This is a genomic window from Salinispora oceanensis (genome assembly GCF_000383575.1).
In the GTDB taxonomy this organism is placed as follows: Bacteria; Actinomycetota; Actinomycetes; order Mycobacteriales; family Micromonosporaceae; genus Micromonospora; species Micromonospora oceanensis.
Map to the genome: position 1 here is coordinate 4,522,122 of NZ_KB911579.1, position 115,343 is coordinate 4,637,464.

A 115,343-nucleotide genomic window follows, 5' to 3' on the forward strand; every position below is an offset into this window, starting at 1 on the left:
GACCAGGTTCCGCCGATTCCTCCAGCGCCCCGGGACGACAGTCGACCTCGCACCGCTGGAGAAGATTCTGCCCGCGATCGAGGCCCGGGTTGCGGAACTGGAGGCGCTCGACGATGTCGAGTTGACCGAGGCCGCCGGCCGGGCTGAGGGCTACGCGGAGATCTGCGCGGTTGGCCGCGAGGCCGCCCACCGCGGACTGGACCAGCGGCCATACGATGTACAGCTGCTCGGTGCGATGGCGCTACTCTCCGGCAAGGTCGCTGAGATGGCTACCGGTGAGGGTAAGACCCTGACCGCGACGGTCGCCGCGTACGGGCATGTTCGCCTCGGCAACGGTCCGGTGCACGTACTGACCGTCAACGACTATCTGGCCCGCCGGGACGCCCAATGGATGAAGCCGGTGTACGACCTGCTCGGCCTGACTGTCGGCTGGGTCAATGAGGCCTCCACCCCGGAACAACGGCGCGCGGCCTACGCCTGCGACGTCACGTACGTGTCGGTCAGCGAGGCGGGCTTCGACTACCTGCGCGACCAACTCGTCACCGACATTGAGGACCGGGTCCAACCGGCGCTGAGTACCGCAATCGTGGACGAGGCCGACTCGATCCTGATCGACGAGGCTCGGGTACCGATGGTCCTCGCCGGGGCGGTTCCCGGTGATCAGGATCCGGTGCACACCGCCGCGACGTTGATGCGTGGGTTGCGCGAGGGCCGGCACTACACGGTGGCCGAGGACGGTCGCAGCGTCGCCTTCACCACCGACGGTCTCAGCGCCGTCGAGGCCAAACTCGGCATCGACCTGTACGACGAGGAGCAGGTCGCCCAGCTCTCCACGGTGAACGTAGCGCTGCACGCGCACGCCCTGCTGCACCGCGATGTGGACTACATCGTGCGGGACGGCACGGTCGAGTTGATCGACGAGATGCGTGGACGGGTGGCGCAGCGTCGCCGTTGGCCGGACGGACTGCAGGCGGCGGTCGAGGCCAAGGAAGGGCTCGACGCCACCGCCGAGGGGGAGGTGCTCGGCACGATCGCGGTGCAGGCATACATCGGGCTCTACCCGACCGTGTGCGGGATGACGGCGACCGCGGTACTGGTCGGCGAGCAACTGCGTGAGTTCTTTGATCTCGAGGTGGCGGTGGTCCCGCCGAACACCCCGTGTGTCCGCGAGGACGAGCCGGACCGGATCTACGCGACCCAGGCGGAGAAGGAGGAGGCGCTGATCGACGAGATTCGGCGCAATCACGAGCGGGGGCGGCCAGTCCTGGTCGGCACCCTCGACGTGAAGGAGTCCGAAAGCCTGGCGGCCGGCCTCGAGGCCGCGAACGTCCCCTGCATCGTGCTGAACGCCAAGAACGACGATGAGGAGGCGGCGATCATCGCCGAGGCTGGCGCCCACGGCGCGGTCACGGTCTCGACCCAGATGGCCGGCCGGGGTGTCGACATTCGTCTCGGCGGCAGTGATCAGGCGGACCGGGACCGGGTGGCTGAGCTGGGTGGCCTATACGTGATCGGCAGTGGCCGGCACGACAGCCGCCGGGTGGACGACCAGTTGCGGGGGCGGGCCGGTCGGCAGGGCGACCCGGGCGGGTCGGTCTTCTTCGTCAGTCTGCAGGACGATCTTGTGGTCCGGCACGCCGGTGACACCGTGCCACCGTCGCCCCGGATGAACGCCGACGGCCTGGTCACCGACCCGCAGGTGGATTACGCCGTGGAGCACGCCCAGCGGGTCGCCGAGGGGGTCAACCATGAGATCCACCGCAACACCTGGCGCTACAGCGTGGTGGTGGAGCAGCAGCGCAAGGCGTTGGCGGAGCGCCGTGAGCGGTTGCTGACCAGCGATGTCGCGGCCCTGATGCTGCTCGACAAGCTCTCCGACAAGGCCGGCGAGATGGACGAGGATCTTCTCGCCGGGGCCGCCCGTTCGATCGCGTTGTTCCATCTGGATCGGCTCTGGGCCGAGCACCTCGCTGAGCTCTCCGAGGTCCGTGAGGGCGTGCACCTGCGGGCGTTGGGCCGGTTGGACCCGCTCGACGAGTTCCACCGCGCCGCGGTGCCCTCCTTCAACGAGCTGGTGCCGGAGATCGAACGGCGCACCATCGAGACCTTCACCGAGACGGAATTCGACGAGGACTGGGAGCCGGACGAGGCCAAGCTGGTCCGGCCGAGCGCCACGTGGACGTACCTCGTGCACGACAACCCGTTCGGTTCGGAGCTCGACCGGCTCATCGCCTCGGTGGGGCGGCGGCTCAGCTCTGGATCCCGCTGACGGGCCCGGAATGTTCCGGTAGCCTCCGGCTCCGGAGGGCGCCCTTTTGGGTAGTTTCGACCCCTCCCCTCGGGGTAGTAGGCCGGGGCCGCGGAGTCGGGACGGGCCCGCACTCCGGCGGTCCGGTGGTGCGACGTGTGGTGTACGGCGTGATGGAGGTGGGTCGGGTGAACCTGGAGATGCGGGAGTCGGTGGGGGAGACGCTCGGTGTCCTGGAGACCGCGGGACTGCTCCGGGAGCTGACCGCCGAGCTGATCAGCGCGACCGACCTCGACGCCGCGCTGACCGTCCTCGTCCGGATCGCCCGGGACGGCGTCGCGGGGGTCGACTGGTGTGGGTTCACCTCCCTACGCGCGGGGGAACCGGCTGGAGCGGTGACCTCCGACACTCGACTCGCCGAGCTCGACGACCTGCGGCATGGCCCGGACTCACCGGCGATGGCGGCGATCGGGCGGCGGGAGTTGGTGATCGCGGAGCGACTGAGCGCCGAGACACGGTGGCCGGACTGGACCTGGCGCGCCCGCGCACTCGGGGTGTCGGCCGTGATCTCCGCGCCGGTCGACATCGACGAACAGGTGATCGGCGCGCTCAATCTCTATGCGGGGGCTCGGGAGGTGCTCACCCCCCGGCACCAGCTGACCGCGATGCTCCTGGCCGAGCACGCCGGTCTACTGCTCGCCGCGGTACGGGACCGGGCGCGGGCGGTGGCCGAGGCCGGACAGGTCGACCTGGCGCTGCTCGGCGAGAGCGTCGTTGGGCAGGCGATCGGTGTCGTCATGACCCAGCGGGGATGCCGGGCGGAGGAGGCCGTGACGGTGCTGCGAAGCGCGGCGTCCTCGCTCGGGATCCCCCTGCGGGAGGTGGCCGAGCGGTTGGTTACCACGGTTTCGCGGCCTCGCGACAACTAGCCGTGCGGGAGCCGCGCGATGGGGTGACTTCCGGCGGGACTCGCCGAAACTCTCAGTGCGCGGCCCGGTGGTGGGCGGCCAGGAGGTCGGCGCCGAAGTCGCTGCTCGGGCGGCGAAGCACGGTGTGGGCGTGGTTGCCGTCGTCCGCGGTGTTGTCGTACTCGATCAACAGGTCGTCGCCGTGTAGCCGGTAGTAGTGACGCTGCCCCGGCCAGCTCGGTCCAGCCCAGGCGAAGTACACCGGGGACCCGGCGAGCCGACGGGCCTCCCGGTTTGCCAGCTCCGGCGGGAACCGTTCCAGGTAGAGAGCGACAAGTTGGTCCAACAGGGCTCGCCCGGTGGGGCTCAGCTGGTCGGCGGAGACGCCGAGGGGAGCCACTGGGGTGTCCACGCGTGGTCGGGTCGCGCTGATGATGTCGGTGGGGGCCGCTTCGGCGATGACGGCCGTCGCCCGTAGCCGCGGGCTGAGGGAATCCAGCAACGTCCGGCCCAGGTCCTCCTCGGGGCCGAGCGGGCGGGTGACCGGCCGGCCAGCCCACCGGACGGCGGCCGGGTTCGCCCCGAAGAAGACCGGCGCGGGGGAGACCTGGTCGGCGACGATGGTCATGCTGATCGACAGGTGGTGCCCCTCGACCCGCCACCCCCACGCCTCGTCCTGGATCGGGTCACCGAAGACCGCCACCCAGTAGTCATCGCTGTGTCGGCCGCGGCGTCCCCCCTCGGCTCGGTCCAGCACCTCCTCCAAGCCGATGATCGTCACCGCCTGGGCATAAGCCGACGGGCTCAGGGCGCTCGCCAGGAGTCGGTGGGTGTTCTTCCGCGCGGCGCGGCGCAGGTCCGCCAGGCAGACGCCGGGCCGGGGCCGGGGCCGGTACTCGATCCAGCGCCGTGCCCTCAGGTCGTCGAACCGGTGGGTTGCCCGGGCACGTTCCGGCTCGTCCAGGGCGGCGAGCAGCGCGGCGGCGGCGGCGCGTTGCCGCTGGGCGAGCGAATCCTCCACCGTCCCTGTATACCCTGCCGAGCACCGCGCGACCCGGGGTGGTGGGCCGGGCGCCCACATAGGTGAACGCGGTGGGGACCCCCGGATCGGGTCCTCGCAGTGGCTCTGCTGTAATCAGTTGACCTCGTACGCAGAGCGAGCATTTCGCTCCGATGTGTTAGCCAACTGTCACATCCATGGAACGCAGCTGCCCCTTGACCCCCGAACGGGTGCCGGGAAGCATCGGTGAAGCGGCGTCCCGGGCCGTTGGGGAGATACCCGGACCAGCCAAGGAGGACCATGTCGGTCAGCCCCGCCTCGTCGCGCGCCGGATGGCATTCGTCCCAACCCGCTGTTCCCGGTCGCCCTCCGGGTGGTCAGCGCCGTCCCACCAACACGGTTCCCCCTGTCCTCACGGTGACTCTGTCGATCCCGTTGGCCAGCGACGAGGTGCTGAACCCGGCGGCCCGGCGGCTGTTGGACGCGGCCCGTGAGTTGATGGAATTAGGAGACAGCACGGTCACCATGACCGGCAACGGGCTGACGGACCGGCGGGTGGAGCCCGTCCCGACCGCCCGCCCACCGAGCCGGTCGCTCGCCCCAACCATCCCCACCCTGCACATCCTCGCCTCCTCCCGGTCCGTGCTGCGCGACGGCGAGCCGTTGTCGCTGACCCGGTTGGAGTTCGATCTGCTGCTGCACCTGGTCGCCCACCCCCGGCGGGTCTTCACGCGGCTACAACTGCTCAACGCGGTCTGGGGCTACGAGCACGCCGGGGTGCGCACCGTGGATGTGCACGTGCGCCGGCTGCGGGGCAAGGTCGGTGTGGACGTCCCCCTGGTCACGACCGTCTACGGGGTCGGTTACCGGCTCGCCGACGACGCCCGGGTGACCATCGATCGCAGCGGTTGACGGAGGCCAGAACCCGCCCTGGTGCCGCCGGGGTGCCGGCGGGGCCCGAGTAGCCGGTCAGACGGCGTTTGGTCCGTGGCGGAGCGGGGTATTCGGTCGGCTCACCACACGGGTCGCCACCCGTGTAGCGACGATCAGCACCGGTCCGGTGGACCGGGAGGCCCTCAGGAAGGCAGGCAGCAATGCTCGTCCACGACCCGGTCGACACGCCCCGACCCCAGGCGGAAGCCGATCAGATCCGGCAGTCCCTGCAGGCCCGTTACGACGAACTCGCCGCCGAGTATGAGCAGGCTGTGGTGCAGAGTCAGGTGCTGCGCCTGGTCGAGGTCGGGGACACCGCGGGCGATGACCAGGCCGACAGCGGCACGAAGACTGCGGAGCGGGACACCGCGCAGTCCCTGTTGCGCACGATTCTCGACCGCCGGGCACAGTTCGAGCACGCCCTGACCCGGCTGGAAGAGGGTACCTACGGCTTCTGCGAGGGCTGTGGCGCGTCCATTCCGGTGGAACGGCTGGAGATCTTCCCGTCGGCGACGACCTGCGTGACCTGCAAACAGACCCGGGAGCGTCGCGCGGCCTGACCCGCCGCGCCGCGACGGCGGGGCCGGAGCAGACGGAGGTGACTGGAAGGTGACGGTGCAGATGAGACCGGAGCGCCGTCCGGGCGTCCTTGTCCACGTTGTCGGGGCGCCCGGCGGGCGGCGACGGGCGAAGCGGCCCGGCGGAGTCAGCCCGGTGCGACAACGCCGCGGCCCGGTGGGTCCTCCGCGGCGAGACGATGATGGCCGGTGGGGACCCGACGTTCGGCGGTGGAGAGAGCGCTGAGTAGCTACCGGCGCGGTTGGTGCCGTTGACTGGCGAACCACCAGCGTCGGAGTCCTGGGACGGCTACCGTGTGGTGGGGAGGGCCGGAGGTGGGGCAAACCCGCCGTACGACGGACCCCGGCGTTCGGACGGGGCACAGCCGAGGAGCACCCATGGCACTCAACGACGACGACATGACGACCTCCGGCGGCACGGGCCTCGAGGGTCCGGCGGATGGTGGGGCGACTCCGGGTCAACATGATGGTGGTGCCGACGGCAGTGCGGAGGGTCCGGCGGATGGTGGGGCGACTCCGGGCCAACATGATGGTGGTGCCGACGGCAGTGCGGAGGGTCCGGCGGATGGTGGGGCGACTCCGGGCCAGCACGATGGTGGTGCCGACGGCAGTGCGGAGGGTCCGGCGGATGGTGGGGCGACTCCGGGCCAGCACGATGGTGGTGCCGACGGCAGCGCGCGCTGAACCACGCTGTGCCGTACCTCGACTCGCCGGGCGGCCCTGGTCGCCTGGTCACCGCGTCCGCCACCGAGGGCTCGGCGCGTCCCGTGGGGTCCCCGTCGGCGCTGGCTCGGTGCATCTCGGCCGATCCGGCGAGGTTCGTCGCCGGGCACTGGGGACGGACGCCACTGCTGTCCCGCGCCGACGAACTTCCCAACCAGAGTGGCTTTCGCGACCTCCTCAGCCCGGCCGACGCGGACGAACTGCTTAGTCGGCGCGGCTTGCGTACCCCGTTCCTGCGGGTGGCACAGGACGGCGTGTTGGTGCCGGCGGCCCGCTACACCGGTGGCGGGGGCGCGGGCGCCGAGATCGCCGACCAGGTCCTCGACGAGAAGATCCTCGGCCTGTACGCCGGCGGCGCCACCCTGGTGTTGCAAGGCCTGCACCGAATCTGGCCGGCACTCATCGACTTCACTCGGGAGCTCAGCCTGGCGGTCGGGCAGCCGTTGCAGACTAACGCCTACCTGACTCCTGCCGGCAGCCAGGGATTCGCCACTCACTATGACACGCACGACGTATTCGTCCTGCAGGTTGACGGTGAGAAGCACTGGCGAATCCATCCCCCGGTCCTCCCCGATCCGCTGGAGCGGCAGCCGTGGGGCGGCCGGGCCGATGAGGTCTCCGCGACCGCGACCGGTACACCTGCCCTCGACGTGCGGCTCGCCCCCGGCGACGCCCTGTACCTGCCCCGTGGCTGGTTGCACAGTGCCAAGGCCCAGGAACGCAGCTCACTTCACCTGACCGTCGGCGTTCGGGCACTGACTCGATACACGCTGGTCGAGGAGCTGCTCGCGCTCGCCGCCGAGGAGCCGCGGCTGCGGTCCACCCTGCCATTCGGGATTGACGTCTCCGACCCGGCGGCGGTGGAGCCCGAGTTGACGGAGACCGTGGAGGTACTGCGGGACTGGCTGCGCCGCGTCGATCCAGCAGTGCTCGCCGCCCGGCTGCGGCAGCGCGCATGGCCGGCGGCCCGGCCGGCTCCGCTGTACCCCCTTGCCCAGACGGCCGCGTTGGACGCGCTCGGCCCGGACAGCCGGGTCACTCTCCGTCCGGGCCTGCGGTGGCAGCTCACACCGGCGGGAGAGCGGGTCACGCTGCGGGTATTCGACCGTACGATTACGCTGCCGCAGATCTGTGCCCCGGCCCTGCGCGCGTTGCTCTTCGCGGAGGTCAGCCGGGTCGGGGACCTGCCCGGCCTGGTCAACGACGCCGACCGGGTCACCCTCGTGCGTCGTCTGCTCCGGGAGGCGGTCGTCGTACCTGCCCAGGACAGCTACCTGAACCGGCCCGACGGGGGCGCGGCAGATGGCCCGACGCTGCCGCTACTGACCGGTTCAGCGGGCCACGGCGAGGAGGAGCCCCGTCGCCAGCAGTCCGGCGACCACCACTACGGCCATCGGGCGCGGGCCCAGCACCGCGTGGCGTCGGTCGGCGAGAATCTTCGCCGGGACCAGGCCGGCCAGCGGGCCGAGCAAGGTCACTACCAGCGCCAGCACCGGCAGCCCGACCGCCAGGTCCCCGCCGTACCGGTCGCCGGCAGTCCGGGCGACGGTGCCCAGGGCGTACGTGACCAGCGCACCGCCGAAGCCGCAGACGGCCAACAGGGGATTGGTGGATCCGGGCAGCTCACCGGGTTGACCGGTACGGGCCAGGAGGTCCCGCACCGCGGCCAGCATCGGCAGGGGATTCCCGGCGGCGCCGTTGACCGGGCCGGGGGGCCCGTCCATCCGGCGGCCCGCCGACCGAAACCGCCCGCGTAGCTCCTGCCACAACAGCCGGACCTCAGCCTCAACCCGCTCCTGCAGCCGGCGTGCTGCCGTCACCTCCCGTTCCGCGTGACGGACCTGGTCCTCGGCGTTCGCCACGGCGCGCCGCGCGGCCGCACACTGCTGCTCGTACCAGGTGTGTGCCTCGGCCCGTTGCGCCGACACCTGCTCGGTCAGGTCCGCCAGTCGTCGTACCTGCGCCGGATACGACTCGCTCGGCACTGGTTGGTTCACCGCTGGTGCCCGTACGGAATGATCGTCTGCCCGGTGCGGTGGACCGCCCGGTCGAAGAAGAGGCCCCGCCACGGGCGGGGGTACCAGTCCGGCCCGCCGGTGCCGGGGTAGAGCGAGGCGCCCAGTTCCCCACCGTGCGTGTCGAGCGCCACCCAAGCGCCGACCTGGTCGGTCCGGGCGGCCGGTCCGCCAAGGTCGGCCCGCATCCGCGCGACCCCCCGCCACCAGGCCAGTACATGTGTCCGCCGCTCAGGCCCGTCGTGGAGGACCCGACGCAGCTGCTCCAGCCCGGTCGGGCCGCCGACCCGGGCGGAGAGCGCCCCGGCTGCCGCGTCAACTGCGAACAGCAGCAGGTAGTGGGGGGTGCCGACGCCAGGGGCGCCCAGCCCGGCGGTGGTCTCGGCCATCAGTTCGGTCACGGTCTCCTCGTCATACCAGGCGGCATCGTCGGCGAGGTCGGCGTAGAGGGATCGGGCGGCGGAGTCGGCATCCGGATCCAGGCAGGCGATGGAGAACCGCGCCGTTCCGGGACGGTGCTGCCGGGCGAGCGACCGCCCCGCAGCGGCGAGTACGGCGCAGGCCTCGTCCACCCGGGTGCCCAGCACGGCGAGGTTGCGACCGGGTGCGCGCGGCAGTCGAAGCACTGCCGAACGGGCCTGCACGTCGATGATCTCGCCGAGTAACGCCGTCGGGGCGCGCGGCGTCCCGGTCTCCGGTGCGGCGAGCGCCTGATAGTCCGGGGCCTCGGCCAACCGGGGGATCGCATCGCCATCGAAGAGCCGCGCCGGGGCGGCATTCGAAGGGCGCATCCGCCAGAGTCGGTGCTGCAGCCCGCTCCACGTCTCCCAATCGCTCGCCGACGGGATCCGGGCGATCTCGTTCCCCTCGGCCAGGCCCGACTCGGCGTTGACCACGGCGTGGTGGCGGGGTAGTGACTGCGCGGCGTCGTTGCGCTCGGCGAGGATCCGCAGCGCCTTGGGTAGGGCGATGCGGAGGGTGAACTGGGCGACCAGGGCCGGCCGCCCCCACAACGCCTCGATTCCCCGGACGTCCTGCGAGGCGAGGACCAGGTGGATGCCCTGCGAGCGACCGCGTCGGGCCAGGTCCTCCAGGAGGTCGGCGGCCTCTCGGGCGACCACGTCCCGGCCAGCGAGCAGCATCTGGAACTCGTCAACCACGGCGACGATCCGCGGCCAGCGTCCGGTTGGGTCCACCGCGCGCAGTTCGGCGAGTTTCGTGACCTCGTGTTCCTTCGCTGCGTCGGCACGCCGACGCAGCTCTTCGGCGAGGAAACGAAGCAGGGCGAGACCGAACTCCCGGTCCGTGTTGACGTTGATCCCAACCAGCCGCATGTGCGGCAGCCAACTCGGGTCGCGGCGACCCTGCGCGAACCGGGCGAAGGAGACGCCCTCCTTGAAGTCGAGCAGGTAGAACTCCAACTCGGCCGGGGAGTAACGGGCGGCGAGCGCGCCGATCCAGGCGAAGATCAGGTTTGTCTTGCCGGTGCCGGACGGGCCACCGATCAGCGCGTGCGGCGGATAGTCGCCGAGAGTGACCAGCACCGGCTGGCCGTCCGTTCCTTCGCCGATCGGCGCGATCAGGCCGGCCGCCGAGTCCTCCCGCCACATCCGCTCCGGCGGTGGCAGCAGGTCGGTGAAGGGCGTCGGCTCCGGGCCGGCGTTGACCTGGGCGGCGACGGCCCGGCAGGTCTCGGTGACCAGGGGCGCCGGGGGCGCCGGGTCGAGCGTGACCGGCGGTGCGCCGGCAAGTTCGACCCGGCCCGGTTCGACGCGGATCCGGGCTACGGTGGCGTCCTCCGGCAGCGCCAGGCCGCGTACCACCAGGTGCACGCCGCACGCCGCGCCGGTGCGGACGACCCGGTCGAGTTGTCCACGTTCGTGCCGGGACGGCTCCTCCCCGCCGAGTAGTACCGCCACCCGCCACGGCTCGGGACGACGACCGGTGGCTGCCGCCAGCTCGCGCAGGGACCGGTGCTCCCCGGCCAGGACGATGGAGTTGATCCGGTGGATCTCCTCAACGAGGCCGTCAAGGAGTCGGCCCAGCCCGCCGGGGCCGACGAAGGTCAGCAGTCCGGCGGTGCCCAACGGCGCGAAACCGGCCAGCCCGCCCCCGAGGCGCTCCGGGTCGTACCCGGTCAACCGGACCGCGCCCGGGTCCGTCCGGCCTATCGCCCGGAGCAGCAGCGCGGCCACCACCGCCTCGCCCGCCACCCGGTCGCCTCCGGTCAGCTCGACGTGCCCGGCGTCGAGCAGCGGCACCAGCGCCGGCACTGGCTCCCCGCCCGGAACGGTGAGCGTGCCGACCCGGAGCGGGCCGGGCGGCTCTGTCCGGCGGGCGGGGGTCGGTCGCCATTGTGGCCAGTCGGCGGTCGCCGCGCCGGGGGCCTCCTGGCGAGCTGCTTCAGCCGCCCGCCGGGCAAGCTCGGCGATCCGGGCGGAGTGTTGGGCGTCGATCTCGGCGAGCCGCCGGTCTCGCTCCGCGCCGACTCGGGCCGGCACAGCGGCGGCAGCCTGGCGGACCCGGTCGAGTCGGCCCCGCTCGGCGGCGAGTTCGGTCTGCGCCGCCGCCAGTCGGGTCCGTGTCGCGCCGAGGGCCTCGCCGAGGGTTTGCCGGACCCGGGCGGCGAGCTGCGCCCGCCGGTCAGCCATCGGCGTCCCGTCGAGACGAGGGACGCTTTATGCCGGGCGCTCCGCTCCGACCCTCGGCCGGGAGTGGGCCACCGCGGCGTCCGGCAGCAGCCGGCCGCTGGCGGCTGACAGCCTGTTGCCCGATGACGGCGGCGCGCCGCCCCCACTCGGCGTCGGTCTGCCGGTCGTGGTTCGCGGCGGCTCGCCGCTGGCCGTCCACCGCCGCCTGCCGGGTCCGCGCGTCGTCGGTGCGGCGCTCGCGCTCCGGTGGGGTCGCTAGCTCGCGGCCGAGCCGGTCGAGCAGGACGCCGGTCAGCACCCCGGCGGTGACCGCCGAGTCGGCGGCATGTGGCTGTTCGGGGTCGTCCCGGCGGGGCGGCGGCATCCGGCAGACCCGGGCCAGCAGCGTCTCCACCACCGGCGCGGGTAGGCCCGGCAGTAGGTCGCGGGTCCGGCTGTCCAGCGCTTGGCGGAGCCGCGGCAAATCCTCGGCCCGGGGCGGGTGTCCAAGGAACTCCCCGGCCAGTTCCCGCAGCAGGGGAGGGGCCAATGCGGCCAACCCCAGCCCCACGTCGGCGTGGGCGCGGCCCAGCTCGACGCGGAGTCGTTCCCGGTCCCCGGCGCGGACCTCGTGGACGACTCGGCGCAGCAGCTCGTTGGAGTCGGCGATCGCCTCATCCGGTTCCCCCGACACGCTCCCGCCACCGGTCAACTCGGCGACCCGGACAGCCCACCACCGGGGTGCTGCGGCCGGGGTTGGCGGGACGGTGGCCGTCTCCGGCGGTGTGGCACCACGGGGAGCGTCGTGCGCCGGTCGCCGTTCGCGGGTGGTGTGTGGCGCGGGGGAGTCGTCGGCCGCCAGCCCGATCATGGCCAGGTACGCCGTCAGCTGTTCCTGGGCGACGCGCAGCGCGTAGCCGGCGGACTCGGCGTATTCGACGGCGCTGGACAGCTCCGGCACCCCCATCGGGTTGGCGGATTCCTGGCGTACCCAGCGCAGCCGCTCGGCGGCCAGCCCGAACCGTTCGAGCGCCACGGCGAGTTGACCGAGCGGCAGGTCATCGCTGGCGGCGCGCACCTGCGCGCCGAGATCTTCGACGATGGACATGGCGGCGCTCAGAGGGTCGCGACGTACAGCTGGGCCTGCTCGACTGCGACGAGTGTGGCCGCCAAGCACTCCTCCAACTCCTGCCCCGCCTGGGTCAGCGAGGCCTGCGCCGCATCCACCGTCTCGTGTCCGCTGCCCTCCAGCGCGCCGGCCAGTGTCTGCTGCGCCTCGGCCAGCTTCTCACCGGCAGCGTGCACAGCGCTCTGGCCGTCACCGATCTGTTGGAGCGCGACATCGATGGCTGCCTTGAGCTCGGCGACGCTCGCCACGACGGAACCTCCTGGGGCAAGGGGAGGCCTCCATTAGAGCCTATCGGCACCGGCGAGAGAACATCCTCCCTGCCACTATTCAACCCTACTGAGCGGTTGTCATCCGCAAGCGCTGGGAGGTCGATTGCCCCAGCCGTGTGGGGGTGGGGTTCAGCGGCCGGTCAACCAGCGCGGCCCATGCACCTCGGCGCCCCGCCGGAGTACACGTTCTCGCAGTTCACGGTCGGCGGTAACGACGACCCGCCGGCGCTGCGGGTCGGCGGCGACCAGGTCCACCACCGCATCGTCGCCGGACTGCTGGGCCACCACGACCCGTACCCCCGACACCGCCGGCACCCCCCGCGCCGCGCCCTCGACCACCAGCACCACCTCGACCGGCGGCGGTAACTCCGGTGGCACCCCGGAATCGGGCAGGCCCGTGAGGCTGTCCCGCAGTCGGGTGGTCGCCCCGACCCGGTCCCGCCACCAACCGTCCGGCCGGGATCCCACCACATTGGCGGCGTCCACGATCAGCAGCGGTGTCCCGTTCATGCCGCCAGCCTGCCACGCGATCCGCCCGCACCCCGGCAACCCCGGTGGCCAGCCGGCGGAGTTTGTCCCGACGACTGCCGGGTAGCCCCTGGCGACCGTGCCGCGCCGAGCAGCGGAGGAGACAGATATGGGACCCGGCGACTTCGGCTCCGACCCATGGGACGAGTTCCTGGCCCGGTACTTCGGCCGGAGCGAGGGTGGGCGCCGGCCCGCGCACCGGGTCGACATCACCCGGCTGATGACCGCCGATGCCCGAGAGATGCTCGCCGACGCAGCACGTCGGGCGGCTGAGCGGCACAGTACCGACCTGGACACCGACCACCTGCTCTGGGCCGCGCTGCAACGGCAGTCCCTGCGTGAGCTGGTCAAACGAGCCGGTGCCGAACCCGAGACCCTGCTCAACGCGCTCGGCGGGCGGGGCGAGGGGGCGCCGGGGGGCGAGGTCCCGCCGAACCTGTCCCTCACCCCCGCGGCCAAGCGGGCGCTGCTCGATGCCCACCAGCTCTCCCGTGCCATGAGTGCCAACTACATCGGGCCGGAGCACATCCTGATGGCGTTGCCGCTGAACCCGGAGTCGCCCGCCGGCCGGATGCTCGCCGCCGGCCGGATTCAGCCGGAGTCGTTGCAGGCGGCGAGCGCCGACCGGGCCCCGACAAGTGGGCCGCGGCCGGATCGGGGCACCCCCACTCTCGACCAGTACGGGCAGGATCTCACCGAGCTTGCCCAGAACGATCAGATCGACCCGGTCATCGGCCGGGCCGACGAGATCGAGCAGGCAGTCGAGATCCTGTCCCGGCGGACCAAGAACAACCCGGTGCTGATCGGTGAGGCCGGTGTCGGTAAGACCGCCATTGTGGAAGGGCTCGCGGAGCGGATCTGCGACGGCGACGTGCCGCAGACCCTGCTCGGCAAGCGGGTCATCCAACTGGACCTGGCGGGCCTGGTCGCCGGTACCCGCTACCGGGGCGACTTCGAGGAGCGGCTGAAGAAGGTCATTGACGAGATTCGGGCCCATCGCGAAAAGCTGATCATCTTCCTCGACGAGATTCATACCCTGGTCGGGGCGGGCGGGGCCGGCAGCGAGGGCGGAATGGACGCGTCCAACATGCTCAAGCCGGCGCTGGCCCGCGGTGAGTTGCGGGTGATCGGCGCGACCACGCTGGACGAGTATCGCCGGACCATCGAGAAGGACGCCGCGCTGGCTCGCCGGTTCCAGCCGGTCTTCGTGCCCGAGCCGGGGGTCGAGGACACGGTCGCCATCCTGCGTGGCCTCCGCGACCGCTACGAGGCGCACCACCAGGTCCGCTTCACCGACGAGGCGCTGGTCGTCGCCGCGGAGCTCTCCGATCGCTACGTCACCGACCGCTACCTACCGGACAAGGCGATCGACCTGATGGACCAGGCCGGCGCGCGGGTCCGGCTGCGCACCCGTACCCCGGCCTCGGACGTACGCGAGTTGGAGACCCAGCTCGACGAGGTACGCCGAGACAAGGAGCAGGCCGTCGCCGACGAGCAGTACGAGAAGGCCTCCACGTTGCGCGACCAGATCGTCGACCTGGAGGCCCAGATCCGCCGGGTTCGCGGCGACGAGGGTAGCGCCAACCAGGTGCCCCAAGTGGGGCCACACGAGATCGCCGAGGTGGTCTCCCGGGCCACCGGCATCCCCGTTGCGCAGCTCACCGAGGAGGAGCGGGATCGGCTACTGCGGCTGGAGGGACATCTGCACGAGAAGGTCGTCGGGCAGGATGACGCGGTCAACGCGGTCTCCGAGGCGGTGCGTCGTTCGCGAACCGGGTTGGCGGATCCGGATCGGCCGATGGGTAGCTTCCTCTTCCTCGGCCCCACCGGCGTCGGTAAGACCGAGTTGGCCCGGGCGCTCGCCGAGGCGCTCTTCGGTGAGGCCGACCGGATGGTGCGCGTCGATATGAGCGAGTTTCAGGAGCGGCACACGGTCAGCCGGTTGGTCGGCGCGCCGCCCGGCTACGTCGGGTACGAGGAGGCCGGGCAGCTCACTGAGGCGGTGCGGCGCCGCCCGTACGCGGTGGTGCTGCTGGACGAGATTGAGAAGGCGCACCCGGATGTGTTCAACATTCTGCTCCAGGTGCTCGACGATGGTCGGCTCACCGACAGCCAGGGCCGGACGGTGAATTTCAAGAACACCGTTCTGATCATGACGAGTAACCTCGGCTCGGAGCTGATCACCGGCACCCAGCGGGCAGTTGGCTTCGGAGCCGGGGCGGCGGGTGGGGAGAACGACGAGCTCCGCGACCGCTTGTTGCGTCGGCTCCAGGAGAACTTCCGTCCGGAGTTCCTGAACCGTATTGATGAGATCATCATCTTCCGCCGCCTGGAGGCGGAGCAACTGCGGCAGATCACCGAGCTGCTGTTGGCGGAGACCCGCCGTCGGTTGCACGCGCAGGATGTTGATGTCGAGATCACCAGTGCCGGCATCGACTGGCTCGCCGAGCACGGCTATCAGCCCGAGTTCGGGGCCCGCCCGCTGCGTCGGGTCATTCAGCGCGAGGTGGACAACCAGTTGTCCCGGATGCTGCTGGAGTCCGCGGTGTCGCCGGGCCAACGGGTGGTCGTAGACGCCCGTGACGGCCAGCTGACCATCGATGTCGCCGAGGGCGGCGGCTACACCGCGGCCACCACCACGCATCCCCGTTGAGCGCCGGGAGGCGGAGATGACCGAACCCGAGGAGACCCAGGAGAACACCGAACGGACCGAGCCGATCGTTGCCGCACCGACCGCGAACCCCGCCCGGGTGCAGGTGCCACCAGAGGGTCCGGGGCAGCAGGGGACCGGAGAGCCGGACCCGGCAGCGGCCGACGGACCGCGAGAGGAGGGCTGATGGTACGCGAACAGCGGCTCGATCCGCAGGTGGAGGAGCTCTGGGAGGGCTTCCACGAGCGGGTCAACGTGCCGTCCGAGAAGCTGCGGCAGTGGCTGCTTACCCGGGGCTCCGGCGAGGAGACGTTCGGCCCTGACCCCGACCTTGGCCTGCCCGAGCCGGGCCGGCACATCCTGCGGGTGCTCACCAAACGCAAGGTGGACCTGACCCGGGACGACATCGAGACGATGCGGGACACGATCGACGAGATCGAGAACCTGCTGGCGGCGAAGCCGCCGCGGGGTAACGCCGATGACCGGTGGCGGCACGCCCTGCTGGATCTGGGTCATGACGTCCTGGTGGAACGCTGACTGCTGTCAATCCCGTCGGGTGGGCGCCGGCTTCGGGGTTCACCGGCACCCGCACCGACGGGGCATTACGCACCGGGTTCCAGGCTGGTGATCGTCAAGCCCGCCGCGTCGGCGGCCGCCTCCCGATCGGCGCGGGTCTGCCGTTCCCGGGTGAGCAGGTTGGCGTATTCGGTGATGTCTGCCGGAGCGGGAACCGCCGGTAGGCGGCGTAGGAAAAGCTCCACGTCCCGGGCAGCGGCGGTGTGCGCGGTGGCCGCCTGCCGTAGTGTCTCGCGGTCGTCGGCGGCGGGGTACAGGTCGGTCATATCCGTCTGTTACCCGGCGGCACGGCGTTCGCACCCCGCGGACCCCTTCGACAGCTGCCGGATCCGGGGCCGACCCACTCCGGGCGCTCTCCTGGTATCAAGGAGCGATGAGGAGCGACGTCGCCAGCGCCCACCCCAAGCCCACCGACGAGGTCATCGGCCTCTGTCAGGATCTGCTGCGCATCGACACCACCAACACCGGTGACAACGACACCAGTGTCGGGGAGCGTCGAGCAGCCGAGTACGTGGCAGAGAAGCTCGGTGAGGTCGGCATCGACTCGGTGCTCTACGAGTCCGCACCCCGCCGGGCCAACCTGGTTGCTCGTATTCCCGGGACCGACGCGGACCGACCCGGCCTGCTCGTCCACGGACACCTGGATGTGGTGCCGGCCGACGCCGACGAGTGGTCGGTGCATCCGCTCTCGGGTGAGCTTCGGGACGGCTACCTCTGGGGTCGTGGCGCGATCGATATGAAGGACTTCGACGCGATGGTGCTGGCGGTGGTGCGGCACTGGCAGCGCAGCGGATTTCGGCCGCCCCGGGACGTGGTGCTCGCCTTCACCGCCGATGAGGAGGCCGGCAGTGAGTACGGCGCGCACTTCCTGGTGGAGAACCATCCCGACCTCTTCGCGGGTTGCACCGAAGGCATCGGCGAGGTGGGGGGTTTCTCGTACTCGGTGAACGAGACCCAGCGGCTGTATCTGATCGAGACCGCTCAGAAGGGCATTGACTGGTTGCGGCTGCACGCCCGGGGACGGCCGGGACACGGCTCGATGGTGCATGACGACAACGCCGTCACCGCCCTCGCCGAGGCGGTCGCCCGGATCGGCCAGCACCGCTTCCCGGTCGTCGTAACCGACACCGTACGCGCGTTCCTCCTTGAGGTGTCCGAGGCACTCGGCATCGAGCTGGACCCGGACGATCCGGAGGCGGCCATCGGCAAGCTCGGCCCGATCGCCAACCTCATCGGGGCGACCATCCGCAACACGGCCAACCCCACCCGACTCGCCGCGGGCTACAAGGACAACGTCATTCCCGGGCGGGCTACCGCCACCATCGACTGCCGTAGCCTGCCCGGCCAGTCGCAGTTGCTGGAGCGGCAACTGCGCGAGTTGGTGGGCCCGGACATCGAGATCGAGTACCTCCAGCGCCAGCCCGCGCTGGAGACCACCTTCGACGGTGCCCTGGTCGAGGCGATCTCCGCCGCGCTACGCGCCGAGGACCCGGGGGCCCGGCCGGTGCCGTACATGCTCTCCGGTGGCACCGATGCGAAGGCCTTCGCGCAGTTGGGTGTCCGTTGCTTTGGCTTCGCGCCGCTGCGCCTCCCCGCCGACCTGAACTTCTCCGCGCTGTTCCACGGCATCGACGAGCGGGTTCCAGTGGACGGACTACAGTTCGGCGTGCGGGTTCTCGACCGGTTCCTCCGCAACTGCTGAGCCGCTTCCGTACTTCGGCGCGGCGCCTTCCGAACACCGAAGGGACGCCTTACATGATCGACCAGCATGGTGAGCTGGACACTGCCCTCGAACGCGTCATCGAGGCGGCCCGTCACCACCTGGCGGCTGTGCGCGCTGCGCAGGGCCGAATCGACGACGATGCCGTCTGGCAGGCATACGTCGACTTGAACAACGCCTCGTACGCCTACGACGAGCAGCTGATGGAGGCCTTCGGCGAGGTCAGTCCCTGGGATGTGCAGGCGATCGACCCGGAGGAGGCCGACGAGCGCTTCGCCAATCCCGACGGATCGCCGGCCGCCGACAGCCACCCCCGGGTCATCTCGGTACGGCAGCGTCGGGACTACCGGGTGCCGAGCGTCTCGGCGTTGATCCGGGCCGCCACGTCGGCCCGGCGGGCGGAGACCCCGGCTGAGGAGGAGCCGGCACCGGTCGAAGGGGTCGGTGAGGCGGTCCTAGAGCTGTTGCAGAGCGGCGACGGATCGCTCGCCGCGCTGGATGTGCCGGAGCTGGAGCCAATGGACGGCGTCGTCATGGTCAGCGAGGTTGACGCCGCGGTCGATCTCGAGGCCTTCGACGATGACGACCCGGTGGGTCCGTTCCAGCCCGCCGCCGAGGACCGGCTGGTCGGGCGGCTCGATGAGCACCCCTTCCTCGAACTGGACGACGAGGAGTACGACCACTCTCACTAACCTGATCCTTAACCTGGGGCCGGGTGGTAGCGACCCTGGGCTGAGCACGGCCATAGCCCCTGGTTTGATCGTTCTTCTTGTCGAGGGAAGAAGAATGATCAGGACCAGGGGCTGCGGCATGATCAGTGCTACCGCGGGCCGCTATCGGTGGATCGTCCGGCCGTACTCGTTCGTGGTCGCCCTGGAGATCAGGCGTAGTTCGTGGAAACCCAGCCCGCACCCTCTGCCATGCGTCCAAGGGCGGGGTCAATCTTGACTCGATAAGCTGGGCGCATGGCTACGCTGCGTCAGCTCGAGTACTTCGTGACGATCATTGACGAGGGGTCCTTCACCCAGGCCGCCGCCCTGCTCAACATCACCCAGCCCGGGCTGTCGCACCAGTTCCACGCCCTCGAGAAGGAGATGGGCGGTCGCCTTCTGGAACGCCTGCCCCGCGGCCTGCGGCTGACCGCCGCCGGGCGTGCGATGCTGCCGTCCGCCCGAGCGGCCTTGGCCGACGCCCGCCGGGCCGTCACCGCGGCCCGGCGCGCCACCGGAGTCGCCTCCGGCGAGTTGCAGCTGGCCACGCTCTACTCGGTGAGCTACGGCATCCTCCCCACGGCGCTGGCCCTCTGGCGCACCCGCCACCCCGACGTACGCGTCACCCTCTTCGAGCACCGGCACACCATCGAACTCGCCGCCGCCATGGCGGACGGAGAAGCCGACATCGCCATCGGCCCGCCCCCGCCCAGTGGGGAGGGCACCATCCGGCACCTCGGCATGGAGGAGTTCTTCCTGGTCACCCACCCCGACGACCCCCTGGCCGCGGCCCCCGGGCGCACGATCCGCCTCGCCGACCTCGTCGAGCGGGAGTGGGTGCACTTCACCCCGGACAGCGGCCTGGCGCAGCTCCTCGACCGGGCCTGCGCCGCCGCGGGCTTCCAGCCCCGGATCACTGTGCGCACCCAGCAGGCGCCGTTCGCGGTCAACTTCGCCGCCGCCGGGCTGGGCCTGGCGCTGGTCCCTGGGAACACCGTTCCTCCCCACTTCGACGCCGCACTGCTCCGCCCGGACCCCGCACTGCTGCGCCCGCTGACCGCGTACACCCGCAGCCAGCCCGACCCCATCGCCCACGCCTTCCTCGACATGCTCGCCGAGGAGGTCCCCCTCACCCCCACCCACGTACGCCAGCGTTTCCCCGCTCTGACGTCGGCGGACCGCACCACCATCCTCTGAGATCGTGCTGCTGCGTGTGGTGGCAGGTGCTACCACCGACGAGGCCCGCGCCCCTTCCTCACGCTGATCCCAATAATTGTCCTGTGTTGTCAGTATCCTGTGCGTCGATTGGCGACCGGCCCGTCAGTGAGAGGGCGAGCAGTCGTAGTCTGGAGAGCCGACATTAACGATGTCGACGTGATCACCCAGGTCTTTCTGGCCCTCCGGGCCGCAGCGATGTCCTACGTGCCCCGGCTCTACGACGAAAAGCAGGCCGGGCCGGGAGCGCGCATACATTGCTGCCCAACCGTGCTCATCGACCACAAACGGTACCTCTGGTCATCGACCGCGACCGTACTTGTCTGATAACTTCGTAGCGGTGGATCGTCATGTTTCCGGTTCGGCGATGATCGCCATGGTGAACCATCGACGCCAATGTGAAATGGTGGGATACGGTGACAGCATCAGTCGAGTTTTCGGTCGATCACGGGCATGTTGAGCTGCTTCCGATCCATTTCGACGATCTCGACTCGATGGGGCTCGTGCACAACTGTCGGTATGGAGTTCTGGTGGAACGGGCCCTCAACACCTTCTGGACGTCGCGCGGCTGGACGTTCGACGGTGGCACCTACAGTCACCCGGACGTGTTTCTCGCGGTGGCCGAGTTCGCCATCTCCTACCGCATGCCGTTCCGGGGTACCGGCGCCATGGCCGTCCACCTCTGGATCGACCAGTTCAGCGGGTCCAGCGCCGGGTACGGGTTCCGCTGTCTGTCCCGGGATGGGCAGACCGTGCACGCCGAGGGTAGGCGGGTACACGTCCGCATCGACCCGAAGACCCTGCGCCCCACCGCCTGGGCGGATGACACGCGGTCGGTCATGACGGGCATCGCACGGCCTTCCTGAGTCTGACCTGTGCGCGCCCCGCCGCCGCCCGTTCACCGCGGCCGGTCAGACCGGCACCGCCTCCACGACCGAGAGCGCGGATGCGGTCGGGATGATCCGGCCCAGGTGGAAGCCCTCTCCCGCGAGTAGCGCCGCGAACTCCTCGGCCGTGCGCTCCCGCCCGTCCCACAGGGCCATCATCAGGACGTCCGATACGACGGCGGGGTGTGCGCCTGGAGTCGAGGGCACCACGGCGTCAACCACCAGCAGTCGCGCGTCGTTGGCCATGGCCTTGCGGCATGAGGCCAGCACCGCCGCCGACTCCTCGTCGCTCTTGTCGTGCAGGATTCGCTTGAGCAGATAGACGTTCCCAGCGGGCGGGACGGCGTGGAACAGGTCGCCGGCCTCGGTACGCCACCGCCCGGTCAGCGCCGGGACGTCAAGAAGGTGCCGTTCCAGCACCGGGGCGCGGTCCAGCAGCACGCCGCGTAGCCCTGGGTTCGCCGTCAGCACCGTCCGCAGCAGCCCGCCGCGTCCGCCGGCGACATCCACCACGGTGCCCGTCGCGGGGAAGTCGTACGCGGCGACCACCGCCTCCTGCTCCAGCTCCGAGATCGTGGCCAGGGCGTCGGCGAAGAGTTGCTCGGTCTCCGGCGCGGTCGGCAGGTGGTCGAAGAACGGCAGACCGAATACGTCGGAGAAGGCGGTCCGCCCCTGCCGCACCGTGTCGTCGAGCCGCCCGGCCGGCCGCCAGTACACCTCGTCGGTGAAGAGCAGCACGATCGACCGTAACGGCACCGGGGCATCAGTTCGAAGCAGCCGCGCTGCCGGCGTGAGTCGGAACCGGCCCGCGTCGTCCTCGGCGAAGACCCCGCGGGTGCTGAGCAGTCGCAGTGCCCGGCCCAGCCGTCCGGCGTTGACGCCGGTGCGGGCGGCCAGCTCCGCCGCGCTGCGGGGCTCGTCGAGGTGGTCGGCGACCGCGAAGCGGGCCGCGACCCGCAGCGCCGCCGGGTAGAGGTAGCCCAGCGAGTCTCCGAGTATCTGTCGGATCATGGTCGGGTCGATCCGGCCGTGATCGGCCTCCGTCGCAGTCATCGTGTCGCCCTCCTCGCCATCGACAGGGCAGGGGCTGCCCCATCGGGTGTCATCGGATCTCCGCCTCGTCGGGGGCGCTGGGTGCCGCCGGCGGGGCCGGCACGGCCTCGACGATCGACAGCGTCCCGGGAGTCGGGATCACCCGGACAGCCCGGAGGTTCGCGGCGGCCAGGAGGGTGTCGAACTCGGCCCTGGTACGTTCCTTGCCGTCGAAGTTGGTCATCATCGCGAGGTCATAGAGCTTGCTCGGGTGCGGGTCGTTGCCCGAGGGGATGACCGCGTCGATGATCAACAGCTTCGCCTCGTTCGCCATCGCCTGCCGGGTCGCCCTGAGGATGCGCAGGCTGTCGCGGTCGTCCCAGTCGTGCAGCACGCGCTTGAGGACGTAGATGTCGCCGCCGGTCGGGATCCGTCCGAAGAAGTCACCCGCCACCGGCTCCCAGCGCCCGGCGATCGCGGGATCGCCCAGCCGGTGCTGGGTGAGGACAGACTCCTGTTCGAACAACACGCCCCGCAGGCCCGGATTGCGGAGTAGGACCGCGTGCAGCAGGCCGCCGGGCCCGCCGCCGACGTCAACGACGGTGCCGGTGTCCGGAAAGTCGTAGCTCGCCGCAATAGGATCCTGCTCGGTGACTGACAGGTCGGCGATCGCGGTGTGGAAGATGTCGGCGCGGTGCGGCTCCCGGGCGAGGACGTCGAAGAGTGGGCCGCCGAAGATCTCGTTGAACACTGTCGTGCCGGTCTGTACGGTCTCCTCCAGCCGGCCGGCCGGTAGCCAGTACATCTCGTCGGTCAGCAGCAGCACCATCGAGCGGACCGACATCGGAGACTCGGCCCGCAGCAGCTCCGCGGCGGGCGTGAGCTGGTAGGCGCCCTGTTCGTCCTCACGAAACACCCCTCGCATCGCGAGGAAACGCAGTACTCGGGCCAGGTGTCCGGGGTCCGTGTCGCTCAACCTGGCCAGCTCAGTCGGGGTCCTCGGCCCGGACGCGAGATGCTCGGCGATGTCGAGGCGTACCGCGACCCGCAGCGCCGCGGCATTCAGGAAACCCAGAGCATCTCCCATGACCTGCCGGACCAGGTTCCCCAGGAGGGCCTGTTCGGTGGTGGGCACAGCGGTCAACGTTCTACCTCCATCGTGGGTGTGGCCGGGACCGCGGTGGAGCGTGGAGCCGGCACCGGCCCAGGATCGTGGACCGGGCTGACACCGGACTGATGTGCTGCTGACACGGCGGCCGGTGCCGGTCGGCCCCGGCGGTCGCCGTCGGGTCGCGCATCGCCGGGAAGGTGGCGCCGGAGGCCGGGACGAGGAGCGCCGCACTCCGGCTGGGCTGTGTTGCTGGCCAGGTCACGCGGTGTTGCTCTCGGTTGGCCTGGTGGGCAGTCCGTCGGCACCGACGGCGATGGTCGCCTCGACCTGGCGTCGGCGACGCTCGTCGACCTCGACGGCGATCTCCTCGTCCCGCGCCATCATCTGGTCCAGGTCCACCTCGGCGAAGCCCAGGACACCAAGTTCGGCGAAGGCGTGGTGCATCTTCGGTCCGAAGAGGCCGATGTCGCGCAGCGTGGGGACGATGCGCGAGAACAGGTGGCTGCGAAACGCACGGAAGTGTTCGGAGCGACGCATGAAGTCGATGCACTCGTCCGCGTCGATATCCAGGTGGCGCCACACCTCCTCGCCAACGAACCGTTTCGCCATCAGGTGACAGGCCTCGACGCAGAACTCCTCGCGTTCGTTGCGCTCGGCCTGGGTGAGCTGTGGGTAGTAGTCGCGCAGGGCGAGCCGGCCGAAGGCCACGTGCCGTGCCTCGTCCTGCATGACGTAGGCGTTGAGGGCCTGGGCCAGCGGCTCCCTGGCGTAGTCGCGGATCAGGCCGAACGCGGCGAGCGCCAAGCCTTCGATGAGCACCTGCATGCCCAGGTAGGTCATGTCCCAGCGGGAGTCGGAGATCACGTTGTTGAGTAGCGCCTGCAGACTCGGATTGATCGGGTACGCCAGCTCGAGTTTCTCCCGCAGGTAGCGCGAGTAGGCCTCCATGTGCCGGGCCTCGTCCACCACCTGGGTGGCCGCGTAGAACTTCGAGTCGACATCGGGCACACTCGCGACGATCTTCGACGAGCAGATCAGCGCCCCTTGCTCCCCGTGTAGGAACTGGGAGAACTGCCACGCGTTGAGGTGTAGCCGGACCAGCCCGCGTTCCTTCGGGCCGAGCTTATCCCACACCCGGGAGCCGTAGATGGCGATGGACTCCTCCGGTACGCCCATCGGGTCGTTCGGGTCGATCTCGATCGACCAGTCCAGCCGTTCGGCGGCGTCCCACTGCCGCTGCTTGCCCTTCTCGTAGAGGGCGAGCAGCCGGTCCCGGCCGGTGTCGTAGTCCCAGTCGAAGACGGTCGTCGCCCCGCCCGGCACGTGCCAGCGGGTCTGCTCCACCGGGAGCGTGTAGATGCGCGTGCTCAAGCTCGCCTCCACAGCTGGTTGCTTAAGCCGGCCGGGCGGCCTCGCCCGGCCGTTCGTGCTGACAGTCTCGGCTACCGTCACCCGGCGTACCATTGGGGAGATCCCTAGGTGCGCGGGTACGTCAGCCGTCGGTCAGCGGCGCGTCAGCGGGCCCGCCCACCATCGGGGTCATGAGCGTGGACAGCGCAACGGACCCCGAATCCGGAGATTTTCTCACCTGGGCCGGCGGATCCACCTGGTATCGGCCGGTCGGTGACCTGACCTGCGGTCCCGCGCCCGTGGTGGTTTGCCACGGAGGACCGGGCCTCACCCACGACTATCTTCTGTCGTTGGCGGCACTCACCGCCGGTGGCCGGGCCTACGTCTTCTACGACCAACTCGGAAACGGCCGATCCGACCGCCGGACGGATGTGGCGGACGGGTTCTGGACGGTGCCGCTGTTTATCGCCGAGCTGCGCGCACTCCTGACCCACCTGGGCATCACCGACGGCTACCACTTGCTCGGCCACTCCTGGGGTGGTCTGCTGGCCCTGGAGTTGGCCACCGAGCGTCCGGCCGGCCTGCGGTCGCTGGTGCTCGCCGGCAGCTTCGCCGCTGGCGAGACCTACCGGGCAGAGGTCGGCCGGCTCCGCGACGAGCTGCCCGACCCGGCTCGTACCGCGATCGCCGGCCCGCCCGACAATCCCGGGTACGCCGATGCGGTGCGCACCTTCTACACCCGGCATGTCTGCCGCGCGCGACCGGTGCCCGACGAGGTGCTGCGGACCCTTGGCGCGGTACGCGATGATCCGCGCGTCTACGAGACGATGGCCGGCGGCACCGAGTTCGACCTACGTGGCCGCCTCGCCGACTGGGACATCCGGGATCGGCTGGGTCGGGTCGAGGTCCCCGCTTTGTTGATCTCCGGGCGGTATGACGAGGTGACCCCGGCGGCGGTGGCCGAGCTGCACCACGGGCTGCCTTCCTCCCGGTGGGAGTTGTTCGAGGAGTCTAGCCACATGCCACACGTCGAGGAACCGGAACACTTCCGCGCGACGGTCGACGCCTTTTTGGTCCACGTCGATGCGGCCAACTGTCGCTCGGCCACATCGGACCAGGTCCGCTCCGTGGTGCGCTGAGGACCGACGATGTCGGGACCGGGACCGGGACCGGGACCGGCGCCACCGGCCGCCCCGGCGGTGCGCGGCGCACCGGACGCCGACGAGTTCCGTCGGGTGATGGGGCGGTACCCCACCGGCGCGGTGGTGGTCGCCACGATGCTCGCCGGTCGGCCGTACGGCATGGCGGTGAACTCGTTCACCTCGGTGTCCCTCGACCCGATGCTCGTTCTCTTCTGCGTGCATCGGTCATCGCGGACCTGGGGGGCGCTCCAGGCCAGTGGACGGTTCGCGGTCAGTGTGCTCGCCGCCGACCAGGCCCCCGTCTGCCGGGTGTTCGCCACTCCGGGCGCGGACCGCTTTGCCTCGCTGCCCTGGGCAACGAACGACTCCGGCCAGCCGGTGCTGGGCGGGGCCGTGGCCTGGCTCGACTGCGTGATCACCGCGGTGGTCGACGGCGGCGATCACGAGGTGGTGTTCGGCGCGGTACGGTCCGCGCACGACCGTCCGGACGGCGGTCCGCTGGTCTGTCACCGGGGTGAGTTCACCGGCCTGTCGGAGCCGTGACCGCGGCGGACACCACGGCCATGGTCCCGGCCGGGTTGTTCAGGCAGGAGGAGTGCCCACCGGGGAACTTTCCGCTCTGACGGCGGGGACACGGTCCGCCTCCGCCACCCGGGCCAGGTTCAGGCCTTCCCGAAGACGAGGACGGCGTTCTGGCCGCCGAAGCCGAACGAGTTGCTGATCGCCACGTGCACCGGGGCGTGCCGGGACGCCCTGGCCACCACGTCGACGGTGATCTCCGGATCCTGACGTTCCAGGTTCGCGGTGGGGGGAATGGTGTCGTGCTGTACGGCGAGCACGGTGAGGGCGGCCTCGATGGCGCCGGCGGCGCCGAGCGTATGCCCGATCACGCCTTTGGCCGAGGTTACGGCGGGGCGGGGGCCGAGGGTCCGGGCGATGGCGGCGGCCTCGGTCCGGTCGTTGGCCGGGGTCGATGTGCCGTGCGCGTTGACGTGGTCCACGTCGGACGGGGTTATGCCGGCGTCGGTGAGCGCGGTACGGATTGCCCGGGTGACGCCCCGCCCACCGGGCTCTGGCGCCGTCGCGTGGTACGCATCGGCGCTGGCACCGTAGCCGAGTAGGCGTGCCCGTACCCGGGCACCGCGGGCCCGGGCGTCCGTGGCCCGTTCCAGGACGAGTACGGCGCTCCCCTCACCCAGAACGAAGCCGTCCCGGTCCGCGTCGAAGGGGCGCGAGGCGGCGGCCGGGTCGTCGACCCGGGTGGACAGTGCGGTCATCTGGGCGAAACCGGTGAGGATGAGCGGGCTGACGCCGGCCTCGCTGCCGCCGGTGACCACCACGTCGCAGGCGCCGCTGTGCAGCAGGGCGCGGGCCGTGCCGATGGCGGTGGCTCCGGAGGCGCAGGCGCTGGCGGTAACGAAGTTCGGGCCGGTGGCCCGAAGCGCGATGCCGACCTGCCCGGCGACCATGTTCGGCACCAGCATCGGGATCAGCAGGGCGGAGACCGTCGGCGGGCCGCCGCCGAGCAGGTTCTTGTGCTGGGTCTCCCAGGTCGCTACCCCGCCGAGACCACACCCCAGCACCACGCCCACCCGCGCGCCGTCCCAGGTGGCCGAGTCCAGCGCGGCGTCGGCGATGGCCTCCCGCGCGGCGACCAGGGCCAGCTGGACGAAGCGGTCGTACTGCCAGGAGCGACGGCCTACCGCCCTGCGGGGCTCGAATGCGGGCACCCGGCAGGAGAAGGTGACGGGCAGATCGGCCAACTCCGGGTCGGTCCGCGCGGTGGAGGCGCCTGCGCACACGCCCCTCCAGGTGGCGTCGACGCCGATCCCGGCCGGGGTCACCAACCCCAGACCGGTCACCGCGAGGTCGCCACCGGTCATGCCGGCGTCGCCAGGCGGGCGTCGATCAGCTGCGCCGTCTCGGAGATCGTGCTGTGTGGGGTGGCGTCCCGTTCGTCGAGCTTCACGCCCAACTCCTGCTGTACGACGAGACCGAGCTCCACCAGGAACAGGGAGTCCAGTTCCAGGTCCTCGAACGTGACGTCCGGGCCGACCTCCTCCGGCTCGACCTCGAAGCGGGTGATCAAGATGTCGACAAAGCGGTCATAGGTGGTTGCGGTCATGCGTGCGCTCCTCGTTCTCAAGGACTGGTCGCGGCCAGCCCCGGGTAGGTCAGTGACGGCCAGGTGAGGGCGACCGACCCCCAGGACAGTCCACCGCCGAAGGCGGTCAGCACCAGCCGGTCGCCGGTGCGTAGGGAGCCCGCGGCGAGAGCGTCGGCGAGGGCCAGGGGGATCGACGCGGCTGCGGTGTTGCCGACGCGGGCGATGTTGCTGACCGCGCGGGCCGGGTCGAGGCCGAGGTCCTCGGCTAGGCGGTGCAGGATGCGGCTGTTCGCCTGGTGGCTGACCAGGTGATCGAGATCCGCGGCGCGCCAGCCGGCGCGGTTCAGTACGGTTCGGGTGGAGGCGGCCATCCGGAGCGCGGCGTGCCGAAACACCTCCCGGCCATCCATTGTGAAGTAGTGCTCCTCGGGTGGCACGGGCTGACCGGAGAGCCGCTGCCGGGACCCACCGGCGGGTATCGCGATCAGCCCGCTGTGCTCGCCGTCGCTGCCCAGGTCGAAGGGGCCCACGCGGCCCGGCTCGTCCGGGTCTCCGCTGGTCAGCACCACCGCCGCCGCGCCGTCGCCGAAGATCACGGCGGTGGTCCGGTCGAGCGGGTTGAGGATGCTGGAGAAGGTCTCCGCCGCGATCACCAGGACCCGGTCCACGATGCCTGCCGCGATCATGCCCGCGGCGTTGGCCAGGGCGTAGACGAAGCCAGCGCAGACCGCCATAACGTCGTAGGCGCCGACGTTACCCAGTCCGAGTCGCCAGGTGACCTCGGGCGCGATGCCCGGACAGGGGCGATCCGGTGTGGTGGTGGTGACCACCACGGCATCCACCTCGGACAGCTCGGCGTGTGCCAGGGCCCGGGCACCGGCGCGGACGGCTAGATCGGAGGTGGCGGAGCCCGGCTCGGCGAGATATCGCTGGCCGATGCCGGTACGCAGCCTGATCCACTCGTCCGACGTGTTCAGCTCGGCGGGGAGGGCGCTGTTGGGCACGCGGCGTGGCGGCAGCCAGCTGCCGATTCCCCGAAGGACCGCTACGCGGGTCATGCCGTTCCTCCTCCTGCGCCGGTGTCGGCCGGTCGTGTCCGATCGCCGGTTCCGGTGGTCCCACCTTCCCGACGGAAGCTGAAAGTGCACTGACGCCGTACTGACGGGCGGGTCGGTCGGTGCCGTCTCAGCACCCGTGAGCTCCGTTGCTGAGGCTGCGGAACCGCCAGCGGCTCACGGCGGGGCGGATAACGACCGGTGGTCGTGGCAGTGCCCTGCCGCGTCCGGTCTCGCCCCCAGCCGGCCCGCGCGTCGGCGGGGCTCGAGACCACGCGGCGCCGGTCAGGCAGCGGCCTCGAAGGCGCGCAGGGCGGGATCCCGGAGCAAAATCTCGAGGTACCGCTTCTGGAGCCGGTCACCGGGGTCGAGGCCGATGTCCCGGGTCAGACGCAGTCGGAGGCGGTGGTAGGCGTTCACCGCGTCGACCTGTCGCCCACACCGGTACAGCGCCACCATGAGTAGCTCGGTGAAGCGTTCCCGCAGTGGGTAGCGGGCGGTGAGCTCCTCCAACTCGGGCACCACGGTCCGGTCCTCGCCGAGGGCGAGGCGGGCGGCGATCAGATCCTCGTTCGCCATCAGTCGGTTCTCGTCCAGCCAGCAGGCGGCCGCCCGGCAGGCGGGGCCAGGGCCGGCGTCGAGCAGCGCCGGGCCGTGCCAGAGCCGCAAGGCCTCCTCCAGCAGCGCGACCGCCCGCCGTGGATTCTCCGCCCGGGTCGCGGCACCGAGAGCAGCCAACTGCCGGAACCGGTTGGAGTCCAGGGCCTCCGGGGGAAGGTCGAGCTGGTAGCAGGTGCCGATCGTCCGGATGAGTGATCCCCTCGCCCCATGATCGCGTCCGCCGTCAAGGAGCCGACGGAGTCGAGTGATGTGCGCCTGGAGGGCGTTGCGGGCGTTACCGATCGGCTGGTCGGGCCAGAGCTCGTCAACGAGCCGGTCCGAGGTCACGAGCCGGCCCGCGTCGAGGGCCAGCAGCGCGAGTGTCGTACGGACCTTCTCGCCTCGCACCGGCTGGCGACCGGCCTCGGTGATGATGGCGATCGGGCCGAGAACAGACAGTTGCATTTCGCCCCCGAGGGTGGTCGATTCGCCGTGCCGCACCTGTCGACGGCGACGTGGCCAAGCGTTTCAGCAATGCCGCATCGAGATCTTTAAACAATTAAGCCAGTTTCGGCACAAGCGTTCTTGCGGGGTTGGTGGAAGTTTTACTTGACCCGGCGTCCGGTGTCAATGGAAGTGTCGGCAGGTGGGCGCGACGATGATATTGATAGACCGGACATAGAGGCTGTAAGGTGTGTATCGAGCGGTAGCTATCTGATCAGAATGACTCGTGCTACTCCGGCTCGGCAGGGCCGTGCTGGACGGGCGATTGGTTGGCGGATGTCTCCCTTCCGACCCGCAACCTCGGGTTTTCCCTAGTGCTGAAGCTGGTGTCGGTTGGCCTATGCTCGCTCCTGTCGGTGAACGGTTCGATCGCTTCTCGGGAATTCGTATTTTCGAGTCGACTCGAGCTGGCTCCAGAGGCGATGACAAAGACGGAAGGTCTGCCATGGCAACCGGCTCGACGCCAACCCGTACTGTCGCAAAACCATTGCCAGACCATTTCATGGTGTTGCTGGACGGTGCCGCCTACGGCGAAGTGCGGTCGAATGACTTCCTCCACGACCACTTCGCCCGGGTCAAGGGAAAGAACGCAAACAGTTCCCTGGCCGGCCGGTACACGACGGTGGGTCTCGCCGGACGCGAGACCCTGCTGGAACTGTTCGGTGCCCCCGTGCCCGGTCCCCGGCCGGTGACCGGTGGACTCGTCTTCTCGTTCCCGCGGGTCGGCTCGGCGCTCGAGGCCCGGCGACTGCTCGCCGAGGAGTATGGGGTCAGCTCCCACCACGAACTCGTCCGGCGAACCGAGCCGGGCAAACCCGACGGCCGCCCCTGGTACCACCTGGTCAGCGTCGACCTCGGCGCGGACAGCCCCGTCGTGCTCTTCCTCAACGAGGTGACCCCCGAGTACTACGCCACCCTCGGCGCCCGGCCCGGGCCCGACGGAGAGCTGAGCCGCGCCGCGTACCTCGACGGGGTGCTCGGACCGTCGTCCGGCCCGGAGACGTTGATGGCCGACATCGCCGGCGCCACCCTACGGTTGCGCCCGGAACGCGTCCGGCGGGTGGCCACCGTGCTCGGCGCGCTCGGATACGCCCACGACAGCGACGGCGCTGACACCATGGTCCACGACGGCAGCCTCCGGTTACGGCTACGCCCGGACGACACCGCGGTTGAGGGGCTGACCGAGGTCGAGGTCGCCCTCACCGCCACTGTGGACGCGGCTGAGCATCACTTCGGCGCGACCTGCCGGCTGGCTGTCGGGCCCGACGACCGGGCCCGGTGGAGCTTCACCCCGGTCGATCCCGCGGAGCTACGGCGGTGAGCGGCCTCGACGGCACCGCCGACCGTGACCTGTCGGGCGCCACCGGACACGTGCCCAGCCACCGCCGGCTCCTCGCCGCAGCCCGGAGCACGCCGGAGGCGGTGGCGCTGGAGTACCGCGACGAGCGGGTCAGCTACGCCGACCTGGACCGGCGCTCAGCGCGGCTGGCTGTGCTGCTGAGCCGACAGGGGGTGGGCCGCGGCAGCGTCGTGGCGGTGGCGCTCGAGCGCTCACCCGAGCTGGTGGTGACGATCCTCGGGGTGCTCCGGGCCGGAGCGGTCTGGGTGCCGTTGGATCCGGCGTACCCGGCCGAGCGGTTGGCGCACATGGTGACCGACTCCGGCGCGCGGGCGTTGGTCGCCACGGCGGCCACGGCCGCCGCGCTGCCGCCCACCGCGGCGATCCGGCTGGACCCGGGGGCCGGCGCCGACGGGACGCCGCCGGACCCGGCCACCGGCCCGGACGACCTGGCCTACCTGATCTACACCTCCGGCTCCACCGGACGCCCCAAGGGTGCCTTGCTCACCGACGGCGGTCTGGCCAACCTGTGCCGGGCACAGGCCGAGTTGCTCGCCGTCCCGCGGCAGGCCCGGGTGCTCCAGTTCGCACCCGCCAGCTTCGACGCCTCCGTCTTCGAGCTGGCCATGGCGCTGGCCGCCGGGGCGACACTGGTGCTCACCCCACGGCCGGCCATCGCACCCGGCCCCGACCTGGCCGCCACCCTCCGCGAGCTGCGGATCACCCACGTCACGCTGCCACCTTCGGTGCTCGCCACCCTCCCGGCCGGCGAGGAACTGCCCGACCTGCGAATGTTGGTGAGCGCGGGGGAGCCGTTGCCGGTGGCGCTGGCCCGTCGGTGGGCACCGGGCCGCATCATGATCAACGCTTACGGCCCCACGGAGACAACCGTCTGGGCGACCGCCACCACGGTCTCCCCCAAGGACAGTCGACCCGGCATCGGAACGGCGATCCACGGCGTGTCCGTGCACGTCGTGGATGCGCACCTGCGGCCGGTGCCCGACGGGGAGCCGGGCGAACTACTCATCGGCGGGGCCGGGGTGGCCCGGGGATACCACGGGGCGCCCACCCTGACCGCCGAACGGTTCGTGCCCGACCCGTTCACCGGCTTGCCCGGCGCGCGCCTCTACCGCTCCGGCGACCTGGTCCGGCGTGCCCCGGACGGCGGGCTGACCTTCCTGGGCCGCCTCGACGACCAGGTCAAGCTGCGTGGCTTCCGGATCGAGCCGGACGAGGTCACCGCCGTGCTCCGGGAACATCCGGCGGTCCGGGACGCGGCCGTGGTGGTCCGTGACGACGCCGGCGGCCCCCGCCTGGTGGCGTACGCCGTCGGCGACGAGCCACGACCGGAGCCGCTGGTCGCATACCTCGCCGCCCGGCTGCCGGCGTACCTGGTGCCCTCAGCCGTGGTGGCGCTGGATGAGCTGCCGTTGACTCCCAGCGGCAAGGTGGACCGGGCCGCGTTGCCCACGCCCGACCGGAGCAGCGCCGGTATCACCACCCATCGGGTGGCTCCCCGCTCCGCCACCGAGACCACCCTGGCCGCCCTGGTCGGGGAGCTGCTGGGGCTCGGCGAGGTCGGGGTGACCGACGACTTCTTCGCGCTTGGCGGGCACTCGCTGCTGGCCGGGCGGCTGGTCGCGCGGATCCGAGCCGAGCTGGGACGCGAGGTGCCGCTGTCGGCTTTTCACCGCGCACCCACCGTCGAGGCGCTCGCCGAACTGGTGGACGCGGGCGAGCCGCCCGGACTTCCGCCGCTGGTGCCCACCGACCGCACCCGCCCCCTCCCATTGGCGTACCCACAGGAGCGGATCTGGTACCTGGAGCAGCTGTCGCCGGGCAACCGGGCCTACCACGCCCAGGCGACCCTGCGGCTGCGCGGTCCGCTGGATCAGGACGTGCTGCGGGCCGCGTTGAACGAGCTGGTCCGCCGGCACGAGATCCTGCGTACCGCCTTCGTGGATGAGGGCGCCGGCCCGGAGCAGCGGATACATCCGCCCCTGCCGGTGAAGCTGCCGGTGACCGACCTGTCGCACCTGCCTTCGGCGCAACGGGAGGAGGTGGCGGAGCGGCAGGTGGCCAGGTTCCTCACGGAGCCGTTCGCCCTGCGCCATCCACCGCTGGTCCGATGGGCGCTCATTCGCCACGACCAGGACGACCACACCCTGGTCCACGTCGAACATCACCTCGTCCACGACGGCTGGTCGTACGCGGTCTTCCTGGACGAGTTGGGCGTCGTGTACGCCGCGCTGGCGCAGGGCCGCCCGGTGCCCCTGCCCGGGCCCCCACAGTACGCCGACTTCGCCCGGTGGCAGCGCTCCTGGCTGCGGGACGAGGTGCTGGACCGGCAGGTGGAGCGTTGGGCGGCGGAGCTGGCCGGAGCTCCCGCGGCGTTGGCTTTGCCGACCGACCGACCGCGGCCGTCGGTGCAGAGCTTCGCCGGCGACGCGTTCCGGGTGGACCTGCGCGTCGACCTGTGCCGACGGTTGCGCCGGTTCAGCCGCGAGCACGGAGTCACCCTCTACCCGACCATGCTCGCCGGTTTCGCCGCCCTGCTGTCCCGCCACAGTGGGCAGGAGGACCTGGTCATCGGTAGCGGGGTGGCCAACCGGCGGATCGCCGCGATTGAGCGGATGCTGGGCATGGTCGTCAACACCCTGCCGCTGCGGATCGATCTGAGTGGCCGCCCCGGATTCGCGGAACTGGTCCGCCGAACCCACGACATGGCGGCCCGGATGTACGAGTGGCAGGACGTCCCGTTCGACCGGCTCGTCCGGCGGCTGGCGCCGGAGCGGGACCTGTCGCGTAACCCCCTGTTCCAGGTGATGTTCAGCTTCCACGACTCGGCGCTGCCGCCGCCCCGGTTCGCCGGGCTCACCGGCACCGTGCTGGAACGGCACAACGGTTCGGCCAAGACCGACCTCAACATCGTGGTGCTGCCCCGCGACGAGCAGCTGGCCGGTCACGGCCCGCGGGACGACGCTGCCCCCATCACCCTGATCTGGGAGTACGCCACCGACCTGTTCGACGCCGACACGATCCGTACGTTGGTCGACCGCTACCAGCGGCTGTTGGCGGCGGCGATGGCCGCGCCGGACCGGCCGGTGGGACAAACGCCGCTGCTCACCGCCGAGGAGACGGACCGGCTACTCACCGCCGGCCGCGGGACCCGGACCGCGTTCGGGGCGGACCGCAGCATCCCGGAGGTCTTCGCCGACCAGGTCGCCGCTCGCCCGAACGCGCCCGCCCTGACCGACGGCGAGACCACCCTGACCTACGCCGAGCTGGACACCCGCGCGGAGAAGCTGGCCCGTCGCCTGCGCGACCGCGGGGTCGGGCGCGACACACCGGTGGGTGTCCTCCTGGAGCGGGGCCCCGAACTGGTGACCGTCCTGCTGGCGGTGCTCAAGGCCGGCGGCGGGTACGTTCCCCTCGATCCCGGCTACCCGGTGGGCCGGCTGGGCTGGATGTTGGCCGACTGCGGGGCAGCGGTGGTGGTGTCCCGGCGGGCGTTGGCCAGCCGACTGCCCGACTCGGCCCGGGCCGACCTGGTGCTGCTCGACCGGGTCGACGAGCCGGCGGAGGCGTCGAGGCGGCCGGCGGCCGTGCCGACGAGCCTGGCGTACGTGCTCTACACCTCCGGTTCCACCGGGCGGCCCAAGGGCGTGATGGTGGACCACCGGGCCGTGCTGCGGCTGGTGCGGGCCACCGACTACGTGCGGTTCGGGCCGGGGGAGCGGTTCGCGCAGGTCGCCGATGCGTCGTTCGACGCGTTGACCTTCGAACTGTGGGGCGCACTGCTGCACGGCGGGACGGTCTGCGTGGTGCCGAAGGAGGCGATGCTCACTGCCGGAGGGCTCGGCGAGTGGCTGCGTCGGTACGGCGTAACCAGCATGTTCCTCACCTCGGCGCTGTTCAACGAGGCGATGGCCACCCACCCGGACAGCTTCGCCGGGGTGACGAACCTGCTCGTTGGAGGGGAGGCGCTCCACGCCGAGCGGGTCCGGCGGCTACTGCGCTCGTCCGCGCGGCCCCGGCGAGTGCTCAACGGGTACGGACCGACCGAGACGACGACCTTCGCCGTCGTGGGCGAGATCGACGACGTGCCCGACGAGGCGACCACCGTCCCGATCGGACGCCCCATCGCCAACACCACCGCGTACGTGCTGGACCGGCACCTCGCACTGGTGCCCACGGGCGTGACCGGGGAGCTGTACCTGGGCGGCCCGGGGGTGGCCCGTGGGTACGTCGACCGGCCCGGTCTGACCGCGGAGCGTTTCGTGCCAGACCCGTTCGCCGGTGCCGGCAGCCGGCTCTATCGCACCGGGGACCTGGTTCGCTGGCGGCCCGACGGCAGGCTGGACTTCCTCGGCCGGGCGGACGACCAGGTCAAGATCCGGGGATTCCGGATCGAGCCGGGTGAGGTGGAGGCGGCCCTGGTGAACCACCCGGCGGTGGCCGGTGCGGTGGCGACCGTGGTCGGCGACGGCGGTGGCCAGCGGCTGGTGGCCTTCGTGACGGCGGCGGGCGCGGCCCCGTCCCCGGCAGCGCTGCGCGAATTCCTCGCTGAGCGACTGCCGCCGTACCTGGTGCCAGCGCGCATCGTCGCGCTGCCGGCGCTGCCGCTCAACGCGCACGGCAAGGTGGACCGCGCGGCGCTCCCGGTTGCCGAGCTGGGCCACGCCGCCACCGTCGCCGACAGCACCCCGCCGACCGGGCCGACAGAGCAGTCGATCGCGCAGCTCAGCGCCGCCCTGCTCGGAGTGGAGCGGGTGGGCCGCCACGACGACTTCTTCGCCCTCGGCGGGCACTCGCTGCTGGCCATGCGCCTGGTCACCTTGACCAACCAGGAGTTCGGCCGAGGCGTGCCACTGCGTGCCTTCCTGGAGCGACCCACCGTCGCCCACCTCGCGTCGGTGGTCGACGCGGCGGACCGGTTGCGGACGGCGGCCCCGGAGATCCGGCAGTCCGCCCCGCGCGCCGCGCAACACCTGCTCGACAAGGTCGATGAACTCTCCGACGAGCAGGTGGAACGCCTGCTCGCCGACTTGGCGGAAGGCGAGGCGAACTGATGACCGACACCGTCCCGCCCGCCGACGGTAGCTCTGCCCGTCGGGCGTTGCTCGCCGAGCGACTACGGCAGCGGGCGCGGCGCAGCCACCCGTTGTCGTACCCACAGCAGCGGTTGTGGTTCCTCGACCAGCTCGACCCGGAGAATCCGGTCTACAACATCCCGCTCGGCTGGCGGGTCAGCGGCCCGCTGGACGTGCCGGCCCTGGAATGGGCGCTCACCGAGCTGGTCCGCCGGCACGAGGCGCTGCGCACGGTCTTTCGCACCGTTGACGGCCAGCCTCGTCAGGTGGTAGCGCCCGCCGCTCCGATCCGGATCGCCGTGGCCGACGTTGACGACGACGAGGAGATGGCGCGACGGGAGGCCCGGACCGGGTTCGACCTGACGACCGGGCCGCTGCTCCGGGTCACCCTGCTGCGCGTCGGCCCCACCGAACACCGGCTCTGCCTGACGGTCCACCACATCGCCTGCGACGGCTGGTCGATCCGGGTGCTGGAGCGGGAGATCTCCGCGCTGTACCGCCTGGCCGTTGACGGGACACCCGCGGGCCTTGACGAGCCGGTGACCCAGTACGCCGACTTCGCCGAGTGGCAGGTCGCCGAGCTGCGCGACGGCGGGCCGCGGGAGGTGATCGCCTACTGGCACCAGCGGCTGCGCGGAGTGCCGGACGTCGCCAGCCTGCCGACGGACCGGCCGCGGCCGCCGACCCAGACCTACCGGGGCGGGCACCTGTCCGTCGACCTGCCGGGCGCGGCGGCGGTCGCGGCGGTGGGCCGGCCGGTGGGGGCGACACCCTACGCCGTGCTGCTGGCGGCCTTCGCGGTGCTGGTCCGGACGCACACCGGCGGCAACGAGGTGGTGGTCGGCTCCCCGGTCGCCGGGCGTCTCCGTCCGGAGCTCGACGGGCTGGTCGGCTTCTTCGCCAACACACTCGTGCAGCGGCTGGACGTGACCGGGCGGCCCACGTTCCGGGAACTGGTGTGTCGGGCCCGGGACGAGTCGCGGGCCGCGGTGGCCCACCAGGAGCTGCCGTTCGAGCTGCTGGTGGAGCAGCTGCATCCGAACCGGGACCTGGCCCACAACCCGCTGTTCCAGGTGCTGTTCAGCTACCACGAGGCGGACCCGCGCGGGCTGGAGCTGACCGGTGCCCGGGTACGACCGGTGCCCGGTGACAGCGGCACCGCCAAGTTCGACCTGAGTGTCAGTGTGACCCGGGTCGACGACGTCCTGTCGGCCCGCATCGAGTACAGCGAGGACCTGTACGAACGCGGCACCGCAGGTCGGCTGGCCGACGGGTTTCGTACTGTGCTGGCTGCCGGGATCGCCGACCCGGACCTGCCGATCGACGACCTGCCGGTGCTGACCCCCGACGAGCGGCGGCGGATGCTCGTCGACTGGAACGACACCGCCGCGGCCCAGCCGCCGGACACCCTGGTGCACGAGTTGTTCGCCCGGCGGGTCGCCGAGACGCCGGGCCTGCCGGTGCTGCGCGAGGCCCGGCAGGCCCCGGAGGAGGCCCTGACCTACCGACAGCTCGACGAGCGGGCCGAGCGGCTGGCGGCGCGGCTGCGCGCGGTGGGGGTCGGACCGGACGTCCCCGTCGGGGTGTTCCTCGACCGCGGCGTCGATCTGGTGGTCACCCTGCTCGGCATTCTCCAGGCCGGCGGGGCCTATCTGCCGCTGGATCCGACGTACCCGGTGGGGCGGCTGTCGTTCATGGTGGCGGACTCCGGCACGCCCGTGGTGGTCACCCACTCGGGGCTGGGCGGCCGGCTTGAGCCGCTGCCGGTGCCCCGGCTGCTGCTGGACGACGTGGTGGAGGCCACGCCCGGTGCGCCCGCCGTGCGCCCACGCCCGGAGAACCTGGCGTACCTGACCTACACCTCTGGCTCCACCGGGCGACCCAAAGGGGTCCTGGTGACACACCGCAACGTCGGCAATTTCTTCGTCGGCATGGACGCGGTGCTGGGTGCCGGGGAGCCGGGTACCTGGCTCGCCGTCACCAGCGTCTCCTTTGACATCTCGGTGCTGGAGCTGCTCTGGACCCTGGCCCGGGGGCACCGGGTGGTGCTACGGGCGGATGAGCGGCAGGGGCACGAGGGGGCGGTGCCGGCGGAGGTGCAGGCCCGGCACGTCGACTTCAGCCTCTTCTACTTCGGCGGCGACGACGGCGCCGACCCGGCCGACCGCTACCGACTGCTGCTCGACGGCGCCCGGTTCGCCGACCGCAACGGCTTCGCCGCCGTCTGGACCCCGGAACGGCACTTCCACGAGTTCGGCGGGCTGTACCCGAACCCGGCGGTGACCGGGGCGGCGGTCGCCGCCGTGACCGAGCGGGTGGCCGTGCGGGCCGGAAGCGTCGTCCTGCCGCTGCACGACCCGCTGCGGGTGGCGGAGGAGTGGGCGGTGTTGGACAACATCTCACACGGTCGGGCCGGCATCTCCATCGCCTCCGGCTGGCAGCCAACCGACTTCGCCCTCGCCCCCGAGCACTACGCCGACCGCAAGGCGCGCATGGTGACCGCGCTCGCCGAGGTGCGGCGGCTGTGGGCCGGTGAGACGGTGACCCGACGTGGCGGCACCGGGGCCGAGGTGCGGGTCGGCACCCACCCCCGGCCGGTGCAGGAACGGTTGCCGGTCTGGGTGACCAGCGCCCGCAACGTGGAGACCTTCGAGCTGGCCGGTCAGCTCGGCGCGGGGCTGCTCACCCATCTGCTGGGGCACACCGTTGAGGAGCTGGCCGGCAAGATCGAGGCGTACCGGCGGGCGTGGCGCGCGGCGGGGCACGACGGGGACGGCCACGTGGCGCTGATGGTGCACACCTTCGTCGACCCGGACACCGAGCGGGTGCGGAAGCTGGTCCGTGAGCCGCTCAAGGCATATATCCAGTCGTCGTTCGACCTGCTCTCCGGCCTGGGGGCGGCGCTCGGCCGGCCCGGAGACTTCCGGGACCTCCCCGCCGACGAGCTGGCCGAGCTGGTCGAGCGGGCCTTCGACCGCTTCTTCGACACCGCGGCCCTGCTCGGCGCGCCGGAGCGCTGCGCCGACACGGTCGACCGGCTCAAGCGCATCGGCGTGGACGAGATCGCCTGTCTGGTCGACTTCGGCGTGCCGCACGGGGAGGTGCTCGCCAGCCTGGAGCACTTGGCCGGCGTACGGCGGATCGTGACGGCCCGGCGGGCCGCCGCACTCGACGACGAGCCGATCGGCGACCAGCTGCGTCGCTGCGGCATCACCCACCTGCAGTGCACCCCGTCCCTGGCCGGGGTGCTCGCCGACGATCCGCCGTCCCGGGCCACGTTGGGTGACCTGCGCCACCTGCTGGTGGGTGGGGAGGCGCTGCCGGCCCCGCTGGCGGCGAGCCTGGCCGCCGCCGTGCCCGGGAGCGTGCACAACATGTACGGTCCGACCGAGGCCACTGTCTGGGCCACCACCGACCCGGTGCGCCCCGACGGCGGGCCGGTGACCATCGGGCGCCCACTGGCCAACACCCGGGCCTACGTCGTTGACGCGCGGCTGCGGCCGGTGCCGCTCAACGCCCCCGGCGAGCTGTTGATCGGGGGGGAGGGGGTGGCGCGCGGCTACCACCGGCAGCCCGGTCTGACCGCCGAGCGGTTCGTACCCGACCCCTACCGGGCCGACGGGAGCCGGCTCTACCGCACCGGCGACCTGGCTCGCTGGCGGCCCGACGGCAGGCTGGAGTTTCTCGGCCGGATCGATGCCCAGGTGAAGATCCACGGGCACCGGATCGAGCTCGGTGAGATCGAGAACGTGATCGCCGCGCACCCACAGGTGCGCAGCGCGGTCGTGCTGGTCCGGGGTGAGGGGGCGCACGCGACGCTGGTGGCCTACTGCGTACCGGCGGCCGATTCCGACCCGCAGCCGGAGCACGTTCGCACGTTCGCCCGGGAGAGCCTGCCGGAGTACATGGTGCCGGCCCGGGTGGTCCTGCTCGCGGCGCTGCCCGTGACCCCGAACGGGAAGGTCGACCGGGGACGGCTGCCCGACGGCCTCGAGGAGCGGACGACCGCGTACCGGCCGCCGCGGACGGACCTGGAACGCATCATCGCCGACGTCTGGGCGGAGCTGCTCGGCCGTGACCGGATCGGCGCCGACGACCACTTCTTCAGCGTGGGCGGCAACTCGCTGCTCGCGGTCCAGGCGCGCAGCCGGCTGCTGGCCCGCGGGGTCGCCGGGGTGTCCCTGGTGGACATCTTCCGGTATCCCACCCTGCACGAGCTGGCGGCCTCGCTGACCGCCGGTACGGATGCCCTGGACGAGGAGCTGGACCAGGTCCGGCGGTCGGCCGATCGCCGGACCGCTCGGTACGCCGCCACCGCCCGCCACCGTCGAGAGCGGAGCAGTTGATGACCGAGGAGTACGACGGCGCGGAGCCGATCGCGATCGTCGGGATGGCGGCCCGGGTGCCCGGCGCCGAGGGGGTCGACCCGTTCTGGGCGGCGATGCGCGACGGCGTCGAGTCGATCTCCCGGTTCGACCGGTCGGAGTTGCTGGCCGCCGGCGTGGAGGCACAGGCGCTGGACGCGCCCGACTACGTTCCCGCCGCCGCGGTGATCGACGACGCGGACGCATTCGACCCGGACTTCTTCGGCCTCACCGCCCGTGAGGCCGAGGTGCTGGACCCGCAGCAGCGGGTGCTGCTGGAATGCGCCTGGACGGCGCTGGAGGACGCCGGGCACCATCCCGCGGGGACCCGGGGGCAGATCGGCGTCTTCGTCGGCACGTTCATGAACAAGTACCTGGCCGCGAACCTGGGTACGAACCCGCGGTTCATGCGGTCCCCGATGGCGCCGGCCGCGCGAATCTTCAACGACAAGGACTTCCTCGCGACCCGGCTGGCCTACCTGTTCGACCTGGACGGGCCGGCCTGCACGGTCCAGACGGCCTGCTCGACCTCGCTGGTGGCGGTCCACCTGGCCTGCCAGTCGTTGCTCAGCTACGAGTCGGACCTGGCGCTGACCGGCGGGGTCACGGTCAACCTGCCGCTGCGGGCCGGCTATCCGGTGGTCGACGGCGGCCTGTTCAGCGCCGATGGGCACTGCCGCCCGTTCGACGTCGCCGCCTCGGGCACCGTACCGGGCAACGGTGCGGTGGTGCTGCTGCTGCGTCGGCTCGCGGACGCGGTCGAGGACGGTGACCACGTCTACGCCCTCATCCGCGGCACCGCGGTCAACAACGACGGGCGGAACAAGGCCGGGTTCACCGCGCCCAGCGTTCACGGGCAGGCGAAGGTGGTCGCCGCGGCCCAGGCCGTCGCCGGTGTCGACGCCGGATCGATCGGTTACCTGGAGGCGCACGGCACCGCCACCGCCGTCGGCGATCCGATCGAGGTGGCGGCCCTGACGCGGGCGTTCCGCGCCGGCACCGATCGGCGCGGCTACTGTGCCCTCGGCTCGGTCAAGGCCAACGTGGGGCACCTCGACGCGGCGGCCGGGGCGGCCGGGCTGATGCGCGCCGCGCTGGCCCTGCGGCACCGACAGATCCCACCGAGCGTGAACTTCACCGCGCCCAACCCCGAACTGTGCCTTGCCGAGAGCCCGTTCTACGTGCCGACCCGGCTCACCCCGTGGGCGCCCGGTCCGCAGCCGCGCAGAGCCGGGGTCAGCTCGTTCGGGGTGGGCGGCACCAACGCGCACGCGGTGCTGGAGGAGGCGCCGGCACGAGTCGCGACCACCAACGGCCGGCCGTGGCAGGTGCTACCGCTGTCTGCCCAGAGCCGGGCGGCCCTGGACCGGCTCACCGAGCGGCTCGGCGCACACCTGGCGGCCCATCCCGAGCTGGACCTCCCCGACGTGGCCTTCACACTCCAGGATGGGCGGCGTACCCACGAGGTGCGCCGGATCGTGGTGGCGGGGGACAGCGCCGACGCGGCGGCGGTCCTCGGCGGCGCAGAGCCGGGGCGGCTGCACACCCGGACCGGCGACCGGGACCGTCGGGCGGTCTTCGCATTCCCCGGCGGCGGCTTCCAACACCAGGAGATGGGCCGGGACCTCTACCGCACCGAGCCGGTCTTCCGCGCCGAGGTGGACCGCTGCGCGGAGTTGCTGCGGCCCCGGCTCGACGTGGACCTGCGTGCCGTGCTGTACCCGTCGCTGACCGGAGCGGCGCGCCGACGTCGGAGCCTCGGCCGTGCCGCCGGGCCGGTCGCAGTCTCCGCCCTCTTCGTCACCGAGTACGCCCTGGCGAGCCTCTGGCAGGCCTGGGGGGTACGGCCCGTCGGCATGATCGGGCACAGCCTCGGCGAGTACGTCGCCGCCTGTGTGGCCGGGGTCTTCGACCTGCCCGACGCCCTGGAGATCACCCTGGCCCGGGGTGAGCTCTTTGCCCAACTGCCCCCGGGCCGGATGCTGACGGTGGCCGCGCCGGTCGAGGAGGTGGAGCCGCTGCTCGACGAGCGGCTGTCGGTCGCCGCCGTCAACGGGCCTCGGCTCACCGTCGTCGCCGGACCGGACCTCGACATCGACCGGTTCGCCGCCGAGCTGGTCGGGCGGGCGGTGGAGTGCAGCCGGATCAACGTGCCGGTGGCGAGCCACTCCTGGATGGTCGAGCCGTACCTAGACGTATTCACCCGCCGGGTGAAGGCGCTGCGCCCGCGGGCGCCACGGATCCCGTTCGTGTCCTGCGTGACCGGCGCCTGGATCACCGCGGAGGAGGCCACCGACCCGCACTACTGGGCCCGGCACCTGCGGGAGCCGGTCCGCTTCGGCGCCGGCTTGCGCACGGCGCTCGCCGAGCCCGACCGGCTGCTGTTGGAGGTCGGGCCGGGGGAGGGGTTGACCGCCCTGGCCTCCACCGCCGGGCTGGTACCGATGCCCCAAGCGATCTCGTCAATGGGGCACCCGCGCGCGCCGGAGCCGGAACTGGCCCACCTCGCCGGGGCCCTCGGCCGGCTGTGGCAGGCCGGGGTCGAGGTGGACTGGCGGGCGGTGCACGGCCAGGACCGGCCGCAGCGCGTCAGCCTCCCCGGATACCCCTTCCAACGCCGCCGGTACTGGATCTCCCCGGGGCACGCCGTCCACACCGAGTCCGACGAACCGCAGGAGCCGGCCCGCACCGAGGACATCGGGCCCGACGACCACCTTCCGCCGCGCACCGAGCGGGAACGTCAGGTGGCCGCACTCTGGTCCGACCTGCTGGGCGTCGACCGGATCGGGGTGGACGTGGACCTGTTCTCCCTGGGCGCCCACTCCCTCATGATCACTCAGGCGGCCCGGGAACTGCGCCGGCTCAGCGGCCGAGACATCACCGCTCGCCAGGTGCTCCAGACGCCGACCGTCGCGGCACACGCCGCGCTGGCCGACGGGCGGGCCGTCGACCCGGCCATGGCCGCCGGTGACGACCTGGCTGCGGACGTCGTGCTCGACCCCGCGATCACCGCCGCCGGACTGCCCGCACCCTGGTCCGGTCCGCCCCGAACAGTGCTGCTCACCGGCGCTACCGGCTTCGTCGGGGCGTTCCTCTGCGCCGAACTGGCCGAGCGCACCTCGGCGCAGATTCGGTGCCTGGTCCGGGCCGCTGATCCGGCTGAGGGCGCGGAACGGCTGCGGGCTGCCCTGGAATCGTACGGGCTGCGGTGGCCGGGCGCCGAGCGGATCTACGTGATCCCCGGCGACCTGAGCCTTCCGCGGCTGGGGCTCGCCGCCGAGGAGTACGCGCGGCAGGCCACCGAGCTCGACGTCATCTACCACTGCGGAGCCCAGGTCAACTTCGTCCGCCCGTACCGGTTCCTGCGGGCCACCAACGTCCGCGGCACCGAGGAGGTGCTCCGGCTGGCCACCACCACCGTGCTGAAGCCGGTGCACCACATCTCCACGCTGGCCGTACTCGCCGGCGCGGTGGCCACCGGCGTGTCGGAGGTCCGGGAGGACGACCCCCTGCCGCCGCCCGTCGGGCACGACACCGCGTACAGCCAGAGCAAGTGGGTGGCCGAGGGGCTGGTGGGGCTGGCCCGGGAACGCGGCGTTCCGGTCTCGGTCTACCGGGCCGGGGCGGTGCTGCCCGACAGCCGAACCGGGGCGGCCAACCGCGAGGACTACGTGACCAAGGTGATCCAGGGTTGCGTCGAGCTGGGCGCCGCCCCGGCTCGCCGATACGAACTGGCGGTGGCCAGCGTCGACCACGTGGCGCGGCTGGTGGTCGGGCTCTCGGTCCGGCCCGGGAGCCGGGGAGCGACCTTCCACACCGTGCACCCGGTGCCGCTGGCCTGGAACACGATTTTCGCGCAACTCCGTCGCTGTGGTCACCAGGTGCGGTCGTTGAGCTGGGACGACTGGCGGGCGGAGCTGACCAGGGCGGTCGAGGAGGACGACGCGGCGAACGCGCTCGCCCCACTGATGGCGATGCTGGGCGAGGTGGCGGACCGGGACATGCCCCGGATGGACTGCGGCAACGTGCTGGCCGGTCTGCCCCCCGAGGCATCGCGGGCACCCGACCTTGACGAGCCCTTCTTCGACAAGATGTTCGGCCACTTCGTCCGGGCGGGCTGGTTGCCAGGCCCGCAGCAATCGGCGCCCGAGGGGGAGGAGCCCCGTCCATGACCACGCTGCTCACCGGTGCGACGTTGATTGACGGTTTGGGAGGTGAACCCGTGCCCCGCGCCGACGTGCTCGTCAACGGCGATCGGATCCACGCCGTGGGGGAGCAACGTCCGCCCGCCGACGCCGACGTGCTGGACCTGAGCGGGCTCACCCTACTGCCCGGGCTGATCGACGCTCACGTACACCTCGGCTACTCCAGCGAGATGCGTGCCATGCTCAGTGCGGAGCTGTCGGTAGCCGAACGGGCGGCGGACATTTTCCGCAACCTGCGCGAGACCCTGGAGAGCGGCTTCACCACGGTCCGCGACTGCGGTGGAATCGACCACGGCGTGCTGCGAACCGTGGGGCGTGGCCTCGTGCCCGGGCCGCGGATTTGGGCGTCGGCGTCGCCGTTGACCCAGTGCGGGGGGCACGGTCACCTCGGCTCGCCGTTCCTGCCGCCGGACGCGCAGTTCCACTTCCGGGTCCGAGGCCTCACCGCGGTGGGGCGGATCTCCGATGGGCCGGACGAGGTGCGCAGGGCCGCCCGGGAGTGCTTTCGGCAGGGCGCGTCGTTCCTCAAGATGTCGGTCACCGGCGGAGTGGTGTCCATCGCGGACGATCTCTCCGACACCCAGTTCACCCTCGGTGAGATCGAGGTGGCCGTCCAGGAGGCCGCCGCCCGGAACACGTACGTGACGGTGCACGCACACAACGTTCACGGGATCCGCAACGCGGTGCGCGCCGGAGTCGGCTGCGTGGAGCACGGCACCGGCATTGACGAGCCGACGGCGGCCATGATGGCCGACCGGGGCGTGCACCTGGTGCCGACGCTGACCATCGCCCGGTCGTTGCTGGACGACTTCGCGCAGCACGGGCTGCCCCCGCAGATCCGGGATCGGGTGGGCGACACCGAGCAGGGGATGGTCGACGGGATGTTGGCTGCCCGGGCGGCCGGGGTGCTGGTCGGCTCGGGTTCGGATCTGATCGGCCCCGACCAGCGGGGCCGCGGCCGGGAGGTCGCCCTGAAGGCGGCAGTTCTAGGGCCGATGGCGGCGATCATCTCGGCGACCTCGGTCAACGCCCGGATCATGCGGATTGACGGGCAGGTCGGTTCGGTCGAGGTGGGCAAGCTGGCCGACTTGGTGGCGGTCGACTTCGATCCGCTGGTGGAGCCAGCGGCGTTTGGCGACCCGGAACGGGTCGTGCTGGTGGTCAAGGGCGGCCGGATCGTCAAGGACGTCCGCAGGTGAGCGCGGCCGACGAGAGGGAGGACGGACAGGTGGACGAGGAGCGGTACGTCGTGGTCGTGAACGACGAGGAGCAGTACTCGATCTGGGAGGACGGCGCTCCCGTGCCCGGCGGCTGGACCCCGACCGGGTTCACCGGTGATCGGTCGGCGTGTCTGGCGCACATTGATGCGATCTGGACGGACCTGCGTCCGCGCAGCCTGCGGGTGGCCGCGGAGCAGGCGTGAGCGCACCGTCACGGACGGGTCGCCCGACCGCGACGCCGGACACCTCCGGCGCGGCGACCAGCTCCACCGGGCCGGCGGCCTCGGCCGGCGGTCGGTCCGCGGATCCGCCGGCCGCACCGGGGTCCGCAAATCCGGCGGTGACGACCGCGGAGCGGATCGCCGACCTGCGTAGCCGTCGGGAGCAGGCGCGACAGCCCGGGTCGGCCCGGTTGGCCCGCCGACTGGTGGCCCTGGGGCGGATGACCGCCCGGGACCGGATCGAGCACCTGCTGGACGAGGGTTCGTTCGTGGAGACCGATCGGCTCGCCCGACACCGGGCGCGGCACTATGGCATCGAGGCGGACCGCCCGTACGGCGACGCAGTGGTTACCGGCTACGGCACTGTCGACGGACGGCCCGTCTGCGTGTACGCGCAGGACGGCAGCACGCTCTCCGGCAGTGTCGGGGAGGTCTTCGGCGAGAAGGTGGGCAAGCTGCTAGAACTGGCGGTGCAGACGGGCTGCCCGGTGGTCGGTATCAACGACTCGAGCGGCGCCCGCCTGCAGGAGGGGGTACTTGCGCTCGCCGCGTACGGCCGGGTGGCCCGCCGGGTGGTCGGTGCCTCCGGGGTGATCCCGCAGCTTTCACTCATCATGGGCGTCTGCGCCGGCGGCGCGGTGTACACGGCGGCGGCGACGGATTTCGTGGTGATGGTGGAGCGCACCGCCCACATGTTCGTCACCGGACCGGCGGTGATCCGAGCGGTCACCGGCGAGGACATCGGTTTGGAGGAGCTCGGCGGGGCGCGGGTGCACACCGAGCGCACCGGCAACGCCCACTACCTGGCGACCGACGAGCAGGACGCCATCGACTACGTCCGCGAGCTGCTCGGCTACCTGCCCTCGAACAATCTCGACGAGCCGCCCGCCCTGCCGGTGGTTTCGGATCCGGAGGTCACCGGGGCAGACCTCGTCCTCGACCGGATCATCCCGGACGCACCGGAGCGCGGGTACGACATGCGGGCGGTCATCACCCACCTGGTCGACGACGGCGAGCTGCTGGAGGTGCATGACCGGTTTGCACGCAACCTGCTGTGTGGGTTCGCGCGGGTCGACGGCCGCACGGTCGGTGTCGTGGCGAACAACCCCCAGTGGCTGGCGGGCGCGCTGGACATCGACGCCTCCGAGAAGGGTGCGCGTTTCGTCCGTTTCTGCGATGCCTTCAGTGTCCCGCTGCTCACCCTCGTGGACGTGCCCGGCTTCTTGCCCGGAGCCGCGCAGGAGCACCATGGCATCATCCGACGCGGGGCGAAGCTCGGGTTCTCCTACATCGAGGCCACCGTCCCGAAGGTCACCGTCATCGTCCGCAAGGCGTTCGGCGGCGGGTACGCGGTCATGGGCGCGAAGGAACTCGGCGCGGACCTCTGCGCGGCCTGGCCGACCGCCCAGATCGGCGTGATGGGGGCGGCCAGCGGGGTGGGCCTGCTCTGTCCTCGGGAGCTCGCCGAGGCGGACGGGACGGGCCGGCAGGCGTTGTACGAGGAGTACGAACAGCGATTGGTCAGCCCGTACATTGCGGCCGAGCGGGGCAGCGTGGACGACGTGATCGTGCCGTCGGAGACCCGGGTGTGGGTGCAGCGGGCCTTCCGGACGTTGCGCACGAAGCGGGTGGTGTCCCCGCCCCGCAAGCACTCCAACATCCCGCTGTGATCAGTCCGCCACGCACAGGGCGACGGCCACCCGTGAGGTCACGTTGAGCTTGGTGAAGATGTGCGCCAGGTGCATCTCGACGGTCTTCTCGGTCACGAAGAGCCGTTGGGCGATGTGGCGGTTGGTCAGCCCCTCGCTGACCAGCGTGGCGACCTGACGTTCGCGTCTGGTCAGGGAGGCGACTCCGGCCTGCTGCAGGTGGTGCCGGCGGCGGGGGACGCGGGCGGCGAGTCGTCGGCGTTCCAATCGGGCCTGTTTCAGGTACGTCACGGCGCCGCACTCCCGGAATGCCAACTCGGCGGCCTTGAGGTCGGCGGCGGCCCGCTCGAACTGCCCCTCAACGGCGAGCACGGTTCCGCCGACCAGCACGGCACGGGCGGCGTCGAGCACCAGGCCTGCGTCGTTCAACGTGGCCGCGGCGCGCTCGGACAGGGGGTACGCGTCGGCGTTACCCCGGGCCGCCGCGACCTGTGCGCGTGCCAACAGTGCCAGCCCGGTACGGCCGGACAGGCCCAGCGGCTCCGCCGTCTCTTCGGCCCGGTCGGCCCACGCCTGCGCGCTCTCGAGCTGACCAAGGGCCAGCGCGGCACGAGTCATGATCTCCGCCCACACCGGACGCGAACAGTGTTCGGTGCGGTCCAGCGACAGCCCGCCGGCCCGCTCCACGAGGGCGGTGGCAGCGGCCGGATCGTTCCCGACGACGTACGCGTCGGCCAGCATCCGGCGGGCGAGCATCGACTTCCATTGGTCGATGCCGGGTAGGTGGGCCTCGGCGGGACCAACGTGCGCCAGGCCGCCGTCGTCACCGGTCAACGCGCCGATCCACCGCTGCATGGCCAGGGCACAGGCGAGAAGCAGACCACTGCCGGAACGCTGGGCCAGGGCGAGCGCCTCTCGGGTAGCGTCGGTGGCCTCTCCCAACCGACCCCGACTCCGCAGGGCGATCACCTTGGCGAGGTAGAGCGGGTGCAGCACGAGGCTCTGCTCCGCTCGTGTCGCGGAGGCCAGCGTCCGCTCCAGGTGCCGGAGGCCGTTGTCCCAGCGTTCGAGCAGCACTTCACCCCAGACCACCGAGATGGCAGCCTGGTGACTCGCCGTGAACTCGCCGTTGAGCATGGCGTCCAGTAGGTTCGCGGCCTCGTCGAGGTGGCGGCCGGCGGCAGGCAGGTCGCCACGGGCGGCGTCGGCCATCGCCAGCAGACCCAGCGCCGCGGCCTGGTAGGGCCGCACGCGGTGGCGCTGGCTGCGGCGCAGCACCTGGACGGCGTTGGCCCGGCCCGCGTCGATCTCACCCGCGGCGAGTTCTCCGGAGGCCCGCTCGAACAGCAGGATGGCCCGGGCCATGCCATCCTGCTGGTGGGGGCTGCTCAGCTCCGCGCGCAGCAGTGCGTCGGCCTCTTCCCGGTGTAACAGCAGGCGCTCGATCAGCACGCAGAACGCCATCGCGCGGGCACGCCGGTCGGCCGGGGTCGCCGGCAACAGTTCCAGTGCCTCGTGCATGACCTCCCGGCTGGCCTCGAGCTGACCGTTGAGGCCGAGCGCCTCGGCCAGGCTGACCAGTAGGGTCGCTCGACGTCGGCGGTCGGTGTCGGCGGGTAGGATGCGCAGCGCGGCACGCAGCCAGGCCACCGACGAGGCGAGTGAGACGCGCCGGGCCGTGGCCGCGGCCCGTTCCAGCACCGCCACCGCGGCCAGGTCACCCCGTGGGGCGGCGTGCTGCAGGTGGTGGGCGAGGGCGGTGGCGCTGGCGCCGCGTCGCCGGAGCACCGCCATCGTCTGGGCGTGCAGCGCGATCCGCTGCCCCGGGCTGATGTCCTGGTAGAGGGCCTGGCACAGCAGGGGGTGCCGAAAGCCGTAGCGGCGTCCATCCCGGGTGGGGCGGACGAGATCGAGAGCGGTCAGCTCATCGAGGCGTTCGACGACGTCTTGCTCGTCGTGACCCGTCACCTCGGCCAGTAGGTCGGCGCTGAACGGCGCGCCGGCCACCGCCGCCGCGTGGGCGAGCTGGCGTGCCGCTCTCGACGCCTGCTCGACCTCGCCGAGCAGTCGGAGGTTGGTCGAGTTGAGTAGTTGCGGGCAGCCGGCGACAGTGGTCTGGCCTGGATGGTGTCCGAGCCGGGCCAGGGATTCCAGGTAGAGCGGGATTCCGTGACTGGCGTCGTAGAGCTCGCGGACGGTGGAGCGGCTGCGATCCCTGCCGATCAGCGCGGCGGCGTCGTCCTCGCTGATCGGACCGAGTCGCAGGTTGCGGATGGTCCTGCTGTCGGCCAACAGGGTGTGCAGGCGCAGCGGCGCCTGCCGCTGCCGGTAGGCCAGGACGACCACGAGGGGCAGCCGGGGCGTCTCGCGGACCAGCCCACCGATCAGCCGGGTGGTGTCATCGTCCGCGTGGTGGATGTCGTCGAGGAGCAGCAGGCTGGTGGGTGTGGCCGGGGCGCCGACCAGCCGCGCGAGTACCGCCTGGCTTGCCTGGTCGGGGTGGTGCGGCAGTGACCCGATGTCGGTGACCGAGCCGAACGGCGTCGGAAGGCCGGCCGTGCTGGCTTCGGCCGGCTGGTCGATGTCGGCCAGCGCCTCCAGCAGCGGCGCGTAGGAGGACCGGCGGTACAGCGGGTAGCCGCGTCCGGCGAGGACCCGGAGCCCCTGCTCTGTGCCGACGTGCCGGAACTCGGCGAGTAGCCGGCTCTTCCCGATGCCCGGGTCGCCGGTGACGACGAGAATCTGGGTTCGCCCCGCGCGGGCGCGGTCGAGGGCAAGCCGGAAGAGGTCGAGTTCCCCGCACCGGCCGACAAGGGGGCCGGCGGGGCCGAGACTCGTCGCCGCGTGATCGTCGGTGGCCGTGGAGAGTGCCGCGCCGAAACGGTGCACCATCGCCCCCTATCGCCGTTGAGCCGACATCCGTCGGGGTGACTCCGTCCGGCTGTTCTGCCGCACAGGGCATATCGACGATTGTCGTGGCAATCGGCGCTGTGGCCGGTCGGCTGGGCGCCTTGAACAGTATGCTACTGTAGCGCGTTAAACTCCACGGTGGATTATTGTGCCGACGGGTGTGCGTGCTGTGTGGTGGGTTCTCTCCACCCCCGTCTGGGCCGTGGCGGCTAGTAGGAGAGGCCGGGCGGTGGCGGGCTGATTCGGCGACGGCGTAGCACGACCTGCCGGGTCCCATCCCGGAATAGCCGGACCCGGGCCAGCTCCCAGCCGGAGAACTCCGCTTGGATGGCGAGCTGCGCCGCCGCGGTCAGCCGGTCAACGTTCGGGGGCAATCGTAGCGGCGCGTATTCGTAGTCCATGGCCCCATGCTGCCCATCCGCCCAGCCCGGCGCCACCCCGCCCGGCCCGGTTACCCCAGGCCAGGCGGGGTGCCTGCGGGCCCGGAGTCAGCCGTCGCGCTCCGGGTAGCCGACCGGGACGGCGGAGACGTCGTCGAGGGCAGTTTTGATCTCTTCCGGCAGGGTCATCTGTTCGACCTGGAGTGCGCCAAGTAACTGCCCCACCGTGCGCGCGCCGAGGATCGGCGCGACGACCCCGGGCCGGTCGCGGATCCAGGCCAGCGCGACCTCCAGCGGGGAGACGCCGAGACCGCCGGCGGCGGTGGCAACCGCCTCCACGATGCTGGAGCAGCGCGGTTCCAGGTAGGTCGCGACGAACCGCTCGAAGTGCGGTGAGGCTGCCCGAGAATCCGCTGGTCGGCCGTTTCGGTACTTGCCGGTCAAGACTCCCCGCCCCAGCGGCGACCAGGGCAACACCCCCAGCCCGAGGGCCGCGCAGGCCGGTAGCACCTCCCGCTCGATGCCGCGTTCCAGTAGCGAGTACTCCACCTGGGCGGCGACCACCGGGGAGCGGCCGGGCCAGGCCGCCTGCCAGGCCGCCGCCCGCGCCGTTTGCCAGCCGGAGAAGTTGGCGACGCCCACGTACCGGACCCGCCCGCTGGCGACCGCGTGGTCCAGCGCCGCGAGGGTCTCCTCCAGCGGAGTGTCCGGGTCATACCCGTGCACCTGGAACAGGTCGACATGATCGGTGCCGAGCCGCCGCAGTGACGCGTCCAGGGTCCGGAGTAGGTGCCCACGGGAGCCGTCGCGGCGTCGGCCGTTGCCCGGGCGTAGCCCCGCCTTGGTCGCGATCAGCAGCTCCTCGCGGGGGACCAGGGTGCCCAGCAGTGAGCCGATGACCGACTCGGCGTCACCGTCACCGTAGACATCGGCGGTGTCGACCAGGTTGCCGCCGGCGTCGAGATATCCTTTCAGCTGGGCCGCCGCGTCGTCGGCGTCGGTGTCTCGGCCCCAGGTCATGGTGCCGAGCGCGAGCCGCGAAACCGCCAGCCCGCTTCGGCCGAGCGGTCGCTGTTGCATGGCTGAATCTTATTTCCATCAGGGGTCACACCGATATCCGCGCTACCGCCCAGTCTGCCGCCCCGTTCGTCGCTGCGCTCCTCGAGGTACGTCGCGGCCCACGCTGTTTACCTGAGCCGGTGATCGAGGGGGGCCATGGTATTGCGTAACCTGATGCGACCTGTGGTGTGAATGGGGGAGGACTAGTGCGACTCGGGCTCAGCCTCGGTTACCAGACGGCGTGGAGTACCCCCGCTGACCATCTGGCTCTGGCCCAGGAGGCGGACCGGCTCGGCTACACGGTGGTGTGGGCGGCGGAGGCGTATGGCTCCGACTCGCCGAGCATGCTCGCCTGGATGGCCGGCCAGACTAAACGGATCGAGCTGGGTAGCGCGGTGATGCAGATTCCCGGCCGTACGCCGGCGATGACCGCGATGACCGCCGCGACCATCGACGCCCTCTCGGGTGGCCGATTCCGGCTCGGCCTGGGAGTTTCTGGTCCGCAGGTCTCCGAGGGCTGGCATGGCGTACGGTTCGGCCGGCCGCTCGCCCGGACCCGTGAGTTCGTCGACATCGTTCGGCTGGCGGTGGCCCGCAAGGAGGTCGCCTACAACGGCGACTTCTACACCCTGCCGCTGCCCGACGGCCCGGGCAAGGCGCTGCGCCTGGGCTTCCACCCGCCCCGGGAGTACATTCCGACCTACCTGGCTGCCGTCGGTCCGAAGAACCTGGAACTCGCGGGAGAGATCGCCGACGGCTGGCTCGCCGTCTTCTACGCGCCAGAGTTCGCCGCCGAGCAGCTCGCTGCGATCCGCGTCGGTCGAGCCCGCGCCGGTAAGGAGCTGTCCGGGTTCGATGTGGTTCCCTCGGTGCCGGTGGTGATCGGTGACGATGTCGCCAGCTGCGCCGAACTGGTCCGCTGGTACGCCGCGCTCTACCTCGGTGGCATGGGCAGCCGGCAGCAGAACTTCTACAACCAGCTCGCCACCCGGATGGGATACGGCGACGCGGCGCGCGAGGTGCAGGATCTGTACCTGGCCAGGCGGCACCGCGACGCGGCCGCCGCGGTGCCGCTGGAGTTGATCGACCGCACCTCGCTGCTCGGTCCGAAGGAGCGCATCGCCGAGCGGATGCGGGAGTTCGCCGCGGCCGGCGTCACCACCCTGTCGGTGACCCTCTTCGTGGCTGACCGGGACAGTGGCGTACAGACCCTACGGACCGTCGCCGAGGCGCTGGATCTCGCGGGAGTCGGGGAGTGACCTGGGTCGAGGCCATTGTCCTGGGCATCGTGCAGGGCCTGACCGAATTCCTGCCGATCAGCTCGTCGGGCCATCTGCGGATCACCTCAGCGATCTTCTTCGAGCGGGACGCCGGGGCGTCGTTCACCGCCGTCACCCAGCTCGGCACCGAGGCGGCGGTGCTTCTCTACTTCGCCAAGGACATCTGGCGAATCACCCGTACCTGGGTCGTCGGAATCTGGGACCGGTCGGTGCGCAGCAGCCTTGACTACCGGATGGGCTGGTACGTCATCGTCGGCTCGATTCCCATCGGCGTCTTCGGCCTCTTGTTCAAGGACCAGATCCGGGAGACCGCGCGAAACCTGTGGTTGGTTGCCAGCACCCTGATCCTGTTCGCCTTCGTGCTGGCATTCGCCGAGTACTGGGGCCGGCAGACGCGTACGCTGGAGAACTTCCGGATGCGCGACGGTGTGGTGATGGGTTTCGCGCAGGCGATGGCGCTGATTCCCGGCGTGTCCCGGTCGGGGGGGACGCTCACCGCCGGCCTGTTGCTCAACCTGACCCGGGAGACCGCGGCCCGATACTCGTTCCTGCTGGCCATTCCCGCGGTGGTGATGTCGGGCGTGCTCAGTCTGGAGGATGTCTTCGCGCCGGCCGCCCCGGGCACCTCGGTGCCGAGCGGGGCACAGATGATCGTGGCAACGGCGGTCGCCTTCGCCGTGGGTTACGCGGCCATCGCCTGGCTGTTGCGCTACGTGGCGCACCACACCCTGTACATCTTTGTCCTGTACCGGGTGGCGTTGGGAACGCTGGTGCTCGCCCTGTTGCTGACCGGCACGATCAGCGCCACCTGACCCTCGCGCCGACGCGCCCGGGTGCGGCGCCGCCCCGGAGCGCGTCGGTGGGCCAGGGGCGGGGCAGGCCCTAGGGTGGTCACCGTGGCGACCCTACTGCTCCTACGACACGGCCGGACGACCGCGAACGCGGCCGGCGGGCTGGCCGGTCGGCAGCCGGTTGAGCTGGACGAGACCGGCCGTACCCAGGCCGCCGCGGTCGGCGAGCGGCTCCGCCTGCTCTCCTGCGCGACTGTGGTGACCAGCCCGTTGGTCCGCTGTCGGCAGACCCTGGACCGGGCGTTGCCCGAGGCCGTGCCGGTGGTGGAGGAGAGGCTGACCGAGTGCGGTTACGGCAGCTGGGAGGGGCAGCCGCTGAAACAGCTCGCTAAGGACCCGCTCTGGCCCGTTGTGCAGCAGCATCCCAGCGCGGCGGTTTTCCCGGATGGGGAGGCGATGGCGAGCATGGCGGCCCGGGCGGTGGCCGCGGTGCGTTCCTGGGACGCTCGGGTGAGTGCGGAGCACGGGCCGGACGCGGTCTGGTTGGCCTGTACCCATGGCGACGTGATCAAGGCGATCGTGGCGGACGCACTCGGCCTGCACCTGGACCTCTTCCAGCGTCTGGTCGTGGATCCGGCCTCGGTCACCGCGATCCGCTACACCCCGCTGCGTCCGTTCCTGGTGCGGCTCAACGACACCGGTGGCGATCTGACGGCGCTGGTTCCACCTCCGCCGAAGCGAGGTGGGGGGAGCGCCGCCGACTCGGACGCTGCGATCGGTGGCGGCGCTGGGGCAGGGGCCTGACGGTCGCGGAATCGCGTCGGCGCTGGCGAGGGGCGACGCGGCCCGGGTGGCCACGGCGGGGCCGAGGGTCGCCGCCGCGCGGATGCTCCGCGCGGCGATTCCGGTCGGTGGGGTGCGCGCCGTGCGGGTGCGCCGGATAGGGTCAAGGTATGACCCACCAGGTGCACGCCTTCGAGCCGCCGGAGCGGTTCGTCGCCGGAACCGTCGGGCCGCCGGGGGATCGCACGTTCTTCCTCCAGGCTCGCGGCGGTGGCCGGCTGGTCAGCGTCGCGCTGGAGAAGGTCCAGGTCTCACTGCTGGCAGAGAAGCTGGAGGAGCTGCTCTCCGAGGCGCAACGGCGGTTTGGGGTGAAGCTGCCGGAGACCGGCCCGGTCGGTGGCGACAACGACCCGCTGGACACGCCCGTTGATGAGGAGTTCCGGGTCGGCACCCTGGGGCTGGCTTTTGACGTGGACACCGAGACGGTCGTGATCGAGGCGATCGCGGTCGGCGAGGCCGAGGCCGAGGTTGGGGCCGAGGCTGCGGCTGAGGTCGAGTTGGACGAGTCAGATGACGACGAGTCAGATGACGACGAGCCTGACGACGACCTGGACCGGCTGCGGGTGCGGTTGACCCCGGAGGCGACGCGCGAGTTCATCGGACGGGCCCGGCGGGTGGTGAACGCGGGCCGGCCGCCGTGTCCGCTCTGTGGGCAGCCCCTCGACCCCGTCGGTCACCTCTGCCCACGCCACAACGGCTACCACCGGTGACCTCATCCGACCTGCGCCGTAGCTGGGACCGGGAGGGGCCTCGCCAGAACGATGATCCGTCGCTTCGGCTGCTCCGGGAGGGTGCGCTGGATCTGGAGGGGCGGCTGGTTGACGCCTCGAACACGACGTTGCGCGCGGCGCTGACGCTGGACGGGATGACCGCGCATTGTGTCTACAAGCCGGTCCGGGGTGAGCGGCCCCTGTGGGACTTCCCAGACGGCAATCTCGCCGGGCGCGAGGTCGCTGCATATCTGGTGTCCGCCGCCACGGGCTGGGATCTGGTACCGCCGACGGTGCTGCGCGACGGGCCACTCGGCCCCGGCTCCTGCCAGCTGTGGATCGACGGGCCGGACGAGTTGGAGCCGCTGGTCGGGTTTGTTCCCGCCGACGCGCTGCCGGCTCAGTGGTTCGCGGTCGCGGCAGCACGGGACGACGAGGGCACCCCTTACGCCTTGGCGCACGCCGACGACCCGCGGTTGGCCCGGCTGGCGGTGCTCGATGTGATCATCAACAACGCCGACCGTAAGGGCGGACATGTTCTGGTCGGCCCGGACGATCGAATCTACGGCGTGGACCACGGGGTCAGCTTCCACGTGGAGGAGAAGCTGCGCACGGTCCTGTGGGGTTGGGCGGGCCGCAAGCTGCCGGCGGAGGTGGCGGAGGTGCTCGCGGCGCTCGCCGACGCGGTCGCCGGAGATCTGGGCGGGGAACTCGCCAAGTACCTCACCCGCGGTGAGATCGCCGAGGTGGCGGCCCGGATCGGGCGGCTGCGGGCCGCCGGTCGCTTCCCGCTGCCGTCGCCGCAGTGGCCGGCGATTCCGTGGCCACCCATGTGAGCGGCTGTCACCTTAGTCACTTCTCGGCTGCCCCGGAGTCCACTGCCGGCTGGTTAGGCTGGCGGTCATGGACTCTTGGGCGGAACACGAGGTGCCACGGCTACCAGGCCGGGGCGGGCCGCTGATGTTGTTTGACTCGGCCCGGCGAGGCACCGCCGCCAGCGCGCCGGCCGGCACCGGCACAATGTACGTCTGCGGCATCACCCCGTATGACGCCACCCACCTCGGGCACGCCGCCACGATGATCACCTTCGACCTGATCCAGCGGGTGTGGCGGGATGCCGGAGTGGACGTGACGTACGTGCAGAACGTGACGGACATCGATGATCCGCTATTGGAGCGGGCTGCTCGGGACGGCGAGGACTGGAAGGTCCTGGCGATGCGGGAGACCGCCCTGTTCCGGGAGGACATGGAGGCGCTGCGGATTATCCCGCCGGAGCACTACGTCGGTGCGGTGGAGTCGATTCCAGACATCGCCGAGCGGGTCCTGACCCTGGTGAAGGAGGGTGCTGCCTACCGGCTGGAGGACGGCACCGATGATGTCTACTTCGACATCTCGGCCGCGCCCCGGTTCGGGTATGAGTCGCACCTGAGCCGGGAGCAGATGATGGAGATCTTTCCCGAGCGCGGTGGTGACCCGGATCGAGCGGGTAAACGCGACCCGCTTGATCCACTGTTGTGGCGTGGTGCCCGTTCGGACGAGCCGTCGTGGCCCGGCGGTGACCTGGGTCCGGGCCGTCCCGGCTGGCATATCGAGTGCGCCGTGATCGCGCTCAATCTGCTCGGTGAGCAGATCGATGTGCAGGGTGGCGGCAATGATCTGATCTTCCCGCACCATGAGTGTTCGGCCGCACACGCCGAGTTGCTGACCGGGCAGGCCCCGTTCGCCGGGCATTACGTGCACGCCGGCATGATCGGCCTGGACGGGGAGAAGATGTCCAAGTCCCGCGGCAACCTGGTCTTCGTCTCCCGGTTGCGAGCCGACCAGGTGGATCCGATGGCGGTCCGGCTGGCCCTGATGAGCGGGCACTACCGCAGCGACCGCTCCTGGAGCGACGAGCTGTTGGCGACCGCGCAGGAGCGGCTGGGCCGGTGGCGCAGGGCCACCGCGCTGCCCTGCGGGCCGTCTGCGGAGGCGTTTCTGGCCACGCTTCGCGCGCGGCTCGCCGATGACCTCGACGCCCCGGGGGCGCTTGCGTTGGCGGACTCCTGGGCGGAGGCGGCGCTCAACGGTGCCGGCGACGACCCGGCGGCCCCCGCGCTCTTCCCCCGGGCCCTGGACGCCCTGCTCGGCGTGCGGCTGTGACCGGCTGGGCGGTCCGATCGGCCGGGTAGGCCTCCACTGGGGCCGCCGGGTAGAGCTTCGCCACGTCGGCGGCTCGCCGCCGGAGCGGCCTGGGCGGCCATGATCGGGTACCGGGAGCGGGCGGGCAGGGCTGGTCGGAGCTCGATCAGCCGAGGACGAGCCCCGGGCCCGGATCCGGGCCCGGGTCGGTCGCCGGGGCGGGGATCCGGTACGCCTCGGTCAGGGTGGTGACCGGGCCGGGCCAGGTGGCCTGGGCGACCTCAATCGGCTTACGGCGCTCGTCGTAGGCGACGTGCAGCAGGTGTAGCACCGGGGTGTCGGGTCGGATCTGGAGGGTCTCCGCCTCGTCCCGACTGGGCTGCCGGGCACTGATCGTGTCGGTCGCGGTGACGTACCGCCGGCCGGTGGCTTCCTCGGCCTCCTGGTAGAGGGGGCGGCCGAACGCCTCGGCCCGTTCCAGTGTGGTGCCGGCGGTGTCGGTCGGTAGGAACCAGGCGGCGCCCACCTCTACCGGGGAGTCCTCGGTGCGGACCAGATGCCGGCGACAGAGCAGCTCGGTGCCGTCCGACACACCGAACGCGTCGGCGACCTCGGGCGGTGCGGGGGTGGGCCCGACGGAGACGAGCTGTTGCCGGTACCGGGCCGCGAGGTCGGTGTGGTAACCACGGAAACCGCCGTACCGACCCCGGGCGAGCCGGTTGAGGCGGCGTCGGGTGCCGCGGACGTAGGTGCCGGATCCGGGCTTGGTGATCAGGACGCCCTCGACCCGTAGCTGGTCCACGGCACGCTGCACGGTCTGCTTAGCGACACCGAACATCTCGGCGATGGCCGGGATGGAGGGTAGCCGATCGCCAGGGCCCCAGTCACCGCGGCGCACCTGTGCCTTGATCTGCGCGGCGATCTGCCGGTGCGGAAACTCGGCCGCACCCGGGTTGATCTGCATGCCCGCCTCCTCGATCATCACTAGGTTCCTAGGATGCCGTAGCGGTTGTGTCCTGTCCACACCCGACTCACCTTCCCCCGAAGACAGCGCAGGCCTACGAGCAGGGGGTGCGGTGATGCGTCCCGTCGTCGCGGACAGAACGCCGGGCGTGGCCCGCCACCTTCACCGGTGGCGGGCCACGAGGAGCACGTGCTCCGGGTTACCAGGAGCCGGCGGTAGGCCCGGCGGAGCCACCGCGCCGACGCAGGTACTTCTCAAACTCCTGGGCGATCTCGTCCCCGGTCAACGGGGTGATGCCGGCGTCACCGACCCGCTCCTCCAACTCGCGGACGTACTCACCGAGCTCGGCGTCCTGCTCTGCGGCGCTCCGCACCCGCTGCTCCCACTCGGCGGCCTCCTCGGCGAGGTCGGCCATCGGCACCGGCAGGTCCAGCACCTCCTCGACCCGGTGGAGCAGGGCCAGGGTCGCCTTGGGGCAGGGTGGGTTGTTGGCGTAGTGCGGTACATGCACCCAGAACGAGACCGCGTCCACGTCGGCCCGCGAGCAGGCATCGTGCAGGACCCCGACTATGCCGGTGGGCCCGTCGTAGCGGGTGGGGGTGAGCTGGAAGCGCTGTGCCGCGCCCTTGTCGGAGGCGCTCCCGCTGATCGGTAGCGGTCGGGTGTACGGCACGTCGGCCAAGAGCGCGCCGAGCAACACCACCCGTTCGACCTCCAGGCTGTGGCAGATCTCCAGCACCTGCTCGCAGAAGGTGCGCCAGCGCATGCTCGGCTCGATCCCACGGATCAGCACGACATCCCGCTCGGTACCGGCCGGGCTGGCGGCCATGAACCGGGTGGTAGGCCACTCCACCCGCCGGGTCTCGCCGGCCGACATCGCGATCGTGGGACGGCTGACCTGGAAGTCGTAGAAGTCTTCCGGATCCAGCTCGGTCACCGGCCGGGCCTGCCACACCTGTTCCAGGTGCTCGACGGCGGCCGTCGAGGCGTCGGCGGCGTCGTTCCAGCCTTCGAAGGCGGCGATGGCCACGGGGGACCGCAGAACCGGCAGTCCGTCGAACTCGGTCACGCGGTCACCTCGTCCCGCCCGTCGGGGCGGTGCTGGGCGAATGCCCGATCGGCTGGCCGCCATGCATCGTGGCGTCGCTGTAGTCCCTCACGTCCGTCAGCCTACGTGCCAGGGGCGGGAACCGGACCGTCGGCCGCGCCGATCTATCAATCGACAAAACAGCTATTCTGGCGGTAAAAGGGCGGAGTGTGCTAGTTACACCATGTGGGACCGGCGGTCGGCGATAGACCACACCCCGTGTTGTCGCAGTAACCTGAAGCTGTGGTGATCTCTGTGCTTGACGCGCTGACCGACCGGATCCTCGTCGCTGACGGGGCGATGGGGACCATGTTGCATGCGGCAGACCTGACTCTCGACGACTTCGATGGTCTGGAGGGCTGCAACGAGATCCTCAACGTGACCCGGCCGGACGCTGTTCGTGACGTGCACGAGGCGTACCTGGCCGTGGGCGCAGACTGCGTCGAAACCAATACTTTCGGCGCTAACCTGGCGAACCTCGCCGAGTATGGCATTGAGGGGCGCATCCGGGAGCTGTCCGAGGCCGGCGCCCGGCTGGCCCGCACCGCCGCGGACGCGTACGCGACACCGGAGCAGCCGCGCTTCGTCCTGGGCTCGATCGGGCCGGGCACGAAACTGCCCACCCTTGGGCACGCCACCTACGCCGCGCTGCGGGACGCGTACCAGGAGAACGCCGTTGGCCTTATCGCCGGCGGATCGGACGCGTTGATCATCGAGACCTGTCAGGACCTGCTTCAGGTGAAGGCGGCGGTGATCGGGTCAAAGCGGGCGATGGCCGAGCTGGGCCGATCGGTTCCGATCATCTGCCACATGGCGGTGGAGACCACCGGCACGATGCTGCTGGGCAGCGAGATCGGCGCCGCGCTCACCGCGATCGAGCCACTCGGCATCGACCTGATCGGGCTGAACTGCTCTACCGGCCCGGCGGAGATGGGTGAGCACCTGCGCTACCTGTCGCAGCACTCCCAGATTCCGGTGTCGGTGATGCCGAACGCCGGCCTGCCGGTCCTCACCTCCGACGGTGCGTACTTCCCGTTGACCCCGGATGAGATGGGCGAGGCGCTGGAGCAATTCGTCACCGACTACGGTGTGGCGCTGGTCGGCGGGTGCTGTGGAAGCACGCCGGAGCACATCCGGGTGCTGGCCGAACGGATGCGAGGCCGGCGACCGGTGCTGCGCGAGCCACGGCCCGAGCCCGGTGCCTCGTCGATCTATCACCATGTCCCCTTCGCGCAGGACGCGAGCGTGCTGATGGTGGGGGAGCGGACCAACGCCAACGGATCCAAGGCGTTCCGTGAGGCCATGCTCGCCGAGGATTGGCAGGGCTGCGTGGAGATCGCCCGTGGCCAGGCGCGGGACGGCTCGCACCTGTTGGACCTCTGTGTGGACTACGTGGGCCGCGACGGCACCCAGGACATGCGTGAGCTGGCCAGCCGGTTCGCCACCGCCTCCACGTTGCCGATCATGTTGGACTCGACCGAGCCGGGTGTGATCGAGGCGGGGCTGGAGACGCTCGGTGGACGATGCGTGGTCAACTCGGTCAACTTCGAGGACGGCGACGGCCCCGACTCCCGCTATGCCCGCCTGATGCCCGTGGTCAGGGAACACGGAGCGGCGGTGGTGGCGCTGCTCATTGACGAGGAAGGGCAGGCGCGCACCAAGGACTGGAAGGTACGCGTGGCCACCCGGCTGGTCGACGATCTGACCGGCCGTTGGGGGATGGCCCGTGCGGACATCCTGATTGATGCTCTGACCTTCCCGATCGCCACCGGGCAGGAGGAGACCCGGCGGGACGGGATCGAGACCATCGAGGCTATCCGCGAAATCGCTGCTCGTTACCCGGGGGTCAATTTCACCCTGGGCATCTCCAACGTCTCCTTCGGTCTCAACCCGGCGGCCCGGCAGGTGCTCAACTCGGTGTTTCTGCACGAGTGTGTCCAGGCCGGGCTGACCTCGGCGATCGTGCATGCCAGCAAGATCCTGCCGATGTCGAAGATTCCCGATGAGCAGCGGGAGATCGCACTCGATCTGATCTACGACCGACGTCGTGAAGGGTACGACCCGGTTCAGCGCTTCATTGAAGCCTTCGAGGGGGTGGACGCCGCCTCGGCGCGGGCCAGCCGAGCTGAGGAACTGGCCGCGCTGCCGCTCCGGGAGCGGCTCAAGCGCCGGATCATTGACGGTGAGCGCAACGGTCTCGAGGCCGATCTGGACGCGGCCCTCGCCAGCGGGTTGGCGGCGATGGCGGTTATCAACGACATTCTGCTGGATGGGATGAAGGTGGTCGGCGAGCTGTTCGGGTCCGGCCAGATGCAGCTGCCGTTCGTACTCCAGTCCGCCGAGGTGATGAAGTCCGCGGTGGCGTACCTGGAGCCGCACCTGGAGAAGGCCGACGACGGTGGTAAGGGACGGATCGTGCTCGCCACCGTGAAGGGCGACGTCCACGACATCGGCAAGAATCTGGTCGACATCATCCTGTCGAACAACGGCTATGAGGTGGTGAACATCGGGATCAAGCAGCCGATCAACGCCATCCTCGACGCCGCCGAGCAAAACCGCGCGGACGCGATCGGCATGTCGGGGCTGTTGGTGAAGAGCACCGTCATTATGAAGGAGAACCTGGTCGAGATGGCCACGCGGGGCGTTGCGGAGCGCTGGCCGGTCCTGCTTGGGGGCGCGGCGCTGACCCGTGCGTATGTCGAGGACGACCTGCGATCGATGTTCCCCGGCCAAGTGCACTACGCCCGGGATGCCTTCGAGGGGCTCTCCCTGATGGACCGGGTGATGGCCGCCAAGCGTGGTGGCGCTCAGGTGGTGGACCCGGAACGGGAGGCGGCGCTGGCCGCGCGGCGGGAGCGGCGGGCGCGGCAGCAGGCGTTCGTCAGCGAGTCCTTGCCGGAGCTGAACGATGCCTCCGTCCGCTCCGACGTGGCCACCGATGTGGAGGTGCCCACCCCACCGTTCTTCGGCACCCGAGTGGTCAAGGGGCTGCCCCTCGCCGACTACGCGGCCCTGCTCGACGAACGGGCGACCTTCCTCGGGCAGTGGGGACTGCGCGGTACCCGTGGCGGCAAGGGCCCCACCTACGAGGAGTTGGTGGAGACCGAGGGACGGCCGCGGCTGCGCTACTGGCTGGACCGGCTCATCGCCGACCAGGTGCTTGAAGCGGCTGTTGTGTACGGGTACTTCCCGGCCTACTCCGACGGCAACGACCTGGTGGTGCTCGATGAGAACGGGCATTCGGAGCGGGCCCGGTTCACCTTCCCCCGGCAGCGCCAGGAGCGACGGCTCTGCTTGGCTGACTTCTTCCGTCCTCACGGCGGCGAGCTTGACGTGGTGGCGCTACAGCTGGTCACGGTTGGCCAACCGATCAGCGAATACACGGCGAAGTTGTTCGCCCGGAACGAGTACCGCGACTATCTGGAGGTCCACGGGCTGTCGGTGCAGCTCACCGAGGCGCTTGCCGAGTACTGGCACCAGCGGGTCCGGGCCGAGCTGAGACTGTCCGACGACCGTACGGTTGCCACCGCCGACCCGGCGGACCTGGCCGGGTTGCTGCGTAACGACTACCGGGGCTGCCGGTATGCCTTCGGCTACCCAGCCTGCCCGGACCTGGAGGATCGGGCGAAGCTCGTAAACCTGCTGGGGGCGGAACGGATCGGCGTGCAGCTGTCGGAGGAGTTCCAGCTCGTTCCGGAACAGGCTACCGACGCAATTGTCGTGCACCACCCGGAGGCGAGTTACTTTAACGCCAAGTGACACTTGGTTCGTCCGACCAGGTACCGGTGAGGTGTTCCATTTTTAGAAAGCCCGATGCCCTTGCTGGGCTGGGCGAAAGCACGGTGGGTGCCAGCCAGTGGCAACCGGGAGAGCAGCTCAAACCACGAGCTGGGGCAGGTCTAAAGCTCCTCAAGTGGGGCAGCCCCTGCCCGAGGCCGCACCGGACGACTGAGGCCAATCGTCCACGGTTTCGCACCGCGCTCCTCGCCCGGCAACAGGCCGACGCCCGTCCTCGACGTTCGGTCTCCGGGCCCAACCCGGTCCCATGTTGCGGAGCAATGGGTCGACACGTGGATTGAGGTTGCCGTTGCTATTGGAAGCCAAGGCTTCGGCAGCTGGAAGTAGTGGCGTTTCCGGGGAGTTGACTCGGCTGCAGCCACTTATTTTGGCAATGCCCAGGCCTCGGTATTGTTGTCATCTATTTCGGGCGTGTCCAACTCTGCGGTGTGGTTGTGCCGCGCCGCGCTGCCCCGGGCGGGCTGGCGACTTGCTGTTGTCGGCGCAAGAGTTCCGGTGCAAATCGGATTATTGCCTCGATAGCGGACTGAGGGAAACTGGGTCGTAATCGAACCCGCCGCGGTGGCGCTCAGCAACGTTGTGATGCAGGTCAATGGCAATGCTGCGAATCACACTGCATTGGCTTTGTGTAGGTGTTCGCGCTGCGCAACGCTGTGCAAGCGCGTACTGCCGTGTGTCATGGCCAGATACCTGGCCCGGCGTGAGCGTGGCAGAGGATGCAGTTACAGCCAGTGATAAATACGGTGGACCTTGGACTGATCCTGTCGGGTATTGGCTCCAATAATTCCTCTGGGGTGGTAGCGGCTATGCCGATGGTGGGGAAGAATCACTCTTCAATGTCCCATTCGAGATCGAGGTACTTGTCATCGCCAGTCGGTTCTGGTATTAGGGTGCGTATCCCAGTGATCAGCATGATGTCCACAAATTCTGATCAAACAACTATCCAACATAGCGCCGGCGTGTCGGCTCGGCCCCGGGCGCCACCTTTCCGAGAGCAGCGTGGCCCGGCCGCCGTTGGCGTGCCGAGTCGTGCGAAACCTCGTCTTGCAGCAGCGGCCGCTGGCCGCGTACGGGGACTGGTTTGTCATCTACGCGCAGGTGAGTAGGTCGGGTACTCGATGACTGACGCCAGTATTGGCGTCGTCAGGCGAGGAGGCTGCGCGAGCCGTGGGGAGGATGTCTTGGGTAAGTCAATGCCGTCGGTGCGATTTCACGCCCACCCGTCGTGGAAGGTGCGCGGCCGGGAGGAGCATCTGAAGCAGATCAGTACCGATCTGCGCCGGGTAGTGACCGGCGGGCGGTGCCGGGTGCTCATCGTGCAGGCAGCGCCCGGCGGCGGCAAGACCCGGTTGTTGGCTGAGGCGGTCGAGATCGCCGACGGCATGGGTTTCACCGTCGTCGGTGGTGCCATGGCTGGTCCTGAAGCGGCACCTGACGTGGTGCAACTTCCTGCCGCTACTCAGTTCCAGGGGGCTGGCGGCGACCCGGACCGTCGTCACCGTACACGCGTGACCTCCCTGGTCGAGGCGACCGCAACGCGGCTGGGGCACGTCGCGAAGGACGTTCCCACGGTGGTCACCCTCGATGACCTGCACCTGGCTGACCCGGCCTCGCTAACGGCGCTGTGTGATCAAATCCTGGCGCTCAAGGGCCGACCGGCCCTTTGGCTACTGACCTTCACTTCGTTGGCCAGCTCCGTCCCTTCCGACCAGGCGTTGATGTGCTTGAGCAGGCTACGGGGCAGAGTGGCGGTGGAGCTGATCCGAGGGTTGAGTCCGCTCTCGACCAGAGCACTGGAGCAACTGGTCGCCGACCATACCGGATCCATGCCCGACCCAACGCTGCTCGCCCTGGTGGAGAGCCTCAACGACACGCCCTCCGCGGTAATCGAACTGATCCGCGGGCTCATGGAGGACGGCGTCATCGGTACGGATGAGGGCACCTTGGTGCTGACTCCAGATGCGTTGAGCGGTCCCCGCGACGTCCACGCTGTTCAGTTGCCCGCGCCAGTGCCGAAGCGGCTGTCCTCCATGATCGAGGAGAATCTCCAGCAACTCTCCGAGTCGACTGTCAATTCCCTTCGGCTGGCGGCCGTACTCGGGTCTCCGTTCGCACCGGAGGAACTGTCGGCCATGCTCGACGAATCACCGGTTGGTCTCCTGACGGCGGTGCACGAGGCGATGGAACGCAGGATGCTGGTCAGTTGCGGGCAGAAGCTGGCGTTTCGCACTGACTCCATCTGGCGGGTGCTCCTTGACTCGGTGCCGCCGCCGGTACGTGTGTTGCTGCATCGGCAGGCGGCGGAAGTGCTGCTGCAGCGCCCGGACGGGGCCGAACGTGCCGCCCTGCAACTGGCGCACATAGCTCAACCCGGCAACGTCAGGGATATCGAGATCATCGTGGAAGGAGCTCGACGTCTCGTCGCCACCGATCCCACGACCGCGGCCTCCCTGGCGATTCGTGGGATGGACCTGCTGAAACCGGGCCAAGACCAACGCGTGCGCCTGGCCAACACGGCGGCGAAGGCGCTCACCAAGTCGGGGCGGTTGGACGAGGCGGTCACCGTGGCCAGGGACGAGATTGACATGGCCGTGAGTAGGGCGCCCGCGTCGGTGCCGTCGGCCCGCGACATCGCTGCCCTGCAGGCATCGATGTCGACCGCATTGCTGCTACGGGGCGACGTGCCGGCTGCCCGCCGAGCCACCGACGACGTGTTGGCCCGGCAGGCGGGGGGACTTCCACGGGCCGAAGCGACCGTCACCCATCTCGCCGCTTCCTACTTGATCGGTGACGGTACGGCGGTCGAGCAGGCACGCATGATCCTTAGCAGACCCAACCGACGGGACCTGGCGGTCAGGGTCAGCGCGATGACGGTCCGCGCACTGGATCAGTGGCGCGATGGTCATGTGGTGGAAGCGGTGGGGATCCTGCGGGAGGCCGTGGCGCTCGACTATGTCGGCGACACCGTCCAGGTCCTCGACCCGTGTTGGTTCCTCGCCTTCGCGCTTATCCGGATCGATGAGTACGGCGAAGCGGAGGAGGTCGTTCGAGGATTCGCGCAAACGGCCGCTTCGACGGCGAACACCCCGGCGACCGCGGTGCAGGCCGCGCTTCGCGCCCCCCTGCATCTCGCCCAGGGACAGCTGAATGAAGCCGAGAGAGTTGCCCGAGTCGCCTTGCGGCAGGACGGCGCGTACATGCCGATTTTCGCACCGCAGGCGTTGCTGGTCCTGGCCCACGTAGCGCTACGTCGTGGAAGTCCAGCCCTGGCCGCAACCCATCTGAAGGCGCTGGAAGGGGAGGGTCCACAGCATTCCTCCAGCCCGTGGCAGGCCGAGTATCTCCTCCTACAGGCGCAACTGGCCGAGGTGAACGACGGCCCCGCAGCGGCACTGGAAGTGTTGACCGAGACTGGGGCGCAGCCCATCACACCTCGGGAGATCGTTCTGGAGGATCCGGCAGTCGCCGCCTGGTGGGTACGTTGCGCGCTGACGGCAGACCAGCCCGAGATCGCAGGAGCAGTCGTCGACACAATCGATCACCTCAGCAGGCTCAATCCAGAGACCCCCGCGCTACTCGCCGCGGCCACACACGCCCGGGGGCTCGCTGAGGCCGATACCGACGCCCTCGCCGAGGCCGGTCGACTGCACCGAAACCCCTGGGCCCAGGCCGCAACGGCCGAGGACCGTGCCCGGCTCTTTCTCTTTCGGGAGAACCATGAGTCTGCCGTCCTCGAACTCGATCGCGCCATGAACGCCTACGCCCGGTTCGGCGCGGAGCGAGAGGCCGCCCGCGTACGCGCCCAGCTACGCGGACTCGGCGTGTGGCGTCGGCACTGGAAGCATGCGAAGCGTCCAGAATCCGGCTGGGAAAGTCTCACCGAGACCGAACGAAAAGTTGCCGAACTGGTGGCCGGTGGCCTAACTAATCAGCAGGCAGCCGACCGCTTGTTCATCTCACCGCACACCGTTGGTTTCCATCTGCGGCAGATTTACCGAAAGCTCGGTATCCGGTCCCGTTCCGCACTGATCCGAACTGATGCGTCCCGCGTGTCACAGCCCCGTAGCATCATCGCTTAGGGTCTGTTTCGGCGGTGGACGGTCGGTTGTGCTGACCGGCCCAGGATGCGCTTGAGTGCGGTTGGGACCGGGTGCGCAGGCCGGGGGCGGTCGTTGATGCGACCGTCCCCCGGCGCCACCGTCAACCGGCACGACTCGCCGTTGCTGCGCGACCTCCCCGAAGCCGGCCGCGCCGAACTCCTGTCAACTCCGCCAGCACCGGCGTGAGCAGGCCACCGCGCCCACCTTGACCACGCCGCTACACCGACCGCAGGGCCAACTCGTTCTGGCGGGCTCGCGGTTCTGTGTCAAACGCGGCGTGTTCGTGCGCATCAACTCAGGAGAGTACAGCGGGCAGGAAGCTCATTCGACGGATCATCCACTCTGACTCCCATTGGACGGCGGCGTCGGCGCTGAGCCGGGCCTGTGGGAACCGTCGCAGGAACCCACGCACTGCGATCTTCGCCTCGAGCCGGACCAGCGGGGCGCCGATGCAGTAGTGCATGCCGAGGCCGAAGGACAGATGCCCGTGCCCCCGTCGCTCCGTGTCGAAGCTGTCGGCACCCTCGCCCGGTTGCCGGTTCGCGGCCGCGATGCTGACCTGCACGGGGGCACCCTTGGGAATGAGGTAGCCGCCAAGCTCAATATCCTCCAGGGGAAAGCGCCAGGTCGGGTGCGGGAATGGGGGGTGCACCCGCAGGGTCTCCTCGATCCACGCTGTGATGTCCTCGTCAGTTCTCGGTCGCTCGTGCGGTGGCCGGCGTAGGGCCTCGTACAGCGAAGTGGAGATTAGGCTCCCCGTGGTTTCGTAGCCAGTAATGATCATTCCCAGGGTCCAGACGATAACCTCACCCTCGGTGACGGCGGCACCTGGTCCGTCGGAGCCGGCCAGCAGCCCGGTTATCACCCCGTCGCGTAGCCCATCCGGGTTGCGTACCCACTCCTCAACCGCCCCGAACAGACCTCCGATCGCCTCTCGGCGGGCGGCGTAGTCAGAGGAGTACAGCATGATGTCAGTGATGCTGCGCAGTCGGTGCTCTGCCGCTGGGGGGAGACCGAGCATCTCGGAGATGAACGCCAGCGGGATCTTGTGGGTGTAGTTGGTGACCACGTCGACCTCGGCGTTGCTTCCGGCGGCCGCTTTGCTGAGTTCGTCCAGGAATCCCTCGACCTTGGTGGCTACCTGCTCGCCCCATCGCTCGGTGTTACGAGGGCTGAGTACCGGGGCGTGGATCCGTCGGATCCGCGCGTGGTTCTCACCGTCGCTCATGATCATTGCCCGCGCGTACTCTGGCGGCGGCTGGGCTGTCACCATCAGTCCCGGCTGGCGCATCCATTCTGGGACAAGGGTGATGTCCTTCCCCATCTTGGGATGGGTGAGAGCCTGCTTCACCAGCTCGCGGTCGCATACAACCCAGGCATGCCGCCCGAGGTAGGGAATGCGCACCACCGGAGCTATCCGGGCGGCCGCGATCAGGTCCGGCATGCAGTCAAACAGCCCTGGGTCGACCGGCATGCTCGTCTCGGGAGCTTCGCCTAATTCGGCGTTCGTGGTAGCACTCATTGTGTGGGACCTCCGGTAGGGACTCGACCCTGGGATTCAGCCATGTCCTCGATCAGCTCAGCCGCTCGTTGCGGTGCGTCGTAGCGTTGGTGTTCGCGGGACAGCGCGCGTGCCCGCTGCCGGTAGCGCCCGTCGTGCAGCACGGTGACCACGGCATTACGCAGGGCGTCCTCGGACACCGCGCGGCGGGGAAGAACGACACCCGCTCCGGACCACGTGATCCGGGCCGCGACGTCGGGATTCTCCTCGGTCGCCGGCGCGGCGACCAGGGGCACACCGTGGGCGAGGGCAGCGTTGACGCCGTTGTAGCCCCCGTTTGTCAGCATCACGTCCACGTGTGGCAGTAGGTGATGGTAAGAGACGAACCGCTCCAGCCGGACGTTGCCGGGTAGCGGCCGCAGCAGCTCGACGTCCAGATCGCTCCCCGTGGTCACCACAACCAGGAAGTCCTCGGCTGCCAGCGCCCGGACTGCGGGAACAAGCAGTCGGTCGACATCGTTGGCGGTGGTGCCCTGGGTGATGAGCACCACCGGCTTGCCGGCATCCAGCTCGTGCCACCAAACGGGCGGGTCGAACCTCTCCGGTGGCGCTCCGAAGAGTCCGCCAATGAAGTGCGTCCCTGGTAGGAGATCGGTGCGGGAAAACTCAAAGGACGGCACGGTGGTCACCAGATACAGGTGTGGGGGACGTGCGATGTTCTCCATGGCTCGTGTTCTCAACCGTGGCAGATCCACCGAGCCTCGTACCCGATCGGCCTCCCGGCGTAGGTCCCGCATGGACAGTTGATCGCCGACGAACCGCAGCAGGGCGTTCCGGGCTCGTCCAACGTGGGAGGAACTCGGTTGCAACCCCAACCCGAGCGGTGCGGTGTCCCGACTGCCCAGGATGTAGATCGAGTTGCTCAGCCAGGCCAACGGCAGACCGGTCCGTTCGCTTGCGAAGCATGCGCCATAGCACATGTCGTCGGCGAGGATGCAGTCGGCGGGAAAGCGTTCGAGTACGCGGAGTAGATCGGTGAGCTGGCCGGGCGCGGTGTGGTAGAAGATGTCGCGTACGCCGATCTTGAAGCTGGCGAGTCCGGTCAGACCAGCGTGGTGTGGAAACGCCTCCTCCCGACTCCTGCCGCCGAAGTCGAGTGCGTCACTCATGGGCTCGAATCGCGCCCCGGCCTGCTCGACCTGGTTCTGGAAGGCGCGGCCGGTGTACCACCGCACCTCATGTCCACGTCGAGTCAGTTCGCCCGCGACATCCACCATGCTAACGATATGTCCGGGTGCCGGCGTGGTAGCGATCAATACACGCATCAACATCGCCTCCGTCGGGCCTCGCTTCACCGTTCGCCAGTGTCACCGAATGCCGGGGTCGTGAGCATCACCTCGGGGTGAATCCCACGTGTCTACGTAGGATGGGGGCCCGCTACGGCTGTGTGGGACGCACCGGTTCGCTGGGCAAACCACCTGTGGCCATGCCCATCACGTGATGTGCGGACGGTGCCCGGGTGGAATCATTGTCGACAGGTCGATCTCGTCATCGCCCTTCGAGCACATTCCTGTGCTATGCGCATCGTGTTGAGAGGACACCTGTGGTGGCAGCCTTGCGAAACAGTGGCGGGCCGGGACTCGCCATTAATGGGCAGAAGCGGGTCACCGTAATAGGCGCGGGCATCGCCGGGCTGGTGACGACCTACGAACTTGAGCGCCTCGGCCACAAGGTCGAGATTATCGAAGCGAGCCGTAGCGTCGGCGGCCGAATCGACACACACCGGTTCACCGTCGGTGGCCGACCCGGTCCTTTCGCCGAACTAGGGGCGATGCGGATTCCCGCAGGGCACAGGCTGACCAGGCACTACATCGCCGAGCTCGGTCTGCAGGATCAGGTGCACCGGTTTCAGACGCTCTTCTCCGACGACGCCGCCTATCTGCCAACCTCGACGGGCTACGTCCGCGTCGGCGAGGCACACGAAACGCTGGTAAAAGAGTTTGTTGCTGGGCTTCCGAACCGGCGCTACCGGGAGAACACCCTGCTCTTTGGCGCCTGGCTCGACGCCACCATCCGGGCTGTGGCGCCCCGCCAGTTCTACGACGGCATGCAGAACGAGATCGGTGTGGAACTACTCGACCTCATCGATGATATCGACCTGACGCCGTACCGGTGTGGTAGCTCGGGAAACCGAATTGATCTGCACTCCTTCTACGCTGACCACCCGTTGATCCGGTCTCTCTGCCCGCCGCATCTCGAACGTTTCCTCGACGACGTACTCGATGAGACCGGCTCCAGCATCATCCGGTTACGGTCGGGAATGGACATGTTGCCCCAGCGGCTCGCGGCCCAGATCCGTGGACCGATCTCGACGGGCCACGAGGTGGTGGGGATCGAGGTCCACGACGACACAGTGGTGCTCCATGTCCGGCAGGGTACGAAGATCGTCACGACGAGCTGTGACTATGTGGTCTGCACCATTCCGTTCACGGTGCTCCGGGGAGTTCGGCTGGTCGGATTCGATGACGATAAGCTCGACATTGTCCATCAGACGAAGTATTGGCCGGCGACGAAGGTCGCCCTCCACTGCCGCGAAGCGTTCTGGAAGAAGGACGGAATCAGCGGTGGTGCCTCCTTCACCGGTCGGCACGTACGGCAGACCTACTACCCGCCTGCTGATGGTGATCCGGCACTCGGGGCCGTGCTGCTCGCCAGCTACAGCATCGGGCCTGACGCCGACGCACTCGGTCGCCTGAGCGAGGCGGAACGTAACGCGCTGATCATCAGGGAACTGAGTGACATGCATCCTGAGCTGCGTGAACCCGGTATGATCCTCAACGTGGCAAGTCGGGCCTGGGGCCGGCACCGATGGTCACTCGGGGCAGCCACCGTACGGTGGGGGCAGGAGACCGCGCTCCGTGAAGCGGAGCGGCGAGAGGCGGCACGGCCGCAGAAGCGCCTCTTCTTCGCAGGTGAACACTGTTCGTCAAAGCCCGCCTGGATCGAGGGCGCGATCGAATCGGCCATTGATGCCGCCCACGAGATCGAATGGCACGAGCTCCGCGTCGACCGTGAGTTCGCCACCACCCGGTCGAGCCAGTTGGGAAAGTCGGCATGAGTGTTTTCGATCTGCCCCGGCTGCACTTCCGGGGAGCGGCGACGACACACCTGCCCACCGGTCCACGGAGCGGCCTGGTGGACCTTGCCACGAACACCGCGCTCACTGAGGACGGTCGGGCGTTTGCCGTAGCGCGTCCGGCGCACGCATACCACGACTATCTCGACCAGGTGGGGCCACGCTTTGACCACACCGGCCGCCCCTGCGCCGACGGACCCTTCAGTGCGGCCAAGGGTAGGGACTTCGCCGGCAACGGGCACTTTTCGGTGGACGCGCGGATCGTCAGCGTCGAGGCTCGCACCGGCGAGATCGATACCGCGGACCCGGTGGTCGGGCGAACCGTTGACATGTGGGGGCACTTCAACGAATACCTTGGCACGACGGTCAACCGGGCCCGTGTCTTCGATGTTGACCCGGCCGCTGACCGGACCACGACGCTGATGGTGGGGCAGTTTGGCTTTGGGCGCGACGGGCGATCCCATGACCGCGGCTACCTCGCCACCGGATCGGTCCACGGCTTCGTGCCGCCGAGGTGGCACAACGCGGACCACCGCACCGACATCGACGACCACTGGCAGGCCAAGGAGCTGCGTCGGTCCGTCGTGCACCAGTTCGTCGTGACGAAGGACGAACTGACCTGGCTCGACGCGGCAGCAGCCTTCCCGGCCGTGCGGCTACTCAGAGACACCGATGCGAGCGGCCTGGTGGTGCAGTTCTCGCTCAGCCACATGTCCGTCCCGACCGTGCCCGACCAGCCGAGCCGGTGGCAGTTGTCCGGGACGATAGCTCCCTGGTACCCGCACGAACTGCGGAGCTACCCGGCGGGCCGCCTGCTCGTCCCGGACAGTCGGGGTCTGCGCCGCACCAACGGCCGGCTGCACAACCTGTCAGTCGAGCTGACCGACACCCATGCCGTCCTCAACATGATCACGGCGGTGCCCGTTGACAGGAATGGACCGGTAGATCTCGGGGATCTCGAGTTGCGTACCGCCGACAGCGATCGGGTGGTAGCCCGCCTGCCCCGGGAGGCGTATCTCGACCAGGAGTACATCCTCGCCTGTGGCCTGGTGACCGTGCCCATCGAGATCTCCGCAGCGGCCGCGGCCGCGGAGCCGTTGCGCCTGGTCACCAGCGGATCGGGCGGTGTGGGGCGACAGCTGCGGGAGCGGGAGGTCAACGTACAGGTCGACGAGTCGGCGCGCATTCTTGAGCACCCACGAGACGCCGAGGACGCGAACCACGACAGTGAGGTTCCCGTGCGTGCCTTCGTCCGGGGCCGGCCGAGCGCCGTCCACGAGATCTGGGTGCGGCAGTTTTTCAACCCCCGGGCTCTGCCCGGTAATCCGGCAGCCTGTTCCCCCAAGGCCCGCTGTTCCGACATCGACGTGGTCCGGCTGCGTTCGGGACGGCTGAACCAGCCCGGAAGCTGGTCGAGCGCCTGCGTTCTCGGTACTGACCAGGAGGGGTATGGGTGGTTCACGATGCGGGGCGGGACGGCCGGTACGGCCCTGGTGCTGCTCTCCACCGACGCCGACGACCTGCCCTGCGATGTGGACGCTCCCGGCTCCGCGATGCTGGCCTACGACCACGACGACACCCTCGGCTATTGGCCCGGCGCCGGCTATCTCTCGATCCGTGTCCTACCCGACGACTGGCGACTGGCCGGCCTCGAGCAGAAGGACGTGACGTTCGCGCTGGTCTACCGGGAGGTCTTCGCCTTCTACGAGCACCTGTTCTCCTTCATGAAAGCAGAGGTCTTCAGCCTGGCGGACCAGTGCAAGGTGGAGACGTACGCCAAGTTGATCTGGCAGATGTGCGACCCCCGGAACAAGGCGAAGACCTACTACATGCCGCCAACGCGGGATTTGTCCGAGCCGAAGGCCCGGCTCCTGCTGAAGTATCTACGCGCGCAGCAGGTGCCGGATTCGGTCCTCCTGACCGCACCGGCGACGAGTCGCCGTAGCCACCGGATAGCCAACCGCGATCAACTTGTGCGCGTGCTGCGCGAGGCGGCGGCGGTCGAATTAGCCGTCATGCTCCAGTACCTCTACGCAGCCTATTCCGTGCCCACCTACGGCGTTGGGCGGGAGTACGTACGGCGAGGTGCGTGGACGTCCGAGCAGTTGCTGCTGGCCTGTGGCGACGGTGGGGAGACCCTTGACGAGGGTGTCCGTAGCATGCTGCTGAACATCGCCCGCGAGGAAATGATCCACTTCCTGTTGGTCAACAACATCCTCGTGGCGCTGGGCGAGCCCTTCCACGTGCCGCGGATCGACTTCGCCACGATCAACTGCGAGCTTCCCGTACCGCTGGACTTCTCCCTCGAAGGCCTGGGAATCGGTAGTATCGAGCGCTTCACCTTGATCGAACGGCCGGAAAATCACGTACCCGACGTGCTACGAGCTGATGGCGCGGCGGCCCAGGAGGGTGGCCACACCTACGCCTCGCTGAGTGACCTTTACTCCGCCATCCGGGAGGGGCTACAGGACATCCCCGACCTCTTTCTGGTCGACCAGGGTCGGGGTGGCGGGGAACATCATCTCTTCCTGCGGGAATCGGTCAACCGCCGCTACCCCGACTACCAGCTCGAGGTCGACAACCTGTCGAGTGCACTGTTTGCCATCGATATCATCACCGAGCAGGGCGAGGGTGGAGTGCTCACCGCCGGACCTGAGGAGGAGTCGCACTATACCTCGTTCCTGCGAATCGGCGAACTCCTCCGTGGCACGGTCGCCCCGGGGGGCGAGCTGTGGCAGCCGGCCTACCCCGTGCTGCGGAATCCGACCCTTCGGCGTGGTGAGCGGGCCATGGAGACGGTCACTGATCCGGATGCCCGAACGGTTATGGCACTGTTCAATCGCGCGTATTTCATGGCGTTGCAGCTCATGGCGCAACACTTCGGGGAACGTCCGGACGGGAGTCTGCGGCGGTCCGACCTGATGAACGCGGCGATCGACATGATGACGGGCCTGATGCGCCCCCTCGCTGAACTGCTGGTGACGCTGCCCTCGGGGCGGCGCGGTAGGACTGCCGGACCCTCGTTCGAATTGATAGAACACCCCGCACCGGTGCCCCGCCCAGAAGTGGCCCGACGCGGCATCGCCCGGCGTCTCGATGACCTCGCGGCCGAGTGCCGCACAGCTTCCCTGGTGCCGAGGCGGGTGGGGGAGATGAGCGCGTTCTGGGCCGACCACTTCCGGCCGTGATGGTGACCGGGCTTCCCGCGGTGCCTGAGCAGCAACCCGGGCCGACTTTCTGGAGGGAGAGCGTATGTCGTCCACGACGTTGCCGCGATTCACCCTGACCGGCTGGAACAGGGAGGACATCGTCAATCCCTACCCGGTGTACCGGCGCTACCGGGAGGTCGCCGCGGTGCACCGGGGCGAGGCGGGCGGCGATGCCCCGGAGACCTTCTACGTCTTCTCCTACGACCAGGTTGCCCAGGTGCTGTCGAGTAGTTGCTTCGGTAGGGGGAGGTCCCTGGACGCCACGGCGGCATCTGTCCCGGTACCGGCCGACCAGAAGGCCCTCCGGGCTGTCGTCGAGAACTGGCTGGTGTTCATGGACCCGCCACGGCACACCGAACTACGTTCGCTACTGAACAGAAGCTTCTCTCCCCGGATCGTCACCGGCTTGCGGCCCCGCATCGCGCGGATCGCGCAGGAGCTCCTGTCACGACTGGGCCGCCAGGTGGAAACGGACCTCGTCGAGGGATTCGCCGCGCCGCTACCGATCCTTGTCATCGCCGAGCTGCTCGGGATTCCAGCGGAGCGGCACGGGTGGCTGCGTACGAACGCGTTAGCGCTACAGGAGGCCAGCTCCTCCCGGGCACGTCGGGATACCGCCGGCTACGCACGGGCCGAAGCGGCCGCACAGGAGTTCACCGAGTACTTTCGGGAGCAGGTGCGCCTCCGGCGCGGCAGCGCCGGTGATGATCTGCTGACGATCCTCGCCAACGCGCAGCTACGCGGAGCACCAGTAAGTCTGGACGCAGTCGTGGGGACCGGCGTTCACCTACTGACCGCCGGACACGAGACCACCACCAACTCGTTGGCGAAGGCGGTGCTTGCGCTTCAAGCACACCCAGCGGTACTCGAGGAGCTGCGTGGCGCCGACGGCCTGACGGCGGATTCGATTGAGGAGTTCCTGCGCTATGACCCGCCCGTGCAGGCGGTGACCCGGTGGACGCACCAGGACACCACCCTTGGCGGCTGGGAGGTACCTCGTGGTAGCCGAGTGGTGGCGTTGCTGGGCTCGGCCAATCGGGATCCGGCACGCTTTCCGCTGCCTGATGCCCTGGATGTGCATCGCCCAGCCGACCGGCAGCTTGGGTTTGGCCTGGGCATCCACTACTGCCTCGGCGCGACGTTGGCCCGCGCCGAGCTCGAGATCGGGCTCCAGACGTTACTGAACGGTCTTCCCACCCTGGGCTACCCAGCCCAGTACGTCGACTACGCCGACGACATGGTCTTCCACGGACCGAGCCGGCTGATACTCGTCAACCCAGGAGAAAGGTTCTGCCAATGACCGCAATCTCGTCCCAGCCTGTGCCGCAGGCGGTCGGTGAACTCTACGACCGTCTCACCCTGAGCGCCATGAGTGACGGCACGTTCAACCCCAATGTACACATCGGATTCTGGGATTCCCCGGAGTCGGGTGCTTCGGTCAACGAGGCGATGGACCGGCTGACCGATGTGTTTATTGAGCGCCTGCGGGTCAGCGCCGCGGATCACGTTCTCGATCTGGGTTGCGGAGTCGGCGGACCGGCGCTACGACTGGTGTCGCGGACTGGCGCACGGGTCACCGGCATCAGCATCAGTAAGGAGCAGGTGAAGAGCGCCAACCGCCTGGCCGCCGAGGCGGGGGTCGCCGACCGCGCCGTGTTCCAGCACGGGGACGCGATGCGACTCCCATTCCCGGACCAGTCGTTCGATGCCGTTATGGCTCTCGAGTCGATGTGCCACATGCCGGACCGGCAGCAGGTGCTCACCGAGGTGTGCCGGGTACTTGTCCCGGGTGGCCGGCTCGTCCTGACCGATGTGTTCGAGCGCTTCCCGCGTAAGGAGGTCCGGCATCAGGGAATTGACAAGTTTTGCAACGACCTGATGTCGACCACGGCGGACATCGACGACTATGCCGCCATGCTCCACCGTTCCGGTCTGCGGATGCGCGAGCTCCTCGACGTCACCGAACAGACCACCCTGCGCCTGGCGGACGAGTTGGCCAAGTTGCCCGTACTGGACGAACGCCCCGCTGCTTTGAACGAAGGCAACTTCGAGTTCTCCGATGATGCCTTCAAGCCGTCCGACCTGGAGGGTGTGGACGACTTCGGCTGCCTCCTGGCAACGGCGGAGCGCCCGTAGCGCAGTTTCGGTGTCGGGGGGCGGTATCCAACGCCTCCCGGCACCGGAAGGGCTATCCGATTTTTGGCACGAGGAAAGCGGGACAATATGTCTGACTCCGGCGAGTGGACCGACGTGCTGATCGTGGGCGGAGGGCCGGTCGGAATGGCGTTGGCTCTGGACCTGAGATACCGCGGCATCGACTGCATGGTGGTCGAATCGGGTGACGGTGAAGTCCGGCACCCCAAGGTGAGTACGATCGGGCCACGCTCGATGGAGCTGTTTCGCCGTTGGGGACTCGCAGCTGCCATCCGTGGTGCAGGCTGGCCAGCCGATCATCCGCTGGACATCGCCTGGGTCACCAAGGTCGGCGGTCACGAGGTGCACCGGTACCGGCGGGGCACGACGGCGAGCCGTGGACCTTTCGTGCACACGCCGGAGCCGGATCAGATTTGTCCAGCGCACTGGCTGAACCCACTGTTGCAACGCGCCGTCGGAGTGCACCCGACCGGCCCGTTGCGACTGAGGACGACCGTGGACCGCGTACGCCAGGCGGCCGACCACGTCGAGGCGACCCTCATCGAGGGTGCTTCTGGCCGGACCAGCACTGTTCGGGCGCAGTTCCTGGTCGCCTGTGACGGTGCCGCCTCTCCCATCCGGCAGGCGTCCGGCATCGGCGCTCGGCCTCGCCACAAGACCCAGGTGTTTCGGAATATTCTCTTCCGAGCCCCTGAGCTCAAGCGGCAACTCGGCGACCGGGTCGCCCTTGTCTACTTCCTCATGCTGTCATCCCGGTTGCGCTTCCCCATGCGTTCGCTGAACGGCAGTGATCTCTACAACCTGGTTGTTGGTGTCGACGGCGGGGCCCAGGTTGACGGCAAGTCCTTGATCAAGGATGCCATCGCTTTCGAGACTCCAGTGCAGTTGCTCAGTGACAGCGAGTGGCATCTCACCCATCGGGTGGCCGACAGCTATCGAGCGGGAAGGGTATTCCTCGCGGGCGACGCCGCCCACACCCTCTCACCCTCCGGTGGATTCGGCCTCAATACCGGGTTCGGCGATGTCGCGGACCTGGGCTGGAAGCTTGCCGCCGCACTGAATGGCTGGGCCGGGAGTCAGCTACTGGACACGTACGAGACCGAGCGTAGGCCGATCGCGCTGGAGAGCCTGCAAGAGGCGAATCTCAACCTGGAACGCACCATGCGTCGGCAGGTTCCGCCCGAGATCCACGCCGATGGTCCCATCGGTGAGGTGGCTCGCGCAGAGTTGGCCAGCAAGCTGGTGCAGGGCGGAGCGCATCGCGAGTTCGACGCGCCAGCGATTCACTTCGGGCTGTCTTACCGATCCTCGACCATTATCGCTGACCCGTTGGGTCCGCCGCGTCCAGGCAAGCCGGACAGCCACTGGCGCCCGGGCAGCGAGCCCGGCTACCGCGCCGCACATGCCTGGTGGGATGCCAACACATCCACGCTCGACCTATTTGGTCATGGCTTCGTTCTGGTGTCCTTCGCCGAGAGCATGAGAATGTCCGCCTTGGAACGCGCTTTCGCCGAACAGCACGTACCGCTGACCGTACGACGCGGAACTGACCCGGAGATCGCCAAGCTCTACGAGCGTCCCTTCGTGCTGGTCCGCCCTGATGGCCATGTCGCATGGCGCGGCGACGACCTACCTATCGATCTTGTGACCTTCGTTGACAGGGTTCGCGGCGAATCCTGACCTGCCTACGCTCGTGGAGTTCGGGGGAGCGCTCTGGCCGGGTGGCCTGGCAGCGACCGCGGCAGTGGAAGTGCTGGGAGGAAGGTCTTCCGGTGGCGGCAGGGCCGAAATTCCGGACCTGGCTCTGATCTGGGAGGCCGAACACATGGAGGAAGTGGTGTGAAAGGAATAGTTCTGGCCGGTGGGTATGGGACCCGGCTGCATCCAATTACTCTGGGTGTTTCGAAGCATCTTCTGCCAGTCTATGACAAGCCAATGATCTACTATCCGCTATCCGTTCTCATGCTCGCAGGTGTAACGGACATAAAGATCATTTCCTCGCCGGATGACCTTCCTCTGTTCCAGCGACTGCTGCGGGACGGTTCCCAGTTCGGGCTGTCGCTGAGCTACGCCGAACAGGACAAGCCCCGAGGTTTGGCCGATGCCTTTCGCATCGGCGCCGACCACATTGGTGACGACTCGGTTGCCCTCGTGCTGGGTGACAACATATTCCACGGTCCCGGCTTCAGTGACCTGTTGCAGCAGACCGTGGTGAACATCGACGGCTGTGTGTTGTTCGGCTACCCCGTACGTGATCCGGAACGGTACGGAGTGGGCGAGCTGGACCGGTATGGACGGCTCGTAAACCTGGTGGAAAAGCCGTCCCGACCCCGCTCCAACCTCGCCATCACGGGACTCTACCTCTACGACAATGACGTGGTGGAGATCGCTCGTGATCTCCAGCCGTCCGACCGCGGTGAGTTGGAGATCACCGACATCAACCGTGTCTACCTCCAGCGCGGTAAGGCCGAACTGATCTCACTGGGGCGCGGCTTCGTGTGGCTGGACACCGGAACTCACGATGCGCTGACCGAGGCGAGCCAGTATGTGCAGATTATGGAGCACCGACAAGGTGTTCGGGTCGCCTGTCTGGAGGAGATCGCCTGGCGAATGGGGTTTATCGATCAGGACGCCTGTCACCATCTTGGTCGCCAACTTGCGAAATCACCCTATGGGCAATACGTGATGGAGGTGACCGCAACCGCCCGCCGGACCGCCGCCACCGCCTCGTAGCTATCCCCCATTCGCGTGCCTCCGAGAACTGGTGTTACCCATGCCTTTGATTCCATGTAGTTACCGTCACCTGGGCGCCGCTAAACGGGTCGCAGCGGGACCCGGTGACGGCCAGGCGCCTAGTCCGCCCCAAAATAGCTTCGCTGTCGACCGCTCCGGACCGACTGCCCTCGCCAGCCGGCCTGTCGCGGTGGGTGGGAGGCCCTGGTGAGGATTCTGGTCACCGGCGGTGCCGGTTTTATCGGCTCACACTATGTGCGATCCCTGCTGGCCGGCGAGTTGGCCACCGACGATCCGGCCGCGACGTCGGACGCCTGCGTCACTGTCCTGGACAAACTCACCTACGCCGGCAACCGCGCCAACCTGCCAGGCGCACACCCACGCCTGGACTTCGTGCAGGGTGACATTTGTGACCAGGCGTTGCTGCGGGACCTGTTCGAAGGCCATGACGCCATCCTGCACTGCGCTGCCGAGTCACACGTAGACCGCTCGGTCGACGGTGCGGAAAACTTCGTACGCACCAATGCGTTGGGTACCCAGTCGGTGCTGGAGGCGGCTGTCGCAGTCGGTGTACCGCGGGTCGTTCACGTCTCCACCGACGAAGTGTACGGATCCATCGAACACGGAGCATGGACCGAGGCGTGGCCACTCCTACCGAACTCCCCGTATGCGGCCTCGAAGGCGAGTGCGGACCTCATTGCCCGATCCTACTGGCGCACCCATGGTCTGAACGTCTCGATCACGAGATGTGCGAACAACTACGGGCCCCACCAGCACCCCGAAAAACTCATCCCGCGGTTCATCACGAACCTGCTCGAGGGTCTGCCGGTGCCCGTGTACGGCACCGGGGGGAACGTGCGCGAGTGGCTGCACGTCGCCGACCACTGCCGCGCACTCCACCGGGTGCTCATCCACGGGCGTCCCGGCGAGGTGTACAACGTGGGCGGTGGAACCGAGTTGACCAACCTGGACTTGACCGAGCATCTGTTACGACTGTGCGGCGCGGACAAATCCATGATTCGTTACGTCACTGACCGCAAAGGGCATGATCAACGGTACTCCCTCGACGACACCAAAATCCGCGAGAGTCTCGGCTACCGGCCGCGAGTGACCTTCGCCGAAGGGCTGGCCGAGACCGTCGCCTGGTACCGCGACAACCCGCGATGGTGGAGAGCCGCCAACCTCGGCGCACCTCGTACACCATCGCGGCACCCAGTCGGGCGGCGACCGGTGCGGTCCGTGGACCACGCATCCGTATCGACAACCAGGAGTCACTGAAATGACGACCCGTGTGTGGGACTACCTACCGGAGTACGCCAAGGAAAAGGAGGACATCCTCGACGCGGTGCAAACGGTGTTCGGCTCGGGGCAGTTGGTGCTCGGTGCGAGTGTCCGCGGCTTCGAGGAGGAGTTCGCCGCCTACCATTCGCTGCCGTACGCCACCGGGGTGGACAACGGCACTAACGCGTTGAAGTTGGGGCTGGAGGCGCTTGGCATCGGACCCGGTGACGAGGTCATCACGGTCTCCAACACCGCGGCTCCCACCGTGGTCGCCATCGTGGGGGCCGGAGCGACGCCGGTTTTCGTTGACGTCCGCGAGGAGGACTTCCTCATGGACACTGACCAGGTCGCCGCCGCCATCACGCCCCGGACTCGCGCGATTCTTCCGGTGCACCTCTACGGCCAGTGCGTGGACATGGCGCCACTGACCCGCCTCGCCGAGCAGCACGGTCTGAGAGTCCTGGAGGACTGCGCCCAGGCACACGGTGCACGCCATCATGGACGCCTCGCGGGCACCATGGGCGATGCGGCCGCTTTCTCCTTTTACCCCACCAAGGTTCTCGGCGCGTACGGCGATGGCGGAGCGGTGATCACCGCGGACGAGTCGGTCGACCGTCACCTCCGGCAGCTGCGCTACTACGGGATGGAAAAGGTCTACTACGTGGTCCGTACGCCGGGGCACAACTCGCGCCTGGACGAGGTGCAGGCCGAGATTCTGCGGCGCAAGCTTGGCCGGCTGGACGAGTATGTCGCCGGACGCAACGCGGTCGCCCGGCGGTGGGAACAACTGCTCGGCGACCTTTCCGGCCCCGGTGGTCTGCGGCTGCCGACCACCAACCCGGGCAACACCCACGTCCACTACGTCTATGTTGTCCGGCATCCCGAGCGGGATGCGATCATCCAGGCGCTGCAGGCATACGACGTCGCGCTCAACATCAGCTATCCCTGGCCGGTGCACACGATGGACGGCTTCTCGTACCTCGGCTATCGCGAGGGCTCGCTGCCGGTGACCGAGGGGCTGGCCAGGGAGATCTTCTCACTACCCATGTACCCGTCCCTGCCGGAGTCGGAGCAGGAGCGGGTGGCAGTGGCCCTGCGCGAGGTGTTGGCCGGACTGTGAGCCCGCACCAGAAACCCGGATCCACGAACCGGCGGCGACAGCCGTCCCGGAAGGAGATCTCCTGATGCCGGACAATCCCCCGAACAACGGGTATCGACCCGAGGACGTTCACGGAATGACGGTGCGCCGACTCGCCATCGACGGTGCCCTCGAGTTCACGCCCAACGTCTACCGGGACCGGCGCGGGCTGTTCGCGTCGCCGTACCAGGAGCCGGCCTTCACCGCGACGTTCGGCCGGCCGCTGTTCCCCGTACGCGACCTCAGCCACAACGTGTCGGCCCGTGGTGTGCTGCGTGGTATCCACTACACCTCGACGCCCCCCGGACGAGCGAAGTACGTCTACTGCCCGTACGGGAAGGTGCAGGACTTCCTCATTGACCTGAGAGTCGGATCGCCCACCTTCGGTCGTTGGGACAGCACCGAACTCGACGGTGATAGCTGCCGGGGGGTCTACATTCCGGTGGGAGTCGGCCACGCCTTCCTGTCGTTGGCGAACGACTCCATGATCGTGTACGCGATGTCCAAGGGCTACGTCGCGGAGGACGAGCTAGCCATCTCGCCGCTGGACCCGGCACTGGGACTGACGTTCCCCGCGGGGATAACCCCACTGCAGTCGGACCGGGACCGGGCCGCCCCCACGCTCGCCGAGGCGTTGGATCGTGGCCTGCTCGGCGACTACGCGCTGTGCCGAGACGTGGAGGCGAAGCTGTGGCAGTAGAACGTCCCCTCGTCGTGCTGCTCGGTGCGACCGGCTTCGTCGGCTCCGCCGTGCTGCGCGAGCTCGCCGTACGCGACGTTCGGGTGCGGGCCGTCTCGCGACACGCGGCGCCAGTCCCCGCACCCGCTCGCGCCGAGATCGAGGTGCACACCGCCGACCTCACCGAGCCCGGACGGCTGCGCCAGGCCGTTGCCGGCGCCGACGCCGTCATCCACAGCATCGCCTACATCGCCGGCTCGACGACCTGGCGCATCAACGAAGGTGACTCGGCCGCGGAACGCGTCAATGTCGGGCTGGTGCGCGACCTCGTCGAGGTGCTGCGCGACGGCGACCGGAACCGCCCGCCCCTGCCCGTGGTCTTCGCCGGCGCCGTCTCACAGGTCGGGTTCACCGACAAGGAGGTGCTCGACGGCAGCGAGCCCGACCGGCCCCAGGGCGAGTACGACCGGCAGAAGCTCACGGCCGAACGGGTGCTGTTGGAGGCACATGCCGAGAAGACGCTGCGTGCTGTGTCGATCCGGCTGCCCACGGTGTTCGGGTATGGTCCGCACTCCACCGCCCGGGACAAGGGCGTGGTGTCCACCATGGTACGGCGGGCCCTGGCTGATGAACCGATCACCATGTGGCACGACGGCACCGTACGGCGGGACCTGCTCTACGTCGAGGATGTGGCGCGTGCACTCGTCGCAGCGGTTGACCACGTGGATGCCCTGGCCGGGCAGTCGTGGCTACTCGGATCCGGGCGCGGGTTGCCGCTGGGTGAGGTGTTCACCACGGTGGCGGATCTGGTCGCCGAACGCACCGGAAAGCCGCCCGTGCGGGTCACCTCGGTTTCGCCACCCCCGCATGCGGAGCCGGGCGACTTTCACCACATCACGGTCGACGCGACCCCGTTCCGGACGGTCAGCGGCTGGCGACCGCAGGTGCCACTGACCGAGGCGCTGCGTCGCACGGTCGACTTCTGCGCCAGTGCTGCCGAGGCGGAGCGGTCATGACCCGGCATCGCGCCAGTCATCGCTCGGCGGCCCGGCGCCCCCGCGCGCGATCCCGCCGCCAGGTCTCCCGATGACCGCGCCGACGGTACTGCGCCGACGCGCCGACGACACGCTGGCTCAACGGCTGGCACGCTCGGCCGGCCGGCAGGCTGAGGGCTTCGCGCTACGCACGGACGAGGTCGCCGATTGGCTTGCCGGACGGGCTCGGGCGCATCACTTCCGAGTGAAGCGAATCGGGCTGAGTGATCTGGATGGCTGGTTCTTCGCGACGGATACCGGCAACCTGCACCACCACACCGGCCGCTTCTTCTCGGTCGAAGGACTCGCTGTCAGTCGTAGCGAGGGGGTGATCCGCCAGTGGCAGCAGCCGATAATCCGGCAGCCTGAGGTGGGAATTCTTGGCATCCTGGCCAAGGAGTTCGACGGTGTGCTGCACTTCCTCCTTCAAGCGAAGATGGAGCCCGGTAACCGGAACATGCTGCAGTTGTCACCAACAGTGCAGGCCACTCACAGTAACTACACTGGCGCGCACCGGGGGGCGCCGGTGAAGTACCTGGAGTACTTCACCGACCCCAGCCGCGGAACTGTGCTGACCGACGTCCTCCAGTCGGAGCACGGTTCCTGGTTCTACCGGAAGTCCAACCGCAACATCGTGATGGAAGCGGTGGGCGACGTGCCGGTGGACGACGACTTCTGTTGGCTGACCCTCGGGCAGATTGGTGACCTGCTGCGTCAGGACAATGTCATAAACATGGACGCACGAACGGTTCTGGCCAGTTGTCCGGTGCGGTCGAACGAGCCGGGCGCCCTGCACACCGACATGGAGCTGCAGTCCTGGTTCACCGTCGAGCGGTCCCGCCACAGCCTGACCGTCGAGCGGGTTCCACTGGCCGGTATTGGGGAGTGGAAACGCAACGAATTCACTCTCAGCCGGGACGATGGTCGATACTTCCGGCTGGTCGCTGTTGGCGTCGAGGCGGGCAACCGTGAGGTCACCGGCTGGTCGCAGCCGCTGTTCGAACCCACCGGCACTGGTGTGAACGCCTTCCTGTTTCGCCAGTTCGGGGGCGTGCCGCACCTGTTGGTGCAGGCGAAGGTGGAGGCCGGGTTCCTGGATACCGTCGAGTTGGCACCGACGGTGCAGTGCACGCCGGAGAACTGGACGCACCTGCCGGAGCCGCTCCGTCCCTCTTTCCTCAATGTCGTCCAGGGGGCGGGTCCTGATCGGATCCACTACGCGGCGGTGCATTCCGAGGAGGGCGGACGGTTCCTCAATGCGGAAAATCGGTATATGTTCGTGGCGGCCGACGAAGCGCAGGCGCCGCTCGAGCCGCCCACCGGCTTCCGTTGGGCGACCGCGGGGCAGCTCAACAACCTCGCCCAGCACGGCCACTACCTCAACGTCCAGGCCCGCACCCTGCTTGCCTGCCTCAACGCCGGTGCGGTGCGGTTGGATGCCGTGGGGTGAGGTGATCGCGCACCATCCCAGGGCTCATCCTGTCGGAGGCGCAGCCTCGGGGTGAGGACGACGATCGCCAGCAGAGACAGTACAGCCATCAGCACCATCGCGGTGGCGATCGGCACCCACTGCGCGAGCGCACCAGCGACCGACGCCGCGACCGCCTGCATGGTCAGCAGGCCGGCCGAGTGCAGGCCGAGCGCCTGGCCCCGTAGGTCGCCGGGGGTCAACCCGATCAGACGTTCCTGCAGCAGGAGGTTGGCGCTGAATCCGAACGACGCGAGGGTGACGGCGATCGCCGCCATGGCAAGCGGGAGATGAATCATGAAGAGCAGGTACGGCACGGCTAGGAGCACCTTCATCGGGATGACCACCCGTGGCCGCCATTGGATCGGGAGGAACCTCCCTACGATCACGTCTCCCGCCAGCATCCCGGTGGCACAGCAGACAAACAGCACCTCGGCCGATCCGGGCGCGTACGGGATGAACAGTGCCTGACAACCGACCACGAGGCCGTTGGGCACCCACATCGCGAGGTAGGAGTTCCGGCGGGCGGGAAGCGACCAGAGCTCGACGTTGACTCTCCAGGTCTGTCCTATGGAAAACCGACCAACGGCCCGAGGCGGTCGTCGGGTGAGGCCGAGCCGAGCGATGATCGCGGCGACCAGGTACAGCGCGGCGCCGAGCAGCAACACCCGGCGGGGCGAGGCAACCGCGATCAGAACACCGCCGAGGGCGTACCCGCCGATCTGGGTGGCCCCCAGCGACATGCTCATCACCGAGCGCCCGAGCACGTAACCCGGTCCGGGCACGATCTCGCCGAGCAACCCCCAGCGAACGCCACCGGCAACGGCGCCGACCAGGCCCTGCGCGCCGAGGACACCAAGAATTCCCCAGACCGGCATAGTGGGTAGCGCCATGGCCGAGCGCCCAGCCCGAAGAACAGCCCCATGATGGTCATCGCGGCCCGGGGCGGCACTCGGTCCACGACACTGAGCAGGGTGACCGCGCCGATGGCCTGGGCGAAGTGAGAGCCGAACAGGCTCAGCGCGGAGAGCAGCGGCGATCCGGTGGTGGAGTAGACGAGGAGGCCGAGGGCGAGTCCGCTCATGGTCCGACCCGCGGTCTGTAGGGAGACAGTGGCAAAGAAGGGTGTGAACTCACGGGCCTGGAACAACTCCCGATAGGTGCGCATGGACAGGCAGTCTGGTGGCGCCTCGACACCGGTGAGATACTTTTTCGTCTCCACACGAAACGAAACTCGTCCGTTCCAGGGCGGCCGGAGGGGAGCGGGCTGGGTGGGGATCTGGCGGATCAGCGCGGAATCCCTGGCACGCAGCCGATTCGCCATCTCCGCGCTAACCGAGACGGTCGCGGCCATGAAGTCCCTGCACACCGGGGTATCGCTGCCCGGCCAGCGGGCATGGTTGGACACGCACGTCGCCGCCTATCGGACCCGCGTCGCGGATGATCCGTTCGCCACGGCTCTCCTTCGGGCCGCCTTCCGCCCGAGATGGCTGGCCGGATTCCTAACGCCGCCGCCGGACCAGCCCGACGCCACCTTCGCCGACGAACTCGGTCGGGTCCGAGCCACACCGCCGGAGGTCGCCCGGCGAGACCTCAGCCTCGGTACGGGTGCGCCGCTGCCGCCGGAACTACGGGTGTCGGACCTGCCGTCCCGAACGGCCGATCTGCTCGCCTGGGTCTGGACCCGGACGGTGGAACCCGACTGGCCACGTCGGCGGCGGCTCTTCGAGGCCGACATCGTCTCCCGGATCGGAGCACTCAGCGCCGGTCGAGGCCGACATCGTCTCCCGGATCGGAGCACTCAGCGCCGGCGGTTGGGCTGCCGTGCTCGAGCAGATGCGGCCGGGGATGCGCTGGCTCGGCGACGGTCGGCTACGGGTCAACACCTATGACCGTCCAGCGGAAGACCTGGCGGACGCTCCACTGCTGCTCATCCCGGGCAGCACCCGCCGGGGTTGGCTCAGCTTGGCCAGGCCACATCGCTACGCGGTGGTCTACCCCTGTTCCGCAGTACTGGCCGACCCGTCCCTCGACCCACCACCACACGCACTGAGCCGCCTACTCGGCCCGGTCCGCGCGACCATCCTCACCCTGCTGGAGTCCCCGAAGAGCCCGACCCAGTTGGTCGCGCTGACCGGATACGGCTTCGGCTCCGTCGGCGGTCACCTCAACGTCCTGCTACAGGCGCAGCTCGTTGGGCGACGGCGGTCGGGGCGATCCGTGCTCTATTTCCGCACACCCGGCGGCGACCTGCTGATCGAGCTGCAGTCTGGCACCGAACCCGCTGACCCTGGTCACGGCCAGTACAACCGGGCTAGGTTCGCCGATCGTCGGAACCTCCGCGCGGGGCAGCGGGACGGCCTCGGCTGAGCTCGACCAGGCCACCGGATTCCCCCTTCGGGCCCGGGTAGATCTGCGGTCTCTCCGCGAAGGTCACCTCGGCCCCGAGTGGCCAGCACTCCCCGGTTGCCGGTGTCCTTATGAGATGTTCCGGGAATTGGCTCCTGCGATTCCCGGCCGGGTGGCTCATCAACCGAGCTCCGCCCTGCCCGCAGCGCCGCGATGTGCGCCATGATGCCGTGGCCTCGAACATAAGAGTCACCTCAGGATAAATGACCGAAGTCTCATTATGTGAATAAAATCTAACGCCGAGTATGGTTTCGCCAAGCTATATTACGTGCTAAGTCGGCTGGACGACGAGGTCAATCCGAACGCGGCTTCATCCTCCCCATCTAGCGCGTAGGTGCTCACATGTCAGAACCACGGATCCCAAACAGCGGACGGATTATCGATCATTGGCTTGGAGGCGTACACCACTTCCCGGTGGACGCGGCCGCAGCGAGTGAATTCGCCGGCCTATACCCGGGGTTCCCCCAGGTGTACCGCACCCAACGGGCGTTCGTTGGGCGCGCGGTCCGAGCCGTCGCGGACGAAGGAGTCGACCAGTTCCTGGTGCTCGGGGCGGGAGTCCCGACACAGGGCAACGTGCATGAGGTCGTGCCGGGGGCCCGCGTCCTCTATACCGACATCGACCCCGACAATATTGCGCTGGGGCGTGAGATCGTCGCTGCGACGCCAGGCGTGGACTACGCCTACTGCGATGCCTCAAACCTAGGCACTCTTGAGCGGGAGGCAGCGGAGCGCATCCTCGATCCCGCGGCGTGGCTGGGGGTGGTAGCAGTTGGATTTTCGACATCCCTGGAGGACGGAGCGCTCCAAGCAACACTTTCCGACATCTTCGACTGGGCACCTCCCGGAAGTTTTCTGGTGGCGGATTTCGACGGTCAAGCACTGCTCTCCCTACCGGCGATACTGGCGAAGATCCTCGATCAGGCAGGTCGACCGCTGCACCTACGTGATCCCGGCCGAATCCGACCGCTACTCGGACGGTGGCGACTCAGCGAAGACGGCATCTGCGCGGTCGATGCCTGGCGCACGTCGGCGCCACCGCCCGACAAGGTTTTCGCGTATGGCTGCCTGTCGCACAAGCCCGACGACTCGAGCTGACTGGCGCCGCACCCCGGGTAGCCCTGTTGGCCCGGCGACTCCGGAGTTGCGGCTGCGGGTCGACAGCCACCGGGGCTACCCCCGGTGTCGTGGTGTTGTTGCACCGGACGCCGACGCTGCCGGCGGGGTGCTTGCTGACCAAGAGCGCGCCGCCGCTCCGGCTCCTCGGGTGAAGCTGTTGCGATTGTCGGCGCGGAGACGCGATGCGGGCGTAGGGTGTGCCCGACGAGCCTTTGCCGCCGGGAACGCTGTTTGGCAATCCGTAGCTCCTGGTCGCTGGCAAGCCCTAGGAGGGTAAATGCCGGACATGGAACAAGATTTTGACATGATTGCTTCGGATTCGCTTCTGTTGAATCCGATGTTTGCGCGTCCCGGCCATTCGACGGAGATTACCCGGTTTACGATTCCGGACGCCGCCACTTTGCCCGAGACCGCATATCAGATCGTGCACGACGAGGTGGCCCTCGACGGGAACGCCCGACTGAACTTGGCGACATTTGTTGGCACCTGGATGGACGATCATGCCGAGAAACTGTTCGCGGAGACCTTCGACCGGAATCTTATCGACAAGGACGAGTATCAGGCGACCGGCGCAATCGAGAAGCGATGTCTGGTCATGCTGGCAGATCTCTGGCATGCGCAGGACCCGCGGCGCACTATCGGTGCGTCCACGACCGGCTCCTCGGAAGCGTGCATGCTGGGGGGGCTGGCGCTCAAGCGTCGCTGGCAGCATGCGCGCCGCCGTGCCGGCAAGCCGACCAGCCATCCCAACCTGGTGATGTCGAGCGCGGTACAGGTGTGTTGGAAGAAGTTTTGCAACTACTGGGATGTGGAGCCCCGCTTCGTTCCAATCTCCGAAGAGCACAAGACCCTGGACGGTCATGAACTCGCATCATACGTGGACGAGAACACGATCGGGGTCGTCGCGATTCTTGGCGTGACCTACACCGGAATCTATGAGCCGGTCGAGCGCATCGCGGCCGCGTTGGACGAAATTCAGGACTCGACCGGGCTTGATGTGCAAATTCATGTAGACGGAGCTACCGGTGCGTTCGTGGCGCCCTTTGTTCAGCCAGACATGCTCTGGGATTTCCGGCTCCGGAGAGTAGCGTCGATCAACGTCTCCGGTCACAAATATGGACTGGTGTACCCCGGGCTGGGATGGGTGGTCTGGCGAGACGAGGCGGCGCTGCCCGAGGATATGATCTTCTGGGTGAACTACCTGGGTGGCGAAACACCGACGCTCGGGCTGAATTTCACCAGACCAGGGGCCCAGGTGCTCTTGCAGTACTATCTCTTCCTGCGTCTGGGCCGAGAGGGCTTTCGGCGGGTGCAGCTCGCCATGCATGATGTCGCGCGGTATCTGTCCCAGGAGATCGCAAAGATACCGCATCTCGAGCTGTGGAGCGATGGTAGCGATATTCCGGTGCTGGCCTGGTGCCTGCGGAGTGGGTACACCAAAATTTGGAACCTGTATCACCTGTCCGATCGCATGCGTATGAAGGGATGGCAGATCCCCACCTACGCGATGCCCGAAAATCTCACAAACCTTACGGTGCAGCGAATCGTGATTCGCAATGGTCTCAGCCGTGACCTCGCCGAGGTGTTTATTAATGAACTTCGTGGCGAGATAGCGCACCTTGACTCCCTCGGCTCTCCTATACCCACGGCCGGTGAGCGATCTGGGTTCCATCATTAATACTCTGCGAGAGTGTCATGGCTCCGTCAGATAGTCGGCCGGCGGGCAAAAGCTCGGCGAAGATCAGTGTCCTTGGGCTGGCGATGCTCAACATCGTCGCGGTGGTCAGCCTGAGTGGCCTACCGGCTGAGGCCGAGTACGGTTTGAGCGCGGCATTCTACTACGTCTTCGCTGCGTTCTTCTTCCTCGTGCCAGTCTCCTTGGTCGCCGCTGAACTGGCCACCGGATGGCCGGAGAAGGGAGGCGTGTTCCGTTGGGTTGGCGAGGCGTTCGGGGCCCGTTGGGGATTCGTGGCCATCTTCCTACTCATGGCCCAGGTGACGATCTGGTTTCCGGCTCTCCTCACCTTCGGGGCGATCTCGCTCGCCTACACCGGCCCGGAGGCAACTCTGGATGAGAAGTTGTCCGGCAACCGAATATACATTCTGCTGACCGTGCTTGCGGTTTTCTGGACCGCCACCGCGATCGGTTCCCACGGGCTTGCTGCGTTTACCCGTGTCGCGAAATGGGGCGGCATCGTCGGCACTATTATCCCCGCCCTACTCCTCGTGATCCTCGGTCTTGTGTACCTGAGCTCGGGCGGGCAGTCGCAGACCCCGTTGGGTTGGAGTGAGGTGATCCCGGACTTCACGCGATTCAGTAACCTGGCGCTGGCCGCGAGCATCTTTCTCTTCTACGCCGGCATGGAGATGAATGCGATCCATGTGCGGGACGTGGAGAATCCATCCCGGCACTATCCGCTGGCGGTGCTGATCGCGGCGGTGGGAGCGATGAGTATCCTGGTGCTGGGTACCCTGACGATTTCCTTCGTTGTGCCACGGTCCGAGATAGACCTGACCCAGTCGTTACTGATAACTTTCCTCGACGTTTTCCGCTGGCTCGGCCTCGCCTGGGCCGCACCGATAGTGGCCGTCGCCTTGGTCATCGGCGTTCTGGCCGGCATCGTAACCTGGGTCGTCGGCCCGTCAACCGCGATGCTGGCGGTGGCAAAGGCCGGCTACCTGCCGCCCTTCTTTCAATCGACGAACAAATACGGGATGCCTACCAAAATTTTGCTGTTGCAGGCGATTTCGGTTAGTGTTCTGGCGGTGCTGTTCATCGTTATGCCATCAGTGGAGGCGGCTTTCCAGGTCCTCAGTCAGCTCGCTGGACTCCTGTATCTCCTAATCTATCTGGGAATGTTCGCTGCGGCGATCCAACTACGCTACAGCCAATCTGGTCGACGACGGCCGTACCGAGTGCCGGGTGGGCTTCCGGGAATGTGGGTCATCGGCGGCGTCGGTTTCGTCGCATCGGCGCTCGCACTCTCCTCCAGCCTTGCCCCCCCAGATCAGATCGGCGTCGGAAACCCGGTTCTCTACATCGGACTGCTCGTTGGACTGGCTGCCGTGATCATCGCGGTGCCGCTCATCGTGTACACCCTGCGCAAGCCAGACTGGTGTGACCCTGGTCGTGATGTAGCACCGTTTAGCTGGGAAACGCGCGGCGATCGCTAGCCCGGCCGATGCGCCAGGGCGACGGTTGACCGGCAGCAGTGAGTCAGCGGGGCACGGCGGTGGCCGCTCCGGCGGGCAGAATGGGGTGCTGTCCGGCGGAATAGCGCAATTCCCCACGGGTCGCCGATGATCCGCCTACCGTGACCTCGTGGACGCCGGGGCGGAAGCTGAGACAGGCGAGGGCCGCTCGTGGACACGGGCCCAGAAATGGACGATCGTCGCGGCCGGCCTTGGCGTCTTCATCACCCTGCACGACGTGCTGGTGGCGAATGTGGCGCTGCCCCGAATCCAGGCCTTCTATGACTTGGGGGAGTCCGGGCTGCAGTGGATCGTTGCCACCTACAGCATGGGAATGGCTATTGCCATCATGCCCGCGGCCACCGTGGCTGATCGGTTCGGGCGGCGGCGACTGTACCTGACCGCGGTGGTGGTCTTCATCGTGGCCTCGGTGACGGCCGGACTTACCTCCACCTTCACCGTCATGCTGGTGGCGCGGGGGATTCAGGGAGTGGCGGCGGCCGTCATCACCGTCTCCGCACTGGCTCTGGTCTCGGCGACTTTCCCGCAGAAGCGGCAGCGCTTCCTCGCCCTCGGGCTCTTTGCCGCGGTCGCGGACATCGGGCTGGCGCTCGGCCCGCCGCTCGGTGGGATCCTGACCGAGGCTGCGAGCTGGCGGGTCGTCTTCTTCGTCAACGTTCCGGTCGCCGTGCTGGCGGTCGGGCTTACCCTTCGGTATGTCACCGAGTCACGTGAGTCCAACCGTCGTGTTGTCGACCTGCCAGGGCAGCTACTGTTTGTGATCACAGTCGGAGCCTTTACTTTTGCCGTTATTGATGGCCATGATCTGGGCTGGGGATCGCCGATAATTCTGGTAGCGTTCGTCGCCTTCGCCGCTGGCCTCGTCGCCTTCATTCTCCGTGAGCTTCGCGCCCAGTCACCGATGATGGATCTGCGGCTCTTCACCAGCCGCGCCTACCGGCTGGGGAATATGGCCATATTTTTCGGTTTTTTCACGGTGTATGGTGCCTTGTTGATCGTCACCCAGTACTTTCAGAACGTCCGGCTCTATACTCCGGTCGAGGCGGGCTTGCTTATCTTGCCGTCCTCTCTGGCGTCGGTGGCGATCTCCCCGGTGGCGGGCTTCATCGCTGCCCGCCGTGGCGCCCGCCTGCCGGCCCTCGCTGGCCAGACTCTGCTCGTCGTCGGATTGGCCATCATGGTGGTCGGGGTGGCGTGGAGTGTCGTCGCTGTCGTGCTGGGTTTCTTACTCCTGGGCGCCGGTCTCTCCCTGATCACCCCGCCGGTGCAGGGGCTGGCGCTGAATTCGGTGCCGGTGGAGCGGGCCGGCATGGCCTCCGGCATCGTGGCCACCCAGCGAGGTCTTGGATCAACCGCTGGCTACGCGGTTCTGGGAACGATCGTTTCCGTATGGGTCGGTATCTTCCTGGACGGAGACCTCTCCCGGACCATTCCCGATCGTGCCGAACGGGCTGCTGTCGTCGAGCAAATCGTTGACGACACCAATCCGAACGCTTTCGAGGCGATAGTCGGGCCTGGTCGGCCAGTTGACCACCCCGAGCCCGACCAGGTGACGGCGATTCGTACGGTCGCAGACCGCACCTTTGTGCGGGGTATGCAGCTCGGCCTTGGGCTCGCCGCCCTGGTTGCCCTGACCGTACTGGTGGTCCTCATCCGAAGTTTTCGGGACCCTCAAGATCGATAGGCTGTGGCCCCGCGCCCAGGGACAGCGGCGTGCCGGTGTGCTGTAGATGCGTGGGAGCGTTCAGCGTCCCCTGCGCAGGTGAGCGCGGAGCGACAGCGGGACGAAGATCACCAGCAGCGCGGCCGACCAGAGGAGGCTGGCAGTCACCGGATGCGCGAGTGGCCAGCCCACGTTTCCAGACGGCACGCCCGGGTTACCGAACAGCTCCCGGGAGGCGGCGGTGAGCGCGCTCACCGGGTTCCAGTCGGCCAGGAAGCGCAGCCAGCCCGGCATGCCGTCGGTCGGAAACCCGTACGTCGACCGGCTCGTGAAAGCGGGGAATACCCGATCTTCACCAAGATCGTGATGGAGGCGCGTCAACCGCATCTGAGCCGGGACGACCAGTTCCAGTACGGGCTAAAGCGCGTCCTCGACTGCGTCGCCGCGGCCCTTCCAGCAAACGGCCGAGTCTCCGAAGGTTCCCGGGACTGACTTCGAGCCCACCTCGGCAGTGACGATATGAACCATCGACGACATCCCAGGGATTGGCCGCTCTGCGCGGAAGTGCCTCTGGGATTGCGATGCGCGGTCGGCGGCGACTGGCGCGTCGACCTAGCCTACAACCCTCAACTGGGAAGGGCCGCTTTCGCGCCCGCTCGGCCTGCTGTGCGATGTGGAATGTCGCTGCTTCTGAGGGAGGTTGTGCTGGGGCACCACGCTGATGATGGATTGGTGCGGAATCGAGAAGGCGTTGGCCGCTACAGGTGGTTAGCTGGAGAAACACGTTGGCCGCCGGACGGACAAGAGGAGCAGTGCGTACGTGAGTGTTACGTCGAAAGCTGGTAAGGACAGCAAGCAGGCAAAGTCGTCCCAGAAAGAAGGTTTCTCCGAGGCCGAGCGGGCCGCCATCAAGGACCGAGCGGCGGAGTTGAAGTCGGAGGCCCGCCGTAGCAAGAGCGCGAACAAGGCGGCAGCCGACGAGCGAGACGTCCTCGCGAAGATCAGCGACATGGCGCAGCCGGATCGCGCGTTGGCTGAACGTCTGCACGCCATCATCACCGAGACCGCCCCTGAGCTGGCGCCGAAGCTGTGGTACGGCCAGCCCGCCTGGGCCAGGAGCGGAAAGGTGGTCTGCTTCTTCCGCAGTGGACAGGGCGACAAGCAGCGCTACTCGACGTTCGGGTTCTCGCCGGAGGCGAGGCTCGACGAGGAGCACGGCCTGTGGGCGACATCGTTCGCCCTGGTAGAGCTGAGTAGCCAGGCCGAGGCGGCGATCAAGAAGCTACTGCGTGCCGCCTTGGGCTGAGGTGGGGTTCACGCCGCCCCGTCCGGGTGCCCGGAACCTGCTCGGCAAGAACACTCGGCCTTGACCTCGGGTGCCACGGGTCCGTTGTGCTCGCCTTGGGTGCTCCCAGCACTGGGAGCGCCCAAGGCGAGCACGGAGTGATCAGGCGTCGCGGTGTTTGAGGAGGAAGGCTGCGAGCGCCAGTAGAGCGGCGGTCCAGAGGCCGAACACCCCGAAACCCTGCCAGGGCGTGAGGAGGTCTCCCTCATGCTGGGTGGCCTGGCCGATCAAGATTCCGGCCTCGGTCGGCAGGTAGGCATGGGTGTACTCGCCGAACTTGCCGGGTAGCAACTGCACCAGGGGCGCGAGCACGAGCACAAACATGATCACGCTGGTGATCCCGGCCGCGGTACGTCGCACGATGGCACCGATGGCGAGTGAGAACAGACTCAGCATGGCCAGGTAAAGCGCGGTGCCGATCACTGCACGTAATGCACCAGGATCGCCGAGTGACGCCTCCACCTTGTCGCTCAACATCGCTGCGCCGATGAAGAACGAGACGAAAGCCGCCACCAGGCTCACTGCCAAAACGACCAGGCTCAGCATCACGCCCTTGGCCGCGAGCATCGGGATCCGCCGGGGCTTCGCCAGCAAGCTGGCTCTGATCATGCCCGTGGAGTACTCAGAGGCGATGACCATGACGCCCAGGACACAGATGGCTGGTTGGCTGATCAGGAAGCCGCTGCCGAGGATGACGGCCGTCGGATCGCTGACGACCAACGCGAGGTCGCTCGGATCGGTCTGCTCCCAGTTGGCCACCGTCAGGCCGACGAGCAGCGCGGTGAAGGACGGATACAGCAACGCGAGTAGTCCGAGGGACCAGCCGGTTGACCGGACCGACCGGAGCTTCGTCCACTCGGAGCGCAGCAGCCCACCGAAGCTTGAGTGGCTGGTTACCGGGGTGGCGGTGGGGCGTGCGGCGGTCGCGGTCACTGGGCATCCCCTCCGGACTTCCGGGCCCCGGCATCATGGGTGGAGCCGCTGCCGACGTACTCCACGCTGTCCCGGGTCAGCGCCATGAACGCCTCCTCCAGGGTGCCGCGTTGCGGTACCACCTCGTGTAGGACATGGCCGCCCGCCGACGCGATCTCGCCGATTCGTGCGGTGTCCAGGTCCTCCACACTCAGTTCGCCGTCGTCGGTGCGGGACACCGTGCCACCGGCCCGTACGATGGCCTCGGCCAGTTCGTCGGCGTGCGGGCTGCGGACGAGCACCGTCTGCTTCGTGCCCCGGTCGATGAACTCCTGCGTTGGACAGTCCACGATCAGGCTGCCGCGGCCGATGATGATCAGGTGGTCGGCAGTCACCGCCATCTCGTTCATCAGGTGGCTGGAGACGAAGACGGTTCGGCCCTCAGCCGCGAGTTGCCGCATGAAGGTCCGGACCCAGAGGATGCCCTCTGGGTCGAGCCCGTTGACCGGCTCGTCCAGCACGAGCACGGCTGGGTCCCCGAGTAGGGCGGCGGCGAGCCCAAGCCGTTGCCCCATGCCGAGGGAGAAGCCCCCGGCCCGCTTGTGTGCCACTTCGCGCAGCCCGACCAGGTCGAGTACCTCCGAGACCCGCTTCTTGCCAATGCCCTGCGTCTGGGCCAGGCAGAGCAGGTGGTTGTAGGCGGTCCGACCTGGGTGCACGGCCTTGGCCTCCAGAAGCGCGCCGACCACCGTGAACGGGGTGGCGAGGTCCCGGTATCGTCTACCATCGATGGTGGCGTCACCGTGATTCGGATGGTCGAGACCGAGGAGCAGGCGCATGGTCGTCGACTTCCCGGCGCCATTGGGGCCGAGGAACCCGGTCACTTTGCCGGGTTCGACCGTGAAGGACAGGTCCTTCACGGCGATCTTGTCGCCGTAGCGCTTGGTCAGGTTCTTGGCTTCTATCATCCGTTCCGTCCTGAAGAGGCCATTGGTTGGAAAAGTAGGAAACCCGGAAGTCGGCACCGTCGCTGGTAGCTCCGCCCGTGCGGGCTCTGGGGGGAACGAAGCGAGGGCACACCAGCGCGATCCTCAAACGTGTGGTCTGGGCGAACCCGCAGCCCACTCCGAGGAAAGGTGAACAGATTCTCGTGGTTGTTGACGGCGACGAAGCGCCGCGTAACCCTGACTTCCATGTTCTTCATGCTATGGATGGCGGGTAGCCGCCCGCTTCTTGATTCCTGATGGGTCTGGAGCGAATTGTTGTCAGGGGGGATGTGCAGTGCCACCAGTCGGTGTGGCGCCAGTCGAAACCATCTCGGCAAGGCCCACGGGCAATGGTGCGGCGATCGCCAGGTACGGCTTCGCGTACGGTTCCCCGATCCGGTCCTCGACGTGGGGTTGGCGCGCTCCGGCGCTGAACATCCGAACCGCGGCGGTTACTCCTCCGTGCGTGAGTGACCCAGGCGGGGGAGCGGAACCGCGGCGTCAGCCGGTGGTAGCCGTTGACTGCCGGGCGGCCAACAGGCAGACACCAGCGCTGGGCCTGCGAACACTCTTCTGGAGTCACGCTCGGCTTCGCCCCCGGTTCCTGCCCTCGCTGGGACCAGGAGAACGGATCAGGAATCAAGAAGCATCGGGGGCCCGTCGGCCGTTAGCGTAAGCGCTATGAACATCACCATCCACTCGAGCTTTTTGCCGCACGATAATGCGGATGCGTCGGTCGCCTTCTACCGGGAAGTCCTGGGCTTCGAGATTCGAAACGATGTCGGTTACGACGGGATGCGGTGGATCACGGTCGGCCCGGTCGGTCAGGCGCACACCTCGATCGTGCTCCAACCCCCGGCGGCTGACCCCGGGATCACGGATGACGAGCGGCGCACGATCGAGGAGATGATGGCGAAGGGCACATACGCCGGTGTTCTCCTCGCCGCCTCCAACCTTGACGAGGTGTTCGAGCGGGTGCAGGCCAGCGGGGCCGAGGTGGTGCAGGAGCCGATTGACCAGGACTACGGGGTCCGGGACTGCGCCTTCCGGGACCCGGCCGGCAACCTGATCCGGATCCAACAGGCGGGTTGAGCTCCGCGCGGAAGCGCCATCTCCCTCGTGGATCGCACGCCCACTGATGCCAAGGAGGTCATCACCCGCATGTTGCTGCCTGACATGATCACGCTCGGTGCAACCGACGTGCAAGCCGCACTCGCCTTTTACCAGTCCGTGTTCGCGCCAACCGTCGTTAGCCATCAGGACGAGCGAGTGGAGTTGGATCTGCACGGTGTGGCCCGGCTCGCCGTGTGCCCGGTTGCGGAGCTGGCGGCGCAGGCGCACGCGGAGCCCGCAGCGCCGAACTACCGCGGTTACGTCCTCAGCTATGTTGTCAGCCAGCCCGAGGAGGTGCGGAGCACCCTTGACGCTGCCGCCCGGCAGGGCGCGCACGTGCTCAAGCCTGCGAAGAAGGCCATGTTCGCCGGTTTCTCCGGCGCCTTCCAGGCTCCGGACGGTGCGGTATGGAAGCTGACGTCGGCGAAGGCGAAGCCGACCGGGCCGGCCCAGGAGACGCCGGTGCCGAATGAGGTCGGAATCCTCCTCGGCGTCGCTGCGACGAAGTCCGCCAAGTCTTTCTATGCCGCTCTGGGCATGACGGTTGACCGGGACTACGGCAGCAAGTACATCGACTTCCAGCCAAGTCCGGCCGGCTGCCGGCTGGGCCTCATGGACGGAAAGGTCCTGGCCAAGGATGTCGGAACCAAGGAGGAGCACGCTGGCTTCCGGGCGGCGGCCTTCGAACGGATCGTGCCCTCGCCGGACGAGGCCGACTCCCTGCTGTCGGCAGTGACCGCTGCCGGCGGACGGGTCGTCGCCCCGGCCGCGAAGTCCGGGACGGGCGTCTACGCTGGCTACTTCACCGATCCGGACGGTTTTCTCTGGAAGGCGACTTCTGGGTAGCGGTGGTGCCGATCCCGCGGCCCGACCACCGGGGCACTCGAGGCGGAATCGACCCCCTCGCCCCGGCGAGTCGGCGGCGAACGGCTGGACGGGGCCGTGGAGACGCTGCAGAATTGTGTACGTGCGTGCGCGGCAGCCGAACCCGGAGGGGAACGACGTCCGATTCCGCCTGCGCCATCTCGCGCGGCTTCGGCAGGTGCGGGACCGCATCGACCGGGAGTACGCGCAGCCGCTGGACGTGCAGGCGTTAGCCCGCGGGGTGAACATGTCGGCCGGGCATCTCAGTCGTGAATTTCGCCTTGCCTACGGTGAGTCGCCGTACGCGTACCTGTTGACCCGGCGGGTGGAGCGGGCGATGGCGTTGCTGCGACGGGGCGACATGACCGTGACAGAGGTCTGTTTCGCGGTCGGGTCCTCCTCGCTGGGGACGTTCAGTACCCGGTTCACCGAACTGGTGGGGGTGCCCCCGAGCACGTACCGACGGATGGCGTCGGAGGCGATGGCGGGGATGCCGTCGTGTGTGTCGAAGCAGGTGACGCGGCCGGTGCGGACGGTGCGGAGCCGACAGCTGGGGGCGGGGGAGCGGCAACCGGCCTGAAACCGGGACGGCCCGAGCCCGGCTTGAGCGTTGCCGGAGCGCGGCCGGCCAGACTTCTGCCGGTATGTCCTGAACATGGCGGCGGAGGCACGCTGAGCTCTCGCTGCTTCTGGCCGGCGACGCCGGCGCAGTACTGGTGGTGCAGGGACTCTGTCGTCACCCGGACGCAGCGGACCGGTCGGGTGAGAAGAGATTGATCAGGGCTGCTATCAGTGCGATGGCGAAGAGCCCGATGATGACCAGCACCGGGACGCGGAAGGCGGTCAACCAGTCGCCGGTCCGGTCGAGGCTCGCGAAGAGGGCCGTGCCGACGAGACCAACTCCCAGACCGCCACCGAGTGCCTGCCCGGCCTGGAGCATCCCGCCAGCGCTTCCGCCCTGGGTTTGTGGCACGGGAGTGAGGGCAACGGTCAGGTTCGGGGCGATCACCAGGCCGCCGGCCACCCCCGAGGTGATCAGCCCGCCGCCCAGCCCGACCAGAAGCAGCGGCAACGTGGCCGCGTGCGGGGAGTCCGGGTCGGGAAGAAAGACGTCGGCGACGAGCAGGGCGGTGAGCCCCACTGCCGCGAGGAGCAGGCCCGAAACCACCAACGGTTTGCCGAGCCGCCCCGCCTTGGACCCGGCGATCACCGCACTGATGGCGGCTCCCAGGGCCAGTGGGGTGAGCGCGATCCCGGTCACCAACTCGTCATGCCCGAGTCCGTGTTGGAGATATTCCGACATCAGGTAGTAGATGCCGTCGTAGCCGGCGGTGTAGCAGATGGCGATGACGACTCCCGCCGAGAAGGAGCGGAACCGGAACAGCCTCATGTTGAACATCGGTTCACCGTGACGGGCGTATCGCGTCTCCCAGCGGACGAAACCAACCAGCACCGCCACCGCCGCGGCCAGGAGTGTCCAGGTCAACCAACCCGGCATCTGCTCACCCTGGGTCAGCCACACCAAGCCCAGCCCGACCATCAGCAGGACGGCACCCACCAGGTCCATCCGCGGCCGCTCGGCCCGCTCCGCGACGGGGAGCAATCGCCATCCGAGAACCGCGATGACGATCCCGATCGGCACGTTGACCAGAAAGGCCCACCGCCAGCCCCACTCGGCACCGCCGACTGCGATTAGCCCGCCGCCGAGTATCGGACCGATCAGCCGGGCGACGTTGATCCCGGCGGCGACCGCTCCGAAGGGAAGCCCCCGTTCCCGGGGGGAAAATATTCGCTGGATTGTCCCGAATACCTGGGCGAGTGCGAGCCCGATGCCCGCGCCCTGAACAAGTCGGGCGGCGATCAGCCACGCCTCGTGTGTGGCCAACGCCGCGGTGGCGCTCGCCACAACGAACGCCACCACGCCGGTTACGAAGATGTCGCGCCGGCCGTGTACGTCACCGAACCGGCCCGCGGGTACCAGCACCAGGCCGATCGCCAGGTAGAACGCCGAGACCAGCCATTGCTGGGTACTCGAATCCAACTCGAGCGCGGTGCGGATCGTTGGCATCGCGATCACCATCAGGGCGATGTTGAGCCCGGCGATGAAGGTAATCAGCGTACTAACCGCCACCACCGGACCCCGTGGTACCGGACGACCCGATCCGGTCCGCGGCAATCCCCGCTGATTCTCCGTGGTCACGGCAGGGCTACCCGAAGAGCTGAGCGAAGGGTCATGTACGCAATAACGATCCGGGGCGCAGCTTGGCGGCACCGGAAGGAAGCTCCTGACGGTGTCAACGCACCGGTGCTGGCGCGTGGTCGATTGCTTCGCCGCCGAAGGCGGTGCGCCCGGCCCGCCCGGCCAGCGGCGAATGTCACTGGTCCGCAGGATCGGTGTTGCGGCGGGGTCAGCGGCTGGCAGCATCGGTGGTACTGCGAACCCGGAGGAGGCCCACCCTGAGCGCCCAACATCCTGCCGCCGTCCTCTTCGACATGGACGGCACCCTGGTGGACAGCGAGAAGCTGTGGGACATCGCGCTACACGAGCTGGCAGCCACCTACGGTGGCGTGCTCTCCGCAACCACCCGCCAGGCCATGATCGGAACGAGCATGGTGGCCTCGATGCAACTCCTCCACGAAGACCTGGGCCAGCCGGAACGCGACCTGCAGGCCAGTGCCGCGTGGATCAACGCCCGGATCCTGGAGTTGTTCCGCGACGGGCTGCAATGGCGGCCGGGCGCGTTGACCCTGCTGCGCGCCGTCCGTGCCGCGCGGATCCCGACGGCCCTGGTCACCTCCAGCGCTCGGGCGTTGGTGGAGGTTGCCCTCGACACCCTGGGGCGGAACAGCTTCGACGCGGTGGTGTGCGGGGATGAGGTGGATGCGGCGAAACCGCACCCGATGCCCTACCTGACCGCGGCCCGGCTGCTCGGTGTGCCGATCGGCCGCTGCGTGGCGATCGAGGACTCCCCGACCGGGGTGGCGAGTGCCCTCGCCGCGGGGGCGGCGGTCCTCGCGGTCCCGGCGGAGGTACCAGTAGAGCCCTGCGCCGACGTGCACCAACTGGCGAGTCTGGCCGCGGCAGACCTGGAGCTCCTCGCGGCGCTGCTTGGGGACCGCTTGCCGGACGCCGCATTCGGCGCTCGGTAGCGCGCGGCAGCTCCGGCGACCTGCCCCCAGCGTGCGGAAGGGCCCCGGTGCTCGGGGCCCTTCCGAGCTGGATCAGTCGTGGGCGATAGCGCCCAGGACATCAATGCGCGCGGCGCGGACCGCGGGAATCACCGCGGCGAGGACTCCGACGAGCGCGCCGAGGCCGACCATCGTCCCCATGTCCGCCCAGGGGAACACCAGGTCGGTGATTCCCTCGTCGTGCAGCGCCTCAACGACGGCCGCACCGAGGCCGGCGCCGACGGCGATGCCGAGCAGCGCACCGAAGACCGAGATCACCACCGCCTCCACAGTGATCATGCCCATGGTCTGCGCCCGGCCGAGGCCAACCGCACGGAGTAGCCCGAGCTCCCGGGTACGTTCGAGCACCGACAGGGCCAGGGTGTTGATGATGCCGAGCACCGCGATCACGATGGCCAACAGCAGCAGGATCTGGATCATTCGCAACAGGCCGTCGAGCGGTTCGGTCTGCTGCTCGATGAACGCTTTCCGGTCGGCCACCGACACCTCCGGGCTGTCCGCCAGGAGCGTCTCCACCCGGGGCAGCACGTCAGCGGCCTGGGCGCCGGGCGTGAGCTGGATGAAGCCCATCATCGGCTGGGGGATGGTGAAGCCCTGCGCCGCGGTGGCCGGCAAAGTGACCGGATCGAGGAAATCACCGGCTTCGTAGATCCCGCTGACGGTGTAGGTCTTCGCCTCGGCGCGGGCCAACTGCACCGGCACGGTGGAGCCGACGGAGAGTCCGCGCGAGGTCGCCACATCCGAGCTGACCAGCATCTGGTCCGGCCCGAGTCGGCTGATGTCCCCGGCGGTGGCCCGCGCACCGAAGATCTGCGTCAGCGTCGACACGTCGCTGTTGGCGCCCACCCAGGTGCGCTCGTCGCCGACCTGGGCCAGATCGCCGTATGCTCCGCCGACCAGCGCCACCCCGGGCAGCGCCGCGGTCTTCTCCAGCACCGCCGGGTCGAAGGTCGGCGGTCGGGACCCGGTCTGCGCACCGGAGATCACCAACTCGGCCTTGATCTTGTCCTCGGCCAGGCCGCTGATGCTGCTCTTGGCGGAATCCAGAATGACGGTGACTCCGGTGACCAGGGCGATGCCGACCATCAGCGCGGCCGCCGTGATCGCCGTACGACGCGGGTTTCGTCCGGAGTTGAGCCGGCCCAGCTTGCCCGGCATCCACCAGGAGAAGAGCCCGCCGAGTAGGCCGACCACCGGTCGGCTGATCATCGGGGTCAACAGCGCCACCCCGATGAAGGCGAAGAGCACGCCGCCGAGGATGGTGATCAGGGTGTTGTCGCCGGCGTGCCCGCCGAGGCCCAGGAAGAGCAGCGTGGCGCCGGTCGAGGTCACTGCCGCTCCCGTCACCGTGACCTTGGTCAGCGGCCGGTCCGGCATCGCGACATCCTGCATCGCCGCGATCGGCGGGATCCGGGACGCCCGCAGCGCGGGCAGCAGCGCCGCCACCACCGTGATGATCAGGCCGACCCCGAACGCCCCGATAACCGCCGCCGGGGGTACGGCGATTCCCGCCAGGTCCAGCCCGCCGGAGAGGTTGCCGAACAGGTACGCCAACAGCGCGCCGATACCGACGCCGGCGCCGAGGCCGAGCACGGAGGCGAGCAGGCCGACCGCCACCGCCTCCAGCACCACCGAGCCGATGATCTGGCGGCGGCCCGCCCCGACGGCGCGCATCAGCGCCAACTCGCGGGTGCGCTGCGCCACGATGATCGAAAACGTGTTGAGGATCAGGAACGTGCCCACCAGTAGTGCCACCGCGGCGAAGCCGAGCAGGATTCGGTTGAAGAAGGACAAGCCCTCTTTCAGCGTCGCCGCGGAGTCCGCGGAGAGTTCGGCACCGGTCTTCACCTCGAAGTCGGCCCCGAGCACGGCGGCGATGTCGTCGCGCAGCCGATCGTTGGCGACGCCGGCTGCGGCGCTGACCGTGACGTTCGTGAAGGCGTCGCCCTGGCCGAGCATCAACTGCTGCGCTACCGGAGTGGTGAACATGACCTCGTTGACGCCACCGAGGGAGTCGCGGCCGCCGCTGTAGCCGAAGACCCCGACGATGGTGAACTCCTGCTTCGGCTCGAGCGTGAGCACGCCCACTCGATCGCCGACGGCGACCCGGCCGGCCTTGGCCAGCCCGGCATTGACCAGGATCTCGTCGTCCGCCTGCGGCTCCCGGCCCTCGCGCAGCTGGACGAGGTCGCTTGTGCCGACCCAGTTCGCACCGATTTGGGGCGGCCCGAAGGAGGTGACCACCTTGCCATTGCTGCCGATCAGGCGCGCGCCGTCGGCGGCCACGATGCCGGTGGCGTCGGCCACCCCGGCAACGTTCCGGATCCGCTCCACCGTCTCGGCTGGCACCGGCATTGCCACCGCGTCGCCCTCGAAGTCGCCCACCTCCATCCTCGGCTTCGCGGAGACGTTGACGTCCACCCCTTCGTACGCGTCGGCGAAGACGGCGTCGAAGGAACGGCCGAGGGTATCGGTGAGCACGAACGCGCCCGAGACGAACATGACGCCGAGTACCACCGCCAACCCGGACAGGATCAGCCGGAGCTTGCGTGCCAGCAGGCTCTTGAGGGTCGCCCGGAACATCAGTCGCCCACCTCGACCTGGGTGTCGAGCTTCTTCATCGTGTCCAGCACGGTCTCCGCCGTCGGCTCGATCAGCTCGGAGACGATCTGTCCGTCGGCGAGGAAGACCACCCGGTCGGCGTAGGCGGCGGCGGTCGGATCATGGGTGACCATGACGATGGTCTGCCCGTGCTCCCGTACCGAGTTACGGAGGAACTTCAGCACCTCTGCGCCGGCCCGGGAGTCGAGGTTGCCGGTCGGCTCATCTGCGAAGATCACCTGTGGGCGGCTGACCAGTGCCCGCGCGCACGCCACCCGCTGCTGCTGCCCACCAGAGAGCTGCGCCGGCCGGTGATCCAGCCGATCCCGCAGGCCGACGGTCTCGATCACCGTGTCGAACCAGGCTTGGTCCGGCTTGCGCCCAGCGATCGACAGCGGCAGCAGGATGTTCTCCTTTGCGGTCAACGTCGGCAGCAGGTTGAACTGTTGGAAGATGAATCCGACCTGCTCGCGGCGCAGCTTCGTCAGACCGGCATCCCCCAGGCCGGTGACCGTGGTCTCGCCGATCGAGACCGTGCCCCGGGTCACGGAGTCCAGCCCGGCGAGGCAGTGCATCAACGTTGACTTGCCCGACCCGGATGGACCCATGATCGCGGTGAATCGGCTCTGCTCGAACTCACAGCTGACCCCGCGAAGCGCGATCACCTGTGCCTCCCCGCTGCCGTACACCTTCCACACCTCGCTCGCGCGGGCCGCGGCCTGCGCCTGACGGCCTACCGTCGCGGTCACGTCTTCTCCCTCTCGTCGTTCGGTCCGCGCCGTCCCCCTCGGCCGGCGCGGCAATCCCATCATGGGTGTTCCCCGGCCCGTATCCCTCCGACTTGGGGCGGAGCCGCGGCGGACTTTGTGCTGCGGGTACCCCCGAACGCCACTCAGGGTTGCCCCTGAGCGCTCGCTGGGTTCGAGCCGGGTCCCGAACTCCTCGGGACCGACCCAGCACGGTGATGTCCAGCGATGGTCAACCCCGTTGCCCGCTGTTGGTCACGGTAGGTGAGCGGGACAACCCCCCGGCGAAGGGCGGGCAGTCCGGGACCGGATCAGCCCGGAGTCGGACGCCAGCACCACCGCCCGTGGTCGCGGAGCCGGAGCTTGGTCAGGACATGACCGACGTGCCGGCACCCTGGCCTCGCTGACCGACATGCCGGGGCGATCTCCGCGTTGGACCGGCCCCGGACGACCTGGGCCAGCAGCCGGTTCGCAACAGTGGCTGGCCGGCGACGACCAAGATCCGCACCGGCCGCCGCTGCGGGCTGGTGCCCGCGTGGTGCCCACTCACTCGTCGGTGCCCGGCGGCGTCGGCTGGGATCGCGAGTCACGGAGCGGGTCGGCCGGATTCGGGCCCACCGGGAATGGCGGCGGCGTGCCCCCGAAACTTGGACACAGCCGTTGGTGGCTGCACCAGTCACAGAGCCGGCTTGGCCGCGGGCGGAAGTCCTGGGCGGCGGTGGCGACCTCGATCGCCCGCCAGAGCGCCACCACCGTGCGCTCGAATCGCACCAATTCGTCGGCGTCCGGGGTGTAGTCGCAGACCTCGACATCTTTCAGATAGAGCAGCCGCAGCACCCGCGGTACCACGCCGCGGGTACGCCACAACACCAGGGCGTAGAACTTGAGCTGGAACAGTGCCCGCGCCTCGAACGCCTCCCGCGGTGCGCCGCCGGTCTTGTAGTCGACCACCCGCAGTGCGCCGTCCGGCGCCACGTCTAGCCGGTCCAGGTAGCCCCGGATCAGCAGTTCCTCGTCTACTACCGCGGAGATCAGACTTTCCCGCTCGGCCGGCTCCAGGCGGCGTGGATCCTCCACCGCGAAGTAGCCCTGGAGCAGCCCCGCGGCCGAGCGTAGGAACGTTGACCGGGCCTCGCCGTCGCCGGTGAACAGGGCGGCCAGCTCCGGCTGCTCGGTGACCAGCCGTTCCCACTGCGGAGCCACCAGGTCACTGGCGGCCCGCGGGGTGCGGCCGGCGGGGGGCAGGTCGAACAGCCGCTCCAGTACGGCGTGGACCAGGGTGCCCCGGGCCTGCTCCACGGTGGGCTGCTCGGGGAGCCGGTCGATGCTGCGGAACCGGTAGAGCAGCGGGCAGGTCTTGAAGTCGGCCGCCCGGGAGGGGGACAGCGAGGCCCGCACCGTGGCCGGCACCTCCGCCGTGGGCGAGAGCTGCTGGGATGTCACCGGATCCGCTGTCATGACCGCAAAGGGTAGGGCACCGGGGTGACAGCGTGACCCGCGCCGTCTGCAAGGCATGATCCGCTCCCGCGTAGCATCGGGCCAGTGGAGTCCAGGAGGCGAGCCCCGCGTCGACCGGCCGGGGTAACGGTCGGCCGGGTGATCGGGGTGCCGCTGCACCTCGACTGGTCGATGCTGCTACTCACCCTGGCTGTCACCGTGCTGTACGCCGATTTCGCCCGTCGGGAGCTTGCTCTATCTCCGGCCGGTGGCTACCTGATCGGCCTCGGCTTCGTCGTCTCCCTACTCGGGTCGGTGCTGCTGCACGAGCTCGGTCATGCCCTCACCGCCCGCCGATTCGGAATCGGGGTCCGGGGCATCACCCTGGAGCTACTCGGTGGCTACACCGAGATGGACCGAGATGCCCCGACTCCCCGGGCTGATTTGCTGGTATCCCTCGCCGGGCCGGCGGTCTCCGCGGTACTGGGCGCCGTGGCGGTCACCGTCACCCTGGCGCTCCCCGAGCGCACCCTGGCGCACCAGCTCGCCTTCCAGCTCGCGGTGAGCAACGTCGTGGTCGCGGTGTTCAACGCGCTGCCCGGGCTGCCGCTCGACGGCGGTCGCGTGCTGCGGGCCGTCATCTGGGCCGCCACCCGGGACCGGCACCGGGCCACCGAGGTGGCGGGCTGGGTCGGTCGGGTTGTCGCCGTCGGTACGGGCGGGGGCGCCGTCGTGCTAGCCCTGACCCGTCCGCCGACGCCGCCGGTGCTGCTCGCGATACCGCTGATGCTGCTGGTCGCGGTCACCCTCTGGCGGGGCGCCGGGCAGTCCATTCGGCTGGCCCGGATCACCCGCCGGCTTCCGTTGATTGATCTCTCCCGGCTGGCCCGCCCGGTCTGCCTCGTTCCGACCGGCACCCCGCTGGCCGAGGCGCAGCGGCGCGCGGCCGGAGCCAACCCAGCGGCGGCGCTGTTGGTCACCGACTCAGCGGGCTGCCCACTCGCCCTGGTCAACCCGGCTGCCGTCGCGGCGGTCGCGGTCAACCGCCGGCCTTGGTTGCCGGTGGACGCGGTGGCCCGGCCGCTGGCCGAGGTGCCGACCGTGCCGGTCGACCTTGACGGCGAGCAGGTGATGGAGACCGTGCGGCGCCACCCGGGCGCACAGTACGTGGTGACCTCAGGCGAAGATGTCGTCGGCATCCTGTACCTCGCGGATCTTGCTCAGCTGCTCGAACCCCACCGGAGATGAACACGTGACTGCACCGCCCTCCGACGCGCCCGACCAGCACGTCCCCGCACCGCCTCCAGCGCGCCGGGGGCCCTTTCAGCCCGGTGACCGGGTGCAGTTGACCGACCCGAAGGGGCGAATGCACACAGTTACCCTCGAGCCGGGCAAGGAGTTCCACACCCATCGCGGCATCCTGCACCACGACGCCCTGATCGGTCAGCCCGACGGCAGCGTCGTCAGTACCGCTGGCGGCGGTACGGCGTTCCTGGCCCTGCGCCCGCTGCTCGCCGACTATGTCCTGTCGATGCCGCGCGGCGCCCAGGTGATCTACCCGAAGGACTCGGCTCAGATCGTCGCGATGGGCGATGTCTTCCCCGGCGCGCGGGTGCTGGAGGCGGGGGCCGGGTCCGGTGCGCTGAGCTGTTCCCTCCTGCGCGCCGTCGGCCCCACTGGAGAGCTGCACTCGTGGGAGGTGCGCGACGACTTCGCGCAGATCGCCCGACGTAACGTCGAGGCGTTCTTCGGCGGCCCGCACCCAGCCTGGCGGCTGCGGGTCGGGGACGTGGCGGCGAACCCGGAGACCGGTTTCGACCGGATCATCTTGGACATGCTCACGCCCTGGGAGCAGCTCGACATGGTCGAGCGGGCCCTGGTGCCCGGTGGGGTGCTGATTGGGTACGTCGCTACCACCCCGCAGCTATCCGAGTTGGTGGAGGCGCTGCGGGAGCGGGGTGGCTGGACGGAGCCGCGGGCCTGGGAGTCACTGGTCCGGGACTGGCACGCGGAGGGGTTGGCCGTTCGGCCCGACCACCGGATGATCGCGCACACCGCGTTCCTGGTGTCTGCGCGTAAGCTCGCCCCGGGTGTTATCGCCCCACCCCGCCGTCGTAAGCCCAGCAAGGGTATGGAGGCGTACGCGCAGCGCCGGGCGGTGCTGCGGGAGGCGGCGGCCGCCCAGGCCGGCTCGGTGGAGGAGGGATGACGGTCATGACGGTCGAGCAGGACAGCGGGGAATGACGCGACAGCGGCCGACCGGCGTGGACCGGTGGTGCGGGGAGGCGGAATGAAACGGCCGGGCCTGGGCGGCGGCGACGTGCCAGCGGTGTTTCCGGACTGGTCGCCGTATCGGGACCTCGAGTCCGCGACGCGCGCCTACCTGCGCGACCCGGATGTGGCCCTGGAGGCGCTCGGCGGTGTGCTTCGCGGTGCCTCCGTGCTCGGCTTCACCCTGGAGCGGTTCGTCAACGAGGTCAACGGAGTCTGGCAGGAGGTGGTCATCTGTGATGGCAGCCGCCTGGTCCTCTGGCACGGTGAGGACATCCCGCCCGGGGAGGGCCCACCTGGCTCGATGACCTCCTCGCTGCGGGTGGTGCCGGTCTCCTCGGTCACCGAGGTGGGGTGTCGGCGGCGGCTCACCCGCGTTGACGACGGTACCGTGCGGGTGGACGGTACCGATGTCTATCTGTTGTTGCGGTCGCTGGACGAGGCGCCGTCGGGGGAGGAAGGGGCCGGTTCGCTCCGGCATGACGCGTTGCGCTTCGGCAAGACCCTCGATGACGGCGGCGCCGGGCAGATCGCCCGCCTTGAGGAGTTCGCCCGGTTGGTCGCCTCGGCCGTCGGCCGGCCACTGCGCTGAGGAAGGGCCACTCGGCTGAGGGCTGACCGCCACGCGTTCGGCGGGAGCCGCTCGGGTGCGGCAGCGCCACACCCGGCGTCGGCGGTCAGTCTTCGGCCGCTGGACCGGCGACTGGCGTGCCGTCGCCGCCGCGGAGCACGTGGATGCACTCGCCCGGGCACTCCTTCGCCGAGTCGATCACCTCAAGTCGGAGGTGTTCCGGCACCTCCACCCGACCGCCCGGGGCCTGTACCAGCTCGCCGTCCGGCCCTTTGACGTAGGCGAGTCCGTCGATGTCGAACTCGAAGACCTCCGGCGCGTACTGGACGCACAGTCCATCGCCCGTGCACAGGTCCTGGTCCACCCAGACCTGTAGCTGGTCCGTCGCGACCTCGATCACGGTTCCCCCAGGTTCGTCCGTCGTACGCCTTGACGGTACCCGAACCGTCGGATGGGTTCCCGAGCCCACCCGGGGCGATCAAGGTTCGGTGACGAGGGTGTTGCATGGGACCGAATCGGCCTCATAGCGGTTAGTGTTAGGGCAGAACGTTCAAGCCCCCCGGGGAGGTGGGACGTGGCACGCAGCGACGACGCGGACTCGCGCGCCGCACGGTGGGAGAAGGAGGCCCACGATCTCTCCACGCAGGTCGCGTTCCTGCAAGAGGAACTCGCTCTGGTGCGGCGCAAGTTGACCGAAAGCCCCCGACAGGTCCGGCAGCTCGAAGAGCGGCTGGCGGCTGCCCAGGCTCAGCTAGGGCGGCTGACTGAAAACAATGAGCGGCTCGTGAGCACTCTCAAGGAGGCGCGAGCGCAGATCGTGACGCTCAAGGAGGAGATCGACCGGCTCGCCCAGCCGCCGAGCGGCTACGGCGTCTTCCTGGCACGCCACGACGACGGCACGGTGGATGTGTTCACCGGTGGCCGCAAGCTCCGGGTAGCCGTCTCACCGTCCCTGGAGGTCGCCGAGCTGCGCCGGGGGCAGGAGGTCCTGCTCAACGATGCGCTCAACATCGTTGACGCGTTCGGTTATGAGCGGGCCGGTGAGGTGGTCATGCTCAAGGAGGTGCTCGCGGGGCCGGACGGTGCTCCCGGCGACCGCGCCCTCGTGGTCTCCCACTCCGACGAGGAGCGCGTCGTGCACCTCGCGGAGACGTTGATCAACGCCCCGATTCGGGCGGGTGACTCCCTCATGATCGAGCCTCGCTCGGCGTACGCCTATGAGCGGATTCCGAAGAGTGAGGTCGAGGAGCTGGTCCTGGAGGAGGTGCCGGATGTCGACTACACCGACATCGGCGGTCTCCACGCGCAGATCGAGCAGATTCGCGACGCGGTGGAGCTGCCGTTCCTGCACGCTGACCTGTTCCGGGAGCACCAGCTTCGGCCACCGAAGGGCATCCTGCTCTACGGGCCGCCGGGGTGCGGTAAGACCCTGATCGCCAAGGCGGTGGCGAACTCGCTGGCGAAGAAGATCGCCGAGCGGCGTGGCGAGGAGAAGCACACCAGCTACTTCCTCAACATCAAGGGCCCGGAGCTGCTCAACAAGTACGTCGGCGAGACCGAGCGGCACATCCGGCTGGTCTTCCAGCGGGCCCGGGAGAAGGCCGGCGAGGGGACGCCGGTCATCGTGTTCTTTGACGAGATGGACTCGGTGTTCCGCACCCGGGGCTCCGGCGTCTCGTCGGATGTGGAGAACACCATCGTCCCGCAGCTGCTCAGCGAGATCGACGGGGTGGAAGGTCTGGAGAACGTCATCGTCATCGGCGCCTCCAACCGGGAGGACATGATCGATCCGGCGATCCTGCGGCCGGGTCGGCTCGATGTCAAGATCAAGATCGAGCGGCCGGATGCCGAGGCGGCGAAGGACATCTTCTCCAAGTACATCCTCCCCGGGCTACCCCTGCACCCGGACGACCTGGCCGAGCACGGCAGCGATCCGCAGGCCACCGTTGCGGCGATGATCGACGCGGTCGTCCTGCGGATGTACTCGGAGACCGAGGAGAACCGCTTCCTCGAGGTCACCTACGCCAACGGCGACAAGGATGTCCTCTACTTCAAGGACTTCAACTCCGGTGCGATGATCCAGAACATCGTGGACCGGGGTAAGAAGATGGCTATCAAGGAGTTCCTCACCTCCGCCCGCAAGGGCCTGCGGCTGCAACACCTCCTTGACGCCTGCGTTGACGAGTTCCGGGAGAACGAGGACCTACCCAACACCACCAACCCCGACGACTGGGCGCGCATCTCCGGCAAGAAGGGCGAGCGGATCGTCTACATCCGCACGCTCGTCTCCGGCGGCAAGGGCACCGATGCGGGCCGGTCCATCGAGACCGCCAGTAACACCGGCCAGTATCTCTGACGACGAAGGTCATGGGCCCGGGTCGGGTTAGGACCCGGGCCCATGACCTTCGCTGAGTAATTGCTTCGCACCGCCGCGTCACGTTCGGGTGCGGTGCCGACTACTCTCGACGAAGGGATCGGTCGGGGCGAGTGAAGCGGGTAGGTTTATGAGCGTTAGACGGATCATGGGTACCGAGGTCGAGTACGGCATCTCCGTGCCCAGCCAGGCCGGGGCGAACCCAATGGTCACCTCCTCGCAGGTGGTCAACGCCTATGGTGCGCGTCCCGAGCTCAACCGCGGGGGGCGCGCTCGCTGGGACTACGAGGAGGAGTCGCCGCTGCGCGACGCCCGTGGCTTCACCTATTCCGGCGCCGCGTACGACCCGGCGGAGGCCCTCGCCGACGAGGATCTCGGCCTGGCCAACGTGATTCTCACCAACGGCGCCCGGCTCTACGTGGACCATGCCCATCCGGAGTACTCCACTCCGGAGGTGACCACTCCATGGGACCTGGTGCGTTGGGACAAGGCGGGGGAGCGGGTGATGGCAGAGGCGGCCCGACGTGCCGCCACCATCCCCGGTAGCCACCCCATACATCTGTACAAGAACAACACCGACAACAAGGGCGCGAGCTACGGCTCCCACGAGAACTACCTGATGCGGCGGCAGACACCCTTCGCCGACATCGTCACATTTCTGACTCCGTTCTTTGTCACCCGGCAGATCGTCGCTGGGGCCGGCCGGGTCGGCCTCGGCCAGGACGGTGGGCAGGCGGGCTTCCAGATCTCCCAGCGCGCCGACTTCTTCGAGGTTGAGGTGGGGCTGGAGACCACGCTAAAGCGGCCCATCATCAACACTCGCGACGAACCGCACGCCGATGCGGACAAGTACCGCCGGCTGCACGTCATCATCGGCGATGCCAACCTGTCGGAGATCTCCACGTATCTCAAGGTCGGCACGACCGCGCTGATCCTCACCATGATCGAGGAGAAGGCGCTCGCCCCGGACCTCGGCATCGCGGACCCGGTCAGTGAGCTGCGTGCGGTCAGCCACGACCCCTCGCTCGGCCACCTCATGCGGCTGCGGGACGGGCGGCGGCTCACCGCGTTGGACGTCCAGTGGGCCTACTACGAGCGGGTGCGCTCGTTCGTGGACGACCGGTACGGCAGCGACGTTGACGAGCAGACCGCCGACGTGTTGGAACAGTGGGAGGGCGTGCTGGACCGGCTGGGCCGGGACGTTTTCCTCTGCGCTGACGAGCTCGACTGGGTGGCGAAGCTGCGGTTGCTGGAGGGCTACCGGGAGCGGGAGAAGCTCGGCTGGGGGTCACCCAAACTGCAACTGGTTGACCTGCAGTACTCCGATGTTCGGCCGGAGAAGGGGCTCTACCACCGGTTGGTGTCGCGGGGCGCGATGAGGACACTGCTGCCGGCGGAGGCGGCCCAGGTCGCGATGACCGAGCCGCCGGAGGACACCCGGGCCTACTTCCGGGGCCGCTGCCTCGCCCAGTTCGCCTCCGAGGTGGTTGCGGCGAGTTGGGATTCGGTCATCTTCGACGTGGGCCGGGAGTCGCTGGTGCGGGTGCCGATGATGGAGCCGGAGCGGGGCACCCGCGCGCACGTCGGTGCCCTCTTCGACCGCTGCGAGAGCGCCAAGGATCTGCTGGAGACGCTCACCGGTGGTTGAGCCGTCCCACGTGGTGGCCCCGGATCACGTGACTGGCGCGCGACGGGCCATTTCGTCGTCCGCGCGAGGTAAGTTCGTCGCAGACGATCGTGGAGGAGGCAGCCATGGCGAGCCGTGACAGCGGGGGGCAGTCGCAGACCGGCCGGTCCCAGCAGAACGAGGAGATCGAGGACGTCACGACGGAGGCGAGCGCGGAAGCCGCCGAGCGACACGCCGAGATCACCGAGGACGTGGACGACCTACTCGACGAGATCGACTCCGTCCTTGAGGAGAACGCCGAGGAGTTCGTCCGGGGCTACGTGCAGAAGGGTGGGGAGTAGGAGTCGGGGCGGGATTCGCCACCACCTGGACACGATCACCGCGCCGCAAGGGTGCGGGATACCCTGCTTTAACCGCAACGGTGGTCCTGGCTGGTTCCGGAGAAGTCCGGGTAGACCGACCAGGACGATCACGTACCTGAGAGGAACCACGTGGCAGCGGCTTTCGACCCATCCGGGCGGCTTCCGGATCTGTTCACCAGCACGGGGACGTCCTCCTTCTCCGCGTTCCTGAGCAAAGCGGCGCCGGAGTTGCTGCCTGGACGCCGGACGCTGCCGCCCGGGGCGGCCACGGACCTGACGCCGCACGCGACCACTATCGTTGCCATGGTCGCTGACGGTGGGGTTGTGCTGGCGGCCGACCGCCGCGCCACCATGGGCAACCTGATCGCCCAGCGGGACATCGAGAAGGTGTATCCGGCGGACGCATACTCCCTCGTGGGCATGGCGGGTGCCGCCGGAGTCGGGATCGAGCTGC

At 69.0% G+C, this 115,343-nt stretch carries 89 protein-coding genes and 2 pseudogenes (2 of these 91 cut by a window edge); 60 read left to right on the top strand and 31 right to left on the bottom strand.

Going from position 1 to position 115,343, the window contains the following annotated elements:
- Both secA2 and SALPAC4_RS0120740 read left to right on the top strand, forming a co-directional pair.
- Nucleotides 1–2,269 carry the 3' portion of an accessory Sec system translocase SecA2 gene (secA2, locus tag SALPAC4_RS0120735; protein ID WP_019871981.1) on the top strand. The gene continues 23 nt to the left of window position 1, outside the view, so the window shows 2,269 of its 2,292 coding nt (coding positions 24–2,292); the start codon falls outside the window, past its left edge; it ends in the stop codon at nucleotides 2,267–2,269.
- A 167-nt stretch (nucleotides 2,270–2,436) separates the two neighbouring features.
- Entirely contained in the window at nucleotides 2,437–3,177 is a 741-nt protein-coding gene (locus SALPAC4_RS0120740; RefSeq protein WP_027644928.1) for a GAF and ANTAR domain-containing protein, read from the top strand.
- 52 nt (nucleotides 3,178–3,229) lie between these two features.
- Here SALPAC4_RS0120740 and SALPAC4_RS0120745 read toward each other — a convergent pair whose 3' ends face one another.
- Entirely contained in the window at nucleotides 3,230–4,177 is a 948-nt protein-coding gene (locus tag SALPAC4_RS0120745) for a DUF3500 domain-containing protein (protein ID WP_019871983.1), read from the bottom strand.
- A gap of 396 nt (nucleotides 4,178–4,573) precedes the next feature.
- Between SALPAC4_RS0120745 and SALPAC4_RS0120750 the strand changes: the two genes are divergently transcribed.
- From SALPAC4_RS0120750 to SALPAC4_RS28855, 4 genes and pseudogenes are all read left to right on the top strand, one after another.
- A complete protein-coding gene (locus SALPAC4_RS0120750) occupies nucleotides 4,574–5,068 on the top strand; it encodes a winged helix-turn-helix domain-containing protein (protein ID WP_018736474.1) in 495 nt (164 codons plus the stop codon).
- Nucleotides 5,069–5,250: 182 nt separating this feature from the next.
- The gene (locus SALPAC4_RS0120755; RefSeq protein WP_018731046.1) at nucleotides 5,251–5,649 is read left to right on the top strand and encodes a TraR/DksA family transcriptional regulator; all 399 of its coding nucleotides are present in this window, start codon (nucleotides 5,251–5,253) and stop codon (nucleotides 5,647–5,649) included.
- A 396-nt stretch (nucleotides 5,650–6,045) separates the two neighbouring features.
- Nucleotides 6,046–6,351, top strand: coding sequence for a hypothetical protein (locus tag SALPAC4_RS0120760; RefSeq protein ID WP_019871984.1), 306 nt, complete (start codon nucleotides 6,046–6,048; stop codon nucleotides 6,349–6,351).
- A gap of 8 nt (nucleotides 6,352–6,359) precedes the next feature.
- Nucleotides 6,360–7,652, top strand: a pseudogene (locus SALPAC4_RS28855) (cupin domain-containing protein); the annotation flags it as partial.
- A 69-nt stretch (nucleotides 7,653–7,721) separates the two neighbouring features.
- Here SALPAC4_RS28855 and SALPAC4_RS28655 read toward each other — a convergent pair.
- From SALPAC4_RS28655 to SALPAC4_RS0120785, 5 genes are all read right to left on the bottom strand, one after another.
- Complete coding sequence (locus SALPAC4_RS28655; protein ID WP_223874808.1) at nucleotides 7,722–8,387, bottom strand: hypothetical protein; 666 nt, start codon at nucleotides 8,385–8,387, stop codon at nucleotides 7,722–7,724.
- Complete coding sequence (locus tag SALPAC4_RS0120770; RefSeq protein WP_019871986.1) at nucleotides 8,384–11,056, bottom strand: FtsK/SpoIIIE domain-containing protein; 2,673 nt, start codon at nucleotides 11,054–11,056, stop codon at nucleotides 8,384–8,386. Before SALPAC4_RS0120770 ends, SALPAC4_RS28655 begins: the two co-directional genes overlap by 4 nt.
- Nucleotides 11,049–12,143 (bottom strand): con-10 family general stress protein, encoded by a 1,095-nt coding sequence (locus tag SALPAC4_RS0120775; protein ID WP_019871987.1) that lies wholly within the window; start codon nucleotides 12,141–12,143, stop codon nucleotides 11,049–11,051. The genes SALPAC4_RS0120770 and SALPAC4_RS0120775 overlap by 8 nt, the downstream gene beginning before the upstream one ends.
- An 8-nt stretch (nucleotides 12,144–12,151) precedes the next feature.
- Entirely contained in the window at nucleotides 12,152–12,412 is a 261-nt protein-coding gene (locus SALPAC4_RS0120780) for a hypothetical protein (RefSeq protein WP_018731041.1), read from the bottom strand.
- A 150-nt stretch (nucleotides 12,413–12,562) separates the two neighbouring features.
- Nucleotides 12,563–12,943: a hypothetical protein gene (locus SALPAC4_RS0120785; RefSeq protein WP_018731040.1), complete on the bottom strand. Its 381-nt coding sequence runs from the start codon at nucleotides 12,941–12,943 to the stop codon at nucleotides 12,563–12,565.
- Between the two features lie 127 nt (nucleotides 12,944–13,070).
- Here SALPAC4_RS0120785 and SALPAC4_RS0120790 point away from each other — a divergent pair, with 127 nt between their 5' ends.
- From SALPAC4_RS0120790 to SALPAC4_RS0120800, 3 genes are read left to right on the top strand one after another with little or no spacing between them, the layout of a single operon-like run.
- Nucleotides 13,071–15,614, top strand: a complete 2,544-nt coding sequence (locus tag SALPAC4_RS0120790; RefSeq protein WP_019871988.1) for an ATP-dependent Clp protease ATP-binding subunit — start codon at nucleotides 13,071–13,073, stop codon at nucleotides 15,612–15,614.
- 16 nt (nucleotides 15,615–15,630) lie between these two features.
- Nucleotides 15,631–15,798 (top strand): hypothetical protein, encoded by a 168-nt coding sequence (locus SALPAC4_RS28020; protein WP_018734392.1) that lies wholly within the window; start codon nucleotides 15,631–15,633, stop codon nucleotides 15,796–15,798.
- A complete protein-coding gene (locus tag SALPAC4_RS0120800; RefSeq protein WP_019871989.1) occupies nucleotides 15,798–16,148 on the top strand; it encodes a DUF3140 domain-containing protein in 351 nt (116 codons plus the stop codon). Before SALPAC4_RS28020 ends, SALPAC4_RS0120800 begins: the two co-directional genes overlap by 1 nt.
- 65 nt (nucleotides 16,149–16,213) lie before the next feature.
- Here the strand turns inward: SALPAC4_RS0120800 and SALPAC4_RS0120805 are convergent, their stop codons facing one another.
- On the bottom strand, nucleotides 16,214–16,453 hold the full coding sequence (locus tag SALPAC4_RS0120805; protein WP_019871990.1) for a hypothetical protein: 240 nt from the start codon (nucleotides 16,451–16,453) through the stop codon (nucleotides 16,214–16,216).
- 107 nt (nucleotides 16,454–16,560) lie between these two features.
- On the opposite strand from SALPAC4_RS0120805, the gene SALPAC4_RS0120810 reads away from it, so the two are divergent.
- The 5 genes from SALPAC4_RS0120810 (at nucleotide 16,561) to SALPAC4_RS0120830 (ending at nucleotide 20,698) form a co-directional block, all read left to right on the top strand.
- Nucleotides 16,561–17,889 carry a M20/M25/M40 family metallo-hydrolase gene (locus SALPAC4_RS0120810; protein WP_019871991.1) on the top strand — a complete coding sequence of 443 codons (1,329 nt, stop codon included), beginning with the start codon at nucleotides 16,561–16,563 and terminating at the stop codon, nucleotides 17,887–17,889.
- A 53-nt stretch (nucleotides 17,890–17,942) separates the two neighbouring features.
- Complete coding sequence (locus SALPAC4_RS0120815) at nucleotides 17,943–18,599, top strand: hypothetical protein (protein ID WP_019871992.1); 657 nt, start codon at nucleotides 17,943–17,945, stop codon at nucleotides 18,597–18,599.
- Nucleotides 18,600–18,872: 273 nt separating this feature from the next.
- Nucleotides 18,873–19,814: a LysR family transcriptional regulator gene (locus SALPAC4_RS0120820; RefSeq protein ID WP_019871993.1), complete on the top strand. Its 942-nt coding sequence runs from the start codon at nucleotides 18,873–18,875 to the stop codon at nucleotides 19,812–19,814.
- 177 nt (nucleotides 19,815–19,991) lie between these two features.
- Nucleotides 19,992–20,159 (top strand): hypothetical protein, encoded by a 168-nt coding sequence (locus SALPAC4_RS28025; protein WP_019871994.1) that lies wholly within the window; start codon nucleotides 19,992–19,994, stop codon nucleotides 20,157–20,159.
- Nucleotides 20,160–20,248: 89 nt separating this feature from the next.
- Entirely contained in the window at nucleotides 20,249–20,698 is a 450-nt protein-coding gene (locus SALPAC4_RS0120830) for an acyl-CoA thioesterase (protein WP_019871995.1), read from the top strand.
- A 45-nt stretch (nucleotides 20,699–20,743) separates the two neighbouring features.
- Here SALPAC4_RS0120830 and SALPAC4_RS0120835 read toward each other — a convergent pair whose 3' ends face one another.
- The 3 genes from SALPAC4_RS0120835 to SALPAC4_RS0120845 form a co-directional block, all read right to left on the bottom strand.
- Nucleotides 20,744–21,772 carry a methyltransferase gene (locus SALPAC4_RS0120835; protein ID WP_019871996.1) on the bottom strand — a complete coding sequence of 343 codons (1,029 nt, stop codon included), beginning with the start codon at nucleotides 21,770–21,772 and terminating at the stop codon, nucleotides 20,744–20,746.
- Between the two features lie 49 nt (nucleotides 21,773–21,821).
- Nucleotides 21,822–22,886, bottom strand: a complete 1,065-nt coding sequence (locus SALPAC4_RS0120840) for a methyltransferase (RefSeq protein WP_019871997.1) — start codon at nucleotides 22,884–22,886, stop codon at nucleotides 21,822–21,824.
- A gap of 234 nt (nucleotides 22,887–23,120) precedes the next feature.
- Complete coding sequence (locus SALPAC4_RS0120845) at nucleotides 23,121–24,245, bottom strand: ferritin-like domain-containing protein (protein WP_019871998.1); 1,125 nt, start codon at nucleotides 24,243–24,245, stop codon at nucleotides 23,121–23,123.
- Between the two features lie 158 nt (nucleotides 24,246–24,403).
- Here SALPAC4_RS0120845 and SALPAC4_RS0120850 point away from each other — a divergent pair, with 158 nt between their 5' ends.
- Nucleotides 24,404–25,351, top strand: a complete 948-nt coding sequence (locus SALPAC4_RS0120850; RefSeq protein WP_019871999.1) for a proline iminopeptidase-family hydrolase — start codon at nucleotides 24,404–24,406, stop codon at nucleotides 25,349–25,351.
- 9 nt (nucleotides 25,352–25,360) lie between these two features.
- Entirely contained in the window at nucleotides 25,361–25,897 is a 537-nt protein-coding gene (locus SALPAC4_RS0120855; protein WP_050564998.1) for a flavin reductase family protein, read from the top strand.
- A gap of 119 nt (nucleotides 25,898–26,016) precedes the next feature.
- Here SALPAC4_RS0120855 and SALPAC4_RS0120860 read toward each other — a convergent pair whose 3' ends face one another.
- The 4 genes from SALPAC4_RS0120860 to SALPAC4_RS0120875 all read right to left on the bottom strand — a co-directional run bounded on the left by SALPAC4_RS0120860 (nucleotide 26,017) and on the right by SALPAC4_RS0120875 (nucleotide 29,581).
- The gene (locus SALPAC4_RS0120860) at nucleotides 26,017–27,237 is read right to left on the bottom strand and encodes a beta-ketoacyl-[acyl-carrier-protein] synthase family protein (RefSeq protein ID WP_019872001.1); all 1,221 of its coding nucleotides are present in this window, start codon (nucleotides 27,235–27,237) and stop codon (nucleotides 26,017–26,019) included.
- Nucleotides 27,234–27,479, bottom strand: coding sequence for an acyl carrier protein (locus tag SALPAC4_RS0120865; protein WP_018731024.1), 246 nt, complete (start codon nucleotides 27,477–27,479; stop codon nucleotides 27,234–27,236). Before SALPAC4_RS0120865 ends, SALPAC4_RS0120860 begins: the two co-directional genes overlap by 4 nt.
- 17 nt (nucleotides 27,480–27,496) lie before the next feature.
- Complete coding sequence (locus SALPAC4_RS0120870; protein WP_019872002.1) at nucleotides 27,497–28,519, bottom strand: beta-ketoacyl-ACP synthase III; 1,023 nt, start codon at nucleotides 28,517–28,519, stop codon at nucleotides 27,497–27,499.
- A gap of 282 nt (nucleotides 28,520–28,801) precedes the next feature.
- The gene (locus tag SALPAC4_RS0120875; RefSeq protein ID WP_027644930.1) at nucleotides 28,802–29,581 is read right to left on the bottom strand and encodes an AfsR/SARP family transcriptional regulator; all 780 of its coding nucleotides are present in this window, start codon (nucleotides 29,579–29,581) and stop codon (nucleotides 28,802–28,804) included.
- Between the two features lie 541 nt (nucleotides 29,582–30,122).
- Between SALPAC4_RS0120875 and SALPAC4_RS0120880 the strand changes: the two genes are divergently transcribed.
- From SALPAC4_RS0120880 to SALPAC4_RS0120910, 7 genes are read left to right on the top strand one after another with little or no spacing between them, the layout of a single operon-like run.
- Nucleotides 30,123–30,941 carry a DUF5829 family protein gene (locus SALPAC4_RS0120880; protein ID WP_019872004.1) on the top strand — a complete coding sequence of 273 codons (819 nt, stop codon included), beginning with the start codon at nucleotides 30,123–30,125 and terminating at the stop codon, nucleotides 30,939–30,941.
- Entirely contained in the window at nucleotides 30,938–36,031 is a 5,094-nt protein-coding gene (locus SALPAC4_RS0120885; protein WP_019872005.1) for a non-ribosomal peptide synthetase, read from the top strand. The genes SALPAC4_RS0120880 and SALPAC4_RS0120885 overlap by 4 nt, the downstream gene beginning before the upstream one ends.
- Complete coding sequence (locus SALPAC4_RS0120890; RefSeq protein ID WP_019872006.1) at nucleotides 36,031–40,398, top strand: MupA/Atu3671 family FMN-dependent luciferase-like monooxygenase; 4,368 nt, start codon at nucleotides 36,031–36,033, stop codon at nucleotides 40,396–40,398. Before SALPAC4_RS0120885 ends, SALPAC4_RS0120890 begins: the two co-directional genes overlap by 1 nt.
- On the top strand, nucleotides 40,398–44,588 hold the full coding sequence (locus SALPAC4_RS25760) for a type I polyketide synthase (RefSeq protein ID WP_050564999.1): 4,191 nt from the start codon (nucleotides 40,398–40,400) through the stop codon (nucleotides 44,586–44,588). The genes SALPAC4_RS0120890 and SALPAC4_RS25760 overlap by 1 nt, the downstream gene beginning before the upstream one ends.
- The gene (locus SALPAC4_RS0120900) at nucleotides 44,585–45,820 is read left to right on the top strand and encodes a metal-dependent hydrolase family protein (protein ID WP_019872007.1); all 1,236 of its coding nucleotides are present in this window, start codon (nucleotides 44,585–44,587) and stop codon (nucleotides 45,818–45,820) included. Before SALPAC4_RS25760 ends, SALPAC4_RS0120900 begins: the two co-directional genes overlap by 4 nt.
- Entirely contained in the window at nucleotides 45,817–46,044 is a 228-nt protein-coding gene (locus SALPAC4_RS0120905; protein WP_019872008.1) for an MbtH family protein, read from the top strand. Before SALPAC4_RS0120900 ends, SALPAC4_RS0120905 begins: the two co-directional genes overlap by 4 nt.
- Nucleotides 46,041–47,732: an acyl-CoA carboxylase subunit beta gene (locus tag SALPAC4_RS0120910; RefSeq protein WP_019872009.1), complete on the top strand. Its 1,692-nt coding sequence runs from the start codon at nucleotides 46,041–46,043 to the stop codon at nucleotides 47,730–47,732. The genes SALPAC4_RS0120905 and SALPAC4_RS0120910 overlap by 4 nt, the downstream gene beginning before the upstream one ends.
- On the opposite strand, the gene SALPAC4_RS0120915 is transcribed toward SALPAC4_RS0120910, so the two are convergent.
- The 3 genes from SALPAC4_RS0120915 to SALPAC4_RS0120925 all read right to left on the bottom strand — a co-directional run bounded on the left by SALPAC4_RS0120915 (nucleotide 47,733) and on the right by SALPAC4_RS0120925 (nucleotide 52,081).
- Entirely contained in the window at nucleotides 47,733–50,603 is a 2,871-nt protein-coding gene (locus SALPAC4_RS0120915) for an ATP-binding protein (RefSeq protein WP_019872010.1), read from the bottom strand.
- A gap of 227 nt (nucleotides 50,604–50,830) precedes the next feature.
- On the bottom strand, nucleotides 50,831–51,022 hold the full coding sequence (locus tag SALPAC4_RS0120920; protein ID WP_018215309.1) for a DUF5703 family protein: 192 nt from the start codon (nucleotides 51,020–51,022) through the stop codon (nucleotides 50,831–50,833).
- 87 nt (nucleotides 51,023–51,109) lie between these two features.
- On the bottom strand, nucleotides 51,110–52,081 hold the full coding sequence (locus tag SALPAC4_RS0120925; protein ID WP_018742604.1) for an aldo/keto reductase: 972 nt from the start codon (nucleotides 52,079–52,081) through the stop codon (nucleotides 51,110–51,112).
- A gap of 185 nt (nucleotides 52,082–52,266) precedes the next feature.
- Between SALPAC4_RS0120925 and SALPAC4_RS0120930 the strand changes: the two genes are divergently transcribed.
- From SALPAC4_RS0120930 to mshC, 6 genes are all read left to right on the top strand, one after another.
- Nucleotides 52,267–53,319 carry an LLM class F420-dependent oxidoreductase gene (locus tag SALPAC4_RS0120930; protein WP_019872011.1) on the top strand — a complete coding sequence of 351 codons (1,053 nt, stop codon included), beginning with the start codon at nucleotides 52,267–52,269 and terminating at the stop codon, nucleotides 53,317–53,319.
- Entirely contained in the window at nucleotides 53,316–54,152 is an 837-nt protein-coding gene (locus SALPAC4_RS0120935; protein WP_018742602.1) for an undecaprenyl-diphosphate phosphatase, read from the top strand. Before SALPAC4_RS0120930 ends, SALPAC4_RS0120935 begins: the two co-directional genes overlap by 4 nt.
- Before the next feature lie 75 nt (nucleotides 54,153–54,227).
- Nucleotides 54,228–54,935 (top strand): MSMEG_4193 family putative phosphomutase, encoded by a 708-nt coding sequence (locus tag SALPAC4_RS0120940; RefSeq protein ID WP_019872012.1) that lies wholly within the window; start codon nucleotides 54,228–54,230, stop codon nucleotides 54,933–54,935.
- Nucleotides 54,936–55,084: 149 nt separating this feature from the next.
- A complete protein-coding gene (locus tag SALPAC4_RS0120945; protein WP_019872013.1) occupies nucleotides 55,085–55,684 on the top strand; it encodes a DUF3090 domain-containing protein in 600 nt (199 codons plus the stop codon).
- Nucleotides 55,681–56,520: an SCO1664 family protein gene (locus SALPAC4_RS0120950; RefSeq protein ID WP_019872014.1), complete on the top strand. Its 840-nt coding sequence runs from the start codon at nucleotides 55,681–55,683 to the stop codon at nucleotides 56,518–56,520. Before SALPAC4_RS0120945 ends, SALPAC4_RS0120950 begins: the two co-directional genes overlap by 4 nt.
- Nucleotides 56,521–56,587: 67 nt before the next feature.
- Complete coding sequence (mshC, locus tag SALPAC4_RS0120955) at nucleotides 56,588–57,826, top strand: cysteine--1-D-myo-inosityl 2-amino-2-deoxy-alpha-D-glucopyranoside ligase (RefSeq protein WP_019872015.1); 1,239 nt, start codon at nucleotides 56,588–56,590, stop codon at nucleotides 57,824–57,826.
- A 145-nt stretch (nucleotides 57,827–57,971) separates the two neighbouring features.
- Here mshC and SALPAC4_RS0120960 read toward each other — a convergent pair whose 3' ends face one another.
- Nucleotides 57,972–58,769: a GntR family transcriptional regulator gene (locus SALPAC4_RS0120960; RefSeq protein ID WP_027644931.1), complete on the bottom strand. Its 798-nt coding sequence runs from the start codon at nucleotides 58,767–58,769 to the stop codon at nucleotides 57,972–57,974.
- 199 nt (nucleotides 58,770–58,968) lie between these two features.
- A complete protein-coding gene (locus SALPAC4_RS0120965) occupies nucleotides 58,969–59,838 on the bottom strand; it encodes a PAC2 family protein (RefSeq protein WP_019872017.1) in 870 nt (289 codons plus the stop codon).
- A gap of 261 nt (nucleotides 59,839–60,099) precedes the next feature.
- Between SALPAC4_RS0120965 and metH the strand changes: the two genes are divergently transcribed.
- Nucleotides 60,100–63,615 (top strand): methionine synthase, encoded by a 3,516-nt coding sequence (metH, locus tag SALPAC4_RS0120970; protein WP_019872018.1) that lies wholly within the window; start codon nucleotides 60,100–60,102, stop codon nucleotides 63,613–63,615.
- 1,232 nt (nucleotides 63,616–64,847) lie between these two features.
- The gene (locus SALPAC4_RS0120975; protein WP_027644932.1) at nucleotides 64,848–67,733 is read left to right on the top strand and encodes a LuxR family transcriptional regulator; all 2,886 of its coding nucleotides are present in this window, start codon (nucleotides 64,848–64,850) and stop codon (nucleotides 67,731–67,733) included.
- A gap of 316 nt (nucleotides 67,734–68,049) precedes the next feature.
- Here SALPAC4_RS0120975 and SALPAC4_RS0120980 read toward each other — a convergent pair whose 3' ends face one another.
- Both SALPAC4_RS0120980 and SALPAC4_RS0120985 read right to left on the bottom strand, forming a co-directional pair.
- A complete protein-coding gene (locus tag SALPAC4_RS0120980) occupies nucleotides 68,050–69,276 on the bottom strand; it encodes a cytochrome P450 (protein WP_027644933.1) in 1,227 nt (408 codons plus the stop codon).
- Complete coding sequence (locus SALPAC4_RS0120985) at nucleotides 69,273–70,580, bottom strand: glycosyltransferase (RefSeq protein ID WP_397537993.1); 1,308 nt, start codon at nucleotides 70,578–70,580, stop codon at nucleotides 69,273–69,275. The genes SALPAC4_RS0120980 and SALPAC4_RS0120985 overlap by 4 nt, the downstream gene beginning before the upstream one ends.
- A gap of 278 nt (nucleotides 70,581–70,858) precedes the next feature.
- On the opposite strand from SALPAC4_RS0120985, the gene SALPAC4_RS0120990 reads away from it, so the two are divergent.
- The 11 genes from SALPAC4_RS0120990 to SALPAC4_RS0121040 all read left to right on the top strand — a co-directional run bounded on the left by SALPAC4_RS0120990 (nucleotide 70,859) and on the right by SALPAC4_RS0121040 (nucleotide 86,069).
- Nucleotides 70,859–72,373, top strand: coding sequence for a flavin monoamine oxidase family protein (locus SALPAC4_RS0120990; RefSeq protein WP_027644935.1), 1,515 nt, complete (start codon nucleotides 70,859–70,861; stop codon nucleotides 72,371–72,373).
- Nucleotides 72,370–75,579, top strand: coding sequence for a ferritin-like domain-containing protein (locus SALPAC4_RS0120995; protein WP_019872023.1), 3,210 nt, complete (start codon nucleotides 72,370–72,372; stop codon nucleotides 75,577–75,579). The genes SALPAC4_RS0120990 and SALPAC4_RS0120995 overlap by 4 nt, the downstream gene beginning before the upstream one ends.
- 64 nt (nucleotides 75,580–75,643) lie before the next feature.
- Nucleotides 75,644–76,900 carry a cytochrome P450 gene (locus tag SALPAC4_RS0121000; protein WP_019872024.1) on the top strand — a complete coding sequence of 419 codons (1,257 nt, stop codon included), beginning with the start codon at nucleotides 75,644–75,646 and terminating at the stop codon, nucleotides 76,898–76,900.
- On the top strand, nucleotides 76,897–77,736 hold the full coding sequence (locus SALPAC4_RS0121005) for an SAM-dependent methyltransferase (protein WP_019872025.1): 840 nt from the start codon (nucleotides 76,897–76,899) through the stop codon (nucleotides 77,734–77,736). The genes SALPAC4_RS0121000 and SALPAC4_RS0121005 overlap by 4 nt, the downstream gene beginning before the upstream one ends.
- 87 nt (nucleotides 77,737–77,823) lie before the next feature.
- Complete coding sequence (locus SALPAC4_RS0121010) at nucleotides 77,824–79,434, top strand: FAD-dependent monooxygenase (RefSeq protein WP_019872026.1); 1,611 nt, start codon at nucleotides 77,824–77,826, stop codon at nucleotides 79,432–79,434.
- 159 nt (nucleotides 79,435–79,593) lie between these two features.
- On the top strand, nucleotides 79,594–80,487 hold the full coding sequence (gene rfbA, locus SALPAC4_RS0121015) for a glucose-1-phosphate thymidylyltransferase RfbA (protein WP_027644936.1): 894 nt from the start codon (nucleotides 79,594–79,596) through the stop codon (nucleotides 80,485–80,487).
- Between the two features lie 207 nt (nucleotides 80,488–80,694).
- The gene (gene rfbB, locus SALPAC4_RS0121020) at nucleotides 80,695–81,765 is read left to right on the top strand and encodes a dTDP-glucose 4,6-dehydratase (RefSeq protein WP_019872028.1); all 1,071 of its coding nucleotides are present in this window, start codon (nucleotides 80,695–80,697) and stop codon (nucleotides 81,763–81,765) included.
- 1 nt (nucleotide 81,766) lies between these two features.
- Nucleotides 81,767–82,888 carry a DegT/DnrJ/EryC1/StrS family aminotransferase gene (locus SALPAC4_RS0121025; RefSeq protein WP_019872029.1) on the top strand — a complete coding sequence of 374 codons (1,122 nt, stop codon included), beginning with the start codon at nucleotides 81,767–81,769 and terminating at the stop codon, nucleotides 82,886–82,888.
- A gap of 64 nt (nucleotides 82,889–82,952) precedes the next feature.
- The gene (locus tag SALPAC4_RS0121030) at nucleotides 82,953–83,606 is read left to right on the top strand and encodes a dTDP-4-dehydrorhamnose 3,5-epimerase family protein (protein ID WP_033665020.1); all 654 of its coding nucleotides are present in this window, start codon (nucleotides 82,953–82,955) and stop codon (nucleotides 83,604–83,606) included.
- Nucleotides 83,597–84,601, top strand: a complete 1,005-nt coding sequence (locus SALPAC4_RS0121035) for an NAD-dependent epimerase/dehydratase family protein (RefSeq protein ID WP_027644937.1) — start codon at nucleotides 83,597–83,599, stop codon at nucleotides 84,599–84,601. The genes SALPAC4_RS0121030 and SALPAC4_RS0121035 overlap by 10 nt, the downstream gene beginning before the upstream one ends.
- 70 nt (nucleotides 84,602–84,671) lie before the next feature.
- Entirely contained in the window at nucleotides 84,672–86,069 is a 1,398-nt protein-coding gene (locus tag SALPAC4_RS0121040; RefSeq protein ID WP_019872032.1) for an NDP-hexose 2,3-dehydratase family protein, read from the top strand.
- On the opposite strand, the gene SALPAC4_RS25525 is transcribed toward SALPAC4_RS0121040, so the two are convergent.
- A complete protein-coding gene (locus SALPAC4_RS25525; protein ID WP_204149420.1) occupies nucleotides 85,994–86,980 on the bottom strand; it encodes an MFS transporter in 987 nt (328 codons plus the stop codon). The two genes, SALPAC4_RS0121040 and SALPAC4_RS25525, sit on opposite strands and share 76 nt — an antisense overlap.
- A gap of 378 nt (nucleotides 86,981–87,358) precedes the next feature.
- Here SALPAC4_RS25525 and SALPAC4_RS28660 point away from each other — a divergent pair, with 378 nt between their 5' ends.
- From SALPAC4_RS28660 to SALPAC4_RS0121070, 6 genes are all read left to right on the top strand, one after another.
- Nucleotides 87,359–87,979 (top strand): hypothetical protein, encoded by a 621-nt coding sequence (locus tag SALPAC4_RS28660; protein WP_223874810.1) that lies wholly within the window; start codon nucleotides 87,359–87,361, stop codon nucleotides 87,977–87,979.
- The gene (locus SALPAC4_RS28665; RefSeq protein WP_223874811.1) at nucleotides 87,912–88,457 is read left to right on the top strand and encodes an ArsR/SmtB family transcription factor; all 546 of its coding nucleotides are present in this window, start codon (nucleotides 87,912–87,914) and stop codon (nucleotides 88,455–88,457) included. The genes SALPAC4_RS28660 and SALPAC4_RS28665 overlap by 68 nt, the downstream gene beginning before the upstream one ends.
- Nucleotides 88,458–88,838: 381 nt before the next feature.
- Nucleotides 88,839–89,594, top strand: coding sequence for an SAM-dependent methyltransferase (locus SALPAC4_RS0121055; protein ID WP_027644938.1), 756 nt, complete (start codon nucleotides 88,839–88,841; stop codon nucleotides 89,592–89,594).
- A gap of 358 nt (nucleotides 89,595–89,952) precedes the next feature.
- Nucleotides 89,953–91,293 carry a glutamate decarboxylase gene (locus SALPAC4_RS0121060; protein WP_019872034.1) on the top strand — a complete coding sequence of 447 codons (1,341 nt, stop codon included), beginning with the start codon at nucleotides 89,953–89,955 and terminating at the stop codon, nucleotides 91,291–91,293.
- 17 nt (nucleotides 91,294–91,310) lie between these two features.
- Complete coding sequence (gadC, locus tag SALPAC4_RS0121065; RefSeq protein ID WP_027644940.1) at nucleotides 91,311–92,789, top strand: putative glutamine/gamma-aminobutyrate antiporter GadC; 1,479 nt, start codon at nucleotides 91,311–91,313, stop codon at nucleotides 92,787–92,789.
- A gap of 148 nt (nucleotides 92,790–92,937) precedes the next feature.
- The gene (locus tag SALPAC4_RS0121070; protein WP_019872036.1) at nucleotides 92,938–94,512 is read left to right on the top strand and encodes a DHA2 family efflux MFS transporter permease subunit; all 1,575 of its coding nucleotides are present in this window, start codon (nucleotides 92,938–92,940) and stop codon (nucleotides 94,510–94,512) included.
- Between the two features lie 60 nt (nucleotides 94,513–94,572).
- Here the strand turns inward: SALPAC4_RS0121070 and SALPAC4_RS0121075 are convergent, their stop codons facing one another.
- A complete protein-coding gene (locus SALPAC4_RS0121075) occupies nucleotides 94,573–94,785 on the bottom strand; it encodes a hypothetical protein (protein WP_223874812.1) in 213 nt (70 codons plus the stop codon).
- A 526-nt stretch (nucleotides 94,786–95,311) separates the two neighbouring features.
- Between SALPAC4_RS0121075 and SALPAC4_RS0121080 the strand changes: the two genes are divergently transcribed.
- Entirely contained in the window at nucleotides 95,312–95,797 is a 486-nt protein-coding gene (locus SALPAC4_RS0121080; RefSeq protein ID WP_019872038.1) for a DUF1801 domain-containing protein, read from the top strand.
- A 141-nt stretch (nucleotides 95,798–95,938) separates the two neighbouring features.
- Here SALPAC4_RS0121080 and SALPAC4_RS0121085 read toward each other — a convergent pair whose 3' ends face one another.
- Both SALPAC4_RS0121085 and SALPAC4_RS0121090 read right to left on the bottom strand, forming a co-directional pair.
- The gene (locus tag SALPAC4_RS0121085) at nucleotides 95,939–96,769 is read right to left on the bottom strand and encodes an ABC transporter permease subunit (RefSeq protein WP_019872039.1); all 831 of its coding nucleotides are present in this window, start codon (nucleotides 96,767–96,769) and stop codon (nucleotides 95,939–95,941) included.
- Nucleotides 96,766–97,716 (bottom strand): ABC transporter ATP-binding protein, encoded by a 951-nt coding sequence (locus SALPAC4_RS0121090; protein WP_019872040.1) that lies wholly within the window; start codon nucleotides 97,714–97,716, stop codon nucleotides 96,766–96,768. Before SALPAC4_RS0121090 ends, SALPAC4_RS0121085 begins: the two co-directional genes overlap by 4 nt.
- Before the next feature lie 699 nt (nucleotides 97,717–98,415).
- Here SALPAC4_RS0121090 and SALPAC4_RS0121095 point away from each other — a divergent pair.
- The 3 genes from SALPAC4_RS0121095 to SALPAC4_RS0121105 all read left to right on the top strand — a co-directional run bounded on the left by SALPAC4_RS0121095 (nucleotide 98,416) and on the right by SALPAC4_RS0121105 (nucleotide 100,291).
- On the top strand, nucleotides 98,416–98,826 hold the full coding sequence (locus SALPAC4_RS0121095; RefSeq protein ID WP_018732013.1) for a VOC family protein: 411 nt from the start codon (nucleotides 98,416–98,418) through the stop codon (nucleotides 98,824–98,826).
- A gap of 69 nt (nucleotides 98,827–98,895) precedes the next feature.
- On the top strand, nucleotides 98,896–99,693 hold the full coding sequence (locus tag SALPAC4_RS0121100) for a VOC family protein (protein WP_033665042.1): 798 nt from the start codon (nucleotides 98,896–98,898) through the stop codon (nucleotides 99,691–99,693).
- Nucleotides 99,694–99,814: 121 nt separating this feature from the next.
- Nucleotides 99,815–100,291, top strand: a complete 477-nt coding sequence (locus tag SALPAC4_RS0121105; protein WP_027644941.1) for a helix-turn-helix transcriptional regulator — start codon at nucleotides 99,815–99,817, stop codon at nucleotides 100,289–100,291.
- 156 nt (nucleotides 100,292–100,447) lie between these two features.
- On the opposite strand, the gene SALPAC4_RS0121110 is transcribed toward SALPAC4_RS0121105, so the two are convergent.
- Nucleotides 100,448–101,911 carry an MFS transporter gene (locus SALPAC4_RS0121110; protein WP_027644942.1) on the bottom strand — a complete coding sequence of 488 codons (1,464 nt, stop codon included), beginning with the start codon at nucleotides 101,909–101,911 and terminating at the stop codon, nucleotides 100,448–100,450.
- A 233-nt stretch (nucleotides 101,912–102,144) separates the two neighbouring features.
- Between SALPAC4_RS0121110 and SALPAC4_RS0121115 the strand changes: the two genes are divergently transcribed.
- The gene (locus SALPAC4_RS0121115) at nucleotides 102,145–102,861 is read left to right on the top strand and encodes an HAD family hydrolase (RefSeq protein WP_397537996.1); all 717 of its coding nucleotides are present in this window, start codon (nucleotides 102,145–102,147) and stop codon (nucleotides 102,859–102,861) included.
- Between the two features lie 72 nt (nucleotides 102,862–102,933).
- Here the strand turns inward: SALPAC4_RS0121115 and SALPAC4_RS0121120 are convergent, their stop codons facing one another.
- The 4 genes and pseudogenes from SALPAC4_RS0121120 to SALPAC4_RS0121130 all read right to left on the bottom strand — a co-directional run bounded on the left by SALPAC4_RS0121120 (nucleotide 102,934) and on the right by SALPAC4_RS0121130 (nucleotide 107,705).
- Nucleotides 102,934–105,483 carry an ABC transporter permease gene (locus SALPAC4_RS0121120; protein WP_019872045.1) on the bottom strand — a complete coding sequence of 850 codons (2,550 nt, stop codon included), beginning with the start codon at nucleotides 105,481–105,483 and terminating at the stop codon, nucleotides 102,934–102,936.
- A complete protein-coding gene (locus SALPAC4_RS0121125; RefSeq protein ID WP_018219810.1) occupies nucleotides 105,483–106,250 on the bottom strand; it encodes an ABC transporter ATP-binding protein in 768 nt (255 codons plus the stop codon). The genes SALPAC4_RS0121120 and SALPAC4_RS0121125 overlap by 1 nt, the downstream gene beginning before the upstream one ends.
- Nucleotides 106,251–106,502: 252 nt before the next feature.
- Nucleotides 106,503–106,711: pseudogene (locus SALPAC4_RS29230) on the bottom strand (hypothetical protein); the annotation flags it as partial.
- Between the two features lie 82 nt (nucleotides 106,712–106,793).
- On the bottom strand, nucleotides 106,794–107,705 hold the full coding sequence (locus tag SALPAC4_RS0121130; protein WP_019872046.1) for a RecB family exonuclease: 912 nt from the start codon (nucleotides 107,703–107,705) through the stop codon (nucleotides 106,794–106,796).
- 84 nt (nucleotides 107,706–107,789) lie between these two features.
- Here SALPAC4_RS0121130 and SALPAC4_RS0121135 point away from each other — a divergent pair, with 84 nt between their 5' ends.
- The 3 genes from SALPAC4_RS0121135 to SALPAC4_RS0121145 all read left to right on the top strand — a co-directional run bounded on the left by SALPAC4_RS0121135 (nucleotide 107,790) and on the right by SALPAC4_RS0121145 (nucleotide 110,547).
- Nucleotides 107,790–108,932 (top strand): site-2 protease family protein, encoded by a 1,143-nt coding sequence (locus tag SALPAC4_RS0121135; RefSeq protein ID WP_223874813.1) that lies wholly within the window; start codon nucleotides 107,790–107,792, stop codon nucleotides 108,930–108,932.
- A gap of 4 nt (nucleotides 108,933–108,936) precedes the next feature.
- Nucleotides 108,937–109,893: a tRNA (adenine-N1)-methyltransferase gene (locus SALPAC4_RS0121140; protein ID WP_027644943.1), complete on the top strand. Its 957-nt coding sequence runs from the start codon at nucleotides 108,937–108,939 to the stop codon at nucleotides 109,891–109,893.
- An 81-nt stretch (nucleotides 109,894–109,974) separates the two neighbouring features.
- Complete coding sequence (locus SALPAC4_RS0121145) at nucleotides 109,975–110,547, top strand: hypothetical protein (RefSeq protein ID WP_019872049.1); 573 nt, start codon at nucleotides 109,975–109,977, stop codon at nucleotides 110,545–110,547.
- An 85-nt stretch (nucleotides 110,548–110,632) separates the two neighbouring features.
- Here the strand turns inward: SALPAC4_RS0121145 and SALPAC4_RS0121150 are convergent, their stop codons facing one another.
- Nucleotides 110,633–110,926 (bottom strand): ferredoxin, encoded by a 294-nt coding sequence (locus SALPAC4_RS0121150; RefSeq protein ID WP_018732003.1) that lies wholly within the window; start codon nucleotides 110,924–110,926, stop codon nucleotides 110,633–110,635.
- Nucleotides 110,927–111,100: 174 nt separating this feature from the next.
- Here SALPAC4_RS0121150 and arc point away from each other — a divergent pair, with 174 nt between their 5' ends.
- The 4 genes from arc to prcB all read left to right on the top strand — a co-directional run.
- The gene (gene arc / locus SALPAC4_RS0121155) at nucleotides 111,101–112,882 is read left to right on the top strand and encodes a proteasome ATPase (RefSeq protein ID WP_019872050.1); all 1,782 of its coding nucleotides are present in this window, start codon (nucleotides 111,101–111,103) and stop codon (nucleotides 112,880–112,882) included.
- Nucleotides 112,883–113,030: 148 nt separating this feature from the next.
- Nucleotides 113,031–114,548 carry a depupylase/deamidase Dop gene (dop, locus tag SALPAC4_RS0121160; protein ID WP_033665022.1) on the top strand — a complete coding sequence of 506 codons (1,518 nt, stop codon included), beginning with the start codon at nucleotides 113,031–113,033 and terminating at the stop codon, nucleotides 114,546–114,548.
- A gap of 104 nt (nucleotides 114,549–114,652) precedes the next feature.
- Entirely contained in the window at nucleotides 114,653–114,868 is a 216-nt protein-coding gene (locus SALPAC4_RS0121165) for a ubiquitin-like protein Pup (RefSeq protein ID WP_018732000.1), read from the top strand.
- Nucleotides 114,869–115,018: 150 nt separating this feature from the next.
- On the top strand, nucleotides 115,019–115,343 hold the start of the coding sequence (gene prcB, locus SALPAC4_RS0121170; protein ID WP_019872053.1) for a proteasome subunit beta. The gene runs 515 nt beyond the window's last position; only the first 325 of its 840 coding nucleotides appear in the window; its start codon is at nucleotides 115,019–115,021; its stop codon lies off the right edge, out of view.

Coding starts and splice junctions, on each gene's coding strand:
- SALPAC4_RS0120915 (WP_019872010.1), bottom strand. CDS start 50,603: ATGGTGCACCGTTTCGGCGCGGCACTCTCCACGGCCACCGACGATCAC.
- SALPAC4_RS28020 (WP_018734392.1), top strand. CDS start 15,631: ATGACCGAACCCGAGGAGACCCAGGAGAACACCGAACGGACCGAGCCG.
- SALPAC4_RS0120975 (WP_027644932.1), top strand. CDS start 64,848: ATGCCGTCGGTGCGATTTCACGCCCACCCGTCGTGGAAGGTGCGCGGC.
- SALPAC4_RS0120870 (WP_019872002.1), bottom strand. CDS start 28,519: ATGACCCGCGTAGCGGTCCTTCGGGGAATCGGCAGCTGGCTGCCGCCA.
- SALPAC4_RS0121055 (WP_027644938.1), top strand. CDS start 88,839: ATGTCAGAACCACGGATCCCAAACAGCGGACGGATTATCGATCATTGG.
- SALPAC4_RS0120805 (WP_019871990.1), bottom strand. CDS start 16,453: ATGACCGACCTGTACCCCGCCGCCGACGACCGCGAGACACTACGGCAG.
- SALPAC4_RS0120880 (WP_019872004.1), top strand. CDS start 30,123: ATGGTGTTGCTGGACGGTGCCGCCTACGGCGAAGTGCGGTCGAATGAC.
- SALPAC4_RS0121010 (WP_019872026.1), top strand. CDS start 77,824: ATGTCTGACTCCGGCGAGTGGACCGACGTGCTGATCGTGGGCGGAGGG.
- SALPAC4_RS0121005 (WP_019872025.1), top strand. CDS start 76,897: ATGACCGCAATCTCGTCCCAGCCTGTGCCGCAGGCGGTCGGTGAACTC.
- SALPAC4_RS0120985 (WP_397537993.1), bottom strand. CDS start 70,580: ATGCGTGTATTGATCGCTACCACGCCGGCACCCGGACATATCGTTAGC.
- SALPAC4_RS0121075 (WP_223874812.1), bottom strand. CDS start 94,785: ATGCCGGGCTGGCTGCGCTTCCTGGCCGACTGGAACCCGGTGAGCGCG.
- SALPAC4_RS0121145 (WP_019872049.1), top strand. CDS start 109,975: ATGAAACGGCCGGGCCTGGGCGGCGGCGACGTGCCAGCGGTGTTTCCG.
- dop (WP_033665022.1), top strand. CDS start 113,031: ATGAGCGTTAGACGGATCATGGGTACCGAGGTCGAGTACGGCATCTCC.
- SALPAC4_RS0120835 (WP_019871996.1), bottom strand. CDS start 21,772: ATGACTGCGACGGAGGCCGATCACGGCCGGATCGACCCGACCATGATC.
- SALPAC4_RS0120810 (WP_019871991.1), top strand. CDS start 16,561: ATGAGGAGCGACGTCGCCAGCGCCCACCCCAAGCCCACCGACGAGGTC.
- SALPAC4_RS0120820 (WP_019871993.1), top strand. CDS start 18,873: ATGGCTACGCTGCGTCAGCTCGAGTACTTCGTGACGATCATTGACGAG.
- SALPAC4_RS0120775 (WP_019871987.1), bottom strand. CDS start 12,143: ATGTCCATCGTCGAAGATCTCGGCGCGCAGGTGCGCGCCGCCAGCGAT.
- SALPAC4_RS0120860 (WP_019872001.1), bottom strand. CDS start 27,237: ATGACCGGTGGCGACCTCGCGGTGACCGGTCTGGGGTTGGTGACCCCG.
- SALPAC4_RS0120800 (WP_019871989.1), top strand. CDS start 15,798: ATGGTACGCGAACAGCGGCTCGATCCGCAGGTGGAGGAGCTCTGGGAG.
- SALPAC4_RS0120925 (WP_018742604.1), bottom strand. CDS start 52,081: ATGCAACAGCGACCGCTCGGCCGAAGCGGGCTGGCGGTTTCGCGGCTC.
- SALPAC4_RS0121130 (WP_019872046.1), bottom strand. CDS start 107,705: ATGACAGCGGATCCGGTGACATCCCAGCAGCTCTCGCCCACGGCGGAG.
- gadC (WP_027644940.1), top strand. CDS start 91,311: ATGGCTCCGTCAGATAGTCGGCCGGCGGGCAAAAGCTCGGCGAAGATC.
- SALPAC4_RS0120945 (WP_019872013.1), top strand. CDS start 55,085: ATGACCCACCAGGTGCACGCCTTCGAGCCGCCGGAGCGGTTCGTCGCC.
- SALPAC4_RS0121095 (WP_018732013.1), top strand. CDS start 98,416: ATGAACATCACCATCCACTCGAGCTTTTTGCCGCACGATAATGCGGAT.
- SALPAC4_RS0120755 (WP_018731046.1), top strand. CDS start 5,251: ATGCTCGTCCACGACCCGGTCGACACGCCCCGACCCCAGGCGGAAGCC.
- SALPAC4_RS0120855 (WP_050564998.1), top strand. CDS start 25,361: ATGTCGGGACCGGGACCGGGACCGGGACCGGCGCCACCGGCCGCCCCG.
- SALPAC4_RS0120920 (WP_018215309.1), bottom strand. CDS start 51,022: ATGGACTACGAATACGCGCCGCTACGATTGCCCCCGAACGTTGACCGG.
- SALPAC4_RS0120960 (WP_027644931.1), bottom strand. CDS start 58,769: ATGCAGATCAACCCGGGTGCGGCCGAGTTTCCGCACCGGCAGATCGCC.
- SALPAC4_RS0120770 (WP_019871986.1), bottom strand. CDS start 11,056: ATGGCTGACCGGCGGGCGCAGCTCGCCGCCCGGGTCCGGCAAACCCTC.
- SALPAC4_RS0121025 (WP_019872029.1), top strand. CDS start 81,767: ATGACGACCCGTGTGTGGGACTACCTACCGGAGTACGCCAAGGAAAAG.
- SALPAC4_RS0121100 (WP_033665042.1), top strand. CDS start 98,896: ATGTTGCTGCCTGACATGATCACGCTCGGTGCAACCGACGTGCAAGCC.
- SALPAC4_RS0120890 (WP_019872006.1), top strand. CDS start 36,031: ATGACCGACACCGTCCCGCCCGCCGACGGTAGCTCTGCCCGTCGGGCG.
- SALPAC4_RS25525 (WP_204149420.1), bottom strand. CDS start 86,980: ATGGCGCTACCCACTATGCCGGTCTGGGGAATTCTTGGTGTCCTCGGC.
- SALPAC4_RS0121060 (WP_019872034.1), top strand. CDS start 89,953: ATGTTTGCGCGTCCCGGCCATTCGACGGAGATTACCCGGTTTACGATT.
- SALPAC4_RS0120995 (WP_019872023.1), top strand. CDS start 72,370: ATGAGTGTTTTCGATCTGCCCCGGCTGCACTTCCGGGGAGCGGCGACG.
- mshC (WP_019872015.1), top strand. CDS start 56,588: ATGGACTCTTGGGCGGAACACGAGGTGCCACGGCTACCAGGCCGGGGC.
- SALPAC4_RS0121000 (WP_019872024.1), top strand. CDS start 75,644: ATGTCGTCCACGACGTTGCCGCGATTCACCCTGACCGGCTGGAACAGG.
- SALPAC4_RS0120875 (WP_027644930.1), bottom strand. CDS start 29,581: ATGCAACTGTCTGTTCTCGGCCCGATCGCCATCATCACCGAGGCCGGT.
- SALPAC4_RS25760 (WP_050564999.1), top strand. CDS start 40,398: ATGACCGAGGAGTACGACGGCGCGGAGCCGATCGCGATCGTCGGGATG.
- SALPAC4_RS0121120 (WP_019872045.1), bottom strand. CDS start 105,483: ATGTTCCGGGCGACCCTCAAGAGCCTGCTGGCACGCAAGCTCCGGCTG.
- SALPAC4_RS0120900 (WP_019872007.1), top strand. CDS start 44,585: ATGACCACGCTGCTCACCGGTGCGACGTTGATTGACGGTTTGGGAGGT.
- SALPAC4_RS0121165 (WP_018732000.1), top strand. CDS start 114,653: ATGGCGAGCCGTGACAGCGGGGGGCAGTCGCAGACCGGCCGGTCCCAG.
- SALPAC4_RS0120790 (WP_019871988.1), top strand. CDS start 13,071: ATGGGACCCGGCGACTTCGGCTCCGACCCATGGGACGAGTTCCTGGCC.
- SALPAC4_RS0120785 (WP_018731040.1), bottom strand. CDS start 12,943: ATGAACGGGACACCGCTGCTGATCGTGGACGCCGCCAATGTGGTGGGA.
- SALPAC4_RS0121090 (WP_019872040.1), bottom strand. CDS start 97,716: ATGATAGAAGCCAAGAACCTGACCAAGCGCTACGGCGACAAGATCGCC.
- SALPAC4_RS0121040 (WP_019872032.1), top strand. CDS start 84,672: ATGACCGCGCCGACGGTACTGCGCCGACGCGCCGACGACACGCTGGCT.
- SALPAC4_RS0121030 (WP_033665020.1), top strand. CDS start 82,953: ATGCCGGACAATCCCCCGAACAACGGGTATCGACCCGAGGACGTTCAC.
- SALPAC4_RS0120815 (WP_019871992.1), top strand. CDS start 17,943: ATGATCGACCAGCATGGTGAGCTGGACACTGCCCTCGAACGCGTCATC.
- SALPAC4_RS0120980 (WP_027644933.1), bottom strand. CDS start 69,276: ATGAGTGCTACCACGAACGCCGAATTAGGCGAAGCTCCCGAGACGAGC.
- SALPAC4_RS0120865 (WP_018731024.1), bottom strand. CDS start 27,479: ATGACCGCAACCACCTATGACCGCTTTGTCGACATCTTGATCACCCGC.
- SALPAC4_RS0120850 (WP_019871999.1), top strand. CDS start 24,404: ATGAGCGTGGACAGCGCAACGGACCCCGAATCCGGAGATTTTCTCACC.
- SALPAC4_RS0120760 (WP_019871984.1), top strand. CDS start 6,046: ATGGCACTCAACGACGACGACATGACGACCTCCGGCGGCACGGGCCTC.